The sequence below is a fragment of the Dyadobacter bucti genome, assembly GCF_005869225.1.
Lineage (GTDB): Bacteria > Bacteroidota > Bacteroidia > Cytophagales > Spirosomataceae > Dyadobacter > Dyadobacter bucti.
In genome coordinates, this window is the sequence record NZ_SWFP01000004.1 from 403701 (window position 1) to 519043 (window position 115343).

The 115343-nt window shown below is 49.4% G+C and carries 84 protein-coding genes (2 of these 84 cut by a window edge); 39 read left to right on the forward strand and 45 right to left on the reverse strand.

The window, feature by feature from the left end:
• Positions 1-743 carry the 5' portion of a lipase family protein gene (locus tag FBF61_RS15440; protein WP_138478735.1) on the reverse strand. It extends 388 nt beyond the left edge of the window, so the window shows 743 of its 1131 coding nt (coding positions 1-743); its start codon is at positions 741-743; its stop codon lies beyond the left edge, outside the window.
• A gap of 248 nt (positions 744-991) precedes the next feature.
• Between FBF61_RS15440 and FBF61_RS15445 the strand changes: the two genes are divergently transcribed.
• Positions 992-3406: an ABC transporter permease gene (locus FBF61_RS15445; RefSeq protein WP_138478738.1), complete on the forward strand. Its 2415-nt coding sequence runs from the start codon at positions 992-994 to the stop codon at positions 3404-3406.
• Positions 3407-3442: 36 nt separating this feature from the next.
• Here FBF61_RS15445 and FBF61_RS15450 read toward each other — a convergent pair whose 3' ends face one another.
• From FBF61_RS15450 to FBF61_RS15480, 7 genes are all read right to left on the reverse strand, one after another.
• On the reverse strand, positions 3443-5461 hold the full coding sequence (locus FBF61_RS15450; RefSeq protein WP_138478740.1) for an alpha-amylase family protein: 2019 nt from the start codon (positions 5459-5461) through the stop codon (positions 3443-3445).
• 222 nt (positions 5462-5683) lie between these two features.
• Positions 5684-6511 (reverse strand): amidohydrolase family protein, encoded by an 828-nt coding sequence (locus tag FBF61_RS15455; RefSeq protein ID WP_138478742.1) that lies wholly within the window; start codon positions 6509-6511, stop codon positions 5684-5686.
• Between the two features lie 78 nt (positions 6512-6589).
• Complete coding sequence (locus tag FBF61_RS15460) at positions 6590-7741, reverse strand: UxaA family hydrolase (protein WP_138478744.1); 1152 nt, start codon at positions 7739-7741, stop codon at positions 6590-6592.
• Positions 7722-8018 carry a UxaA family hydrolase gene (locus FBF61_RS15465; RefSeq protein ID WP_138478746.1) on the reverse strand — a complete coding sequence of 99 codons (297 nt, stop codon included), beginning with the start codon at positions 8016-8018 and terminating at the stop codon, positions 7722-7724. The genes FBF61_RS15460 and FBF61_RS15465 overlap by 20 nt, the downstream gene beginning before the upstream one ends.
• A gap of 3 nt (positions 8019-8021) precedes the next feature.
• On the reverse strand, positions 8022-9272 hold the full coding sequence (locus FBF61_RS15470; protein WP_138478748.1) for an MFS transporter: 1251 nt from the start codon (positions 9270-9272) through the stop codon (positions 8022-8024).
• A complete protein-coding gene (locus FBF61_RS15475; RefSeq protein ID WP_138478750.1) occupies positions 9265-10011 on the reverse strand; it encodes a creatininase family protein in 747 nt (248 codons plus the stop codon). The genes FBF61_RS15470 and FBF61_RS15475 overlap by 8 nt, the downstream gene beginning before the upstream one ends.
• Positions 10012-10016: 5 nt before the next feature.
• Entirely contained in the window at positions 10017-11408 is a 1392-nt protein-coding gene (locus FBF61_RS15480) for a cytosine permease (protein WP_138478753.1), read from the reverse strand.
• A 541-nt stretch (positions 11409-11949) separates the two neighbouring features.
• On the opposite strand from FBF61_RS15480, the gene FBF61_RS15485 reads away from it, so the two are divergent.
• A complete protein-coding gene (locus FBF61_RS15485; RefSeq protein ID WP_138478755.1) occupies positions 11950-12543 on the forward strand; it encodes an RNA polymerase sigma-70 factor in 594 nt (197 codons plus the stop codon).
• Here FBF61_RS15485 and FBF61_RS15490 read toward each other — a convergent pair.
• Entirely contained in the window at positions 12530-13276 is a 747-nt protein-coding gene (locus FBF61_RS15490) for a 3-keto-disaccharide hydrolase (protein WP_229215065.1), read from the reverse strand. The genes FBF61_RS15485 and FBF61_RS15490 overlap by 14 nt on opposite strands.
• A gap of 329 nt (positions 13277-13605) precedes the next feature.
• Here FBF61_RS15490 and FBF61_RS15495 point away from each other — a divergent pair, with 329 nt between their 5' ends.
• From FBF61_RS15495 to FBF61_RS15575, 17 genes are all read left to right on the forward strand, one after another.
• Positions 13606-14625 carry a FecR family protein gene (locus tag FBF61_RS15495; RefSeq protein ID WP_138478757.1) on the forward strand — a complete coding sequence of 340 codons (1020 nt, stop codon included), beginning with the start codon at positions 13606-13608 and terminating at the stop codon, positions 14623-14625.
• Between the two features lie 174 nt (positions 14626-14799).
• Positions 14800-18201 (forward strand): SusC/RagA family TonB-linked outer membrane protein, encoded by a 3402-nt coding sequence (locus FBF61_RS15500; protein ID WP_166444544.1) that lies wholly within the window; start codon positions 14800-14802, stop codon positions 18199-18201.
• Between the two features lie 11 nt (positions 18202-18212).
• Positions 18213-19781: a SusD/RagB family nutrient-binding outer membrane lipoprotein gene (locus FBF61_RS15505; RefSeq protein ID WP_138478761.1), complete on the forward strand. Its 1569-nt coding sequence runs from the start codon at positions 18213-18215 to the stop codon at positions 19779-19781.
• Positions 19782-19786: 5 nt separating this feature from the next.
• Complete coding sequence (locus tag FBF61_RS15510; RefSeq protein ID WP_138478763.1) at positions 19787-20827, forward strand: Gfo/Idh/MocA family oxidoreductase; 1041 nt, start codon at positions 19787-19789, stop codon at positions 20825-20827.
• A 21-nt stretch (positions 20828-20848) separates the two neighbouring features.
• Positions 20849-21871: a Gfo/Idh/MocA family protein gene (locus tag FBF61_RS15515; protein ID WP_138478765.1), complete on the forward strand. Its 1023-nt coding sequence runs from the start codon at positions 20849-20851 to the stop codon at positions 21869-21871.
• A 4-nt stretch (positions 21872-21875) separates the two neighbouring features.
• On the forward strand, positions 21876-22658 hold the full coding sequence (locus FBF61_RS15520; protein WP_138478767.1) for a PIG-L deacetylase family protein: 783 nt from the start codon (positions 21876-21878) through the stop codon (positions 22656-22658).
• 40 nt (positions 22659-22698) lie between these two features.
• A complete protein-coding gene (locus tag FBF61_RS15525; protein WP_138478769.1) occupies positions 22699-23631 on the forward strand; it encodes a sugar phosphate isomerase family in 933 nt (310 codons plus the stop codon).
• 52 nt (positions 23632-23683) lie between these two features.
• Positions 23684-26716 (forward strand): PVC-type heme-binding CxxCH protein, encoded by a 3033-nt coding sequence (locus tag FBF61_RS15530; RefSeq protein ID WP_138478771.1) that lies wholly within the window; start codon positions 23684-23686, stop codon positions 26714-26716.
• Positions 26717-26731: 15 nt separating this feature from the next.
• Positions 26732-27757, forward strand: a complete 1026-nt coding sequence (locus FBF61_RS15535; protein ID WP_138478773.1) for a Gfo/Idh/MocA family protein — start codon at positions 26732-26734, stop codon at positions 27755-27757.
• A 67-nt stretch (positions 27758-27824) separates the two neighbouring features.
• Positions 27825-28652, forward strand: a complete 828-nt coding sequence (locus FBF61_RS15540) for a class I fructose-bisphosphate aldolase (protein WP_138478776.1) — start codon at positions 27825-27827, stop codon at positions 28650-28652.
• A 5-nt stretch (positions 28653-28657) separates the two neighbouring features.
• Complete coding sequence (locus FBF61_RS15545) at positions 28658-29794, forward strand: Gfo/Idh/MocA family protein (protein ID WP_138478778.1); 1137 nt, start codon at positions 28658-28660, stop codon at positions 29792-29794.
• A 3-nt stretch (positions 29795-29797) separates the two neighbouring features.
• A complete protein-coding gene (locus tag FBF61_RS15550; protein ID WP_138478780.1) occupies positions 29798-30844 on the forward strand; it encodes a carbohydrate kinase family protein in 1047 nt (348 codons plus the stop codon).
• 109 nt (positions 30845-30953) lie between these two features.
• Positions 30954-33329 carry a hypothetical protein gene (locus FBF61_RS15555; RefSeq protein WP_138478782.1) on the forward strand — a complete coding sequence of 792 codons (2376 nt, stop codon included), beginning with the start codon at positions 30954-30956 and terminating at the stop codon, positions 33327-33329.
• A 53-nt stretch (positions 33330-33382) separates the two neighbouring features.
• Entirely contained in the window at positions 33383-34216 is an 834-nt protein-coding gene (locus tag FBF61_RS15560; RefSeq protein WP_138478785.1) for a 3-keto-disaccharide hydrolase, read from the forward strand.
• A gap of 8 nt (positions 34217-34224) precedes the next feature.
• The gene (locus tag FBF61_RS15565) at positions 34225-37197 is read left to right on the forward strand and encodes a PVC-type heme-binding CxxCH protein (RefSeq protein WP_138478788.1); all 2973 of its coding nucleotides are present in this window, start codon (positions 34225-34227) and stop codon (positions 37195-37197) included.
• A 33-nt stretch (positions 37198-37230) separates the two neighbouring features.
• Positions 37231-38667 carry a neutral/alkaline non-lysosomal ceramidase N-terminal domain-containing protein gene (locus tag FBF61_RS15570; protein ID WP_138478790.1) on the forward strand — a complete coding sequence of 479 codons (1437 nt, stop codon included), beginning with the start codon at positions 37231-37233 and terminating at the stop codon, positions 38665-38667.
• 8 nt (positions 38668-38675) lie between these two features.
• The gene (locus tag FBF61_RS15575; protein WP_229215066.1) at positions 38676-41000 is read left to right on the forward strand and encodes a hypothetical protein; all 2325 of its coding nucleotides are present in this window, start codon (positions 38676-38678) and stop codon (positions 40998-41000) included.
• Between the two features lies 1 nt (position 41001).
• On the opposite strand, the gene FBF61_RS15580 is transcribed toward FBF61_RS15575, so the two are convergent.
• Positions 41002-42885, reverse strand: coding sequence for a T9SS type A sorting domain-containing protein (locus FBF61_RS15580; protein WP_138478793.1), 1884 nt, complete (start codon positions 42883-42885; stop codon positions 41002-41004).
• A 168-nt stretch (positions 42886-43053) separates the two neighbouring features.
• Here FBF61_RS15580 and FBF61_RS15585 point away from each other — a divergent pair, with 168 nt between their 5' ends.
• From FBF61_RS15585 to FBF61_RS15595, 3 genes are all read left to right on the forward strand, one after another.
• Complete coding sequence (locus tag FBF61_RS15585) at positions 43054-44136, forward strand: DNA alkylation repair protein (RefSeq protein WP_138478795.1); 1083 nt, start codon at positions 43054-43056, stop codon at positions 44134-44136.
• 123 nt (positions 44137-44259) lie between these two features.
• Complete coding sequence (locus FBF61_RS15590; protein WP_138478797.1) at positions 44260-45573, forward strand: Gfo/Idh/MocA family protein; 1314 nt, start codon at positions 44260-44262, stop codon at positions 45571-45573.
• Positions 45574-45587: 14 nt separating this feature from the next.
• Positions 45588-47051, forward strand: coding sequence for a neutral/alkaline non-lysosomal ceramidase N-terminal domain-containing protein (locus FBF61_RS15595; RefSeq protein ID WP_138478799.1), 1464 nt, complete (start codon positions 45588-45590; stop codon positions 47049-47051).
• Positions 47052-47075: 24 nt separating this feature from the next.
• Here the strand turns inward: FBF61_RS15595 and FBF61_RS15600 are convergent, their stop codons facing one another.
• Entirely contained in the window at positions 47076-47261 is a 186-nt protein-coding gene (locus tag FBF61_RS15600) for a hypothetical protein (RefSeq protein WP_138478801.1), read from the reverse strand.
• A 405-nt stretch (positions 47262-47666) separates the two neighbouring features.
• Between FBF61_RS15600 and FBF61_RS15605 the strand changes: the two genes are divergently transcribed.
• The gene (locus FBF61_RS15605; RefSeq protein WP_166444545.1) at positions 47667-48389 is read left to right on the forward strand and encodes a siderophore-interacting protein; all 723 of its coding nucleotides are present in this window, start codon (positions 47667-47669) and stop codon (positions 48387-48389) included.
• A 56-nt stretch (positions 48390-48445) separates the two neighbouring features.
• Complete coding sequence (locus FBF61_RS15610) at positions 48446-49306, forward strand: helix-turn-helix domain-containing protein (RefSeq protein ID WP_138478805.1); 861 nt, start codon at positions 48446-48448, stop codon at positions 49304-49306.
• On the opposite strand, the gene FBF61_RS15615 is transcribed toward FBF61_RS15610, so the two are convergent.
• Together FBF61_RS15615 and FBF61_RS15620 are read right to left on the reverse strand one after the other, a co-directional pair.
• Entirely contained in the window at positions 49296-51143 is a 1848-nt protein-coding gene (locus FBF61_RS15615; protein WP_138478807.1) for a MutS-related protein, read from the reverse strand. The genes FBF61_RS15610 and FBF61_RS15615 overlap by 11 nt on opposite strands.
• A 340-nt stretch (positions 51144-51483) precedes the next feature.
• Positions 51484-54258: a vWA domain-containing protein gene (locus FBF61_RS15620; RefSeq protein WP_138478809.1), complete on the reverse strand. Its 2775-nt coding sequence runs from the start codon at positions 54256-54258 to the stop codon at positions 51484-51486.
• Positions 54259-54399: 141 nt separating this feature from the next.
• Here FBF61_RS15620 and FBF61_RS15625 point away from each other — a divergent pair, with 141 nt between their 5' ends.
• The 4 genes from FBF61_RS15625 (at position 54400) to FBF61_RS15640 (ending at position 58074) form a co-directional block, all read left to right on the forward strand.
• Entirely contained in the window at positions 54400-54810 is a 411-nt protein-coding gene (locus FBF61_RS15625; RefSeq protein ID WP_138478811.1) for a hypothetical protein, read from the forward strand.
• A gap of 272 nt (positions 54811-55082) precedes the next feature.
• Complete coding sequence (locus FBF61_RS15630; RefSeq protein WP_138478813.1) at positions 55083-55808, forward strand: 3-keto-disaccharide hydrolase; 726 nt, start codon at positions 55083-55085, stop codon at positions 55806-55808.
• Between the two features lie 249 nt (positions 55809-56057).
• Positions 56058-57176 carry a metallophosphoesterase family protein gene (locus FBF61_RS15635; RefSeq protein WP_138478815.1) on the forward strand — a complete coding sequence of 373 codons (1119 nt, stop codon included), beginning with the start codon at positions 56058-56060 and terminating at the stop codon, positions 57174-57176.
• A 115-nt stretch (positions 57177-57291) separates the two neighbouring features.
• A complete protein-coding gene (locus FBF61_RS15640; protein WP_138478817.1) occupies positions 57292-58074 on the forward strand; it encodes a sialate O-acetylesterase in 783 nt (260 codons plus the stop codon).
• 70 nt (positions 58075-58144) lie between these two features.
• Here the strand turns inward: FBF61_RS15640 and FBF61_RS15645 are convergent, their stop codons facing one another.
• The 3 genes from FBF61_RS15645 to FBF61_RS15655 form a co-directional block, all read right to left on the reverse strand.
• Positions 58145-59743 carry a DUF4394 domain-containing protein gene (locus FBF61_RS15645; RefSeq protein WP_138478819.1) on the reverse strand — a complete coding sequence of 533 codons (1599 nt, stop codon included), beginning with the start codon at positions 59741-59743 and terminating at the stop codon, positions 58145-58147.
• A 181-nt stretch (positions 59744-59924) separates the two neighbouring features.
• Positions 59925-61196: a ComEC/Rec2 family competence protein gene (locus FBF61_RS15650; RefSeq protein ID WP_138478821.1), complete on the reverse strand. Its 1272-nt coding sequence runs from the start codon at positions 61194-61196 to the stop codon at positions 59925-59927.
• Positions 61197-61334: 138 nt separating this feature from the next.
• Complete coding sequence (locus FBF61_RS15655; RefSeq protein ID WP_229215067.1) at positions 61335-62840, reverse strand: choice-of-anchor I family protein; 1506 nt, start codon at positions 62838-62840, stop codon at positions 61335-61337.
• Between the two features lie 193 nt (positions 62841-63033).
• Here FBF61_RS15655 and FBF61_RS15660 point away from each other — a divergent pair, with 193 nt between their 5' ends.
• The 5 genes from FBF61_RS15660 (at position 63034) to FBF61_RS15680 (ending at position 67360) form a co-directional block, all read left to right on the forward strand.
• Positions 63034-63537, forward strand: coding sequence for an RNA polymerase sigma factor (locus FBF61_RS15660; protein ID WP_138478823.1), 504 nt, complete (start codon positions 63034-63036; stop codon positions 63535-63537).
• Positions 63538-63548: 11 nt separating this feature from the next.
• Positions 63549-64124 (forward strand): hypothetical protein, encoded by a 576-nt coding sequence (locus FBF61_RS15665; RefSeq protein ID WP_138478825.1) that lies wholly within the window; start codon positions 63549-63551, stop codon positions 64122-64124.
• A gap of 52 nt (positions 64125-64176) precedes the next feature.
• Positions 64177-65040 (forward strand): hypothetical protein, encoded by an 864-nt coding sequence (locus FBF61_RS15670; protein ID WP_229215068.1) that lies wholly within the window; start codon positions 64177-64179, stop codon positions 65038-65040.
• 20 nt (positions 65041-65060) lie between these two features.
• Entirely contained in the window at positions 65061-66296 is a 1236-nt protein-coding gene (locus FBF61_RS15675; protein ID WP_138478827.1) for a hypothetical protein, read from the forward strand.
• Positions 66297-66451: 155 nt separating this feature from the next.
• The gene (locus FBF61_RS15680; RefSeq protein ID WP_138478829.1) at positions 66452-67360 is read left to right on the forward strand and encodes an NAD(P)/FAD-dependent oxidoreductase; all 909 of its coding nucleotides are present in this window, start codon (positions 66452-66454) and stop codon (positions 67358-67360) included.
• Positions 67361-67373: 13 nt separating this feature from the next.
• On the opposite strand, the gene FBF61_RS15685 is transcribed toward FBF61_RS15680, so the two are convergent.
• The 19 genes from FBF61_RS15685 to FBF61_RS15775 form a co-directional block, all read right to left on the reverse strand.
• On the reverse strand, positions 67374-67739 hold the full coding sequence (locus FBF61_RS15685; RefSeq protein WP_138478831.1) for a high-potential iron-sulfur protein: 366 nt from the start codon (positions 67737-67739) through the stop codon (positions 67374-67376).
• Positions 67740-67797: 58 nt separating this feature from the next.
• Entirely contained in the window at positions 67798-69909 is a 2112-nt protein-coding gene (locus tag FBF61_RS15690; protein ID WP_138478833.1) for a PVC-type heme-binding CxxCH protein, read from the reverse strand.
• The gene (locus FBF61_RS15695; protein WP_138478835.1) at positions 69906-71228 is read right to left on the reverse strand and encodes an NHL repeat-containing protein; all 1323 of its coding nucleotides are present in this window, start codon (positions 71226-71228) and stop codon (positions 69906-69908) included. Before FBF61_RS15695 ends, FBF61_RS15690 begins: the two co-directional genes overlap by 4 nt.
• 4 nt (positions 71229-71232) lie before the next feature.
• On the reverse strand, positions 71233-72210 hold the full coding sequence (locus FBF61_RS15700) for an amidohydrolase family protein (protein WP_138478837.1): 978 nt from the start codon (positions 72208-72210) through the stop codon (positions 71233-71235).
• 27 nt (positions 72211-72237) lie between these two features.
• The gene (locus FBF61_RS15705) at positions 72238-73635 is read right to left on the reverse strand and encodes a neutral/alkaline non-lysosomal ceramidase N-terminal domain-containing protein (protein ID WP_138478839.1); all 1398 of its coding nucleotides are present in this window, start codon (positions 73633-73635) and stop codon (positions 72238-72240) included.
• On the reverse strand, positions 73632-75017 hold the full coding sequence (locus FBF61_RS15710) for a DegT/DnrJ/EryC1/StrS family aminotransferase (protein ID WP_138478841.1): 1386 nt from the start codon (positions 75015-75017) through the stop codon (positions 73632-73634). The genes FBF61_RS15705 and FBF61_RS15710 overlap by 4 nt, the downstream gene beginning before the upstream one ends.
• 134 nt (positions 75018-75151) lie before the next feature.
• The gene (locus FBF61_RS15715; RefSeq protein WP_229215069.1) at positions 75152-76753 is read right to left on the reverse strand and encodes a Gfo/Idh/MocA family protein; all 1602 of its coding nucleotides are present in this window, start codon (positions 76751-76753) and stop codon (positions 75152-75154) included.
• 8 nt (positions 76754-76761) lie between these two features.
• Complete coding sequence (locus FBF61_RS34900) at positions 76762-78504, reverse strand: alpha/beta fold hydrolase (RefSeq protein ID WP_205748288.1); 1743 nt, start codon at positions 78502-78504, stop codon at positions 76762-76764.
• Between the two features lie 18 nt (positions 78505-78522).
• Positions 78523-79611 (reverse strand): hypothetical protein, encoded by a 1089-nt coding sequence (locus tag FBF61_RS15725; protein ID WP_138478843.1) that lies wholly within the window; start codon positions 79609-79611, stop codon positions 78523-78525.
• An 80-nt stretch (positions 79612-79691) separates the two neighbouring features.
• On the reverse strand, positions 79692-80648 hold the full coding sequence (locus FBF61_RS15730; RefSeq protein WP_229215070.1) for a dihydrodipicolinate synthase family protein: 957 nt from the start codon (positions 80646-80648) through the stop codon (positions 79692-79694).
• 11 nt (positions 80649-80659) lie between these two features.
• Positions 80660-81583 (reverse strand): DMT family transporter, encoded by a 924-nt coding sequence (locus FBF61_RS15735; RefSeq protein WP_138478847.1) that lies wholly within the window; start codon positions 81581-81583, stop codon positions 80660-80662.
• Positions 81580-82713 carry a mandelate racemase/muconate lactonizing enzyme family protein gene (locus FBF61_RS15740; RefSeq protein ID WP_138478849.1) on the reverse strand — a complete coding sequence of 378 codons (1134 nt, stop codon included), beginning with the start codon at positions 82711-82713 and terminating at the stop codon, positions 81580-81582. Before FBF61_RS15740 ends, FBF61_RS15735 begins: the two co-directional genes overlap by 4 nt.
• A 1-nt stretch (position 82714) precedes the next feature.
• Positions 82715-83668 (reverse strand): 3-hydroxyacyl-CoA dehydrogenase family protein, encoded by a 954-nt coding sequence (locus FBF61_RS15745; protein ID WP_138478851.1) that lies wholly within the window; start codon positions 83666-83668, stop codon positions 82715-82717.
• 18 nt (positions 83669-83686) lie between these two features.
• Positions 83687-84067, reverse strand: coding sequence for a RidA family protein (locus FBF61_RS15750; RefSeq protein WP_138478853.1), 381 nt, complete (start codon positions 84065-84067; stop codon positions 83687-83689).
• Positions 84060-84854: a creatininase family protein gene (locus FBF61_RS15755; RefSeq protein ID WP_138478855.1), complete on the reverse strand. Its 795-nt coding sequence runs from the start codon at positions 84852-84854 to the stop codon at positions 84060-84062. Before FBF61_RS15755 ends, FBF61_RS15750 begins: the two co-directional genes overlap by 8 nt.
• Before the next feature lie 104 nt (positions 84855-84958).
• Complete coding sequence (locus FBF61_RS15760) at positions 84959-87052, reverse strand: beta-N-acetylhexosaminidase (protein ID WP_138478857.1); 2094 nt, start codon at positions 87050-87052, stop codon at positions 84959-84961.
• Between the two features lie 594 nt (positions 87053-87646).
• Positions 87647-88285 (reverse strand): GntR family transcriptional regulator, encoded by a 639-nt coding sequence (locus tag FBF61_RS15765; protein WP_138478859.1) that lies wholly within the window; start codon positions 88283-88285, stop codon positions 87647-87649.
• Between the two features lie 539 nt (positions 88286-88824).
• Positions 88825-89313, reverse strand: a complete 489-nt coding sequence (locus tag FBF61_RS15770; RefSeq protein WP_166444546.1) for a Panacea domain-containing protein — start codon at positions 89311-89313, stop codon at positions 88825-88827.
• Positions 89314-89516: 203 nt separating this feature from the next.
• Entirely contained in the window at positions 89517-89903 is a 387-nt protein-coding gene (locus FBF61_RS15775; protein WP_138478864.1) for a LytR/AlgR family response regulator transcription factor, read from the reverse strand.
• Between the two features lie 314 nt (positions 89904-90217).
• Between FBF61_RS15775 and FBF61_RS15780 the strand changes: the two genes are divergently transcribed.
• The 3 genes from FBF61_RS15780 to FBF61_RS15790 are packed head-to-tail and all read left to right on the forward strand — an operon-like array spanning position 90218 to position 93176.
• Positions 90218-91306: a sensor histidine kinase gene (locus FBF61_RS15780; RefSeq protein ID WP_138478866.1), complete on the forward strand. Its 1089-nt coding sequence runs from the start codon at positions 90218-90220 to the stop codon at positions 91304-91306.
• A complete protein-coding gene (locus FBF61_RS15785) occupies positions 91303-92382 on the forward strand; it encodes a sensor histidine kinase (protein ID WP_138478868.1) in 1080 nt (359 codons plus the stop codon). The genes FBF61_RS15780 and FBF61_RS15785 overlap by 4 nt, the downstream gene beginning before the upstream one ends.
• On the forward strand, positions 92379-93176 hold the full coding sequence (locus tag FBF61_RS15790; protein ID WP_138478871.1) for a LytR/AlgR family response regulator transcription factor: 798 nt from the start codon (positions 92379-92381) through the stop codon (positions 93174-93176). The genes FBF61_RS15785 and FBF61_RS15790 overlap by 4 nt, the downstream gene beginning before the upstream one ends.
• Here the strand turns inward: FBF61_RS15790 and FBF61_RS15795 are convergent, their stop codons facing one another.
• Together FBF61_RS15795 and FBF61_RS15800 are read right to left on the reverse strand one after the other, a co-directional pair.
• Positions 93177-94721 carry an alkaline phosphatase family protein gene (locus FBF61_RS15795; RefSeq protein WP_138478874.1) on the reverse strand — a complete coding sequence of 515 codons (1545 nt, stop codon included), beginning with the start codon at positions 94719-94721 and terminating at the stop codon, positions 93177-93179.
• Between the two features lie 21 nt (positions 94722-94742).
• Positions 94743-95549, reverse strand: a complete 807-nt coding sequence (locus FBF61_RS15800) for a hypothetical protein (protein ID WP_138478876.1) — start codon at positions 95547-95549, stop codon at positions 94743-94745.
• Positions 95550-95770: 221 nt separating this feature from the next.
• Between FBF61_RS15800 and FBF61_RS15805 the strand changes: the two genes are divergently transcribed.
• The 3 genes from FBF61_RS15805 to FBF61_RS15815 all read left to right on the forward strand — a co-directional run bounded on the left by FBF61_RS15805 (position 95771) and on the right by FBF61_RS15815 (position 99319).
• Complete coding sequence (locus tag FBF61_RS15805) at positions 95771-98161, forward strand: ABC transporter permease (RefSeq protein WP_138478878.1); 2391 nt, start codon at positions 95771-95773, stop codon at positions 98159-98161.
• 56 nt (positions 98162-98217) lie between these two features.
• Positions 98218-98802 carry a Crp/Fnr family transcriptional regulator gene (locus tag FBF61_RS15810; RefSeq protein WP_138478880.1) on the forward strand — a complete coding sequence of 195 codons (585 nt, stop codon included), beginning with the start codon at positions 98218-98220 and terminating at the stop codon, positions 98800-98802.
• Between the two features lie 79 nt (positions 98803-98881).
• Positions 98882-99319, forward strand: a complete 438-nt coding sequence (locus tag FBF61_RS15815; RefSeq protein ID WP_138478884.1) for a carboxymuconolactone decarboxylase family protein — start codon at positions 98882-98884, stop codon at positions 99317-99319.
• Positions 99320-99342: 23 nt separating this feature from the next.
• Here FBF61_RS15815 and FBF61_RS15820 read toward each other — a convergent pair whose 3' ends face one another.
• From FBF61_RS15820 to FBF61_RS15855, 8 genes are all read right to left on the reverse strand, one after another.
• On the reverse strand, positions 99343-100719 hold the full coding sequence (locus tag FBF61_RS15820; protein ID WP_138478886.1) for an MATE family efflux transporter: 1377 nt from the start codon (positions 100717-100719) through the stop codon (positions 99343-99345).
• Between the two features lie 108 nt (positions 100720-100827).
• Positions 100828-102504: a PLP-dependent transferase gene (locus tag FBF61_RS15825; protein WP_138478888.1), complete on the reverse strand. Its 1677-nt coding sequence runs from the start codon at positions 102502-102504 to the stop codon at positions 100828-100830.
• Between the two features lie 55 nt (positions 102505-102559).
• Complete coding sequence (locus tag FBF61_RS15830) at positions 102560-103855, reverse strand: amidohydrolase/deacetylase family metallohydrolase (protein WP_138478890.1); 1296 nt, start codon at positions 103853-103855, stop codon at positions 102560-102562.
• A gap of 1011 nt (positions 103856-104866) precedes the next feature.
• Positions 104867-105766 carry an alpha/beta hydrolase gene (locus FBF61_RS15835; protein WP_138478892.1) on the reverse strand — a complete coding sequence of 300 codons (900 nt, stop codon included), beginning with the start codon at positions 105764-105766 and terminating at the stop codon, positions 104867-104869.
• A gap of 33 nt (positions 105767-105799) precedes the next feature.
• Positions 105800-109729, reverse strand: coding sequence for a PVC-type heme-binding CxxCH protein (locus FBF61_RS15840; RefSeq protein WP_138478894.1), 3930 nt, complete (start codon positions 109727-109729; stop codon positions 105800-105802).
• Between the two features lie 86 nt (positions 109730-109815).
• The gene (locus FBF61_RS15845; RefSeq protein WP_138478896.1) at positions 109816-111429 is read right to left on the reverse strand and encodes a RagB/SusD family nutrient uptake outer membrane protein; all 1614 of its coding nucleotides are present in this window, start codon (positions 111427-111429) and stop codon (positions 109816-109818) included.
• An 18-nt stretch (positions 111430-111447) separates the two neighbouring features.
• The gene (locus FBF61_RS15850; protein ID WP_138478898.1) at positions 111448-114834 is read right to left on the reverse strand and encodes a TonB-dependent receptor; all 3387 of its coding nucleotides are present in this window, start codon (positions 114832-114834) and stop codon (positions 111448-111450) included.
• A 228-nt stretch (positions 114835-115062) separates the two neighbouring features.
• Positions 115063-115343 carry the final stretch of a FecR family protein gene (locus tag FBF61_RS15855; protein WP_138478901.1) on the reverse strand. The gene runs 820 nt beyond the window's last position, so the window shows 281 of its 1101 coding nt (coding positions 821-1101); its start codon lies off the right edge, out of view; the stop codon is at positions 115063-115065.

Sequence of the window (115343 nt, forward strand, 5' to 3'; positions counted from 1 at the left end):
ACGGAAAACGGCACGTCGGGCACCCAGTCTGCCGTGTTGACAACATTGTATCCCCAGCCGCCCTTTGTCATGTTCTCATAGTCGTAGGCATAGTACAGATTACCCGGTTTAGGACCAGCACTGCAATAGGTTTTGAAACGGATATCTTCCGGTAATTTTTTGTCAGACTTAAGATTTTCCAGGTAAGAATTGAGCATGAATGTGATCCCGCCACCCTGGCTATGACCGGTCAGAATGAAGTCTTTAATTCCTGATTTATAGCAAGAGTCGATTTTATGTTCAATGGTTTTGGACAGATACGCCATAGCTACAAACCATCCGACATGCACAGCCGCATTAGGGTTATTCGACAAATTGTAGGTAAACTTAAAATCCTTGTCCAGCTGCAGCTCGCCTTTTGCCGGTATCATAGCCGCATATAAGTTTGCTAAAAAGCTCGCGCCGGTAGCAATGCTGCCTTGCACGGCGATCATGGCTACTCTTTGATCTTTGTGTACCCACAAATCCCAGATATTATCAAAGGCCACAACGGGCGAGCGGTAGACGAACCTGAAGTTTTCCGGTTCCGGAATGGTGGTGATTTCGGCCCATTTATTAAGTGCAATGTGCGCTTTCTGGTTGATTTTTAATGTCTCCAGATATTCTTGTTTATTGAAACCAGGTTTTAAGACCTGGGCGCTGATCGCCTGAGAGCGTAGGATCAGTATCACTAAAAATGGGAAGTAGAAAACCTTTGCTGACATATTTCCGGATTTGCTGGTGAACAATACCTTGGTTTGGCAGTCACTTAACGGGTAGTGACTTTTTCTGATTGCAATATCGCATAAAAAGCAATCTGGCAACCCCGGGAGCGGACAGTTTTGTACGATATCGGACAGTTCCATTTTCGTACTTCTTCATTTTTCCTTGTAAAAATGGATTTTCAGTTTTGGCATAGCGTTTGATGACGTATAGCGTGCTACTTCAGTTACATTTTCATATATATCCTTTTATGATAGAGAACTACCTTAAAGTTGCGTGGCGGAACATGCTCAAACATCCGCTCAACACCGGGCTGAATATCTTTGGGCTGACACTGGGTTTGGTTAGCTGCATATTGATGATGCTGTATGTGGTCGATGAGCTAAGTTACGACCGGTTCCACTCCAGAGCGGAACGGATATTTCGCATCAATACTTACGCCAAGTTCGGTGGCACAGAACAGGATCTGGCCGAAACCCCCGACCCGATCGGCCCGACCCTGAAAAATGACTTCCCGCAAGTAGAAGCGTACGTCCGGTTTTTTACCCAAAACGGCTCCCGGCTGGTCAGAAAAGGCAATGAGTACCTGGAAGAGCCACGTACGGTATTTGCTGATTCCACCCTGTTCAAGGTTTTTGACCTGCCTGTGCGCTCCGGAAATCCGGAAACCGCGCTTGTCAGGCCCAATTCAGTTGTGATTACTGAGTCAACAGCTAAAAAGTATTTCGGTAGTACTGATGCCGTCGGCAAAACGGTTGAAGTCGATAAGTCACCCTATTACGTAAGCGCCGTGATACAGGATATTCCCTCCAATTCGCATTTTCATTTCGATTTTATCTTTCCGATGAGCGGGCTGGATTACGGGTGGGGCAATTTTCTGACGACCAACTTCAATACATATATCCTTCTGAAGGACGGGGTCGATCACCGTATTTTTGATAAAAACCTGGCCACTGTTATTACAAAATATATTTACCCTCAGGCCAAAGAACTGCTGAAACTCAAAAGCCCGGAGGATTTCAACCGCGGGGATACCCGGTTTCAATTCAACCTCACTGCATTGACCGACATTCATCTCCGGTCGAACCGTCGCGGGGAGATCGAAGCCAACGGAAATATGCAGTTCGTATCCATTTTTACGGCTGTGGCTATTTTTGTACTATTGATCGCCTGCATCAATTTTATGAATTTGTCGACAGCCCGCTCCACAGCCCGTGCTAAGGAAGTGGGTGTGCGAAAAGTTTTGGGGACGTCCAGGTCGTCGTTAATTGGTCAGTTTATGACTGAATCCATTTTTACGGCGGCGCTGTCGCTTGTGCTCGCCGGAGGACTTACCTGGCTGGCTATTCCGTTTTTCAATCAGATAGCCGCCAAGGAATTATCGATCCGCTATTTGGTAAACCCTTATGTGGTGTCAGTTTTCGTCTGTCTGCCGGTGCTGGTCGGTCTGCTGGCAGGCAGCTATCCTGCCTTTTTCTTATCAGGCTTCAAGCCCATTGCCATGCTGAAAACAAATACCGGCAACCCCGCCGGGAAAAATTCATTCCGCGATATTCTGGTTGTTTTTCAGTTCATTACCTGCATTATGCTCATGATCGGCACGATCATTATCTATCGTCAATTATCCTATATTCAGACTAAAAACTTAGGCTTCAACAAAGAGCAGATACTGATTATCGACGGAGCCAGGGCGCTTGGAGAGCATACAGAATCATTTAAGAATGAGTTTATGGGGCTTCCCGGTGTCACTTCCGGCACGGTGAGCGGATTTCTGCCAATTTCTCCGTCACTGAGAAACGGGCAGACGCTAGCCAGGCAGGCAGACCGAAGCCCGGAAAACATGTTCGATACCCAGTCGTGGGTGGTCGATGTTGATTATATCAAAACAATGGGCATGAAAATCGTCAAAGGAAGAGGTTTCTCGCGGGGCTTCGGCTCTGACGAAAACGGGATCATCATCAACCAGTCGCTGGCAAAATTGCTGGGCTACCCCGATCCTGTGGGGCATCTTTTATATTCGGGAGACCCAGGTCAAAAACCGTTCACAGTGATCGGTGTCGTTGAAGACTTTCATTATGAATCGTTGCGCAGTAACATAGGGCCTCTGTTTTTTTCACTGGGTACCCACCCGGACCGCATGGCTTTCCGGGTGGATGCGGGTGCCAGCCCAGCGGTATTAAAACAAGCCGAAAAGCTCTGGAAAGCCGCAGCAACAGGCGCGCCATTCCAGTACCGGTTTATGGATGAAGCATTTGACGCGATGTACCGGACCGAGCAGCGGGTAGGGGAAGTGGCGGTCATATTTGCAGTAGTCGCCATCCTGATTGCCTGCATGGGCCTGTTTGGTCTGGCGACCTATATGGCCGACCAGCGCAGGCGCGAAATCGGGATCCGCAAAGTATTGGGGGCCAATCCCTCTGAGATCGTTTCATTGCTTTCCTCGGATTTCCTGAAACCTGTCCTCATAGCGATCCTGATTGCCTGCCCGCTGGGATATTATTGTATGGGGCAATGGCTGGGAAATTTTGCTTACAGGATCGATGTCGAGTGGTGGATACTGGTAACTGCCAGTTTGCTGGCCATTTTTATCGCTCTGCTGACGGTAAGTTTTCAAAGCCTGAAGGCAGCGTTGACAAACCCGGTCAAAAGTCTGCAGAACGAATGATCTGAAAAACAGTTGTTACCCCGGCGATTCACAGTGTTATGGCGTTATTTCCAGTATGCTGTGAATCGCTATCGGCGGAACCGAAACGGTAATGTTTCCATTGCTGTACCTGTATTGTAACGGCGTATTTTCCGGCTGTAATTTTACATTTTTGGGTGCTGCGGACGCCCGGAGGGTTACCGTGATGTTGCCCAGAGCAGGCACCTCGTTGTAAACCATCACATTGGGATTGTCATGCGGCCCCGAGGTGTTGATCAGATGTACGTAGGATTTGCCGTTTTTGCGGGTCACAACCTGATGGACGTTTGCTGAGCCGGTCACTGTAGACAAGAGTTTTACATCCATATCGGCCAGAATGCTCTTGATAAGGGAAGGCATCAGCAGGTTTTTGTTACGGGTATAAAAATCGCCCATATTCAGATAAACGCCCGCAATTTTACCCTTACCAAGCGAACTTACAGTAGCCAAAGGATTGTCTTCTCTGAACCGAAGGTCATCTTCCCGGTAGTAGTTGCCGACGGTACGCGTTCCCTGTAACGGACGCACTTGCCTGAAGTCTGTTTTCAGCCGGATGATCTCATGGCCAATTCCTGCATGTATCAGACTGTCTTTCAAAAATCCGGTTGTTTTTTCTATACCTAACTGTTCAGCAAAAGCGTCCGTGGCCTTCGCGCCGATAACGATCAGATTCCCGCCGTCCTTTACGTAGGTCAGCAGTTCTTCTTTTTGTAATGGATCTATACCTTCCCATTCCGGCAAAACCAGTACAGGATAATTTTTTATTCTGTCGGACAACTGGTGGTCCATCAGGATCTCGGCGGGCAATTGGCTGTCCAGCAGTACATTGAGCGATCCTTTGAGTGCCTGCTGCGAATGCGGCGTATACAGGCCCAAGGCGGGTTTGCGCCTCCACGAATAGGTGGAAAAAATCAGGCCGATCTGCGGCGTGACCGTTCCCTCGTAGCAGAATGCTTTGCGCTCGTTGCTGAACCGGATCAGTTCCCCCATCTTTTTAAACTGGTAAGGTTCCGGTGTCCCGTCCAGATTTTGCTGCCAGTAAGTCTGAAAACCGCCTCCCATAGCAAGCACTTCGGCCGCTTCCTGTTTGAGCTGCACTACGGATTTTGTTGATTTTTGGTCGTTTTTCCACGCAAATGACCATGACATCAGGTCCCACGGCTTGCCTTGCAGCGCCAGGCAACGACTTTCGAAAGCAGAGCTGTATACACTGTTCGAACCGGCTACATCCCCGGAAAGGAAATTGACCGGCAGGTCTGCTTTTTCAGGCATCATAGACGAAAATGCCCAGTTACTTGTGATTTTAAAGTCGGGATTGGCCTGATGTGCGACATTTACATAGTCATTGATATAATTCCTGAAGAGCTTTCTGTTGAATTCCATCCACTCAAAATAGTGGTTGTCCGTTCTTTTTCGGGGAGCGACGGCGACTCCGGTTTCCTTTGTAAAAGCGGCCGTAACAGCCGGAGAGTAATCCGGGCCGAGCGCCCAGCAATCGCCGTCGATCCAGGCGCCATCCAGTTTGTAATCTTTGATCAGTTCAAGAAGCTGCGGTTGCAGAAGCGCTGCCGGATAGCCGCCCAGCAATGAAATTGCACGTTTGTCTCTGGCGCTGTCCGCGTTGATCCGGGCCCATTCGGGATGGAGCTCCACAGCCCTGTCATCCAACACACCCGAATAGTGGACAAACAGCGGGATCTTATGCCTGGCGGTGACTTCCCGCCAGATTTTCATAATATCTTTCTCAAACCGGGGAGGTGCATAACCCACCTTGGTAGGGTAGCTCGACAGCCCGTAATGTCCTTTGCAGTCGACCTGGATAAAATCCGGCTTTGCTATGGACAGCAGCGAGTCAATCAGGCCGGCGGTAAAAGTTTTTCCGATTAAAGTATCCCACAGCATGGCATGGAAATCAAGATGCAGACCAGCAAAACGATCTTTCGCGGCGATTTTTTTGGGCGAAGAGTCGTTTTTTTGTGCAAATGAAAGGGTAGAGATCAGGCAGAAGAAGAGAATGGCGGCGGCTGCTTTTTTCATAGAAGGTGGTCCCGCACAGGATTTCGCGCGGTATTTTGAGGAGGTTTAGGGAATTGGGATTGGGTTTGCTAAAACACTTTCTATGAAAAGTGCTTATTCCGTTCAGTTACTTGTTTACCACCTAGAATTCGAACCAATAACCAAGAACCGCCGCCTCCGTCCGCGATGCGTGTAGTGCTGACCGTTAAGAGATGATATTCTTCATCGGAAACAAGCGCGGGTTCAGACATTGTATATCCTGGCGCAACTCCCGCCCCAGAGCTTATCCTTTTCAGTTTCGCTGAGCGAGGCAGTGTTTCTTATTACGATCTCGCAAACTTCTCCGTAAGAAGCTCCTACCAGGCATACCGGCCAGTCACTTCCGAACATCAGCCGGTCGGGGCCGAATATTTCCAGCATTTTATCGACGTATTTTTGAAAATCCCCGTACTTCCAGTTTTTCCAGTCGGCTTCGGTCACGAGTCCGGCGAGTTTGCAGCTTACATTTTCCATCGGGGCAAAGGCTTGCATTTGTTCAGCCCAGTCGTCGAACAGCTGGTCTTTGATAAAAGGCTTGGCAAGATGGTCAACTACAAACCGCTGATCCGGGAAAAGTTTTACGAAATCGACAGCGTAGGGGATATGTCTCGGGTGGATCAGGACATCGTAAGTGAAATCGTAGCTGGAAAGTGCTGCAATGCCTTTGCGAAAATCAGGACGCAGCAGAAAATCGTCTTCCGGCTCCGCCTGTACAATATGCCGGAAACCTTTGAGCATACTGAACTGTGAAAAATACTCCAGCCGTTCTTCGATGTTTTTTGCACGAAAATCGACCCAGCCGACAACGCCTTTTATAAAATCATATTCAGCAGCCAGGTCGAGCAGGAAATGCGTCTCCTGTTCACTCTGGTCAGCCTGTACCGCGATGCCCTCGGTGATACCCTCCGCCTCAAGTAACTTGAGCAGGTCGCCGGGCATAAAATCATTTTTAATCACCGCCATATCATCGGTGATCCAGGCGTCTTTTACAGGGTCATAATGCCAGAAATGCAGGTGGCTGTCTATTTTCATTACAAATGGTTTTGATCATTAATAAGCGAGGCACGATGGCCCTATCGGTTCGAAGGATTTGTAACCCAGCGAAAATTCCTAATGTCCGAGCTGCTCCGAACAGCTCTTTCCACCTTGTGCTACAAACATGACTTTGTCGAAAATCTCTTGTGCCACTTCTTCGGTCGACGCCTCATTGGTCAGTATTTTTCCGGCATTGATATCCATATCTCCTTCCATTCTCGCAAAGGTTTCCGGGTTTGCACAAATCTTGATGACCGGCGAAACTGCTGAGCCCGCCACCGATCCCCGGCCGGTAGTAAACAATACACAATGCGCGCCCGAGGCAATCAATTCGTTCATTTCGGAAATATCATTGGGGTTGGGAAACCCGAAACGCGGCTCCCCGTCCGGCACGATATCCATCAGGTACAAGCCCGGTACTGTTGTAGGATCGCCCGGTTTGATCAGCCCGGTAATCGGCGCGGTGCCGCTTTTGCAATATGCGCCCATCGATTTTTCCTCCAGAGTCGTAAGCCCGCCTTCCGCATTGCCCGGCGCAAAGCTGCCGTGACCCATGACCGCATGGTAACGTGCCGCCTTTGCTACCGCCTTTTGTAATTCTTCCGCCAGTGCCGGATGTCTTGCACGGTTGCCGAGGAGATTTTCGAGGCCGATCATTTCGCCGGTGTTTTCAAAAATCGTGGTACTGCCTGCTTCATTCAGCATATCGAAAGCCAGTCCGGCTGCGGGGTTGGCGGTAATGCCGCTTGTGGCATCGCTTCCGCCCGAAACGATTCCGACGATCAGCTCATCCACAGAAAACGGCACGCGGGGCACTTTTCTGATCGTTTCCAGCGCGGACGTAACGAAAGAAATTCCCTCCTGCACACTGTTTCCAGTCCCCCCGGCCGTTTGAATGCCTATCAGCCTGACTGGTCTGCCGCTGGCGGCGATCTGTTCATACAGCCGGTTGCGGTTAAAACTTTCGCAGCCCAGCGACACCAGCAGTACCGCGCCTACATTGGGATGTGTGCATAGTGCATTCATCATTTTGTCGGCGTAACCATTCGGATAGCAGCCGCTGAATCCGATCAGATGAACGGGTTCGTCTTCAAACCGTGAGGTTACCTTGCGCGCCACATGATGTGCGCATTCCACCAGATAAGCCACCAGCACAATGTTACGGATGCCTTTTCGTCCGTCCTTCCGCAGAAATCCGGTGCCCGTTTTAGGGTTTGATAAATTCATGGTCTAAAGTATAGGTGGGAATATAATCGCTCTTCAGATTGTGCAGGTGAACGTGGTCGCCGAAGCGGATGTCCTCAGTCGCCGAGCCGATCGGGATACCGAATTTGATTACCTGCTTTCCAAAGGGAATTGCACAGGCAGCCACTTTATGTCCCAGCCCCAATGTTTTTTTTGAAGTAAAAACACGACCGTCTATGACCATTGTTTCTCCTTCTTCCACAGTCTGCCGGACGACGTATACATTGTCCAGCGGATTGATTTTAAATAATTTATCCATAAATCAGACCCTTATGCCGGTTTCCGGAAAAATATTTTCAACAGGTGCCCCGGTCCTGATCCTGCTGCCTTTTACCGCAAAATAAAGGATATAAAAATAGGATGGCAGACACACCAGATAGGCCATCTGGTGTGAATAAAGATCAGCCGCGTAGCCAAACAGCAACGGCAATACCGCACCACCAATGATCCCCATCACCAGAATAGAAGAGCCGGTTTTGGTGAATTTACCGAGGTCGGCGAGCGCCAGCGGGAAAATGGCAGGCCAGAGCAATGAATTCGATAAACCCAGCGCAGCGACCAGATAAATGGAAATTGCCGGAGGAACCATCGTGATAGAAACAGTTATAAACATCCCGGAAACTGCACAAAGAACCAGTGCCATGCGCTGGCTTACCAGTTTTGGAATAAAAAACACGCCCAGCAGATAACCCGCTACCATGCCAAACGTGGTCAGCCAGACGTAGTTTTCCGGTGAAGGCAGGTTCAGCACTTTGGCATAGTCATTAATGGAACCCAAAGCGATGATCTCGACACCCACGTCAAAAAATATAGCCACGACGCCCAGCAGCACATGCGGGATCTGAAGAATGCTTGTCTTACTGTTGGCATAAACCGACACCTCATTGATCTCGTCTTCACTTTCGTCCTCACCCGGTGCTTTCAGTTCGGGCAGAGGTGAGTAGAGCGAGAGTATACCAATCGCCGTCAGCATTGCCCCGATGATGTAAAACGGCACAATGGCATCCCCAAGCTGCACATTGCCCAGGTCCAGAAATATACCCAGGATCAGCGATGCGCCTGCCAACGCCAGTTTATCGGCGATGCCCATGGTGCTGATCCGGCTGGCCGCACTTTCGGCCGGGCCCAGGATAGTGACGTAGGAATTGATCGCTCCGGTTAGCAAAGTCTGGCCGGTGCCGATGATAAAAAGTGCAAAAAGAAAAAGCGCAAAACTCACGATGCTGGCCGCATAGCCGATCAAGGCAAAACCAGCGGCAATTGTAATAAAAGCAATGCTGATCCCTTTTTTGTAACCGAGGGCTTTGAGGACGCTGCCCGAAGGCACACCAAAAAGTACGTAAGCCGAAAAAGTAGCAGTCATGATCAGGTAGGACGCAGCCGTGGAAACAGTGAATGCCTCCTGCACAAACGGTATAAAATAAGCATTGATGCCGACAGAAAATCCCAGGATCACATACATGCTGCCAATAATGAGCATGGGAAGAACAGGCGTTTTTTGGATATCATTCATGGCTTCCCAAAGTTTGTCTGAGGTGGTCGAGGATGAGTTCTTTTACCTTATCGCCATATTCCTTTGTGGCTTGCGGGGCACTTTCTGTATACCAAGTGCCGGTTTTGAAACGCTGCATATCAGCGCCTTCCGGGCATAGGGATTGCATGAGCGCGGTTTCCAGCTTGCCTGCATGGTCGATGGGATGTTCGGCCTGGATTTCCGGGCTGAGAAACGGGTGTATGCGTATCCAGTTGAAAGGATCGCTTCCCTGATTGTGCTGCTCATAATATTCGGATGACGCCGCATTGCCCCACCAGCCTTCGCCCCGCTCCTTTTCCAGAAAAGAAAAAGTAGCCTGACGGGCTGCCAGTTTGAAAGAAAGGTCAGTGGGCATACCGGCCGTGAAATTTTCGCTCTGGTGATGTACAAACACATGGATGTTCCTGAAACCGATGCGCAGCAGATTGTCAAACAGGTTCTGCGCAAAAGGATACAGGATCTGCGGGCCGGTGTGCACGCTGCCTTTTCGTTCGGGAGGCTCTACCGCAAAGCTGCTCGCTCCATAGTAAAAAGGTGGAAGGATCACCATAGGGACCTCCTTTTCAAGGATTTCAAGGGCGCGGACGATCACAAGCGTGTCTACGCCCGTCACCAGGTGTTCGCCATGGTATTCCAGCACTCCGAGTGCCAGTACCGTCGGCGTATGGGCATCGATCGCAGCACGGATGTCGGCCGGGTACATGAGTTCGTAACGCATGGGGTTTAATGCTGTGGGTTGAGAGGTTCTTCCAATGAAACAGGGTCAGGTATTTTTTTCGTGAAGAGGTTGCGAAGCTGACTTTCAGGGGTTGTTTTTCTGTTCAGTGCTATGCGCATCCATCCATAATAAATAAAGCCGGCTACGACCATGCCGTTGATCAGGGAAATGAAAAAGCGCTGGGAAAAATAGCCGATCAGGAATCCTGTGATCCAGGCCAGAAATGCCGCCGGATTGATTTTCATGTCGGGAGAGCCGTCTTTCCCTTCGTACAAAATTTTCCGCTCAGGGAACAGCCAGTAATCGATCATTACGGTGACAGCAATAGGGCCGATGAGCCATGATAAAAATTGCAGGAAGAAGTTAAATATCTGGTCGGGACCATACCAGGAAAAAAACAAGGCCAGCGCCCAGGATATCAGCAATACCAGTTTCCGGTTCGTCTCTTCATTTTTATACTCGGGTATCGGCGGAGCGGCCATCATATTCGCCCCGAAATAAATAGCCGCCATGGCGGTAGACCAGGAACCGAGAAAGATTGCGAAAAATGATACATGCAATAAACCGAACCGGTCCATGATCAGGAAAATATTCCATTCGCCGGTTGCCAGGGCACCCAGTGTAGCGCCGACATATTGAAGCACCATCAGGACACCGTAGGTCAGAAATAACCCGATAGCGGCTTGTTTCCCATTCTTATAAAACCTCGTAAAATCGGAGATAACTGTATTGGCATGAAGCCAGCCGCCCGCGGCAGAAGTAAAAACCACCAGTGCCGAGGCTGATTGTAGCGGAGCGCGTGCAATAATTGCTTTGAGCCCGCCCCCGATATCCAGCGCCCCCCATATCGTTATAATCAGAATTATCACAATAGCCGGGACTGCCAGGTAGTCCACGTAAGCGATCCATTTCATGGTTTTATACGCCGGGACCAGAAAAACCACTGCCATCAGGAATGTGATCCCCCAATACGCAAAAGCAGATTCCTGGGTAATTCCCATGATTCCTACGGTGGCGTCCCGCGTTAGATTCAGAATCACGGCAAACCATACCACCGTGGTTATCGATAGGATGAAATTGGGCAGTACTACCCCCCAGTTACCATAGGAATAGCGAAAAAGCATGGCGCTAGTGTAGCCTGTGCGGGCACCGATAATGCCAATCAATATGGCAATTACACTGTTAAACACGCCGGCCATAGCAATGACCAGCATCGCCTCTTTGAACGAAAGCTGGCTGCCGACCAGGCCCCCTACAAGCAAACTGGAAACCGTAAGCACCAGTCCCCATAAAATAAAAGTGTTGCTCCAGAAACCGAGTCTTTTGGATTCTGGCAACCGGGACCGCACTTCATCCCCTCGGTCGGCGGGGCCGGTTGAAATGTGTTCTTGGCTCATGTCAGGAAAATGGGTAGGTTGGTAGGTTAGGAATTCATGCTCATAACTCGCAGAGGGATCAAAACCCGTAATCAGGGAGAGAGAAAATAAATTGCCTGGCCGGTGCTTTATAAAGAGGAAGGAACAGCCGCTGCCTGTCGGGCTGGTACAGATCGGGACTGCTCATTACGGTCTAAAAACTAAACCACCTAATATATGGTATTTGGCAGCAAATACGATTAGATGAATTGTCAGAGTCACAATTCATGTTGTTTTATACCGGATTATATAAAAAGGAGAAAATATTTGAAATTATTTTTTATATCTCGCTTTAAACCTAACTTAGAGGTTTCTAAGAGGTTCAGACTTGGTCTGACACAGCATTTTTTCAGATAACAATAGATCGGACATTTACCTTGTAGCAAGCAGGTTTTCCTACCTGACGCGAAAATGAGGCTTTTTACAAATACTTACTTCCTGGCATTTTAAGCACATTATAAGTACCCGTACCGGCGTACACATTATTGGAACTGCATACCAGTACTATCAAATTAACAAGGGGATGACAGATTTAAATTCCAAAAAGCGGTGTTTTACCCAGATTGCTGAGGGTGATAAGCAGGCTTTTGATGTTTTTTTCAAATATTATTATCCCAAACTGATCCAGTTTGCCCGCATTTATGTGGACTCCGTCCCGCAGGCCGAAGACGTTGTCGCCGACGTACTGACCAATATCCTGATCAACCGCAAAAGAGTTTTTATTCTCGATCATTTTGAGTCTTACCTTTATTTCTCCGTTAAAAACAAAGCGATATCCTCCATCAAAAGGCAGCAAAGGGAAAATCCCTTTCTTTTTGATTCCAACGATATTATCCTGAACTCCATGGCGGTTACCGACCCGCACGAGCTGCTGGTAGGGCAGGAACTGCAGGATCAGATCGATGAGATCATCCGGCAGTTTCCCCCCAAAAGAAAAATGGTTTTTCAGCTGATCCGGGAAGAAGGTTTTACATACCGGCAGGTGGCGGAGCTGATGAATATTTCCGAACGCACAGTAGAAGTGCATTTAAAGCTTGCAGTGAAAGAACTCCGCGAAGGCGTCGAGAACTTCCTCAACGATAAGAAATCCCGGAATGACCGCCTTAAAGCCTTCTGATCCGGATGTTTCTGAAATAAACCTGGTCTCCGTGGTCTGTAAGCATGATATGCCCGGTGTCCGAGGCGCCGTAGCCCGGATAATCTTTGAATTTGCAGGCCGCCACCTTGGCTTTGAAATCTTCAGTACCTCGTTCATAGCTCGTCACTTTCACGCCGTTCAGCCAATGTTCCGCGTGTTTCCCTTTTGAAATCACCCGGGCCTTGTTCCATTGTCCGGGAGGCAGCAGTTTTTTCCCCTTGGGCGCATATAACAGATAGGCTGACGCGGTAGATGATGTACCGTTCGGATCTGTTTTTACTTCAGGATAATTGAGATCGTCAATGATCTGGTATTCAATGCCTATGGGTGAGGTTTTTCCGGTTTGGGAGTTCTTCATATTGTTGACCTGGTACTTGATGCCGCTATTGGCCGACTGTGTCAGGTTGAAATCCCATTCCAGTTCAAAGTCGCCATAGGTTTCCCGTGTAATAATATCTCCGCCTTTTCTCCCCGCCAGGACCGACAGCGCACCCTTTTCCACTACCCAGCCGCTGGAAGGCGCGCTGTCCGCGGAAGCTTTGCGCCATTTGTTCAGATGGCTGCCGTCAAAGAGGGCCTCCCATTTTCCAGGGGCAGTACTTACCGCAGTAGGGTATGTTCTCTTTTCAGTATTAACCAGACTTTCCGTCTGTTTGAACTCATACAAAGCGAGAGCCGCCATCGGGATTAAAATCAATGTAACCAGTTTCATCAGATTATGCTTTTTTGTTAATAAAAGATTCTACCGCACATAACTACTACCGTTTCCAAATCCCATAAGGAAGAAAGAGAAAAAGTGAAAAAAAGTATTAACGTATAAGTAAGATCGTTAGCAATATAGTATCATACCAAAAAAAGGTGCAACGCACCCTAATATCTCCAACCGGGTGCACCGCACCCGGCCACCAGCGATGAATATGATTATGGAATGATAACGCCAAGGTGCCGCACCCGGTCCTTCTCAAAAAAAAATCAAAAAAAACGTAAACCCATTACGGGTTTTCCCCGGAATGTGGGTTATGGGGGTATAAACCGGATTTCATGAGCTATAATCACTTACATATCGACCATTTAATAGCACAATTCCTGAGCGGAAATGCGACTGAGCAGGAACAGGCGGAATTGGAAGAATGGCTGTCGATGTCTCCTGATAACCGTGCTGTTTTTGAACAATTGAAAAAAGTGTGGCAGGCGCCTCCGGCTGACGGGTACGAAAAAAGAATGGACAGTATCAGGGACCGGATCTGGGAGGACGCCGTAGCTGAAGAGCAGGAAGGAGAAGAGGTTTCGGGTATCAGGAAGATATTTTTATTCCCCTGGCGGTCGGTAGCAGCGGTTTTTTTGCTGGTCGTGGCCGGTCTTTATTTTTATTCCAATACCCTTGAAGATAAGAAAAATATGGTTGCCGGGAAGCCCGATGTGTGGGTGGAAAAGGAAAATCCAACGGGAAAAAGATCGGTTTATTTCCTGCCCGACGGCACCAAAGTATGGCTGAATGGGGAGAGCACCATCGGGTTTTCAGAAAATTTTTCAGACACTTTGAGATATATCAGGCTGCAGGGAGAAGCGTTTTTTGAAGTGGTGAAAGACGCTTCCAGGCCGTTTATCGTGGAGGCGAACGGCATCACCGTACAGGCTTTGGGGACTGCCTTCAATGTATCGCAGAACCTCGGCGACCCCGATGTTGCGGTGGCCCTGCTGGAAGGAAAAGTAAAGATCGAAAACAAAGAAAAAACACACACGGTGATATTGAAGCCGGGGGAAGAGCTGATTGCCTCCAAAGGCAATACCGTCTTCGCTACCCAGCGTTTCAACTATGATGCTGCGATAGGCTGGAAGGATGGTATTCTCATTCTCCAGCAAGACAATTTTTCGTCCTTCTGCAGAAAGATCGAAAAATGGTATGATGTAAAAATTGAAGTGAAAGGCAAAGCACCCGACGACTGGCAGATCAGGGCCAGGTACCAGAATGAAAGCCTCAGGAATGTGCTGAAAGATTTAAGTTTCAATAAGGATTTTGCTTACAAAATCGAAGACAAAATGGTATACCTGACTTTCTGATCACCTCCGGAAAGTTCTGTGAAATACATCAGCAAGCGGCATTAAAAACCAACAATACGGAGAATTCGAATTCTTAATCTTTGTCAGATTAATGTGCCAGTCATTGGTAAAATGGCCCTCTACCAGTGTCGGGAAATGAAGCTAAACCGCGTCTTAACCTACAACAAAAGGAGTATGAAAAAATTACTTTACTCGCAACTTGCCAGGAGTGCAGGTTATGTATTTCTAGTTGTTATACCCCAGCTTCTCTTCGCGGGTATCAGCCAGGCAAAAGAAGCCAGGGAAATCAAGAGCATTCACGAGGTAACGATCAGGACTGTATATACGAATGCGTTGCTTGCCGATGTTTTCAAAGACATTGAATCGAGGACTGACTTTGTTTTTACGTTCGATGCGAAGGACTCGTTTTTAAAAGACCGTTACAGCAAGCCGATGGGCACGTCGTCGGTGGCCCATGTACTGGAAGGTATCGCCAACTCCTCCCGGCTGGCGTTTCAGCAGATCAACCAGAATATCAGCGTGAGAAGGCAAAGTGTAGGCATGTCCGTTGAAAATCCAACCGAGACCAGGATGGCGCTGATCAACGTGGCCGGAAAGGTCATATCTGCCGCCGACAAACAGGGACTGCCCGGTGTGAGCATTCTGGTAAAAGGCACTACCACCGGTACGGTGACGGACGGCGAGGGAAATTACAGCATTTCACTTCCCGGCGACGACGGTACCCTGGTGTTTTCCTCGATCGGGTTCATCACCCAGGAAGTACTGATCAAAGGGCGGTCAACCGTGGATGTATCGATGGAAGAAGACCTGAAAAAACTGGACGAAGTAGTAGTTACAGCCTTTGGCATAGAAAGGGATAAAAAGAGCCTCACCTATTCCACGCAGAATGTGGATGTGGAAGCGATCTCAAAATCAAGAGAATACAATGTGCTGAACTCACTCGCCGGGAAAGTGGCAGGTCTTAATTTCCAGACTTCCAGCACCGGGGTAGGCGGTACTTCACGGATCGTGTTGCGCGGTAACAGGTCGATCAGCGGCAACAGCCAGCCTTTGTACATCGTTGACGGTGTGCCGGGAAACCTTTCCGACCTCAACCCCGACGATATCGAATCCATGACCGTGCTGAAAGGCCCGAACGCAGCCGCGCTTTACGGAAGCCAGGCCAACAACGGGGCGATTGTGGTGACCACCAAGAGAGGCGGCAATACCGCCGGACGTTACGATGTATCTGTTAGCCAATCATATACTTTTGAAATACCCAACATCCTGGTCGATTACCAGGATTCCTACGGGCAGGGATTAAATGGCCAGTACATGGCAAACACATCCAGCAACTGGGGCCCGAAAATGGAAGGGCAGATGGTGGACCACTGGTCCAACGATCCCAACTGGGCAGGCCCGAAAACCTACGCGTATTCGCCTCAGCCCAATAATGTGCGGGATTTTTTCAAAGTCGGTCACAACTCTGCAACCAACCTGGCGATCAGTACCGGTAGCGAGAAAGCACAAACGTATTTTTCCTATACCTACACGGATGGTGCCGGGGTTGTACCTTTCAATGAGCTCTCCAGGCACAATGCCAACCTGCGGTTTTCCAATAATCTGGGCAAAAGACTGAGTATCGACGGAAAACTGACCTATATGCGGCAGGAGATCAAAAACGGTCTGGGTGTATCCATCGATTACAGTAATCCGTTACGCCACGCCTACCGGATTCCCAGGAACGTAAGAACGCAGGATGCAGAGATCTATGAGTTTTACAACGATAACGGAATACCCGTCACGCACACATGGAGCTCGTCCGAACTCGTGGAAACCAACCCCTACACGGCTGTAAACGGGATTTCTTCCAACAGTGTCAGGGACCGGGTCGCGGCCCTGGCGAGCATGAAGTATAATGTCACGGACAAGCTGAGTGTGCAAATCAGGTCGTCCCTGAACCGCGCTTTTGAAAATTATCAGAACGAGATCAAGGGCGGTATTTCCAAGGTTTCACCGGTCGACGGCTACTTCGGGGTTTCCTCGTCGGAGAGCATGAGCCTCAACAACGACTTTCTGGTTTCTTACAACGACAACATTTCCAGTACCCTGAAATACAATGTGAATGTCGGCGGCAACAGCCTGATCAACCGAAATACTTCCATCTCCGCCAATACGGGCACAACTTTGACTATTCCTAATTTCTTTACTCTTTCAAATACCCAGTATCTGCAGGCGTCTAACAGCGTCGGCGGACCGAGTAATATCAATTCCCTGTATGCGTTCGGGCAGATCAGCTACAAGGATGCGATATTCCTGGACCTGACCGGAAGGAATGACTGGAGTTCCACTTTGCCGAAAAGCAACTGGTCCTTCTTTTATCCTTCCGTCGGTCTGAACGGCGTGGTTTCGGAACTGGTGAAGCTGCCGATGGTGATATCATTTTTCAAAGTGAGGGGTTCTTACGCTATCGTGGGTAACGGAACCAGTCCTTTCTCCTTATCAAGGTATGCGACATTGAGCAGGGGAGGAAAGGCAGGGCTGATGTCGGTGAGCGGTACTTTGCCCAATGAAAACCTGAAACCGGAAAAAACCGCGAGTCTGGAACTGGGCGGAGACCTGCGTTTCTTCGAGGACAGGCTCGGTCTGGACTTTACCTACTATGTGACCAACACCACCAACCAGCTTTTTTCCATTTCGCTGCCGCCTGCGTCGGGTGCCTCGGGATTTTTTACAAACGGGGGTGATGTGGAGAACAAAGGCGTTGAAATGGTATTTACTGTCAAACCCATCGTAAAAGCGGATTTTGGCTGGGATATCGGTCTTAATTTTTCCAAAAACAAAAACATTGTCAAGAAGATCAATGACCAGCGACCTTCTATCGTGATGGGAAACAATGACTTACGCGAGATCAGACTGGAACAGGGCAAGCAATGGGGAGGGATCTATGTCAAAGGCTTCCAGCGCGATGACAACGGAAATGTGATTGTTGGTCCGAATGGGATTCCGCTATATACAACCGGTAAAACCGTGTTCGTAGGAAATTCAGAGCCCAAATGGCTGGGGGGCATCCGAAATACATTCCGGTACAAAAAGCTGAGCCTGAGCGTACTGATCGATGTCCGCCACGGAGGCGTGATCTCTTCATTCGCCAATTCGGTACTCGCTGCCGATGGCTCGACCAAGGAAACCGAAGCCGGCCGCGATGGAAAGCTGGTTTTCGGAAAGGATTTCTTCCCGGAAGAAAATGCAGTAAAACAGGACGGATCGGTTAACGACCTGCCTATCAATGTCCAGGATTTCTGGATCGGGAGCGGCGGGCGTACTGCGGGGCTGGTGGGCGAAATCCATACTTCGGATGCATCCAATGTCAGGTTACGGGAAGCGCAGCTGAGTTACAGCCTGCCCAAGGGAATATTTGGTTACCCGGTCAGTTTTTCGCTGGTAGGCCGGAACTTGTTTTTCCTGTCCAACAAAGCCAAGTACCTCGATCCGGAAATTTTCGTAGGTGCCGACAATGCGACCCAGAGCGACGCCAGCTTCACCCTGCCTACCACACGCTCGATCGGATTTAATGTACGTGTCAACTTTAAATAATCAGTAAAATCATGAAAAAGATAAAAATCATATTCGTTACATGTTTTTGCATGGTTTTCGGAAGCTGTACCGACGTTTTTGAGGAACTGAATACGCCTTCCAACCTGCTGGTGTCCGATAAACTGGACATCGGGAATGTGGGCCAGGTATTTGCCACAACTCAGTTCAATACCATGTTTATGTCTGGTTACGAAATCAGCCAGAACCTTTTTGCCGATCTTTTCAGCCAGTATTTTACATTGCTGCGGGTTAACTTTTACTCAGACCGTTACGTGGATGTTGCCAGCTGGTCCAATGCCAATTTTACCGGCTTTTACACTTCGGTTGCCAAGGACCTCAGCTTTGTGGAGAAATATACAGCTGAAAAGAATTTTCCTTTGCAGAATGCGGTGATCAAAGTATGGAAAGTACAGGCATTTCACAGACTGACAGACTATTACGGTCCGATTCCCTATCTGGAAGTGGGAAATGGCGCTACCAGTGTACCCTATGATCCGCAGGAAGTGATTTATAAGGATTTTTTCAAAACCCTCGACGAAGCGGTGGCAGTTTTGAAACAGAACAAAGGTGCGAGCGTGTTTTCAAGGGATGATCTTGTTTTTTCGGGTGATGTGAATAAATGGCTGACCTTCGCCAATTCCCTACGTCTTAGACTTGCGCTGAGAGTGAAATATGCCGCTCCTGCACTGGCCAAGGCCGAAGCCGAAAAAGCAGTGGCCGACGGGGTAATGCTTACTGCTGCGGAAAATGCGAATGTTTTTACCAATGATCTCAGTAAAAATAACCTGGGAACGATCGCCAACTACGACAACTGGCGGATGAGCGCGACCATGGAAAGTGTAATGGTGGGCTTCAATGATCCGCGGCTCGACGCATTCTGGAATCCCGTAGTGACCGACAACCGCAACGACGGCAGCAAATTCCACGGAATCCGCAACGGTCTGCCCATCGCATTGATCGATAACCCGGTGCAGGTCGCTACCAATTCCAAGATCGATACCAAATGGTGGCGACTGGAAGACGGCGGTACCAACCCGCCTTACCAGGTGATGCGGGCCGAAGAGGTTTATTTTTTACGGGCCGAAGGTGCGGTGGAAGGCTGGAATATGGGGGGTACTGCGAAAGAACTGTATGACAAAGGAATCGAAGTATCGATCTCGTCCCGCACTGCGGCGACTGCGGTGGATATTGCCAATTATCTTAAAAGCACCAGCACCCCGAAACCGCTTAAAGACCAGTGGAATACGCCTGCCGTTTCAGACATTCCTGTCGCTTTCCTGGCCACAGGGCCCAAAGAAAAACAACTGGAGCAGATCGGTACCCAGAAGTGGATCGGATTGTTTCCCGACGGCTGGGAAGCCTGGGCTGAAATGAGAAGGACCGGCTATCCCAAGCTCCTGCCAAGGATACAGTCTGAAAATCCGGATGTGCCTGCTAACCAGATGATCAGAAGGTTATTGTTTGTGGACGGGGAGTACGCCAACAACAACCAGGCCGTGACAGCCGCGCTTACCTTGCCCGAACTGGCCACCAAAGGAGGAAATAAGAACAGTACCAAATTATGGTGGGACGCTAAATAAATATCATGGCTGAAACATTCAATACATTGGGCCGCCGGAGTTTTGTAAAAAACCTGGCGGCTGGCGGGATCGGTATGGGCCTGGTGAGCACTTCTTTCACCTCATTCGGAGCGGCAGCGGCAAAAGATATCAAAATCGGAGTGGTGGGATTATCCGTCCACAGCGCAGCTTTTTCCCAGATTTTGAACGATAGCAATAAAAAGTCCGACCTGGCGGGATGTACGATCACGGCGCTGTACCACCCACCCGGGAATCCGGATGTGGATTTTACCAAGGAACAGCTTGCGAAATTTGAGTCGGATATCCGGGCCATGGGGGTGAAAATGGTAGGCTCGATGAGCGAAATGCTTGCGCTGGTGGATGTTGTGATGATCGAAACCAACGACGGCCGCCCGCACATGAAAGAGGTTTTACCCGCTTTTGAGGCCGGAAAGCCTGTTTTTCTCGACAAACCTGTGGCGGCTTCATTGAACGGAGTGATCGAAATTTATGAAAAAGCGAAGCAGTTCAATGTTCCTGTTTTTACATCCTCGGCACTCAGGTACATTCCGGGCGTGGCCAATATCAAAAGCAGCGAAGTGCTGAGTGCCAGCACGTTCAGTCCGGCGGCGTTTGAGAAAAGCCACACCGACCAGTTCTGGTACGGGATCCATGGGATCGAGCTGCTTTTCAGGGCGATGGGGCCGGGTTGCAGGGAAGTGGCGCACGTACATCACAGCAAGGCCGACGACCTGCTCGTCGGTTACTGGAACAACGACAGGGTCGGGACGTTCAGGGGGATCCGGGAGGGAAAAAGGGACTTCGGAGGTACCGCCTACATGCAGGACCAGATCGCCACACTGGGTACGTTTACCGGCTACCGTGATTTGGTTGTGAAGGTTGTTGAATTTTTCCTGACCAAAGTTCCGCCGGTACCCGTGAGCGAAACGCTTGAAATATATGCCTTCATGGAAGCCGCCATGGAAAGCCGGAAAAACGGCGGCATTAAAGTGAGCCTGGGAAAAACATTAAGCAAAGCGTACAAGGCAAATAAGGTTAAACAATAATTATCAGTAATCAGAAAAACTATGGGAAAGTTAAATGTAGGAATTATTGGATACGGCTGGGTTGCTACCGCACATATTACGGCAATACAGGCGGGCAATGGAGCACAGGTAACTGCTATTTATTCTTCAAGAAAACTCGATGATGCAGAATTAAGCACAAAATGGGGCGGGGATATTACTTCCTACACCGACCTGGATGCGCTGCTCGCCAACAAGGATATCGATGCTGTTTCGATATGCAGCTACACCTATCAGCACGTGGACCACGCCGTAAAAGCCGCCAAAGCCGGAAAACATATTATCCTGGAAAAACCGATGGCATTGTCCTGGGCCGACTGCCAGGCTATTGAAGCTGCTGTAAAAGAGGCCAATGTGAAGTTCTGTATCTGTTTTGAATGCCGGTATTCCAACCAGTTCATATCTACAAAAGCAATCCTGGATCAGGGCCTGATCGGTGACCTGCATTATGCGGAAGTGGATTACCTGCACGGGATCGGCCCCTGGTACGGTCAGTTTGAATGGAATGCAAAAAAAGGCGGCGGCGGAAGTTCTTTGCTCACAGCAGGTTGCCACGCACTGGATTCCCTGCTGATGTTTATGGGCACCGACGTGGAAGAAGTGACAAGCTACGATACCAAATCCAAAAGCCCGATTTTTACACCTTACGAATACACAACGACGAGCGTTACAATATTGAAATTCAAAAGCGGTAAAATCGCAAAATGTGCCGCCAGCGTGGACTGTCTTCAGCCTTATTATTTCCACACGCATCTGTTTGGCAGTGAGGGAAGTATCCTCGACAACAAGATCCATTCCGAAAAACTTAAGTCGGACAAGCACAAGTGGAGCGAAATGTCGATGTCGATGCTCGACTCCGGCGATGTGGCCGACCACCCTTACCAGTTACAGTTCGATACTTTCTTTGAATCGATCCAGAATAATACCGAAATGCCGCTCACAGGTCTGAAAGAGGCAATCAAAACGCACGAAATCATTTTCGCTGCCGACCAGTCTGCCGCTACCGGGAAGAGCGTAAAATTGTAATCCCATGAAAAAAGTCGCTATGGCAGTTGCGGCCCATCCGGATGATATCGAATTCCTGATGGCCGGGACGCTTGTTCTTCTGAAAAACGTGGGCTACAAGATCCACTACATGAACCTTTCGACCGGAAACTGCGGGAGTACCGTCCACGATTCGGAGCGTACGACCAGGATCCGGTTAAAGGAAGCTCAAAATGCATCGGAGGTACTGGGCGCAACTTTTCATCCGCCCATTACCAATGATTTCGAGATCATGTACGACGTGGAGCTGCTCCGGAAACTGGCCGCTGTGATCCGTAAGGTGAGGCCTTCGATCCTACTCACGCATTCTCCCTCCGACTATATGGAGGACCACATGAACACGAGCCGACTGGCTACCACAGCTGCATTTGTACGCGGAGTGCCCAATTTCGCGACCGGCGAACCAGCCACTTCGAACTACAACTGCGCTATTTACCACGCTGTCCCGCATGGTCTGATGGACCCGCTACGGCAGAAAGTATATCCGGAAATGTTTGTCGATACCGCATCGGTTCAACCAATAAAACGGAAAGCCCTGGAAGCCCATCAAAGCCAGCAGGAATGGTTGCAGGACAGCCAGAAAATGAATTCCTATATCCAGGCGATGGAAGATTTTTCGCTGGAAATCGGGAATATGTCGGATGCTTTCGAACATGCCGAGGGTTGGCGGCGACATACGCATTATGGTTTTTCGGAAGCCGGGTTCGACCCTTTGCAAACGCTGGGCCGGTTGGTCCTGCGCAACGAAGCCTATGCTAAAACAGCATAAGGTCAGGTCATTAAAATCAATTTTTAAAAAAAAATATTGTATGCGTAAAACGAGTTCAATAGCTCCGGGCTGGTGGGATTACACCACCCTGGAACTGGATCAGAAATTAACGGACAAAATTGCCGCTATGGGGCCAGAGGATATGATCAAATTGTCCCGGCCGGGTTTCAAAGTGGTTTTTTATGATACCATCGAAGAATTTTACCTCGCAGAAGCACTGGAATATGTGGACGTCTGGAAACAATCGACCGCCGCAAATCCGGTAGGTCTGTGCGGCCCGATCGGCCCGACGGAGCAGCTGCCACTGGTAGCGCGCATTATCAATGAACTGAAAATCTCTGTCAAAAACGCGCATTTCTGGAGTATGGACGAATGGGTTGTAGACGGTAAGGAAGTTTCCGGAGATCATCCTTTGTCGTTTCAGAGAACGTTTAAATCACTTTGTTACAACAGGATAGATAAAAGTCTGGCGATGCCGGAAGAAAACCTGCATTTTCCCAAAGCCGATACCAGCGCATTTATCGAAAGCTGGAAACAGGCGAAATGCCTGATCATGCAGGGCGGGCAGGGCGATGTAAAACACTGGGCTTTTAACGAGCCTCCCAAAAGAGAAGGAATTTACAAAGATACCCCGCAGACCGTTGAAGAATACAAACAGCTCGCGACCAGGGTGTTGGATCTACACCCGATCACCGTTCAGCAGAATTCACGCCTGCATTGCGGAGGTAACGTTCCGCTGATCCCCACACAAGCAGTAACAGTAGGGCCGAAAGAAACCTGGGAAACGGACAAGGTATCGATCTGGCATGCCGGCGCACACGACAACCCTTTCGGGCAGCGCCTTACTACCTACATGATTTCCAACAAAATCCCCGATACCTGCGTCCCGATGTCCGTGCTCGCAGACCACCCCAACGTGCAGTTCAATTTTTACCGTCCGGGCCTGGGTACCTGTTCGATAGAGATGCATTGACGCACATATAACCGGGAAACGGTTGTACTCAAATCAGTAAAATTTAAAGCAAATGATCGTATTTAAAAAAGCGAAATATCCGGCGCGATGTGCAGTGCATGTATGGCTGGTACTGGCCGGCCTGTATATGACCGGTTGCGGCGGCGCTCAAAAGATCGAGCTGAAAGAAGGGGACCGGATTGCCATTGTCGGCAATTCGCTCGCCGAACGTTTCCAGCAGGACGGGTGGTTTGAAACGTATCTGCAGGCCGCCAATCCGGAAGGCAAACTGGTGGTCAGAAACCTCGGTTATTCGGGCGACCAGGTACATTACCGGCCCCGCGCCCACAAAGGTTTCGGCGACAGCGACGCGCATCTGGCGGAAGTGAAGGCGAATGTGATATTCTCTTTCTTTGGCTACAACGAATCTTTTGAAGATAAACCCGAAGAGTTCAGGAAACAGCTCACGGCCTGGATAGACCATGTGCAGACGCAGAAATACGATTCCGTCCATACGCCCCGGATCGTGATGTTTTCGCCGATTGCGCATGAAAACCTCAAAACGCCCAATTTGCCGGACGGTACCGAAAACAACCGGCGGCTGGCTGCCTATACCAAGGTAATGGAAGAAGTGGCGGCGGAGAAGAAAACCGGGTTTGTGGACTTGTTCACTGCGACGCAAAAGCTGTATGAAACTTCTGAAAAACCACTCACCATCAACGGTATCCACTTGAATGAAGAAGGAAACCGCCAGTTGGCGCAATATTTCGCGGAGACTGTTTTGAAAGAAAAAGTAAGCCTCGACAAGGTGAAGCTGGATTCTCTGAGAAGCGCGGTCGTGGATAAAGATGATCACTGGTTCCGGAAATACCGGACGATCAGCGGAAACGATGTATGGGGGACGCGTTCCACCCAGGACGGAAATTATGCGACGCTGAACCAGGAACTCAAGGTACTGGATGTGATGACCGCCAACCGCGACAAAAGGATATGGACACGTGCGCAGGGAAAAGATGAAAAGCTGGATGACAGCAATGTACCAGAGCTGCTGGTGGTAGGGACCCACATTACCCGCGACGTCACTTATGTAGACCCGCAGGAAGCGATCAGCAAAATGACGTTCCCGAAAGAGCTGGAAGTCAATTTGTTTGCATCGGAAAAAACCTTCCCGGAAATAGCCAAACCTGTTGCCATGCAGGTGGATACCAAAGGCCGGATTTGGGTGGCATCCTGGGCGACCTACCCGAAATGGGAGCCGGGCAAACCCATGAACGACCGCCTGGTTATTTTATCGGATGAAAACGGCGACGGCGTGGCCGACAAGTCGAAAACCTTCGCCTACATTTCCCACCCGACCGGGTTTGAATTCTGGAACGACGGTGTGATCGTGGTTTCGGCACCTGACATTTTTTATCTCAAAGACACAGACGGGGATGATGTGGCCGATGTGAAGATCAAAATGTTCGGTGGTATTGGTTCCGATGATACGCACCATTCGGCCAATAACCTGATCTACGGGCCGGACGGGAATATCTATTACCAGCGTGGGATTTTTATTCTCGAAAACATTGAAACGCCCTGGCGCGTGAGCGAAGAATCGGGGACACCCGGACTTTACCGGTTCAATCCCCGGACGTTCGACTTCTCTTTTGTAGTGGAAAATACACCGAATGCACACGGTATCAGTTTTGACAAATGGGGCAACCCGCTCATCACCGACGGTACCAGCGGCAAGGCTTTCCAGGTGTATTACGACCGGAAAGTTACTTCTACCACGGATGTGAACCGGTATGAAAAAAGACCTTTGTTCACGCCGACGGTCCGGCCGATCACCGCCAATATGATTTTGTCGAGCAGCCATTTTCCGGATGCATATCAAAACAATTTCCTGCTTTTTAATGTCATCGGTTTTCAGGGAATCAAACGTTACCGCCTTGATTACAAAGAAGATGGAGTGGTGGAAGGTGTAGAAACCGGTGACTTGCTATACACCGGGAACCAGCCGACATTTGCGCCCAGTACCGAGGCCGCGCCGCGTATTGTCCCGAAAGATTACACGGGCGATCCCAATTTCAGACCCACCGACGGGGTGATCGGCGGTGACGGTGCATTGTATTTCAGCGACTGGCAAAACCCCGTGATCACCCACTCGCCCTATAACCTCCGCGACGCCAGCCGCGACCATACTCACGGCAGGATTTACAGGGTTACCGCCAAAAACCGGCCTCTGCAAAGCGCGGTTGCGATTCACGGAGCCAAGGTGGAAGACTTGCTGGAACTGTTCAAAAGTCCGGTCGATGGCATCCGCCACCGCGTACGGGTGGAACTCAGCGGCCGGAATACCGACGAAGTGATCAAAAAAGCGCAGGCGTGGGTAGCGAAACTGGATCTGGATAAAAAGGAAAATGCCCTGCCGCTGCTCGAAATACTCTGGCTGCACCAGCAGCACAATGTAGTCAACCGCGATTTGCTCGGCAAAGCACTGAAATTTCCCGAAGCGCAGGTAAGGATTGCTGCACAGAAAGTGGCCTGGGCGTGGAGTACCCGCGAATCGCACCTCAGAGGCGGCACGGGCAATGATATTTCAGGTATGCAGTACAGGACTTTTTACGAAAAATTCTGGAAAGATCCCGACAGCACTTCCCGCATGACCAGCCACGTGGAGCACAAGATTGTGCCTACTACCGATGCCAAAAAGTCGGATAATTTTGATCAAAAGCTGGATCTGCGAAAAAGTGAAGTCGCCAGTGTGACGCTGGAAGCGATACAATTGCGTTTCAATGTGGCCGAGTTCACCGTAAAATCCGGCCAGAAAGTAGAGATCACGCTCGATAACATCGATCTGATGCCGCATAACCTGGTGATCACCGAACCGGGAGCAGCCGATGAGGTTGCCCAGCAGGCGATTGCACTCGGAGACAACGGGCCTGCAAAGAACTATGTGCCGGACAACAAAAAGGTGCTGTTCTCATCCCGCCTCATTGAAGCCAAAAAGAAGGAAACACTGAAATTCAAGGCCCCGGCCATCCCGGGTGACTATCAGTTCGTTTGCACGTTTCCGGGCCACGCCCCGGTGATGCGCGGCATTATGAAAGTTGTTCAGTAGCGATACAATTTCTTCATGAATCAATCTGAAAAGAACCGCCGTGACTTTCTCGTGAAGACCGTCACGGCGGGACTGGCCTTCGGGCTGGGAAATGAGGCCAGGTCGATGTTTTTGTCTGAGCCCAAAACAATCCGGGTGGGTGTTATCGGCTTGTCCGTCCACAGCGCGGATTTTACCGAAATCATGAATGCAGGGCAGAATGATCCGCTGTTTGCCGGCTGTAAAGTGGTCGCGCTGCATCATCCCAAAGGCAATGAGGACGTGGAGTTTTTGCCGGAACAACTCAGTCAGTTTACCAACACTGTTCAGAAAAACGGGGTTGAACTGGTGTCTTCGACAGCGGAATTGCTCAAAAAGTCCGATGCGATTATGCTCCTCACAAACGACGGCAGGCCGCATCGGGAACAGATCCTGCCGGTTTTAAAGGCGGGTAAACCGGTATTTGTGGACAAGCCCATCGCAGAATCCCTTTCAAGTGTCATTGCACTTTTTGATTCGGCCAAAAAATATCAAACGCCCGTTTTTTCCAGTTCGCCATTGCGCTATGTCAGGGATATCCGGGATCTGGCACAGGGGAAAATGGCAGGGGAAATACTGGGCGCAGATACTTACGGGCCGGCTCCTTTACAAAAATCCCACGCCGACCTTTTCTGGGACGGCATACATGCCATCGAGTTACTGTATGCGGTAATGGGGCCAGGCTGCCAGTCGGTAAGGCGGGCTTATTCCGAGGGTACCGACGTGGTCACGGGCATTTGGGAAGGTGGAAAAATCGGCGTTTTCAGGGGGCTTCGCAAGGGTAAGATCGGGTTCGGGGGCACGGCTTATGGTTCGGAGAAAATCACGGAGATCGGCAAGTTTGAAGGATATAAAAATCTGGTGGCGGAGATCGTCAGATTTTTCCGGACCGGTCAGCCGCCGGTTACCGCAGCCGAAACCATTGAAATCTACACATTTATGGAAGCTGCCCATGAAAGCAAAAGGCGTGGCGGCATTCCGGTAGCATTGTCAGATATTCTTGCAAAAACAAAAAGAGGATAAAATGCGGCTTGCCGGAAGGTAAGGTTCGCGGAATCAAAAATTACAGTCAGTTTAAATTCAGTACAGTATGAAAGCGAGCAGAATCAACAGGTTGTTTAATGCAAAATCGGGTAAATGTTTTGATGTGGCCATCGACCACGGGTTCTTTTGTGAATCGTCATTTTTGCCCGGCATTGAAAATATAGAAAAATCGGTAAAAGTGCTGATCGATGCAGATCCTGACGCGATACAGCTCACGGTAGGACAGGCGCATCATTTGCAGTCGGTTCCGGGAAAAAGCAAGCCCGCGCTGGTGCTGCGTACCGACGTAGCCAATGTCTACGGGTCGGAACTTCCGGATGTATTGTACAGCAGGATCATAGAAGAGCCTGTTTTGCAGGCTGTAAGGCTGGATGCAGCCTGCGTCGTGGTCAATCTTTTCCGTATTCCGGGTGCACCGGAAGTCACAGACCATTGTATCCAGAACATCCTGAAACTGAAACCCCTCTGCGACTTTTATTCCATGCCATTGATGATCGAGCCGCTGGTTTTCAGACCGAATCAGGAAGCGGGAGGTTATATGGTCGATGGGAATATCAAACTCATCACGCCCATGGTGAGGCAGGCGGTGGAACTGGGGGCAGACCTGATCAAGGCGGACCCTACCGATGATGTGGAGGAATATCACAAAGTAGTGGAGATCGCCGGTTCGATCCCGATCCTGGTACGGGGCGGCGGCAGGGCCAGCGACGAAGAAATCCTCGACCGGACGTACAGGCTGATGAAACAAGGCGCAAAAGGCATTGTTTATGGCCGTAATGTGGTGCAGCACGCCAATCCGGGCGGTATGACGCGCGCATTGATGGCAATTGTCCACGACAATGCGGAGCCGAAAGATGTGATCAACCTGATTTAGAACCGATGAAACAAACAACTGTAAATGTCGGGATCATCGGTGGCGGGCTGATGGGGAAGGAAGTGGCCAGCGCGCTCGGAAGGTGGTTTGCATTGAACGATTATCCCGTCAAAGTAGCGTTAAAGGCAGTCTGCGATCTGGACAGCAAAGCACTGAATTGGTACGAAAATGTGCCTTCGGTGGATTTGCGTACAACGGACTATAAAGAGCTGCTGGCTTCGCCGGATTTATCGGTGATCTATGTCGCGCTGCCGCACAATTTGCATAAAAAATATTATACCGAAGTGCTGGAAGCGGGAAAAGACCTGCTCGCAGAAAAACCTTTTGGTATAGACCTCGACGCAGCAAAGGAAATCGGGGAAACCGCCGACAGGCTAGGCAGATTTGTAAGATGCAGCTCAGAAATGCCTTTTTTGCCCGGCGCGCAGCGGGTTATTGCAGAAGTGCAGTCGGGGAGGATTGGTAAAATCATTGATATCAAAGCCGGGTTCTGTCATTCCAGCGACATGGACCCGCTCAAACCGATCAACTGGAAACGCCAGTCGCAGTATTGCGGAAACATAGGCGTGATGGGCGACCTCGGGATGCATGTATTGCATATTCCGCTCAGAATGGGCTGGGTACCGAAAAGGGTATTTGCGCAATTACAGCAAATCATCACCACACGTCCCGACGGAAAAGGCGGCTGGGGCGAATGCGATACCTGGAACAATGCCACGCTGTCCACGACCGTCGACGTGGAAGGTGATGAAATTCCGATGATGCTGGAAATGAAACGGTTGGCTCCCGGCGAAACGAATTCCTGGTACATTGAAATATATGGTACCGAGGGAGGAGTGAAGTTCAATACCAAGGATACCAAAGCCTTATGGACGTTCAGCAGGGGCAAAGAGCAAACCTGGCAGCGGACAGATCTGGGTTTTCAGGTTGCATTTCCGACCATCACAGGCTCCATATTCGAGGCCGGTTTTTCAGACTGTTTCATGCAGATGCTGGCCGCCTATTTCGCGGAACGGGAAGGATTGCTGAACAACCGTTTCGGCTGCGTGACGCCCCGGGAAGCGATGATGAGCCACAAGCTTTTTGAAAGCGCCCTGCGATCGCACGAATCCAGATCGGCGGTGGAAATCGCATACGACTGATGTATGGAAAAGAACAAAAGAAAAGGCGTACTGGCAGGCGGGAACTGGATCATTGATTTTGTCAAAATAATCCACTGTTACCCCCGGGAAAATGCGCTGGCCAACATCCTGAACCAGGATTCGGGCAATGGCGGGGCGCCTTTTAATGTGTTGAAGGCGCTCCATCAAATGAAAGTTTCTTTTCCGCTGGAAGGCGTTGGGGCCATTGGAAATGACGAAAAAGGCGATGAGATCATACGTCAGTGCAGCAGCATGGGTATCGACTCCCGACAGATAAAAGTGCTGCCGGGCGTGGAAACGTCCTATACCGATGTGATGACCGTTTCCGAAACCGGCAGGCGCACTTTTTTTCACTACCGGGGCGCGAATGCTTTCCTGGATACGGCTGATTTTGACTTCTCTTTTTCGCAGGCCAAGATATTTCACCTGGGCTACCTCCTACTTTTGGACAAACTGGATGAACTGGGGCCGGACGGTATGTCGGGTGCGGCGAGGGTTTTGCAGGAGGCCAAAGCATCGGGCTTTATTACCTCGGCGGATATTGTGAGTGAGCAGTCCGACCGGTATACCACCATTATCCCGCCTTCTTTGCCATTTATCGATATTCTTTTTATCAATGAGCTGGAAGCCAAGATGTTAACCGGTATTGATCTTTTCGATACCGGCGGTATGGTTTCCGTTTCGGAAGGTTACCGCGCTGCGGAGGCGATCCTGGATATGGGGGTATTGCAGTGGGTGGTGCTGCATTTTCCGGAAGGCGCGATCGCTGTCAGTAAGGACAGGAAGAAAATTTTTCAGCCCGGTATCAATATGCCGCCGGAGCTGGTAAAAGGCACGGTGGGTGCGGGCGATGCTTTTGCAGCCGGAGTGCTGGCTGGTGTACATGAAGACTGGGAGATGGAAAAAAATCTTCTTTTAGGTGTTTCTGTGGCCGCCAGAAGTCTTATAGATTCCAATGCTTCAGGAAGTATCGTTGCCTGGGAGGAGTGCCTGGATTTTGGCAAAAGTCTGGGTTACCGGAAATGCGCGGAGAATGAAGATATTTCCTGAATGCGGGAGTGAGAAGGCGAAAAGATCCGATTGGAGCGGATAAGTTTTAGTTTCAATGGGTATTACAATGTTCGGAAAACCTTTTTAACATGGATGAGCTGACACAATTATGTATAAAAACCTTAGCCGCAGGAAGTTTCTCGGCGCTACTGGGATAGGTGTTGCGGGTTCTGCCGTGCTGGCAAAAGCATCGCAACAGATCGTTTTTCCCGTGGGCGAAAACCTGCGGGAAAACGCAGTTACTACCGAGTCGTTTGCGCGGGAAGTAGCGCGGGTACTGCCGCCGGACAAACCTTTCGGCTACCAGCAGCGGATCAGGGAGTCGGCTATGCATCAGCTTATGAAGGACCCCGCTGCAAAGCCGCTGGACACTGAATTTGCACTCAACCGGGATGTGAAGCTTTGTTATGTAGAGGATAATTCTGAGCTGATTAAAGATGCGGTGAAGGATTTTCAAGACTATCTGAAAACGGCCATGGAAGTCGGGAGCCGGATCGATTTGCGCAAATCCTGGAAAGGGATCAAAAGCGGCGACAATGTTGTACTGATCGGCACGCGGCACCAGCTGCCGGAATATGGAAAAGAGCTCAAAGGCACGAAAAGTTATGCTTTGGTAAAAACGCCCGGGGGACTCGTCGTTTGCGGTTACGATGATCAGGGTGTTTTGCACGGACTGTACAATCTTCAGGCCAAGATGAGCCTGCGGGAAGGTCCTTTTTTACCTAAAAACCTGAAAATAACCCGCCAGAGTCTCTACCAGAGAAGAATGGCGCTTTCGGGCATGGGGTGGATGGAGTGGCCGGACCAGATACTTTCGGCGATGGCGCACAATGGTTTCGACGGGATCTTTGCCTCGGTATATGCCAACCCGAACGGCGACCGGACTACCGCCGAAAATTCTACCGATTTTTACGCAAGATTGCTCCATAAAGTCCGTAAGCAGGATCCGGCGAAGATCCATGACCTGATCGGCCGCGCGGGGAAATTTGGGATACAAGTGTATGCACCCATTATTTATCAATACACCGGGACACCGGAAAGTGAAGCCGGGCTGCGCAAGCTGGTCCGGGATATCATCCAGGAATTCCCCCTGATCAAAGGCTATGTATTGCTGACCGAAGGTTTTTGGTATCAAAAGTGGGGCGGGCTGCACGGAGCCGACGAAGCGCATGTGCAGGACTGGGCCAGGAACTGGAGCAAGGCAATTGCGATGGTAACCGAAGAATGCCACCGGGTGAACCCCGAAACCGAAATACTGGCCTGGGAATACAACATCGATTTCCGCCCGCAGAACACCAAACTGAAAAAATATTTTATCCAGCAGCTGCCCGCAGACGCGATCCCGATGCTGACCTGGGAAAACGGCAAAGGCTTTGAACTGGATGGTATGCAGGGCTACCTGCGCGATTATTCGTTGTCGCAGGTCGGGCCGGCGGAGGTGACGCAGGCGCAGATCGGAGAGGCAAACGGGCGGTCCATGAAGGTATATTCCAAGGTGGATACTTTTGCCAGCTGGCAGTTTGGCACGATTCCCTACCTGCCTTTTCCCGGGCAGTGGCGCAAACGGTACGATGCATTGCAGGCTTACGGTGTGAGCGGTACGCTCGAAAGCTGGAGCAGCGGCTACACCCCGAATTTCATTGCGGAACTCCGCTACTGGACCTGCTGGGACAATTCCATGTCGTTTGAGGAACTCCTCGGGGCCATGGCTTCCCGTTTGTTCGGGGCGGCGCAGCAGGAAAAAGTACTGCAGGCGTGGCAGCATTTTGACAATGCGATCCGTCTTGTGCCGGATACCGGGCCTAATATGGGTACCAACAATGCGATCGGAAACCCATTGTTTTTTCAGGTACCGCCCGTGCGGACTGCCACTTTTCACAATTCCTGGACAGATCACGAAGGCTGGATGGGTTACCTGGGCGGGGAACTGAACCCATACTGGCCGTTTACAGTGTCAAGAATGGTTTTTTATCCCGATTTTACCAATAAAACAAACCGGGCCGAACAATATGCCCGGGGCGCGACCGGCATTGTGGCCGGCAAGGAAGTGGCACTGCTTCCCGTTTTTCTGAAACACCTGAAAATGGCTGCTGCCGAAATGGAGGAAGGGCTGAAACTGTACCGCGCCGCCGCCATGGAAAGCCCCGACTGGAAAAGGAAACGTGCAGTTTCGGAGGTGGTGGTGGCGGAGCATTTGCACCGGATGATGGAAAGCAATTGCGCCGTCCTGGAATTTGAGGAATTACGGTTTAACCGGGCACATGAAAAAGACAGTGCAAAAGCCGCTGAAATGTTGAAAAAGATGAAGGAGATTGTAATAGCTGAAATTGCCCGGACCAAACTTTCCCTGATCGCGGTCACCCACGATTCGCGGCTGGGGTTCCAGTTTGAGCAGGATTACGTGTACACACCCTATTCTTTAAAAGAAAAGCTTTTGCTTTTGGAAGATACTTTGAACAAACAATTGCCGCTCGCAGCCGGGTAGTTGTGATATAATAGCGATTTCCTAAACCATACATATCTAAACCCCTTGACTTCATGAAAAACAACCGCCTTGTTTTTTGCCTTTTGCTTTCGTTTTTTTTAATAACACCCAAAAAGAACTACGCCCAGACCGCCGCTGAAACCCTGAAAAACAATAATCTTGTCAGGCAGCAGACGGTTCCTTTATTCAATGGGAAGAATCTGGACGGCTGGTACACCTATCTGAATAAACAGGGCCGTGACAAAGACCCTGATCAGGTTTTTAAGGTTGAAAAAAAGCAAATCCACATTTCGGGCTATGAGTACGGCTGTATTACAACAAACAAGGAATATGAGGACTATGACCTGGAAGTGGAATTTAAATGGGGCGACAAAACCCATGCGCCCAGGGTTACAGCCGCCCGCGACAACGGGGTGCTGATCCATTCCCAGGGAAAGGACGGAGCGTTTTCGGGAAACTGGATGTACTCTATTGAATGTCAGATTATTGAAGGTGGAACAGGTGATTTTCTGGTGGTAGGCGACGGTAGCGACAAGTTTGCCATTACCTGCCCGGTAGCACCCGAAAAGCAGGGCGGAACCTATATCTATAAAGAGGGCGGAGAAAATGTGACGATCCATCAGGGAAGGATCAACTGGTTTGCGCGTGATCCTTCGTGGAAAGATGTGAAAGATTTCAGGGGCGCGAAAGATATCGAAAAGCCGGTAGGCAAGTGGAACAAAGTGCGGGTGATCGCGATGGACGATGACATTTATTTTTATCTCAATGGCGTGCTGGTGAACAGGGCTATGCGGGTAAAACCGTCGGTCGGCCGGATCCAGATCCAGTCTGAAGGTGCGGAAATGTTTGTGAGAAAGGTGGAACTCACGCCTTTGGTAAAGAAATAAGAAAACCGATGCACTACACTGCCAAACTATCTCTTATCCCGCTGATTTTCATGCTGATACTGGCGGGTACGGGCGAAAATAATTTTAGAAAAACTTCATCCTACGCCTTTGCGGATTCTGCCCGGCTGAAAAAAGCGATGGAAAGTTTCAGGCTGGAACCCGGCCTGCGCATTGAGCTGATCGCCGCAGAACCACTTGTGATGGATCCCGTCGCGCTGGCTTTTGATGAAAACCGGCGCATGTATGTCGTCGAGGACCGGGGTTACCCCGACCCGGCCGAAGGAGGTACGCCCACTACGCTGGGCAGGGTGGCCTTGCTGGAAGACCGGGACGGCGACGGAAAATACGATCACCGCTCCGAATTTGCGACAGGGCTTACGTATCCGAACGGTCTGATGGTCTGGAAAGGCGGGGTGTTTGTGACCTGCGCGCCGGACATTTATTATTTCAAAGATACCGACGGGGACGGTGTAGCTGACATCAAACAGGTGGTACTGACCGGTTTCAGCAACAAACAAACCGCCCAAATCCGTGTGAGCCACCCCACGCTTGGACTCGATGGTAAGGTATACGTTACCAGCGGACTGAACAGCGGGGAAGTAACATCGCCCCTGCATCCCGAGCGGCCTGCCGTTTCATTTTCCGCGTCCGACTCCCGTTTTAATCCCGAAACATTTGAATTCGAAACCACTGGCGGCAGAAGCCAGTTCGGGCTGACATTTGATGCTTACGGGCGGCGGTTTGGCTGTTCCAACCGGCATCCGGTGCGGCAGATCGTGATGGAGCCGTGGTATTTGCGCCGGAACCCGCATTTGCTTTTTACAGAAACCACCGAAAATGTTTCTAAAGTGGAAGCCGAAGCTACCGTTTTCCCGATCAGCGGGGCGGTAACTTCTGCTGAATTTATACCGAAACTAATTGGTTTGTCGCATACGGGCACGTTCACATCCGCCAGCGGCGTTACCGTTTTCAATGGTTCGGGGCTTACTCCGGCCCACCGCGGTAACATCTTTATTTGTGAGTCGGCCCAAAACCTGGTGCAGCGGCAGATTGTTTCTCCGAAAGGCGTCTCTTTTACTTCGGAGTTGCCTTATAAAGGCAAAGAATTTCTTGCTTCCACCGACGAATGGTTCAGGCCGGTGTTTTTGCAGCATGGTCCCGAGGGCGCTTTGTATGTGGCCGATATGCACAGGAAAGTGATCGATCATCCTTCCTATGTGCCCGAAGAAGCGCGGGGCGGACTGGATTTTGAAAGCGGAAAAACGGACGGAAGGATTTACAGGATCGTCAATAGTAATTTCAAAGACCAAAAGCAGGTTACCCGTTTTGGAACGATGCAAGAGCGGGTTGCAGCATTGCAGTCGCCCGAGGAGTGGGAGCGGCAGACAGCCCACCGGCTGCTGCTCGAAAGAAGGGAACCGGAAGCAGTACCGCTTTTGAAACAAATTGCAACCACTTCAAAAATCCCTGAAAGCCGCCTCAAAGCTTTGTGGCTGCTGGATTCTTATGCAGCACTCGACGTCCGGACTTTGAAAACCGCATGGGCCGACAAGGAGTCGGGCGTGCGTGAAAATGTGGTTTTGCTGGCAGGGCATTTATACCAAAAAAATCCCGGACTTCTGAACACCCTTACCTCGGCTGCCAGCGACCCCGCCGCACGGGTGCGTTTTACGGCGGCCCTGGTTCTGGGTTCGATCGAGGGAAAGGAGGCCATTGCTTCCTTGGCGCAAATTGCCGCAAAAGACGGAGCCGACCGCTGGGTAAGGGCGGCTGTGCTGAGTGGAATCGGTAACCGGCTGCCGGAATTCCTGGCTGCTTTTCGTTCCAAATCAAAAGTGAACCCCGGAGCTTTTACCGCCGTGATGCAGGATCTGGGGCAATTGTTTGGGAACGGGGCTGCGCTGGCCGACTGCCGCGTTTTGTTAAAAGATATGATCTCGGTTCCGGGCGATTACGGCTCCCGCATTTCAACTGCGCTTGGTCTGGCTGAGGGAATAAGCCGGCGGACAGAAATTGAAAAATCCCCGAAAGGTATTTTATATGCGCTGCTGGGCGACGATGCTTCTGCAACCGAAAAGCAGCTGCTCGACAAGTTCATCGGCCAGGCTTCGGTACGGGCGGGAAATGCTGCGCTGCCGCCCGGCTCACGGGTCACGGCCACCGCATTCCTGGGTTATACCGATTTTGATAAAAGCGGCAACATGCTCAGGAAACTGATGGATGCAAAAAATCCTCCCGAGTTACAGATGGAAACCGTGGCTGCGCTGGCACGTCTGGGCGATGCCCGCGGGGGCGCTTTTTTGACAGAAAAAAACATCTGGACGAATTATACGCCCCAGGTAAGATCGGCGGTGGTTTCGGCCCTTGTTTCCAAACCGGTGTTTATCGACGTGCTTTTCAATGCGATACAGCATGGGGTGGTAGCGCCTGCGGAGATTTCTTCCATGGACAGGCAGCGGCTGATGAAACACAAAGAAAAAACGGTAAGTGACAGGGCCAAGGATCTTTTCAGAGAACTGGAAGGGGGCGGCAGAATGAAAGTTTATCAGGATTACCGGGCCATACTCAATACCAATGCCGATGCAAAACCGGGAAAGGCAGTATTTGAAAAAGCCTGTTCCGCCTGCCACACCTACGCAGGCCAGGGCGGGAAAGTCGGGCCTGATTTGACCGGTGTGCGCAACCAGCCGGCAGATGCGTTGCTGCTGCATATCCTCGTGCCCAATTACGAGGTATATCCGGCTTATCAGGCGATTTCCGTTGAAACCAACGATGGCCGGTCGTTTTCGGGATGGCTTATGGCGGAAACCGACAACAGCCTTACTTTGAAAACGGCTTTTGGTACACAGGAATCGATCCTTCGCAAGAACATCAAATCGCTGGCTAACTCCGGACTTTCCCTGATGCCGGAAGGGCTGGAACAGACTATGACCAAAGATGAAATGGCGCAACTGATCGCGTTTTTAAAAGCCGGCAGCTAAGCTTTACTGATTGTTTCCTAAACCTTTTTATATATGAAAAATTTGATTTTTGCCGCTACGTTCCTGCTGTGGGCGCCGGTGGTTCAGGCTCAGCAGACCTCTACCGGAAAAGTTTTCCGGGCAGGAGCGGCCACAAGCAACATTACACCCAAGATCGGTACTTCCAACAATGGTGGCATGCAGGATATTACCATCAAAAGCGTACATGACGAAACGCATGCGCGCGGGCTGGTGCTGGACGACGGGCAGACCCGTCTCGCTATCGTGGTGTCGGATCTTTGTATGATCCCCAGAGAGGTGATCGACGAAGCGAAAAAGCGTGCGGGCGAGGTGACCAAAATTCCTGCTGCCAACATGATGATGTCTGCCACCCATACCCATTCCGGCGGTACAGCCTGTTCGGTTTTTCAAAGTGATCCCGATAAGGATTATGTTAAATTCCTGAGCGAACGTATTGCCGACGCGGTGATACGGGCTAACCACAACCTGGCCCCTGCCCGTATCGGCTGGGGTGTCGGGAGCGAGGCGACCCAGGTTTTTAACCGACGCTGGAAAATGAAGCCAGGCAAGCCGATCATGAATCCGTTTGGCAAAGAAGACCAGGTGAAAATGAACCCGGGCATTGAAAACCCTGATCTGCTGGAACCCTCCGGGCCGGTCGATCCTGAAATTCCGGTGATATCCGTCCAATCGGCTAGCGGTAACCCTATTGCATTGCTGGCCAATTATTCCCTGCATTATGTGGGTGGAGTGGGCCCGGGAGAAATCTCTGCCGACTACTACGGAATGTTTGCCAACCGCATGCAGCAAATGGTGGGTGTGGAAGGGCAGGACCCGCCATTTGTTCCGATCATGTCCAATGGTACCAGCGGCAACATTAATAACATCAATTGGGGAGGAAAAATACCCGACCCGGTGAAGCCTTATGAAAAAATGAGGTCGGTCGCCAATATCATCGGAGCAGAGGTTTTTAAGGTTTATCAAAATATAAAATACCAGGATTGGGTATCGCTGACCAGCGTGCAGAAAGAAATTTTTCTCGGGGTCAGGAAACCGGATGCGGGCGAGGTGACGAGGGCCAAGGATATTATTGCAAAGGCAAATAAGCCTGTTATGACTTCCATGGAAGAAATTTATGCACGGGAAACGATGGCGATCAAAGATTATCCCGATCAGGTACCGCTGGTTCTTCAGGCCTTTCGCATAGGCGACCTGGCGATTACGGCCATACCTTGCGAGGTTTTTGTTGAAATTGGCCTCGATATTAAAAAAAGAAGTCCTTTCAAACCCACATTCAGCATTTCGCTGGCGAACGGATACAATGGTTACCTGCCTACGCCGGAGCACCACAAACTGGGTGGCTATGAAACCTGGCGGGCGAAATCCAGTTACCTGGAAGTAGATGCTTCCACAAAAATCACAAAGTCTTTATTCGAGCTCCTCGATCAACTCAAAGGCGCCAACCCCTGAACAATACAATGACACTTACGCGGAAAGAATTTTTAAGATCTGCTACGCTGGCAACCGCCGGTCTGTTGGCAATAAATCCCTCGCTGACATTCGCCAACGGACGGAATATTGCAAATCCTGCGCTGCCTTTATCCCATTTTCCTGATAATCTGCATGCTTTTTTGTGGAGAAACTGGGGGCTGGTTTCCACCGAAAGGTTGTCCAAAGTGTTGAAAACGAGTCCGGAAGAAATATACAAACTTGCCTCGGTGATGGGCTTGCCCGCACCGAAACCGGTAACTTCCGACCAGGAGCAGCGGAGCTACCTTACCGTGATCCGCCGCAACTGGCACCTGCTTCCCAGGGAGCAGATGCTTGAACTCCTCGACTGGACTGACGAGAAACTGACCTTCACCTTGCAGGAGGATGATTTTTTCTACATCAAACTCGGAAGCATCAAGCCGGAATGCGAACCCGTACAATTCCGGGCTTCAACGGAAGCGGTGAGAGAGCGGGAAAAATGGCTGTCCAAAGTGGTCAGCGAAGAGTTCCGGGATGGTTTGCCGCAGCATAGTCAGCCTTTGTTCCAGTTTGTAACCGACCTTTCGAAAGCACCCGAAAATGCAGGGCAGCAATCGCCTTCGGGATTTGCTCCCAGGTTTGGATATGCCTATTTTGCCCTTTTCGGTGATCCGCTTTTGCAGCCGGATATTGATCCGTACCCTGACGGTTACCTGGCGCAAATGGCTGCATCGGGCATGGATGGAACCTGGATGCACATTGTATTGTCCAAGCTTACGCCTTTTCCCTGGGACCCGGCACTGAGCGAGCATTGGGAACAGCGACTGGAAAATCTGGGTAAACTCGTTGCAAAGGCTAAAAAACACGGCATCGGCATTTATCTGTATCTCAATGAACCGCGGTTTATGCCGCTTGCTTTTTTTGAAAAACACCCGGAACTGAAAGGCGTGAAGATCGGCGATCAGGCGTCACTATGTACCAGCCACCCGCAAGTGCAGAAGTACCTCGTGGATTCGATGGCGACGATCACCGCCCGTGTTCCCGATCTGGCAGGTTTTTTCTCTATCACCGCGTCCGAAAACCATACCAATTGCTGGTCGCACGGAAAAGGTGCGGAGTGCCCGCGTTGCGCAAAACGCGGCCCTTCGGAGGTGATTGCGGAACTGAACCAGCTTTATCTCAAAGGTATAAAACAAGGCCTGACCAAGCATAAACAGAAAAAAGGGCCGGGGCTGATCGTCTGGGACTGGGGGTGGCAAAATGGCTGGGCGGAAGATATTATTCCTGCATTGCCCAAAAGTGCTTCACTGATGAGCGTGAGCGAGTGGGACCTTGAAATTGATCGCGGGGGTGTTAAAAACAAAGTCGGGGAGTATTCTATCTCGTCCATAGGGCCAGGCCCGCGCGCTTTGCGGCACTGGGCGATCGCCCGGAAAAACGGGTTGAAAACGATAGCGAAAATCCAGGCGGGCTGTACCTGGGAAATTGCAGCCGTACCATATATCCCGGCTATGGAAAATGTGGCCACGCATGCCCGGAACCTTCGGAATACCCAGGTGGACGGGCTGATGCTCGGCTGGACATTGGGCGGCTATCCGTCGCCTAATCTGGAAATTGTAGCAGAAATGGGCAGCAGCAAAACCATCTCACCACTGGAAGCCATGCAGAAAGTGGCGCAGCGCAGGTTTGGGGCCGCAGGGGTAGCCGTTACGGATGCCTGGCGGCAGTATAGCAAAGCTTTCAGCGAGTTTCCTTACCACGTTGGCGTGGTGTATTCGGCGCCTTTGCAGGCAGGGCCTTCCAATTTGCTGTGGTCTAAACCTACTGGTTACAAGGCCAGTATGGTGGGACTGGCGTATGATGATGTAAAAAGCTGGCGGGCCAATTATCCGGTTGATATTTTTATTTCTCAATTGCAGAAAGTGGCTGGGGGTTTTAGTGAAGCGCTTGCCAGGCTGAGGCAGGAAACTGCCCGTATGCAGCTCACCCCGCAAATGCGCCAGGCACTGGCAGACGAATGCGGGGTGGCAGAAACGGTTTCCATACATTACAGTACGGTTGCTAACCAGGCTATGTTTGTGACTGTCAGGGATCAGCTGGCTTTGGAAAAAGATAAAAAGCTGAAAATGGAACTGGCCGGACAGCTTGAAAAAATACTTTTACAGGAAATTGAACTGGCCAAACGCATGGCGCTGCTACAAGGCGGCGACGCCCGGCTCGGGTTCGAAGCATCCAACCATTATTTTTATGTATGCAATGACCTGGCCGAAAAAGTCCTCAACTGCCGCGACCTGCTCGACAACTGGCTGCCGCAGGTCAGAAACGGAGCCTGACTCACCTTTTAAGCACTTTACCCACACTTATCACATCACCCCGCTGTAACTGGTAAAGGTATATACCACCCGGAAGACCGTTTGCCGTGAACTCTGTCTGATGGTTTCCGGCTTCCTGCATCTGATCCACCAATACGGCATGTTTCTTACCTTGAAGTGAATAAATGGTCAGGTTGACCCGGCCTTTTTCCGGCAGATGGTAGGAAATTTTGGTGCTGTGTTCAAAAGGATTGGGGTAGGCAACAGGTTGGGGATCAATTATGTCCCCGATCACGTCGAATTCCGGGCTGGCGGTTCTGGCGAGCATATCAAGGCTATTGCCCTGGGGCGAGGCATCGAAGTAGTCGACACTCAGATAGTCAATGTTGGGTCCGCTTTGTCCATTTGCCGTTAACCGGATCTTATGTGTTCCCGCCTTTAAAAACACCCTTGGCCCTGAATAGCTGGCCCAGTTTGCCCAGCTGGAAAGCGGCAAAAACGATGCCGTTCCCACGGCCACATTATTTGCAGAAAGTGCCAGAGAACGTGTATTTGCCGATCCGTTCGAAAATTTAAAGCTGAGCGTGTAGGTACCGGGAACTTTGATATCGGTGGTCCATTCGATGTAATCCTGCTTGTCATTTACGAAATCAACAAAACCGTTTCCATCATAACCTGCGTGGTCCGACGCGATTTTGGCACCTTTAACCACAGCATTTTCCGCTTCCAGGTTGCCCATTACCGGTCTCTCAACAGCTATAACAATGTAGTTCGCCTGCGCACCGGCGGCGGGGCTGGCCATGTTTCCTCCCATTATGAAAGGCCTGGGGTATACTTGCCAGTAATCTACCAGCTTACTATACACCTGCAGCGACTTCATTTTAGGGTCGGTAGTGCCGATCACATCCCCTGTCTTATGCCAGCCATTCAGCCATGCCGGCAGTACGGATCCCCGCGGGTCGTAGGCTACATACACCACAACCGCCTTTTTCATGAAGGTTACAAGTTCAAACTTGTCTGTCTCTTTTTTGTCGTCCATAGCCGTCTGAACAAACGAAGCGCCTTGTAAATAAGACGGTACGGACGTAATCTGGAACGAGCGGTCTACATAAATTTCGGAGCCTTTCGACAACTTCGAAACTTTGTAAGATTTGCCGGTGGATGCCGATACCTGTGTGATCAGGTCGTCTTCTTTCGGTTTTTCCCGGACTGCGGGTTTTTCAACCTCCGGCACCCGTGCTTCGATCCGGTCGATGTAAAAAATCTCACCTGCTGTCTGCGTCGAAACCTGCCAGCCAAAATGTCCCGAGTTCTGGTAATTTTTGTCTATCGTTTCAAGAACAGGTGTTTTTCCATATCCTGTGCCTTTATCAAGGTAAATCTGGATGAGGCCGCTTTTGTAGCGGGCGATTTTAAACCGGTGCGGCTGGTCTTTTTCGAGGCGGGGATAAATACTGACCTCATCCAGCATGGATGTTGGATGATAAATATTGTCTGTGGACCATCCCAGCGTTAGCGTGCCGCCTGTATCGGGACTGTAGGTAAGGACATAGGCCTTCGGGTCAGATGGATCTGCCTGGCCAAAAATGAACCGGAATTGACGCCAGTAACTTCCGGTAAAACCTTTTACTGTAGTTTCAATAATGTAGGAATCTGAATCATATTTTTTAGAAGTAATCAGTGCGCCCATATCCTGTACGTTGTACGCGAAGCCGCTCTGGGCAGACCAGTTTTCGTCCGGTAACCAGTTTGAGCTCAGGGAGTTGCCGTTGAATTCTTCCTGTAAAATCACTGAGCCAGGTTGTGCAGACGCCCCTGTGTGAGATAAAGTGAAAGTCAGAAGCAGGGCCAGGATAATCCAGCATTTTCCGGAGAATACCGCACTGGCATGTAGTGGTTTTTTCATAGTTGTATTGCAATCGTTGAGAATGAGGCATTAAGTTAAGTAAAACGAAATTAAAATTATTATATGTAACCTTGAAATTATTAATTTCTTGATTTCCGTGATTGAAGCGGAGTATATGTGTATACAAAGAGTCTGAAGTATTATGTCTACTTTGCTATTTTTGCTTTCATGGAGCCACTTAAGGAAATGTTCAATCATGAGTTTTACCGGCATTTTTCGTATGCATTCGGTGAAGCGGACGAAAATTTTAGTGCAGATGCGTTTTTCACGGATGTGACCCGCGGAATGGAGGGGCTTTCCCTCAACGGGAGGCTGCGCAATACTTCTTTGGTACTGAGGAAACATTTGCCGGGTGATTATAAAAAGGCCGTGGACATTCTGTACACTGCTGCACCTGCCCTGCGAAGCGGCTACACGGCGCTGGTCTTGCCGGACTTCGTGGCGCTGTATGGCAAAGGTCATTTCGATCTGTCCATGGAGGCGCTGCGGTATTTCACTACCCTTGGCTCCGCTGAGTTCGCCATACGCGAATTTCTTAAAACGGATCTTGCCAAAACCCTGGACGTCATGCACAAATGGGCTGATGACAAAAATCCGCATGTGCGCAGGCTTGCTTCGGAAGGCAGCCGGCCGCGGCTCCCCTGGTCATTCAAGCTGGAAGAAATCATCAAACAGCCGTCACTTACCCGAGGGATACTGGAAAAATTGAATGCGGATGAAGAGCTTTATGTACGAAAATCGGTCGCCAATCATCTGAACGATCATTCCAAAGACAATACCGCTTATATGCTGCAGCTGGTGAAAAGCTGGGACAAACAACATAAGCATACAGCCTGGATTATCAAACATGCGGTTCGTACACTTATTAAAAAAGGCAATGAAGAGGCGCTGATGATTTTTGGCTTCGGGAATGATGCCAGGGTACAGCTATCGGATCTGGCAATTGATAAAACGGATCTGCACCTGGGCGATTCACTGCAATTCAGCTTCGGGCTTGTCAGCGAAGGAGCAGATCCGCAGAAGCTGGTCATCGATTATGCCGTTCATTATGCAAAAGCCTCCGGCTCCAATTCCAGGAAGGTGTTCAAGCTTAAGGAGGTAACGCTTCTGCCCGGGGAGCAGATTGCCGTCAGTAAAAAGCAACTATTTCAGGATCTGACCACCCGGAAACACTATTCAGGAAAACATGTGCTGGAAATACTGGTTAACGGGAAGGTGCTGGGCAGTACCGGGTTTAACCTTTCTGTGTAGCACTTTTTCCAGCGGCTTTCAATGCGGAAAACGGAGAACAGCTGTGCAGGAAATCGGGAAAAGCAAAAGTATGATTCTCCGGTTATGAACTTTGGATACAATAGCTAATTCAGGTTTGTAATCATGATGAACTCACGGAGAAAATTCATCAGTTCTGCTTCGGCCATTGTAGCCGGGGCAGGTATTGCAACAGTGATCCCATCTTCTCTGTCTGCATTTCCCGCGTTGACGGATGCCGCTGATCCTGTCAGGGTAGGGGCGATTGGTGTGAACGGAATGGGTTGGTCGGATCTTACGGCTATTCTCAAAAACCCTGGGGTGGAATGCGTTGCCCTCTGTGATGTGGACCAGAATGTCCTCAGCAAGCGGGCCGCTGAACTCGCCGCCAAGGGGAGCAAAGTAAAGACATATACCGATTATCGTCAGTTACTGGCCGACAAAACCGTTGATGCTGTGATTATCGGCTCGCCGGACCACTGGCATTGCCTGATGATGGTGGAAGCCTGCCAGGCCGGAAAACATATATATGTGGAAAAGCCCATCGGAAACTCTATCGCAGAGTGCCGGAGTATGGTAGCTGCCCAGCAGCGTTACAACCGCGTCGTGCAGGTGGGGCAGTGGCAGCGGAGCCAGAAACATTTCCGGGATGCCATGGATTTTGTCCATTCAGGAAAGCTGGGTAAAATAAGGCTGGTGAAAGTATGGTCGTATTTCAGCTGGGTAACACCGATTGCAAAACAGCCGGATGGCAGCCCGCCAGCCGGTGTAGACTATGCGATGTGGCTCGGGCCGGCACCAAAAAGACCTTTTAATCCCAACCGGTTTCATTTTAATTTCCGCTGGTTCTGGGATTACGCGGGAGGGCTTATGACGGACTGGGGTGTACATTTGCTCGATTACGCGCTTTTAGGAATGAAAGCAGCCAATCCGAGGAGTGTCATGGCCGCCGGCGGCAAGTTTGCTTTTCCCGATTCCGGAGCGGAAACACCTGATACCCTCACTACGGTTTATGAATTTGATGACTTCAATATCCAGTGGGAACAAGCTATGGGGATCGATGGCGGCCCTTATAACCGTCAGCATGGTATCGCCTACATTGGGAACAACGGAACGCTGGTGCTTGACCGGGACGGCTGGGAGGTCATACCGGAAGGTAAAAAGATGGAGGCTGTTCCGCTCACGAAATCATCAGACAACGGACTGGACCTTCATGCCAAAAATTTCATTGAGGTGGTCAGGTCGGGAAAGCTGGAAAACCTCCATGCGCCCATTCAGGTAGGGGCAGATATTGCGATCTTTTCCCAAATGGGCAACATTGCCTACAGGACGGGTAAAAAGTTGTTTTGGGACAAAGAAAAAGGCAAGTTCGATGACGATGAGGCGAATAAGCTCATTGCCAAAGAGTACCATAACGGCTATAAACTTCCTTCTGTCTAGATCATTCAAAAAACATGAAAGGACAGAAAAACAGCTTTGATCCTGAGAAAAAACATGATGCAGCCCGCCGCAAATTTCTGGGGGCGCTTTCGCTTGGTTCTGTGCTGGCACTGCTCGGAAATGCCGGCCCGGAGATCGGAACCGCGGCGGGCAGACCAACGGAAAACGCTGCTGCGGACTGGAAAGGTGGGGTAGGCAGGCGGGTGATCACGCCACAAAATGGTGTCTGGCTCGCGGGTTTTGGCACAAAGCGTGTACCCGGGGGCAAGCTGCACGATATATGGGTGAAGGTTCTGGCGTTGCAGGATAAAAGCGGCAAAAAGGCCGTGCTGGTAACGTCCGATAACCAGGGCATGTCACGCACGATTTATGAAAGTCTTTATAAAAAAGTCAATGAAAACTTCGGGCTCGACCGTTCGGAATTTATGCTGACTTTTTCCCATAATCATTCGGGTCCCTGCCTTACGGACGACCTGGTGGATTATTACCCCAGCGACGACGACCAGCGGGAGCAGGTCCGCGCCTATACGGACTGGATGGAATCACAGGTTGTAGAGGCGGTAGGAGAGGCATTGAAAACGATGCAGTCTGCTGAAATCCATTTTAGCAAAGGGCAATGTACATTTGCCGTGAACCGGCGCGAAAACAAGGAAGCGGAGGTGCCTCAGCTCATCGCCGAAGGGAAACTTAAGGGTGTAGTAGACCACGATGTGCCAGTGTTATCGGTGAAGGGAAAAAAAGGTAAAAAACTGCTGGCTGTACTGTTCGGTTATGCATGCCACCCGACAACTTTGGCGGGTAATGAATGGTCGGGCGACTATCCGGGATTTGCCCAGGCGAACCTGGAAGCCACTTATCCGGGCACTTCTGCGATGTTCTTCAACACCTGCGGAGGCGACCAGAACCCGCTGCCGCGCAGAACACTGGAGCTGTGCAAAAAATATGGTGAGATGCTTTCGGCTGCTGTGAAAGATGTTTTGGGCAAGCCGATGAAACTCCTTTCGAAGGGTCTGAAAACGGATTTTAGCTTTGTCAATATCGACTACGAAGAGGTGGCGACAAGGGAAAAGCTTTTGCCAATCGCCAGCGGTACCAATCCGATACACGCACGGTGGGCCAAAAGAATGCTCGCGAAACTTGAAGACGGTGAGGTATTCCCGACGTTTTATCCGTATCCGGTTCAGGCCTGGCAGCTGGGCAAAGAGTTACTGCTGATCGGCATAGGTGGCGAAGCCGTGGTGGATTATTCCCTGCGGTTCAAAAAGGAGTTTGGAGAAGCTGCGACCTGGGTGAGCGGATATACCAATGATATGGTTGCCTATATCCCGTCTCGCCGGGTTTGGGAAGAAGGCGGCTATGAGGGAGGCTCTCACCTCGATGAATACGGACGGCCTGCATGGCGCTGGGCAGGGGATATCGAAGACCGTATCGCGGGAGAAGTGCAAAAGTTGGTCAGCAATGTCCGCAGCGGGAAGTAAAAAGGATAGCCAAAGTACAGATCCTCACAGCCCAAACTGGTCTACATCTACGTACGAATCATCGAAATTTTGCGGTAACCGCCCCTGGTATGCTGTAATGATACTGTTTACCAATATGTCAAGCTCCCTTTCCATGTCCTTCAGCCTTCCGAGAACGTTCAGGTCCCGGGTTCTGAAATACTCTTTTTGAAGGTCCCTTACTTCCTTCATCCGAAGTGCTAAACTTTGAAATGTCATGGCTATGAATGCATCTATTCTACATATTTCTGCTACAAAGAAAATGGGTTTGAAATGTATATTTTCGGCGGGCTGCGGATTATAATTAAAATCTAATCTTGCTGAAGGGAGGGGTATTTTTGGTTAACGGTGGTCAGGTTTGGTCATTTTTAGTCATTTGTCGTTTTATGCAGTCGAGTTGGGCGTAGCATTTTGCTACGTCCGGGTAATCGCTGGTTTCCGACCGGCACAAGCCTACGGTCCGCAAAACATCCGAGACCGATAGCAAGCTTGCCATCCCCTCGATTCGTCCAATCATTGCCAGCTTTCCTGCATTGCTGTTGCCCGTTTCCGGATCTTACTTTGCCGTATACCAATACAGCGAAAGAAATGCCAAAAATGTCAAAATGGATAGGGGATGCGATGGAAAGCCTGCTGGCTTCCCGGATGCCCGTCATGACCGTAACCGATACCCAATACATCAATCCGTCTCTCAAACAGATCCGTTTTTCCGGCGATTTGTCAAACATGCATTTTGAGCCGGGCTATGCGGTGGTGATCAGGGTGAGTGATATAGAGCACCGGAATTATACGCCCACTTTTTATGATACTGAAAGGGGCACGATGGAGATCATGTTTCATATTCACGGCGATGCGCCGGGCAGCAACTATATCGCTGCGCTGGATGTGAACGATACTCTGAAGATCAGTATGCCGAGAGGCAAGAAGGTATACCGGGAGCCTGAGAAACCACAATTGCTGTTCGGGGATGAAACCTGTCTGGGTGTGGCCTTTTCACTTTACCCGCTCTGGCTCGGAAGCGGGCGGGAATTCAGGTTTGTTTTCGAGCTCGATGACGCCAACAGGGATCTGCCGGACCGCCTCGGCCTGACAAATTATTCAGTAATCCCCAAAAAATTCGGAGCCGAAAATGAAACTTTACTCACGCGTTTACCCATTTTTGAAAACGATACCTGGAGAAACTGGCATAACGGAAACTTCATCCTCATCGGTAACGCGGCTTCTGTCCGGAATTTCAGAAATGTGCTGAAAAAAAGAGATGTGCCCGGCAAGAGTATCCTCATGCAGGCTTACTGGGCCGAGGGCAAAACAGGGTTGTAGAAACAACCTATCTTTGTACCCAATTGGGAGCATTCAAAAACCGGCGGAAAGTATCTATGGCAAAGAAATCGGTCATACCGGTCCATTCGATGGAAAACCTGAAAGAGCGCGGCATCATGGTAATGCCCTTTCAGATCGGGGACCTCGAAAACACGGTGTTGAACTCTGCGCACCGGGACGAGCATTTTATATTTGCTTTTCAGCAGGAAGGCGAAAGCGGTATAATGATCGATTTCAAGGAAGTATGGTTCGACGGGCGGGCCATTTCCTATATCATGCCTGGGCAGGTACACCACGGGATTTCCGTAAAAAATACAAAGGGCTGGTTTATTGCCCTGGATGCAGCGTTTATGGCCGAAAGCGATAAAGCCTTTTTTGAGCAGAGGATTTGTCAGCCTGCGCTGCTGCGGATTTCAGACGCAATGTCCACTGTACTGGAAAATACCATCAGTTTGCTTTACGAAGTACTCGGGCAGGGGGAAGAAAACCTGTTTCCTGAGAAAGTCATTCGTTCCCTCTCCGATACGCTCACCGGTATGTTTGCTACGCTTTATGCCCGTGAAACTACCCGTGCCGATTTGACGGAGAAACGTCCGGCTGTTATTACCAGGGAATTCAGGCGGTTGCTTTTCCTGAATTACAAAACCCTGAAAAGTCCTGCCGGTTACGCCGGAGCATTGAACATTTCAACGCCCTACCTGAATGAAGCTGTCAAACAAACCACGGGTTTTCCGGTGAGTTACTGGATTCATCAGGAAATTATGATGGAGGCCCGTCGTATGCTGTACTATACCGACCAAACCGTCAAGGAAATCGCCTTTGCTCTTGGCTATGAAGACCATGCCTATTTTTCCAGGCTTTTCAGCAAGACGGTACAGATGTCGCCGCTGGCGTTCCGTGCGGGGATCAAGGGGTGATATCGGAAAGGATACGTATGCCGCTTCTTTTCATGAGCTCGCTGGCGTTGAAATCCGTGCAGATGCCTTTGGTAAGCCGATAATTGAAAATGATCTCGCCCGAATTGATTTCACTGTTGAAGCTGAAATTGGCAACGATCATGTGCTTTGCCGCTAACCGGGCAAGTTCCAGGTCGTGGGTTGATATCATTCCAAAAGCATTAAGCTCACTCAGCTGCCTGATCAGGGACGCACCGCCTTTGTACCTGTCTTCCGAATTTGTGCCCTTGAACATTTCATCCAGGAGGAAAAATATGGGTTCCCCGCTTTCTATCAGTTTCAGTAGCTGCTCGATCCGTTTCAGCTCGGCGTAAAAGGAAGAAACTCCTTCTTCGAGGTTATCCTGTGTTCGCATGCTGGTGAAAATTTTCATGTGCGACACCCTTCCCGACTTTGCGCAGCAGGGAGCGCCTATCAATGCCAGCACCAGATTAATGCCGACGGTCCTGAGAAATGTACTTTTGCCTGCCATGTTTGAGCCGGTGATCATCGCAATTTCGCCCCGCCCTTCCAGGTCAAAATCATTGGATACCCTGCGTTCCGGATTGAGCAGCGGATGCCCGAGCGTTTCGAAATGTATGCTGTACGGCTCTTTTTGTATTTCCGGAAAAGTGAAAGAAGGATTGGAATAAGCGAAACCCGCCACACTGCTCAGTACCTCGAATTCACTCACTGAACCCGCCCAGGTCCTGAGCTGCGACCCGTTTTTCTGTTTCCATTTCTCGGTAAGGATAATGAGGTGGACATCAAAAAGCCATAAAATATTGAAAATGGCGTAAAAGTCATTTTTGCCGACAGACCGTTTGGAGCCTTTCATCTGAAACACGGAAAGAATGTTTTTCAAGCCGCTGATTTCGTGCGCCGCCGAATAAGTGCCCGCACTGAAAGCAGACTTCAGACGCTGGAGTATTTCTGACTGGAAATGTCCTGATTCTATCTTGGTAATAAGGGATTGATATCCCCCGAGAATGATCACGTTATGGTGCGTGTTGTCGATGATGTCCTCGGCAACCGGCCTCAATTTCTTTAAATACAGGGAATTAATGATCAGGGAAATGATTAACGGGAGTATGTACTGCAGTGAAAAATCCTGCATATAGTACATCATGCCAAAGACGAAATACACTGCTGCGGCAGTCGAGACCAATGCCAGAAATATGCTGACAGACATGTATTTCAGTTGATCCGGGAGCAATGTCGCCGGTTTTTCTATCCAGGTCAGCAGTTTCTGATAGCCGCTTTTTGAATTGGTAAAATGCATTCCGGCTGCCTGGAAATCCTGCCGCCAGTCCAGGTTGGGAGTGAGTTCTTTGATCGCATGCTGTCTCTGAATGATTATTTCTTCGGAAGCTGGTCTGGTGAGGAACTCTGCGAGGAGCACCTGCCCGGACTCAGTGGTGGCCCGGTTGATGAGCTGGTAAAGTGAATGCGGGCCAAACATATCCAGGTCGGCGGAATAGGGGTGGTCACGGTCAATAAAAGCCTGTCCCGACGGAAAACCGGAGAGTTTATTCTGTTGTCTTAGAACTTCCTGCTCATTGATTTCTTTCAGAAAAGTGATGTTCTTTTTTTGATAGGAGAGCTTGTTATAGTTCCTGATCAGTAAACCAAAACCCAGCATACACACGGGCACGAGTAGCCAGACTAAAGGCGCTAATCTTGCATTTGCCAGAAAGATGATTAGCGCAAACGATCCGACGAAAGCCAGTAGCCTGAGCGTCGAGATATTTTTTAATTCTTTTTCAGCTTCCGCAAGTGCCGTTTCATATTCCCGGACTTTGTTTTCGTAAATCGTCATAAGGTTGGTATGTAGGGAGACGAGGGTTTTCTGCCACGTTTGAAAAGCCCGAATATACGCTGATATGTGTTGCTGGATAACTCAGATCAATAAAAATAGTAATTGAGGCCGTTTACTGGTTATAACAAAACCTTGTATCGATGCCCGGCTCTTCCATGACACAAGTCGATTTAGCAAAACCTTTGACTCATTTCCGGCAAAGGAGGGGCTTGCCATTACAAAAAAGATCCAGGAACGTAGGATTGACCAACTCTTTAATGAACTCGACGTAGATATGCCCAATGTAAAAATGTCACCCGAGGAGATTCAGGAGGAAATCAATGCGTACCGGAAAGAAAAATCATTTCACCAACTGCTTCTTCGCCTGTGCTTCGAGGATCAGCTGTAAATCCGCGCTGGCTTCGGTGACGTGGGCGTAGGTTCCCTGGCCAAGTTGACTTAGTTTTTTGAGTTTCTGGCCGGTATGTTCATTTTTTCCGAAGGTAAATACAGTCAGATAAACGTCCTGGCTTGCGTTTGCCCCAATCATTTGCAAAACTTCATCGCTGACGGGAAATTCGCCGTCGGTTGCCAGCACGATCCGGTTGTTGCCACCGCGGATGTAGTTTTTATTAGCGGTTTTGTACGCCAGTTTGATACCTTCATTTCCGTCGGTATCCCCGTCCGACTGTAGCAAATCGATCATCCGGGCGATCTCGGCCGATTTGGAGCCTGATGTCGGTTTCAGTACTACCCGGGCTTTACCTGAATACAAAACAATGGAGATCTGGTCCTCTTTGCGGAGCAGGGTTAAAAGCGATTTGATCGAACGTTTCAGCAGCGGCATTTTCAGCGGAGAGTTCATTGAGGAAGAAACATCCAGCAGCAGTACCATATTATTCGTTGCAAAACCGTCCAGAGAACGGGTTACTTGCTGCAAACCTGCATTTCTGTCCACATATACCGTATCTACGCGGAGACGTTCCACATACACGGTATCATGCTGGGCCTGCGCCGCCTGTCCGGCGTTTGCTGATGCCGGTTTTTCGGTTTTTGTCAAAGGTATTTCTTCCGTCCTGACATTGCCCGCAGTGGGTTCCGGGCGCTGATCCTGTCTGGTGTTGTCCGGTTGTTTTTTTGACGGCGTTATTTCAGCTGGCTTTTGAGAAGAAACCCTGCGGAATGTAAAAAGATCGGGCTGGTTGATCGTTTTCAGTAAACCGGCCTTCGATAGTTCGATGAATTTGTTGTATTGATAAACCAGCTCGTTGTTGTAGAAATAATAAAACGATTCGTAAGGATGTGCTGAGGAGCCCGGGGAAACGGTTTTTATTTTTCCCGCTTTCTCTGCAAACCGTAACGAGTTCGCGGCAAGATCCTCGTAAGGCGAGTAGGGGCAAAGCCCGTTGCTTCGGCCATATCTCTGTAGTCCTTTCAGGTTTTTGTATTCGTCGGCTATGAGTTGCTGTGCGCCGGATGCAAGTCCCTGCGTATTGGGGATCTGGTCTTTTTTGCCTTGAAAATAGTCCTTGATGCCAAACAGGATTTCCCGGTCGTCATCCATTGTTTTCAGCAAGGCATTTCCGGCTATGTACCAGGAAGCCGTCGGGGTGGCATTGGGATAGCATTCATGAATACGTCGCAGATCATTGTAAAGCTGCTCTTTTTTGTGGTCAAGGATTGTGAACAGCTCCGCGTACCGGTCAAGGATTTCGTCCGAACGTTTCAGCTGGTCCTGTAGGTATTGTTTCTGCGTAGTGTAGGAAATCAATTCTATGCTCAGGCCGTCCATTTCCTTTAATATGTTCATCAAAACTTCCGCCTGCTGCGTGACAGCTTTGCGATAAGTTTCCGGGAGCGAGGTGCTGGCGCTCTTCAATAGTGCATATTCGGAAACGGGCATTTTGTAATCCTCATGCTTGTAGGAGAGGTTTGCCCGTTTTTTTGCGCTTTCGGGATCGCGGTAATATTCTGCTGAGCTCTGGTAATTCCGGAGCAATAGCTGCAGTAAATGCATCTGCCGCAGCGATTCATTGATAAATTCCACGTAACCGTTCAGTGCTTTTACGGTAGCAGGCTTAGCCGGAGCTGATGAACGTATGGTACTGAACGTTTGAACCGGATTGTCCTCGAAAGGCGCAGTCCGGGAGATGGCCCGGGAGGTTGCCGGAGACGGTTCAGTAGAAATTACGGGGCTATATGCAACGTAATAGAGCAGCTTTCTGGCAGACTGGCTGTAATTTACAAATGATTTTTGCGTTACCAGCAGATCCTGATTGTACTGTTTCAGCAATGCTAAATAGACCTCATTTCCGTGTCGGGCCGACTGACGGGCTGCGAAGGTATGGTCGTCCAAAGCCCGGCGTTTCAGGTTTTGCATAGCTGAAAGGGCTTCTTTGAAATCCGGAATTACTGCGGAAGCGGGATATGCGAGTTTAGACTGCATTTTTCCAAATGTCAAAAGCAGTTTTTCGTCAGCCAGCAAGCTCTTCTGCACCAGTGCCGCAGGCCATTCAAACTGGCCCTCTTCATGGAGATAATAAGGCAAAGAGTCGAGTAGTTGCTGTTGACTGGCCAGTACATGCTCCATTTCTTTTTCTGCCGCCAGATAAGGATCAGTGGCTATGTATGGCTGATATTTTCTGTAAATGTCCTGAATTTGTATGTAAAAGGCATTTTTCTCGCTGCTGAATTTGCTGAAAATCGCCTGCATTTCGGCTATATGCAGTTCCGACTGTTTCAGGTTATCGTTTTTGTAGGCATTCAACCGAACATGGGTTTCAAGCATTTTTCCTGTTTCGTCGAGCCTGGTAACCAGGTCCCATACTGCGTTGGTACTTGCGTTAAGGCCCTTTTTCTCAGCGGCAGTGATCCCGGTGGCAGTAAGCGATTTTTGATAATAGTATTCTTCGAGTGGCCCAGAGGACGGAAGTCTTAGATCGGAATTTGGGTTTTTACGGTATTGCGCCACGTCTTTCTGATATGCGCGGACCATCTCAAACCGGTTGGCAACCACCTGGGTGGAATTGCTCAGGAATTCAACATACTGGTTTAGCGATTTAACCGGTGCTTCCTGTGCCATGGCCACAGAGAGCGACGCCATCAAAATGGGAGGCAGGACTGATTTCTTTTTCATAGGTGTGATTACAAGTGTGTTAAGCGTATTCATTTTCGTTGAGACGAAGATCGTTATTTTAGAATAAATATGATAATGCAAAAGTTTTTCGTTCGCTGTTTCGTTAATTTGGTAACTCATTTTATACTAATTGCTATGAACATGAAAACGATTATCATATTGATTTTTAGTTTGGTAGCTATATTCAGTGCTTATGCGCAACAACCTGCACTGATCTATCATGGTGATTCGCCTACTGGTTCCGGCACCTCGGCGGGCATCAGGAAAATCCGGCCGCAGGGTGTAGGTAAATATGTTAAAGTAGTCTATGAGGACGGCCGTACAGAGAAAATTGCCAAAGGTTCGCTGTGGGGTTACAGGGATAAAAAGGGAAATACATTTCGGATGTACCGGCGTCAGCCGTATCTGATAGTTTCGGATGATGAAATCGTTACGTATGCACACCGCAAAATGGTAGGCAACGGGAACGGGGTTGTATGGCAGACATACCGACTTTACAGCCAGACACGCAATTCGCCGATAGTAAGCAGGAAGAAGAAATTGCAGATGTAGTAATTTTAATGTTTTTTCACCCAGATAGATCCTGTAATGATCAACGGTGAGTGAATGGAATTTATCTTTTGTAGATCAACTGCGGTTGCAAATAATATGTCTTAGGCTACACTGAACAGGAAAGCATTTCGATTCTATTGATATTTTGACGCTTGTCCGATAATTTATTGCAGTTCTATTCAGGTTAGTCCTGATTTTTCCCCGCAAACATATCAGTATTTTATTGCTCCATTTTACTTGTCGTATTTTGGAACCATAAACTTGCCAATCTAATGATCAGATTTTCTTCACTGGCTTTAATTTTTGTCCTGGCATTTTTGAATGCCCATTCTCAGAGTCTGAATGCGCTTTCCGCTACTGAGAAAAAAGAAGGCTGGAAGCTTTTGTTTGATGGAAAGGATCTGAAAGGATGGCATGCTTACGGGGGAAAAGGAGTAGGCGCTGCCTGGATCATAGAGCAGGGGGCGATCAAGTTAAATGTGCCGGAACGGGCGGGTAACAAGGCTAAAAATGGCGGAGATATCGTCACTGATGAAGTTATCAGCGGAGATTTTGAGTTCAAGGCAGAATGGAAAGTCAGCAAATATGCAAACAGCGGTATTTTCTTTTTTGTCAATGAATCATTGAATAACAAAAACATGCACGACACCGGTCTTGAATTACAGGTGATCGATGATAAAATCTACGAGGGGGCCAAGGAAAACACGCACAGGGCGAGCGACTTCTTTGGTGTGGCCAATGCACGTTTGCGGGAAGGTAATCCTCAGGGAGAATGGAACCAGATCCATTTTATTGTTAAAAAGAACAAGCTGACGGTTTATCAGAACGAATTCATGGTGCAGGAACACGATCTCGCCGGTACCGACTGGAAACAGAAAATCGCCGGTAGCGGGCTAAAAAATGCTCCGATCGGGAAGGGTTCCTACGTGGGCAGGATCGGGTTGCAGGACTGGGGGAGTACGGTTTGGTACAGGAATATCAAATTGCGGAAACTATAGGCTGCTGTGGTGCCTGGTGCCGGTCGGAGTCCGGCTTTCGCTCGGACGTAGTCTGAGGCTATGCCCAACTGTTTGCTACGCCAGCTGGGGCTCTGACTTTTGCCTGGCAATTACCCGAAATCAGAAAACATTGCCGCTTTTGGTGAACCGCTGCCGTTTTTCAACGGTTTAATGATAAGTAAAAGATCGGGTTGGTATTGAACCACCATGATAGTCCCGACAGAATTATTTATCAGAAAATAAGTTTGAATGAACCCTGCTCAAAAATATAGCACTCCTGTTTTAAAAAAAAATGTCCCCGATGATTCGGGAAAATTTCTCCCTCTTCCAAAAGCCACAGGTCTTTTTCCTTTTCATCTTGATGTACAGGATATCAGGAAGTTAGGCAGTCAAAATAAACTTGTTTTTCATATGCTGGGTGATACCGGCGGACTTCGCAGCGCTGATTTTCAGCGGGAAGTTGTCAGTGAAATGGTCAGGCAATATCAGCAGCCGGATGAGCATGGAAAACCGCAGTTTTTATACCATCTGGGCGATATTGTTTACAATCACGGAGAATGGGAAGAATACGAAAGGCAGTTTTTTAAACCTTTTCAACATTATCCCGCACCGATATTTGCAATTCCCGGCAACCATGATGCCGACGTCAACCCCGATAATCCTGCTGTTTACAGCAGTCTGGACGCTTTTCGGGCTGTTTTTTGCGACAGCAGCCCAAGAACCGTCACTTTCAGCGGGAATGCGGAGCGGAAAAGTATGGTTCAGCCTAACCTGTACTGGTCGCTGATAACCCCTGTCGCGCGGATCATCGGATTATACGGGAATGTCACGAAATTTGGCAAAATCGAGGCTGAACAACGACGCTGGCTGGTAGCGGAATTGCAGGCGGCAAATCTGGAACGAAAGGAAAAAGCCGTGGTACTTTGTGTGCACCATGCTCCCTATTCAGCCGATATCAACCATGGGTCAAGCCTTGAAATGATCCGTTTTCTGGAAGGTGTTTTTGCTGAAACCGGTATTGTGCCTGATGTGGTTTTTAGCGGACATGTACATAACTATCAACGGTTTGCAAAAGACTATCCCGGCGGTAAGACTGTACCCTATATCGTCGCGGGTGGTGGCGGTTATGACGAGCTGCACCCGGTCGCGTCTCTCACCGACAACCGTTTCAGCGCAGATAATCCTTTACTGGACGGAGTAAGGCTGGTCAATTATTGCGACCGGAGACACGGCTTTCTTAAGATATCGATTGAGAAAGAAGCAGGCGGCATAACGCTGAAAGGTGCGTTTTACACGATTCCGGAAGATGAAAATACAGGGCGTGGGGCCAGTGTGAAACTGGCTGACGAGTTTGTTATAAACCTCTGATTTTGAGTACTAAGGTTTATGAATGTGACATAGTTTTCAAGTTTTTAAGGGTTTTGTCTCAAAAGTAAAGTCTGACAGAATAGTTTGGTGAAATTTCACATAAATCCATCAGAGGATGAAGTTGGTATTAAGTTTACTGCTACTTGTTACACTGAATCAAGCTGCCACCGCGCAGCCAAATATTCCTAAAAAGAAGTTTCATTTATATGTTCTGGCCGGACAATCGAATATGGCGGGAAGGGGTGTGGTAGAGGAACAGGACAAAGTGAAAAATCCGAAGGTCTGGGTTTTGACCAAAAATAATACCTGGGAGCTGGCATCCGATCCGCTACATTTCGACAAGCCTGAGGTAATAGGCGTTGGGCCTGGTTTTTCTTTTGCAAAAGCCATGGCCGAAAAGGACACCAATATCGTGATAGGGTTGATTCCGTGTGCAGTGGGTGGTTCGCCTATCGATGTCTGGGAGCCGGGCAAATACTATGAACCAACGAAAAGCCATCCTTATGACGACGCGGTAGCGAGGGCGACAGCGGCTATGAAATCAGGGGAATTAAAAGGTATACTGTGGCACCAGGGTGAATCAGATAGTGATTCTTTAAAATCACAATCTTACGAAGCAAAGCTGGAAGCACTGGTCAAAAGATTCCGTAAACGGTTGAAAAAGAAGTCCCTTCCATTCGCCGCGGGAACGATGGCCGAATATTATCTGGATCGGCATCCTTACGCAAAAACCATCAATGCCGCGATCCTGAATTTACCCAAGCATTTAAAAAATACAATGTCAGTCAGTGCCAGCGGCCTTAAAGAAAAAGGGGATAAAACGCATTTCGACAGCCCTTCGGCACGCGAGCTTGGCAGGAGATATGCTGAGGCATTCCAGGAATTGAAACAAAAATAGGCACATAAAAAAGCATCCGGCAATAGAAGTTCCCTTTCTCGCCGGATGCTTTTTTTAATCGGATTCGGTATTATAAACCGAACCCTACCGCCAATCCTCTGATTGGGCCGCTGTAACTGTATTTGAGTTCGGCTGCGCCGGTAGCGAGGTTAACTGTATAAAAGCTGGTTGTTCCCCCCACTGTAAATATACCGTAACCCATGCCTGAAACATTGCCTATGTCGAAGCCGATATTGGGATCCACATCCACCCCGATACTCAGGGGCTCCACCAGCGTTCCGTCATTTGGCGGGCTTTGTTTGTAAAGGGTATTGGATTCACTGTCAATATCATATAAGGCAGTGTTTGCAGGAATTACGCCGGGGTAGCTGTTGGTATAGCCTGCTGCCGTTACAAAAGGAGTTGGCCCGGCGACACCGATTTTCAATGGTCCATCCAGGATAGTAACTCCGTTGTCCACGTTGATCCGCAGGTTTTGACCATTGTCGCTTACCACCCGGAGGCGATCAGCCGCAGGATTGAAATCCACCCCGAAGTAGGTTCCGCTCAACATGACCGGCTCGGTACTTTCAAGTCGCAGACTGGCCAATTCTGTGGCCGCGCCCGAACCAAGGTCTACACCATAAATTTTGCTGTTGCTGCCCAGTGCATAGAGCCTGCCGTTCATTGGCCTGATATCCATACCCATCAGCATCACATCCCCGGGCAAACCGGTTATTGCTTTGGTACCATACTCGTCTCCGGATGTGGGATTAAATATTTTCAGGTTGTTGGCAAGATCGAGCGCGTAAGCCGCCGGAAGGGAAGGAATAGCAATTCCGACAATGTTAACACCTGTTGGCAGATCACCCAGTTTTTGAAGTTTGCCCGAAGCCAGATCCACAAAATCAAGTTCCCATTTTCCACCGAACTTCACAGAAGCGATGGGGTAAACGTCGGCTGCGTTGATATCAGGAGAAATGTCAAATCCGCCTACATCCTCGATGTCCAGACCCAGGGAGCCCACTGGAACGAGGGCACCCGGGTTTGGTGGGTTCTGAATGTATAGCATGTTCGCTTGGGCATCAATATCATATAAAGTGGTACCTGCGCCAGCAGGTGCAGCGGTCACCCCTGCGCGACTGTTTGTATATGCCACTGCACCTACCATCGGGCTCGCAGGGCCGTTTAATGCAGCGTCACCGGGAACTACGGCTCCGGTTTCGGGATGAAGGCGTAAATTTTGTGCGGTGCTGGTTACGACACGGATTCTGTCGACGGTAGGGTTAAAATCAAATCCGATGCCGGGGCCTGTCAGTGTGGTAGCTATGGGGGCGGCGCCGATTCTCGTGGCTCTGCCCTGCTGGTCGCCCTCTTTCACATTGACCTGGTAAAGATTACTTTGTGTGCTGATCGCATAAAGCTGACCGGTTGCAGGACGGAAATCGATTCCTGCGAGCATATCACCATCTTGAAGGCCGGTAATGCTGAAAGATCTTGTTGGTGATGAAGTGTTTCTGATATTGATCTCATGCAATTGGTTATTGTCCGACAATGCGTAGAAAATCCTGTCAGGAAGTGCCTGCTCGGTCGGCGGCACACGATGATCTTCGCATGAAAAAAATATCAGGGAAGTGAGAAAAGCAAGTGTAAGCGAGCTGCTTTTGGTAAATACGTCGAAAAATTTCATAAACATCTGAGTTTAGTGAACTAAAAACATTCAGTCCACTTACGCTCAAACTGTCCCTTTGGATTAAAAAAGGCTATTTATTTTTAACATAATTTTAATTCAGTTTTAATGGAGGTTTTTTATGGGTAATATTTTACAAAGTTGAAATCCTGAAAAACGGAGTTGTCGGAGAGGCGTTTCACTATCTAGACTCGTAGGGGCCGTGTACGCTTTTAATGCGCTGAGATTCATTTTCGTCGTCGAGCACATAAACAAAATAACGGTCTCCGCCCGGCTCAACACTCACTACAATGTGGCCTTTATCGCTTTTCAATCTGTCGAGCATTTCACCGATTACCAGTTTGTTGGGTTGCAGCATATCGGTGGCGAACACATCCCTGTCGCCGGAATATATACGCTGCGAATAGATCCTGTCAAGAACATCGTGGCCGGGGTGGTCAGATGACCATACCGGAATAACAAGTACCCTGGGACGCAGGGCCTGAAGTAAAAAATCATTTTGTGAATCCCGGTTTCCGTGATGGTCCAAAATATGCACTTCCACAGGCCCTACTGCCTTAGCGACAGGCGTTTCCACGTCATGCCACGCGGGCACGCCAGGCTGTAAGACACCCGGTATGTCGCCTCCTGAAAAATAGTCGAATTTGCCGTAGCTGATTTTCATGGCCACGCTGCACATGTTTTCATGCGGATATAATTGCGGGCTGAGCGTTTTCAGCTCGGGGAAATGCTGGCGGGTGATGGTTCCCGTACCGGTCCATATTTCTCCGTTGGCAGCGACGTTACGTATTTCAAATAACCCCGCATACTTACCGGGATTGCGGGTCAGTTTGAGCTGATCATTGCTGCCCGGTTTACTCTTTTCAACTTTCATACCCTTGTTCTTGACCTGCCAGTCCAGAAATGCCCGGTAGTTTTGCATCAACTTATCGTTCATCGCCCTGGGGTAAGCATAGTCGGGCCACCCGCGGTCGATTATCGTCCGGATCGGCAGCCAGTCGCCTATTTCCGTAATGCCGGTCAGTACATACTTTCCATTCGCTGATTTTTTTGATACCGCCGAAGGCATACCCATGTGGTCGTCATGAAAATGCGTGATCACGGCATAATCGATCGCCTGATCGGCCGAACGGAATCGGGTGGCTTTTGTAATATACCTGGCGATCCATTCGCCGGCATGGCGCGTTGAGTCGGGCTTTGCGGTGGTGTTTCTGGGGCCCTGGGTCCGAGGATCTGTGAGGTCCAGTTCTCCGGCGTCAATGAGCAGGGTAGTGCCGTCGGGCAGGATAAAAAAGGTGGCATTGCCGCGGCCGGTATTAATGTGGTGGATGTCCAGCTGCCCTTCTTTCCAGCTTTCAAAAATCTGTCCTGCTTTTTGCTGCGCGCTGCTCCGGAATGTGTTCAGCAGGAAGAGGCACGCAACTAAAATGCCGGCTCGTAAAATTCTTTTCATAGGATGTTTTTTTAACCTTTAAAACAAAAATAAACCATTCCCCGGATGTTGCTGCGAAACCCGGCGGCTCAATGAGCGAAAGGGGCTGCCCATTATTCTGAGGCAGCCCCGGCGCGGGGTCAATCTGTTTATGCTGGGTCAGTTGGTCTGGTAAAATCTCACGGTACCGTCGCCTTCATTGCTGGTTACCAGCAGGCTTTTCCCGTTAGGGCTTTTATCCGACGGAACAAAAAGAACGCCTTCCGGTGCCTCTCCCGTTTCTATGATCTGAAGGAATTGTGGTGCCGCTGGATTGCTGATATCGTAAACACCAATCGCATTGACACGCTCCAAAGCGATAAAAGCTAAAGTTTTGCCATTCACAGTTCCTACGGTAACACCCTCCGGTTCAACTCCTTTGTCGTCCGAGCGGCCGTCTTCATAAATCCCCGCGTTGATCACATCTTGTTCCAGTTTGCTGCCCGAATCATGGACCAGCTGCATGTCGGTGGCATTGAAAATGCTGAAACCGCGGCCACCGAAACCGTACAGAACATCGTAATCGCCGTCACCACCAATATCTCCACGGGTATTTGTGATCCGCAGACGCCCAAGATTTTCCTCCTTCTGCAGATTTTCCGCATCCGTGAAAACCGTTGGATCGAGTGTAACGTCTTCCACTCTTTCCTGCTCGTCAAAGGTTGAATACTCCCTGGCATCGCCCTCATTGGCGGTAATGAGATAAGAAGAACCGTTCACTGAAAAGTAAGAAATGGCATCAGGAAGGAAAAATGATCTTACCGGCCAGGTTTTCAGCTCGACTGTGTTGTCTTCATCACTGGCATCCATGGCGTTCACCAGCTGGCTGATATCCTTGGTACCCAGGGGGTGCAGTTTCAGAATTGTTCCGCTTACCAGGTCAATTTCAGCAATCCCGTTGTTTTCCTGCAGCGTTACAAACGCTTTTTTTGAATCGCTGGAAATGGCCACATACTCGGGTTCGATATCCTGGGCGAAAGTAGCGCCCGGGCCGTAAGTCCTGAATCCTTCCAGCGCTAGCTGCGGATAAGAAGCCGCAAAACCATCGAACTTCAGTGTTTTGACACTGTAATTGTCCGTCACATCAATAATTGAAACAGAACCTTCCGGATCATTGGTGTAATCTGCATTCGGCTCACCTTCATTTGCCGTGACGATATATTTTCCGTCTGGGCTGAATGTCACCATGTCCGGCAATGCGCCCACTGTTACCTGTTTGATGAGCGCGAGCGTCGAAGTGTTCATCACGATCACGCTTCCGTTTGCCTGCTTGTCGGAGGCTTCCAGCGCGATAGCCAGTTTGCCATCGGAAACCGATACACTATTGGCAACGCCACCAAGAAGTGACACATCGATAGGCTGTAACTTGGTGATCGCAGGAAGGGATGAAAGGTCCATTACTGCCACCAGGGCAGCAGATTCATTGCTAACCGTGAAAAGGCGATGGGTTGCCGGGTCATAAGCTGAAATTTCCGAGGCAGCAGTGCCACCCAGATCAATAGCGGCAACTTCCCGGAACGACGCAGGATCTTCCGGCCCTGATGTTTCGGGAAAATGGTCTGTAATACAGCCGTTCATCAACACAGCCAGTAAGGTCAGTGCAAGTAAAGATTTGTTCTTGATCATAAGCAGTGAGTAGGTTGAAAAGTTAAAATTACGCACCGCCCAAAACTTGTTAACCGCCCGTTTTGCTTCTTAACAATAAGATAATCCGGGCTGTATCCGGAGTATCTTTGAGGGGTGGAAATATTTATTTTGATGCCATACAACCTTTTCGGCAACGCCCGGCCTCTTTAACCCGGAAATACTAAAAACATCTATGGCCCCAGAGGCGGAATTAATTACAGGTTGCCTTTTGCATGACCGGACTGCACAGCGGAATTTGTACGACCGTTACAAAAAGGCGATGTATACGCTGGCGTACCGGATTACCGGGGATTTTGACGACGCGAATGATGTTCTGCAGGATGCGTTCCTGGAAGTGTTCCGCCATCTCAGTCAGTTCAGGGGAGATTCGACGCTGGGTGCCTGGATCAAGCAGATCGTGATCCGTAAGTCGATGAAAAAAAGGCGGGTCATGCTTTGGCAGAACCTGGACGAAAATGTGGCCGAACCGATCAATTGGGGAGATGATGAGATCAATGCTGCTCACCTTGAAACTGCTATTCTCTCTCTCCCGGACGGCTTCAGAACGATTTTTGTGTTGGCCGAGATCGAGGGTTATACGCACCGCGAAATAGCGGTGATGCTTAATATTTCGGAAGGGACTTCGAAATCCCAGCTGTTTCATGCCAAGAGAAAATTGCGGAGCATACTTTCCTGACAACAAAAACAATGGAACAGAATCATAATAATTTAAAAAAAGCCCTGGCAGGAATGCGGCAATACGAGCCTGATGAGAATTTGTGGGCGTCGCTGATAGAGAAATTGAATGAACAACGGTTGCATCAGGCATTGAAGCTGCTGCCTGATCATGAGCCCGATGCGGCTTTGTGGGAACTGATCTCCAACAAATCGCCACGCCCGATGCAGTCGGCTTTTATGTGGTGGTGCGCCGCTTCAATACTTTTTATTGCGGGTATGTTGGGAATATGGACTTCAGTTGGGGAAAATAAACCGGCGGTTGCCTATTCGGAAGAAAAAGCGGATCCGCGCCTCCGGATCGGGGCAGAGCAGGTGACGGACGTTCAATACCGCAAACTGAAAGCCTATTGTGAAATGGAAACGATCGTATGCAACAGGTTAGATTACAAGAATTTACAGCAGGAATATGAAAGGCTCAGTTCGGCGGCAACCCAGCTCGAACAGGCGATAGGGGAATATAATACCGAACCGGAACTGATACGCCAGTATAATGATGTGGAGCAGAAAAAAGCCAGGGTTTTGAATGAAATGGCCAAAATGATCTAAAAATACGATGATGAAATTGTCACATACAGTTTTTTGCAAACTAACATTTCTGTTGCTTTTGGCACTTGGAACCGTGGCTTCCGGCGGCCGTATTGTGGCGCAGGGTACTTTGCAAGTGGCCACCAAAACGGTAGAAAAGAATATAGGACCGGGAGCTGTTCGAAAGCTTTATATTAATGCGGAGAAGGCTGATATTGAAATGGTTACCTGGGGTAAAGCTGAGATTTCGGTCGTCATGCAGTTGTCTGCCAGGCATACCGACAGGGCTACGGCTGCCAGTGACCTTTCCAAAGTACAATACATAGCTGAGCAAAATGGGAAAGACTATTTTCTGCGGAATTACATTGTCCTGAAAAACGGCGAAAGCAAGCCGGTTTCCAACATAAAAGCCCGCTACACCATTCACCTTCCACCTTCCTGCGCGGTGGATCTTAAAAATTCTTTTGGTACTATCACATTGAGAGGACTCACCAACGGGTTGCAGCTGAAAGCGGACTTCTGTACCACAACATTGACCGGAATTAACGGAAAAGTCGATATTCAAACCACATTCGGGGACCTGAAAGGACGGGAACTGTCAGGCTCGTTTGCTTTTTCCACCGACCATACCAATCTTCACCTGGAACAGGTCTCGGGCGCAATGAAGCTGAATGCGTTGTATGGAAATGTGGAAATATACCCTTCTGCCGGACTTACAAGCCTTGCCATACATTCCAAAAAGGCAGAGGTGACCGTTTTGTCAAAAAACTGGCAGCAGTTCGACTATACTGTCAACGGTGCCTATACCACCATGAAACTCCCCAATGGGTTTAAATGGAAACGCAATACAGCGGATTTCAAAGATGCATTCTTTTCCAGAAACCAGCTTGCCAGCGTCGAGATCAACACCGAGTTCGGAAACCTGACCATTAAATAGTCTGACCTTCTATATCAGCCATGAGAAAAAGCATTCTGATCCTTTTTGCTTTGAGCATCTTCCATGCGTCCTCCGCTCAGGACAGCACCAGCATTTCCTACTCGGAAGAAAGAGGCGACACCCTCGTCAAACAACGCTTCATCGACCGGTACGAGCATGTTTTTATGACGAAAGTGCCGACGAGGCAGATGTTTAAGATAGGGTATACCTCTTCAGATTATCGTGGAGCAGGGTTTCAGATGGGTTATGAGTATAAGTTCCTGCCTGCACTGTCTCTGGAAGCCATTGTATACTACCAAACCAATACCGCGCGGATAAACCTGGACCATGTCAGAACAAACATCAGCGTTCAAGCCCGAGCGCGATGGTATTACGACATGAATAAGAGAGGGAAAAGTGAATTGAACGCAAGTAATTTCAGCGGCAGGTATATTGGCGCATATTTTGATCAAACCATCGATTTGGCCGGTGATACTCAACACTACAAGAGAAGTGGTCGCTTTGGTTTTCTATATGGCTTTCAAAGCAGGTTTTTAAATCGAGGATATATCGATTTTGCCGCTGGCTTGTTCAATCGGGACACTTGGCCGGGTTACAATTATGCCGCAAGCAGCACATATCATTTTTTTAGAATGAAGGATTTCGTTCTGGCGACACAACCAACGATCGGCGTGGCCTTCGGAGACTGGAAAAAGACCACCAAGTCACCGGTCTGCGATGTCCTTTTATGTGACGAAAATATTTGGGATCAATGGAAATTGCAGCTTCCTGACGCATCGATTGGTCTGGTGAGCCAGAGACTGGAGTCGGCGCTGACTTATGAACGTAAATTAGGGCCTGGTGCATTCTCTGTCAATGTTGGTGTAAACAGCTGGGTGCGCAGATATAAGGATTCGCAGACGTATAAAAGCTTTAACTATTACGCAGCAGGAGAGTTACAAGTAAGATATTATTTTCTTCTGAAAAGACAGGTTCGCAGAGGTCTGGCAGGGAATAACTTTTCGGGGCCTTACACTGGTGTGGCAGTGAACTATTCTTTTTGGGGCTATGATTCCGAGCACCTGACCGGCTATTCCGACCATAGGGATACGCGGACAATGAGTGCTCCTTTATCGCTTGGTTATCAGCAACGTTTCTTTGGAAAATTGTACCTTGATGCCTCGATTTCATACGCAAGAAATTTGTACTCTTCTTCCCCGGTTATCGGCAGGTCCTTTAGTTTTTCACCAAACCTCAAAATAGGTTTTACTTTCTGAAATCATCATTCATCATTCATAATTCTCGCCAGCCGGTGTTTTGTTTTTATTAATGCAACATTGTTGCATTAATAAAAAGAACTTTTAATTTTGCCTGAAACCAATGGCTGGCAGAGGTATTTTTCTTTTGCCTGGCCTTCTAAAAATATCAGCAAATGAAAGAGAACAGTGATTTTGAAGTGATCATAATCGGAGGAAGCTATGCCGGACTTTCGGCGGCGATGAGCCTGGGGCGGTCTTTGAGACGGGTTTTGGTCCTAGATGGTGGCCAGCCATGCAACCGGCAAACCCCGCATTCCCATAATTTCCTTACACAAGACGGGCAGACACCCGCTGAAATTGCCCTGACAGGAAAAGAGCAGGTATTGAAATATAACACCGTTCATTTCCGGAATGGGTTTGCGGCCGGCGCGCAAACAACGGAAAACGGATTTGAATTGATCACCAGTGCCGGTGAACTTTTTACGGCCGGCAAACTGATTTTTGCTACCGGTTTGAAAGATATCATGCCGGATATCGATGGATTTGCCGAATGCTGGGGGATTTCGATTTTGCATTGTCCTTACTGCCACGGCTACGAGGTAAGGCATGAAAAAACAGGAATATTCGGGAATGGAGCCATGGGGTTTGAATTTGCCCGGATGATTTCAAACTGGACCAAAGACCTCACCATCTTTACGAACGGGGAGGCTACATTTTCGCCGGAAGAATCGGAAAAATTAAAGCAACATGACATCCGTGTCGTTGAAACAGCAATAGGTCTGATTCAACACGAGAGCGGTCGCATTCAAAATGTAGTGCTCAGAGACGGGACAAAAGTTGCACTTAAAGCAATATACGCCCGTCCGGCGTTTGTTCAGCACTCCGATATTCCGGCCGGGCTTGGCTGTGAGCTAACGGAGCATGGTTTACTGAAAGTAGACGTTTGTCAAAAAACAACGGTTCCCGGCATTTATGCAGCCGGGGACAATTCGAACTTGGCGCGCTCCGTAGCCATGTCCGTTTCGGCGGGATCGATGACGGGAGCAATGATCAACCGGAGCCTTATCGAAGAAGGATTTTAATTATCCGGTTGTTTTATCCCTGGATCTGCGGCGCCCAGTAGGTGCAGTACCCCCCCTCAACTACCGGGCCCTTAAAGAGCTGGCACTTGCCGCAGCTAGGGGATACTTTCTGCGGCAGGTACAGCTGGCAGTTTATACATTTCGAATCTGCGATAGGCGATTCTTTTACATATCCCAGCTTTTCCCGCGCTTTCAGGTCTGTTTCCGTTACCTGTGAAAAGTCGTTGCAGGGGTCGGCAGAAACGGCTGGTTTTTCTTCTTTTTGTTTGTTTTCGCTGGAATTGCAGGCATTCAGGCAAACCGCCAGACCCGGGAAGGTCAATGCGGTGTACATGGAGCTGCTGATAAAATTCCTTCTTGACAGCTTGGTATGGGTCATTCCTGGTTTTTTGTGCTTACTAATGATCGTTCTGGTGAAATGGTCGTGTCAGATCTGATTACAGATCAATAATCTGTTCAATTGCGTCGTGTACTTTCGTTCCCGACGATGGCAGCATGGCCAGCAGTAACCTTTTCTGGTTGTCATCGGGTTTGATGCCGTCTTTTGAAGTTTTCATTCCCTTCATCAGTCCGCGGAGCATGGCAAGTTTCCATTCTTCACCGGTATCATCCCCCGAAAAAAGCTGCAGTAGTTTTCGGGTCTCTTCTTTCCTGTTCCCGGATCCCGCCATGTAGGCGTAGTCTTCCAGGAACGAGATTTTGCCTGGCGCGACTTCCCTGAAAAATGATCCTCCCGCCGACAACGATTTGATGATTTCAGGTGACGAACCTGCTTTTGAGCTTAATACCGCCATTTTGAACCAGGGGTCATTGGGGTATTTTTCCAATACCCTGGCCATTGCCGGTGCTACTTCCTTGGTCGAAAACTGACCCAGACTCAGTGTTGCCTGGAAAGCGACGCGAACAGAAGAATCTGCGGTGGATTTGATCAGTTCTTCCAGCAGCTGCGGATATTGCTCGGATGACATAACACCATACTCGCGTACGCCCGCGGCAGGATCCTGCATAGCCTGTTTAACCAGATCCGCGTTCAAAGCCTTTAAACCATCCAAAACAAAAAATGCATGAAGCCTTGCCCTTGGGTCTTTGTCGTCGGTGAACAATGCTGTTACTGCCGGGATCACAGATTTATCCTGACGGTCCAGCAGCAATCTTTGCGCCTGCAAACGCCACCACTGGCCTCTGTGTGCAAGCAATGTTACCAACTCTGCCGAGCTCATTTTTGAAAGTTTGGGAGCCGTCTTGTCGGTTGAAACAGGATTTTTGGGTGTGATACGGTACACACGGCCCATATCCGACCCCTTGATGAAATCCATATCGGTTTTCAGGTCTTCCGGGATAGATACCGGTGTCTCGATATGCTGACGGTAAAAATCAACCACATAAAGTGCACCGTCGTGACCGACAGTAAAGTTATCCGGCCTGAACCATGGGTCGGTGGATGATAAAAACTCTTTGTTATTCTCCGAAATGCTGTCTTTTCCGGCAAAGTAAGTCGGACTGTCGGTACGCGGTGTGAGCAGGTCGCGGTGCACGAGGTTGCCGGCTACCTCGCCTATGAAGATATTCCCTACATATTTTTCGGGGAAAGTTTGTCCTGCATACACCGTTCCGCCTGAAGCGCCGGTGAAATGGTCTTCTGCATATTCTTTCCTGTCAAGCCCCTGCTCGGCATATTCTTTCACCCTTCTCGCCGTGCGTTCAGCCCGCCAGTAAGGTGGAGGCGTTTCCTGGAACATGGTCAGGTCGCCGTTGGAAATATCCTGCACGCCTTTTTTGGAAGGCAGGCTTTCGTTGCGGTGCGCATATCGCCATGGCATTACCATGTGCTGGATCCGTATCGTATTCTGGGTAACAAAACGGTGCCCCCATTCATTGAAAGATTGTCCGAACTGGCCCGGCCCGCTTTCCTGCTCAAATTCCCCGGTTTCCGGTTTGAAACGAAAATCGGCGCTCCGCATTTCCAGTGCCGGTTTGCCCGGGTGGGTTTCTGATGTTACGCTTCCGGCCTGACCGTTGTTACTAACGTAGATCCAGTTGTCGATTCCATAGCGCAGGCAGGTGATCTGGGCTTCGGAATTGGTTTCGAAAAAGCCCTTGAACAAAACCTTTTTGATATCGGCCTGAAAATCGCCAGTGGTATCTTTCATAAACCAGATATTGGGCGCCGCCGCAACCAGCAGCCCGCCCTTCCATGGCAATATGCTCGTGGCTTCCGATATGCTGTCAGCAAAAACCGTTGCCTTGTCCACCCGGCCGTCGCCGTTGGTATCGAGCAGCAATTTGATCCTGCCGCGGCCTTTTCCAGGCTCGGGCTTGTAAGGATAGTCCGGCATTTCCACCACAAAAGTGTTTCCATCCTCGTCGAAAGCCAGGTCCACCGGATCGGCGATAAAAGGTTCCGCTGCAAAAACTTCAATATTGAAATCCTCATTCAGCTGAAAGCTTTTCAATGCCTCTTCCGGCGTCAGGGCATCGGCATAGCGTTTTTTGGAACAGGAAAAACCGGTCAAAACTAAGGCCAGAAAAAGAATATGCGAGCGTTTCATTGATCCTGATGGTTTAAAAACGGGTTCGAGATTTTAATGAGATCCTGGATTACTTTCCCCTCGTGGTCGATGCGTGCGAGGGCATAAACATTGCCGTCTGCGCCCACGGCAATAGAGTTAACGTAAGTGGGGCGCTGGCCGTCGGGATAAAAGATAGGGCCGTGGTCGGAGTAATGTCTGAAAGGGATATGATAGGTAACCAGATGCAGGTTTTCCAGCCCTTTTGCCGCCCCTTTCGCAATTTGTTCTTCACCTTTCAGCCTTTTTCCGTCAATATAAATCGGCCCGCCGGTGAGGTAGTAAATGGTTTCCTGGTCGGGGCCGAGCTGAAATCCAAGGTAGCCGTAACTGAACTGGTCAAACATCCCGCTTTTCCGGGACGGGAGGGACGTGATCCGGTCGACGATTTCAATGGTTTCGGCTGCGGGATCAAAACGGAAAAGGTACCCTGAGTTTCCATGGACCCCATAGGCTACTTTTTCAGGGGCATACCAGAATATTTTCCGCCAGTTGTAGCACATGCTGCCGGGCCGTGTAGGGTCGTATTTACCGAAATAATCCAGCCGCAGGTCCACGTTTTCCAGCTTTCTGACTTCACCTTCCGAAGGATTATAGGTATAAATAGCTCCGACTGCCGTAGAAAAATAAACCGACCCGGTTTCAGGCACTACAAACAGCGACCTGCACAGCGATCTGAAATCATCTCCGGGCGTTCCGGCTTCACCTCTTGCAGCTACCGAATCAAAGGTTTTCAGTTGATTCTGATCCACATCATAATGCAGAAAACGGCCAGTGGGCCAGCTGATGCCGTACATGTGCCCGCGTTCCGTGTCTACTGTCATGCTTACGACGCCTTCACCGCCGGGTACCTTGGCGAGGTCTTCAAATTTTTCGGTAGCCAGGTCATATGAGAGAAAATGCCCGCCTGCATATAATCCGTAGCCTTCCGGCGGCGTGACAGGCAGCCTGTCCATGCCTTCTATCAGTTCATAAAAACCAACATGCGTTGAGAAATAGAGCTTTCCATTCCTTTCATAAAAACGGACGTGGCTTTTTCCCTGGGCGATGAGGTTCAGCCCTTTTTCGCCGCAAATTTCGGTAAGGTCACCGAGGAATTTAATCTGTTCGGTTTTTGGGTCGAAAACAAACATCTGCCCGCCCACATCATGCTGGTCGGACGAGAGGATATAATAAATTTTACCGTCGCTGGCCGCAGAAATACCATTGTACGTATCATGTGCGCGGTCAAAGCCGGAGGAATATGGGAATGCAGGAAGCGCCTGCGTTGCGGGTTCAGGGGTTAGTATTTCTTGGGTCATGCTGTTAGATCTTAAATAGCTTTTTTGCATTTTCAAACAATATCTTCCGCTCGATTTCTTTGCTGGGTGCCAGTTTCCGTATCATCGCAATCGTCTGCGCACCCTGGCATTTTTCCCCGTGGCCTTCGGCATCGTCGCAGTCACTTCCGTACAGTAATTTATCCTGATGCCGTGAAAGGAATTCCTTGTAATGGTCTTCGTCCCGGGTCATTGCCAAAAGCCCGGAGCCCGCGGACATATCGCCGTACATATTGGGATAATCGCGCAGGAGCCGGTCTGTAATGCCGCCCGGTGTCACTTTTGTTTTGGGATAAAGTACTTTCTGGTCGGTGTGGTTTTTATCAATATTGGCCCACCAAGTCTGCGCATGTCCGATAAAGTTGACTTTGGGATACTTTTCCAGCATTTTATGAAAGTTCTCGAAATTGTAGTTGAACATTTCAAACTGCCAGTGCATCAGTACAGGCACGTCGTAGGTCTGAGCGAGCTCGTATATTTTCTGCATTTCCGCCGAGTCGCAGGCCACCCCGAATTTCAGTTCCCCGATCACAGGCGCGCCCAGTTTCAGGTATTTTTCAATTTCCGTCACTGCATCCGGCAGGTCGGGCACTTCATTGGAACCGTACAGAAATTCCTTCGGATATTCTTTCGCAAAATCGTAGCAGACATCATTTCCACCACATTTTGCCTGTAATCCGTTCGTCTTACCGTTGTGCGTCGAAAGCCCGAACGAGGGTGTTCCGGCTGGCAGTAGGATCGTGGTGGTGATCCCCATTTTTCGCTGGTGAGCCAGCAGCAATTCCTGACTCCTGCCCGCATAGTTGGTATGCTGGTGGATGTCGATGATCGGTTCGGTATCCTGTTTTGTTGTGCCAAAAGCATTTGCTTTGCTGCCGGCAGCAAGAAGCAAAGCGCCGGAGCCTGCGAAAAAGTCGCGGCGCGAGAGAGGCAGTACTTTATTCTGACAAGAAAGAGATTTCATGTTTTTCCCCGTTTGTAAACACATCCGTTATTTCTTAAACAACCTCGATTCTGGTTTCGGGACACCGGCTTGTTCGGCCAGTTTTACCATTCCGTTCACGATTGAAGTTTCCACTTCGGAAGTCCAGGTACTTGGGAGCCCGTAAACGATCGCGGCAACTTCACCTTCATATCCGCCTTCCCGCAGGATCGTAGCGGAAGGAATATAGGTCATCACATCGTTGGAATAGCCCATCACAAAAATATCCTGGCCAAAAACCTTTTTGAGTTCAATGGAATACTGCACCACCAATTCGCCGCCCAGCGTCATGATCGGCTGGTCGCCCAGCTTCCACACCTGCAGTGGAAAAGGGTAGGATTTCGGGAATGCCTCGCCTTTGTTCACTTTTTCGATCATCCGCTCAGCCCAGCGTTTCTGAAAACCCGACGCAGTTGCCAGATATTTCGTAAGCTCCTCCTTCGTCGGCGCAGCCGTGAATGGCAGGTCGATCTCGTTGTATGCGCTGGAAATCTTTGGCGACAGTACTTTCATATCCTCGCTCAAAATGCGCTCCACGGCAGCAGCCAGCGTTTTTCCGTATTGTAATGCCAGCGGGACAGTATGCCGTGGCAAGGGATTCTGATCCGCGCCCGCGCCCTGAAAAAACAAGGCAGTCGCGCCCGGATACATTTTTTCGAGTTCGATCTGTGCAAAACCGGGGTAGTCGCCCGACCATTTGTAGCTGTCGAGTACGGTAGGGTGGCAGGCATAGCCGAATGCAATCGCCAGCAATTTTCCAGCCTGGTCATTGACCCGGATCACCGGTACTGCAAAATCATTTGGACCCTGTAATTCGGTGAGCCTTTCGAGAATGGCGGCATCGTTATTGCGCCTGTTTACCTGAAACCGCGTGACGCCGTTGCGGGCGGAAAGTTGTGCAGGCTGCAGTTTTTTAATGGCGTCGCCCACTACGGCGACGATATTCTGTACAAGCTTGTCCGAATACCCGCTGATGCGTTTTCTTTCGGCATCATCCAATGGATAAATATCCGAAAGCGATTCCGCGAGCACAGGACCGGAATGCGTATGCGAGCTGTTCAGGATGATGTCCTCTCTGGCAACTCCATATTTATTTTTGACCCCCGCCCGGATATCATCGGAAAGTTTTTTTGGAAGGCCCAGTAAGTCCAGCGTAACGAGCACGGATTTTTTTCCATCGGCATCTTCCAGTGCCAGCGCTTTGGCCCAAAGGTCGTGGAGCTTGCCGTCCGAAGGACGAGTGCGGCTCGCGAACCCTGCCATCCACATATTCTGCTCAGGCGTTATCGCCACTTTTGCCACACCCGCCTTCCAGCCTGCTGATTTAGGTTGACCGTGAACAGGGCAGAGCAATACGGAGCAAATGATCAAAAATGAGGCGGATACTGTTTTGATAGTGCTGCTCATTTTTTGCTGAGGGTTTTGATTTGCTCCGCGTTTTTATGAATTTTCTGAATGGCCGATGCGATATCGTCCATGTCTGACTTTGTGCCCAGCAGCATGTTTTGGGTAAACCACACCGCCTCGCTGCAAAGCAGGTCGTTTTCAGGGCATTTGTTCAGTTCATTGTATTTTTTGATATCCAGCATTTCTTTAGGATACGCACTCTTGTAGCCTTTGGACGAGAATGTTTCGGCAATAAACGGCTGGGTGTTCAGGGTGGTGTAGCCGCTTGAACAGGGAACTCCTTCGGCGGACAATGCTTTGAGGAATGCAGCACGCGACAAGCCTTTGAATGCTTCCTGTTTGTACCGGAAAGGAAAAAGGTGAAAAGCTGCCCTCGTAACGCTGTCGTACAATTGGTACGGAACAATGCCGGGAATATCTTTGATCTGAGATTTCAGGTAAGTCGCATTTTCGGTGCGGGTAGTGGTTTCGGCATCGAGCCTTTTGAGCTGCGCCAGTCCGATAGCCGCCTGGTATTCGCTGAACCGCAGCTTGGTACCCTGCATGTTGGCCCCTGCGCCCACGGCGCCCACCGCGCTGCCGTAAGGGTTTCCGAAATTGGTATAGGAAAAGCAAAGGTCCATAAACGCGTCATCGTTGCTCACTACCGCTCCGCCTTCGCCTATCGGCAGGTTTTTAGAATTCTGGAAACTGAAGCAGCCTGCATGTCCGATCGTTCCCACTTTTTGTTTGTTAACTTCCGCAAGGTGTGCCTGGCATGCATCTTCGATCACGACCAGGTTGTGTTTTTTGGCGATGGCCATGATCTTGTCCATATCTGCAGGTAATCCCAGGATATGGACGGGCATGATAGCCTTGGTGCGCGGTGTGATTTTTGCCTCAATTTTTGCTGGATCCATCTGGTACGTGACGGGGTCGATATCCACAAAAACCGGCATGGCACCATTGGAAAGTACGGCACTTACAGTAGCAATAAAAGTATATGGAGGGACCAGTACTTCGTCCCCGGCCTGGATCTTGAACTGGGAAATTGCGGTTACGAGTGCATTCGTCCCGTTCACAACGGCCAGGCTGCGTTTGACACCCAGGGCCGAAGCCCAGGCTTTTTCGAACTCGGTAACAACTCCCGCCCGTGACCATACGCCGCTGCGCATGACTTCCAGCAGTTGTTTTTCATCTGTTTCGGGGTTCCATCTCGGCCAGGCAGGCCACTTCTCTTTTGTCCAGGCAGGAGTGCCGCCCAAAATGGCAGGCGCGGCCGTTTTTCCGATCCGGGCACCGGCTAATAAGGTGGAAGGTGCGCCAACGGCGATCATGGCGCCCGCAGCAGCCAGGGAATTGGTTTTGATGAATTCCCGTCTGGTTTGACTGGCTTTTGACATGGGTTCAGGATTTGGAGTTTTGGATTAACGGGCAACGTTAATTTCTTATGGGTACGTACCCGGCATTCGCAAATATAGATTTTTTTATCAATCAAAGTAGAAAATTTTAAATGATAATTAGTCTGCCTGTGGGATTAAAGCTTCACTTGGGTATTCCCGCCCTTTTCCATTGAAATATCTACCGGCTTGTTGGTTTTCCAGGAACCGTTTGTAAAATCCGGGACAACTATGGAATTCGACCTGTGGGCAACAGACCATTCGCTCAGAGGGCCTATCGCGCTCCATAACGCCGCATCGTAAACATCCTGGTCGAGCGGCAGGCCGTTGCGCAGGCAGTCGACCGTGCGCCAGTCCATCAGAAAATCCATACCGCCGTGACCGCCGACCTTTTTGGCCATTTCACCGATCTTTTTAACAATGGGCGGGGTGTATTTTTCTTCAAGATCCTTGTATTCCGCATCGGTGAGCCATTCATGTCCCTGCGAGTACCTTGCCGGGAGCGGATACTTCAGCGCGCTTCCTTTGGTGCCGACGATGGTCTGGATGCGGGAGTAGGGGCGGGGAGAGCTTACATCAAACTGCACCATGATGGTGCGGCCCCGGCTGGTACGGATGGTGGATGTATTCATATTACCGTTAAAAGGCTTGCCCACATAAGGTTTGAAAAACGGATCTTCAGAAGCCAGTTTTTTGGCAGTATCACCCATAACAAAATCTCCGGAAGCCATGGAAACGAGGTAATCCATTTTATCGCCCCGGTTGATATTCATAACCTGACAAATTGGTCCGAGACCATGCGTAGGATACAAATTGCCGTTTCTAACCGACAACTCATTAAGCTCCCACATCTGGTAAAACCGGTCTTTTGAAAATACATATTCCTGCAAATCATGTATATAGGCACCTTCACCGTGGACGATTTCGCCAAAAAAGCCGTGGCGAGCGAGGTTAAGGGTAAGCAGTTCAGAAAAGTCATAGCAGCAGTTTTCAGTCATCATACAATGCTTTTTGGTCCGCTCCGAGGTCTCCACAAGCTGCCAGCATTCTTCGATGGTCTTGGCGGCAGGCACTTCTACGCAGACATGCTTTCCGTGGTTCATCGAAAATACGGCCATCGGCGTATGCAGCGCCCAGGGCGTTACAATATAGATGAGATCAATATCCGTACGTTCGCAGAGCTTTTTCCACGCGTCGGAACTGGTATCATACGCGCCAGGCTTGTGGCCTGACTTTTCGACCATTTTCTTTGCTTCCTGCACTTTTTCAGGGCGGAGGTCGCATAGCCCCATGATTTCAACGCCTTCAATTTTGTTCATACGTTCAACGGCAGCCATTCCCCGGTTGCCCAGACCGATGAACCCCACCCGGACTGTTTCCAGTTTCGGAGCCGCGTAGCCGCACATGTTGAATTGCTGGGCGCCGTACCCGGCGGATATGTCAGGCGGCATCGTCCCGGCTCCAGGCGTGCCGTCGGCAGCGGGCGTGATGCCCGCCCCGGACGTGCCGTCAGGCCCGGACGCAGTGCCCGCCCCGGACGTCGTGCCCGCCCAGGACGTCGTGCCCGCCCCGGACGTCGTGCCCGCCCCGGACATCGTGCCGGCCCCGGACGTCGTGCCAGCCCCGGACGTCGTGCCAGCCCAGGACTTAAGTCCTGGGTTATGTGGATCGTTGGCTGCGGTCAGGCCGAGGCCGGATAGGGCAGCGAGTTTCATGAAGTTTCTGCGGGTATTTTTCATATGGCAGGTTATTTTTTCAGGATGGTATCGATGAATTGGTACGCCTCAAAACGTACCTGGTCGGGGAAGTCGTGGCCGGAATCCGGATACCGGGCCTGTAAATGATCAGTTGCTCCGAGCAGGCGGTATACCGGCGAGACATTTTCAATTCCTTTCTTAACGCCCTTTACATCAAAGTTGCTGTCCTTTAAGGGAGAGTTCGAGAAAAACGCCCGAGGCGCAATCGCTGCAATCACCTCATCAAAATCGAAGGGCGTTTTTTCAGGGTCAAGGTTGTATTTTGTTCTTAACAAAGGCATGTACCGGTCCTGCGCCCACGGGCCAAGGCGGCCTCCGTATTTTTGTGATGCCGGGCCGATGTTATAAAAGTCGAACAATGTCCAGCCGGAACTGGTGACCACCACTTTTAAGCGGCTGTCGAAAGCACTGACGAAAATTGCGTTATGACCGCCGAGCGAGTGCCCGATCACGCCGATTTGGTGTGCATTCACATCTTTTCTTGAAACGAGGAAATCCACGCAGCGGATATGGTTGAAAATCCCCTTCATCGTAGCCGATTCATACCGGTCAGCCGCAAAATCATAGTCTTTTGAATCCCCGAAACTCGGGTAGTCCGGTGCGATCACTACATATCCTCTTTCGGCAAGTTCCCGGGCATAAGCCAGGTTTTTATTTTTGTCTTGCCCATCCACACTCTGCTTCCCGATCGGACTGGTTTCATGCAGGGCCAGCATAGCAGGGTATTTTTTTGATTTTCCCGAAGGTATGTAAAGGTAGGCGGTGATATGCTCTGACTCCGCGACCAGCATTTTGATCGTGAAACGTTTGTAGTTTTTTCCCGAAACACTATCCAGAAATTGCACTTGCGGAACTTGCCGGGCATCGCGGGCCGGTAGTTTTCCCATCGCAGCCTGCATGCTGTCGAGGATCTGCATACGTTTCAGGTTCCAGTCTTTTTTCGTTTTAACCGGCCGGTTATGGTACGTGAGCAGATCCTGGGCGGACGCAGCATACACGCTCAGGAGAAGAGATATCACGAAAATCAGGATCCGGCGAGGACGGCGATCGGGTTGGGAGATGACCCCGGGCCCGGATGGTATGGTGCCTTCGACGGACATGTCCCCCCGCCCGGACGGCATCCCAGCCCCGGACGGCATCCCAAACCCGGACGGCCTCCCAGCCCCGGACAGCCTCCCAAACCTGGACGGCATCATCCCGGCCCCGGACGGCATCCCAGCCCCGGACGGCCTCCCAGCCCCGGACGGCCTCCCAACCCCGGACGGCATCCCAGCCCCGGACGGTATCATCCCAGCCCCGGACGGCCTCATCCCAACCCCGGACGGCCTCCCAACCCCGGACGGCCTCCCAGCCCCGGACGGCCTCCCAACCCCGGACGGCCTCATCCCAACCCTGGACGGCCTCCCAACCCCGGACGGCCTCCCAGCCCCGGACGGCCTCCCAGCCCCGGACGGCCTCCCAACCCCGGACGGCCTCATCCCAACCCTGGACGGCCTCCCAACCCCGGACGGCCTCCCAGCCCCGGACGGCCTCCCAGCCCCGGACGGCCTTCCAACCCCGGACGGTATCATCCCAGCCCCGGACGGCCTCCCAACCCCGGACGGCCTCCCAACCCCGGACGGTATCATCCCAGCCCCGGACGGCCTCCCAGCCCCGGACGGCATCATCCCAGCCCCGGACTTAAGTCCGGGGTTAATGATGGGCAGGGCGGCGGGTTTCGTGAAATATGTCATATATCGGAGATTTATGGTTTAAATCACGTCTCCCAGCAAAGCAGGTTCGTATCCATTTTCATGTGCCCAGTTCACGGCAGAGAGGATTTTCTCACGGTAATCGGGCTGGTAGTTGAAGTAAAACGGATAGAAATACTGCTCATGCACCAGCAGGTCCAAATAAGGTGGCCGGTTGGCGTTTTCCAGATAACTGTTCAGGTGGGGTACAATTTCTTCGAGCGTTTTGGTATCGATCACAATGCTCGTTTTAATGAACACGATGTCTTCGGAATGGTCTTTCCAGACAAACCGTTTCTTGATATGCCGTCTTTGCTCCTCGCTCAGGTAATAGGAGGCAGAATACTGGTCGTCATCAATGTTGAAATAGCCGAGCTGGCCTTTGTAACCGGCATTACGGAACACCCGTGACGCATCACGGGTTGCTTCCCCCCAATGGATCGTGGTGACGCTGGTCATCACTTCTTCTCCCGCGAAGCGTTTGATTTCGCCAATGACCAGATCGCAGTCTTTTTTCACCTCATCATAACCGGCATTGATATAAGGCTGGTCGGGAAATTCACCTAATGCGTGAAAGCTCAGCGTGAGCCAGCCAGCATTTTCCCTCCATTCATTTTTGAACTTGGCGGTGAATTTGGAAAGATTGAAATCGTCTTTCTGAAAAATTCCGTCGGTCTGATAAAAGAGGTTCAGATGGATTTTGGTGCCGTACTGGTCATTTACTTCCTTTAAAAAAGCCAGGTACGGGTTGTCGAACAACGAATAGTAAGAATCTGCATGTTCCTGTATGTCCCTCAAAAACCAGATGTTGTCGTCGATGGACAGCCGGTATTTGTTTGCAAAATTTTTGAGGCGATATACAGTAATGTACTTTTCTTCACCGGTCGTTTCATCCCGTAAGTGAATCGTATTCTCATAATCGTGCAGCCTGATCTCCGCCGTAAAAATCCCGTTCTGATACTCCGTTTCTGCGTCGTTGAGGGTCAGCCGGCTTTCTTCAGGTGCAGCGATTTTAAATAGCACCTGCAGATATTCCTCCGTCATGATGCCGTCGTTGGCATGCAACATATCGCCGTCTACCGGACTTATAAATTCAATGTTTGATTCCATTGCGGATTTGTCATTTCATGGTTTTACAAAAAACATGGCTAACAGCCTTGCCGCTGATAACTCTAACCTGTCTGTAAAAATTATGCATGGGTATCCTGATTGGTTAAAGACTTGATTACCCAGCTCTCATCTTCAAGCAGTTCAATGATCCGCTGATTGAGTTCTTTGATATAGGACACCGATGAAGCGTCGGGAATATAGGCTGCTTTGCGCGCGATGCTGTTGGATAAAATACCTCTTGCGATCAGCAGCTCCTTTTCCGCGTAATGAAAAAGCTCCATGTTCTGCAGCGAAAAAAAGATCTGCGGCATTACTTTTTCGAACAGATCGAATGCTTTTCCATGCTCGCCGCTGCTGCGGAGATTGAACACTTTCTGAAGAATGTCCGCTACTGCCAGACCCGGCATGACGCCGCGGATGCCGATGGGGATCAGTTCCAGCATGTACAGACCGCCCCAGCCCTCGAAAAGCCCGATTTTGTCTTTTGTGGTTTTGATAATGTCTTCAAATTTTGGTGCGCATAGTGGTTCTTCCAGTTTCAGGTATTTGAAATTCGGATTTTCGTCCATCAGGTTTTTGATAAAATCAACACTGATAGAGGAGCCGCCTGGGTTGAAGTCCTGGATCAGTACCGGCGTCCGGGGTATGGCCTGAAGGAATTCGGCGAGGTATACTTTGAGGGCATTTTCGGGTAGTGAAAAAATACGCGGAACTGCGAGGGAAATTACATCCGCACCAGCTTCTACATTGGCCTTTGCCAGTTTGATAGCCACTTTGAGCGACGGATGATTGGACTGCGCCACGATTTTGATCCTGCCTGCTGCGTGTTTGACGGCTACCCGCACCACGAGCAGTTTTTCATCATCGGTGAGTTTGTAAAATTCACTGGCATATGCCGGCAGGCACACTGCTTGGATACCGCCCGCGATCGCGAAATCGATTAACCTGCACAATGCATCCTGGTCAATTTCTTCATCTTCGGTAAAGGGCGTCGGGATGATCGGAACAACTCCCAGCAGTTCGTTTTCAGTATTCATAATGTTGTTGTTTACGGATTAATATTAACCAGCTTTTTTTGAGCCTTGTTGTCAACGATGGTCAGGATCAGGGTGGATGCCAGCACCAGCACGCCACCGATGATCGCCTGCGTTTTCAATGTTTCGCCCAGCCATATCGCCGCTATGGGCAGGCCAATGAACGTGATCATGTAGTTGGAAAGCGCCACCTGGGTTGCGTCCAGATTTTTTAATGCTTTGAAAAACAACAACATCGAAAGAAAGTTATGGAAAAGTGTCAGTGATATCATGCCGATCCACGTATTTGTGGTGTAGTCAGGTATTTTCAGATACATTTCGGGTTCGTAATACCATACCAGGGGCGCCAGCAGGATCACCATTACGAGGTAGGTGTAAAAAACCATTTCCATTTCTGTGTATTGCTCGGCTATTTTTTTGCAGCCGACATTGTAATACGCGTTGCCGATAATCGCGATGAAAATGAGCAAATTTCCCAGTGCGTAACGCGAGCTCATGTCCATCTGCTTGATATCGTCGGTGGAGCAAAGTGCCACGCCAATGATCGCGATCGCAAAGCTGATCCAGCGGATGCGGTTCATTTTTTCTTTCAGTATCAAAAACGCAAATACTGCTGTGATGATCGGCAGGGTAAGTACCAGTATGGCCGAGTTGCTCGCCAGCGAATATTGGGTACCGTATGTCATGAGTACCTGCGACGGGAATGCGCCCAAAGCTGCGAGCTGCACGAAAATCAGGATATCCTTGGGCTTTTTGCCGCCTTTTTTAAAATCCTTGACCACAAAAGGTGCCAGGAAAATGGTCGCCAGCAGCATAGGTGCCCATACTGTAAAATAAGGCCCTACCTGGTCCTGTACCAGTTTGATGCTCGTAAAGTGGAAGGCCCACATGAGGTTACAGGCAAACAATATTAACCAGGAAATTACCGATTTACTCATAACTGCGTTTCCAGAATTTGGTTTGTTTTATATATTTCAATGGCTGCTTCGTCCAGTGTAATGCCCAGGCCGTGGCCCTGCGGTACGAGTGCTGCACCGTGCTCGAATTTTATACCCTCCACAATCAGGTCGTCGGTCCTCACCAGCTCGCCGAAAATATCGGACGGAATGGTGCAATTAATGCTGGCAGCAGCAATATGAAGGCCCATTGTTTCGGAAATGCCGAGGTCCACTTCGGAGCCTCTCCAGCAGGATTTTCCCTCCAGGTGCGCGATTTCAGCGAGTAGCAAGCAATTGTAGGCTGAGCCGTTGAAATTGTATCCGTTCGCCGCGTCGGCTCTTACAAATGCGATCATATCCCGGATATCCTGGGTATAAGGCAGTGAAATATGCCGGTACAATGGCATTCCCAGTTCTTTTTTCAAATACCTAAATCCCTCGATATCTGCGTGCAGAATGGGATCTTCCAGGCCGAGCATAATACCCTTATCCACGCCTTCCATCAAATGCATGGTGGTTTTTACGTCGTTCCAGCGCTGGTTGGGGTCCAGGAGGATTTTGATTCCCTCCCCGCATTTTTTCCGGATCTCATCTGTCCATAACCTTACCGGGTCTTCGTCCGAGCATTTGAATTTAAATACCTTATGGCCTTTTTGCATTGCTTCAAACGCTTTCTGAGCAGCATCTTCCGGTGTGCGCCTGCCGGTCCAGCCCATGCAATCGATGCGGTCGCGGTAGCCGCCGCCGAGCAGCTGGTACACGGGCACATTTAGGATCTTGCCGACCAAATCCAGTATAGCCGATTCAAACGCTTCATAGATCCGCTGGTCGGAAATGGGCAGCCTGCGCCAGTTGAGTTTCAGGATATCCCGGCCTGTAAATGTTTTGATAGCATCATAAAGCAGGTCGGCGGAAGCGCTGCGGTAGGTTTCGCCTATGCCGGTGAGGCCGTTTTTAAGCTTTATTTCAATGATCCATTTGGGCTGGTCTGCAAAGGAAGTCCAGCTTTCGCCCGTCATGAATTTTTTGGCGAATTCGGTGTCTTTGTCCAGTACCTGCTCGGAATTGAGGCTGCCTGGCCTGGACGGCACTATTACTTCGGTTGCGCGGATGGATTGTATGGTGGTCATTTTATTTCTTCTGGATCTCTTCGTATTTCTCAGCCAGTTTTCGGATATCGAAGCTGAACTCAATGAATTTTTCTTCCCATTCGGCCGCTGTCTCCGTCGTATATTGGTAAAATCCGTGCGCGTTACTAACCCCCTTTGCCCCGGCGGCGACCAGCTTTTCCATGGACTCAGGCGTTTTGATGGTGTTGTCAAGATCCGGGAAAAGATCTTTCATGACGGTCAGGTAAGCGGGTATGCCGGTAAGGTCCATGAACCGGAAAGGCCCGGCAAACGTGATCCAGTAACCCAGGTCATTCCGGAGCGAACGGTCCACATCCTCTGGGGTAGCATAGCCGTTTTCGACCAGATTAAATGCTTCCCGCAGCATGGCGTACATGATCCTGTTGGTAATAAAGCCGCGGATATCTTTTTTCAGAACGGACGGTTCCTTACCCCAGCTTTCCGCCAGTGCCACGATCTTTTGCGCATAAATTATATCCGAATCCCTGCCGCAGATCACTTCCATAAAACGGGTAATGTGCGCAGGCTCAGCCCAGTGTATCCCGAGCAGCCTTTCCGGGTATTGCAATCCTTCCTGCAAAATCGTGACCGGGATTGCCGAGGTATTGCTGCCGATGACTGCTTCCGGTGCAAGTACTTTTTCGAGTTGCCGGTAAAGGTCTTTTTTGGCTTCTAGGCTTTCGGTAATCGTCTCAATCACCACCTCGTGATCTGCAAGAAGCGTTAGGTCGTCCGTGATTGTCAGATTATCGATAATTGTTTCCGGTACGTCTGCCACCAAGCCTTCGTCTTTTAATTCATTCAAAAAATGAAGAATACGTTTCCGGGCGGTTTTGGCCTCGTCCATATCCAGCACCAGCGAGGTAACTTTGTGACCGGCCGCCAGGATGCAGGTGGCGATGCTGCTGCCCATCAGACCCAGGCCCACTGTGCCGATATTTATTTTTGTATCCATAATCCTGGCTTTCCGATCCTATTTGATTTTCGCGATCGCATCGATCTCGACTTTGATACCGTCTCCCAAAACCGACTGCACGGTTGTCCGCGCTGGCTTGATGCCAGGAAAAAACGAGGCGTATACCGCATTGTACCGGTCAAATTCATGGATGTCGCTGAGGTGTGAAGTGCATTTCACAATGTTATCCATTGTGCCGCCGGCAGCCTCAATGATCTTTTTGATGTGCATCAGTGTGTTGGTGGTTTCTTCCTCGATCGTGCCCCGGATTACTTCTCCGGTCGCCAGATCCACAGAGCCCTGGCCGCTGATGAACAGCCAGCCGTCTACCAGCACACCGGCCGAGTATGCGCCGGTGTCTACCTGTTTTTCGGGGTGTTTTATTTCAATTTTATTCATGGGATAAATCGGGTAGCAATGGCCAGTTTTTAAATGATGTTATAAAATCTGATACGGACCTGACCGCGTTTTCAATGAGGTGCTGACCTTTTTCGGCGGTAGCGAGCTGCGGGTGGCCGCTGCTTCCGTTGGACGAAATGTAGGCGGTTTGTTTGAAGAGCGTCACGCCTTTGTAGGGCTCGTCGTCTTCAAACGGGATAAATCCGTTGGTTTCCGGACGGACAGATCTTTCAGCCATGTTCATCCATACTTTTTCGGGAAAGAGATGCAGCATCATGCTCGTCTCATATTCGCAGGCGTGACTGAGCGCAGGGCTTTCCATGGGAGCGGCCCCGGCGAAAATACTCCCGGCAGTTTCCCAATAGGTTACCAGCGCAATGTTAGGCGACATGGTACTGTCATATCGGTTGCCGAGCAGCGCCAGGGCCTGCTTCACGGGCGTGATATTGCCCCCATGTCCGTTGAGTAATATAATTTTCCGGAATCCATTGTTCAGCAGTGATTCTACGAGCTCGACAATCGCCTGGGTATAAGTTGTAATGGAAAGGCTCAGCGTGCCCCCAAACGACAAATGATGGTGGCTGGAACCAAACGGCAGGGTCGGACAAAGTAAAATATCGTCCTGCAGAAGCGCCTCGCAACCAGCCGCTACGTGCGAAACGATGTCGGTATCCGTCGACACTGCCATGTGTGGCCCGTGCTGTTCGGTAGCCCCCAGGGGCAATATTACGACTTTGCCGCGTGTCTGCTGGTTGATCGTTTTATATGTCAGGTTGGCAAAAAGCATGGGCTTAGGTTTGAATAACTATCGTTCAAATGTAAATATTAAATTTTTTGTATACAAAATTTATATAATTTAGTTTACAAAAAATTTCCGTGTGATTTCTCGACTCAAAAATCGGGTTTAAAGAGTTCTTCAAACCGTTCTTTGGAAACATTTCCGGGGTCGTTCTGTATACGGTAATCCAGAACTTTCAAAGACAGTTTTTGCCAGAGACCATACTCTACATCAAACCTGCCCAGCATGGTATTGAGCCGGTAGGGCATGTATTCGTTGAGCCAGGATTGTCGGTAGGCTTCTTTTAATTCGCCGGCTTCGTCCATCAGGTCCACCAGCAGCCCGTGGCATGGGTAGGTAAGGTCATAGACCACGAAGTCATTTTTCTTTTTGGCGAGCATGGATTCGTTCCAGCGGTCGCAGATCGTTTTTGCCCAGATAAACCTGGTGGCCGAATACTTCACCAGCCGGGCAGATACCAGCAATGAATGGATCCAGCCGGTGTCCTTTTCTGCACATTTTTTCAACGCCAGTATACAGGCATCTTCCGCTTCCTGGCTGGCCTTTCTGGCGTTTTTGAAATCTTCGAAATGTGCCTGTGTGTTTTTCAGGTAATAAGGCTGAAACGGGTTCGACCAGCTTTCGACAATGGTGCCGCGCGGGACGCCGTTTGTGTTTTTGCCGAGACATTTGTTGAGGTAACTTCCTGCGAGCGCCATTTTTGAAAATGCTTCTTTCATTTCTTCCCCTGCTGCCGGAAATACGATAGCCGCATAATGGTCGCTGAAAGTATTTTTATCCGGTACTTTTCCCTGCCAGGCCCCGATGCTTCCGTAAGCCATGAACAGCCAGGATGACCGCACGAACGGCTCTACCGGATCAGTCCAGACGGAATTGATAAAACCGAGGGTCTGGTTTTTCATTCCGGCCTGCAAACACAGGTCAATATTGTCGTAGGTGTAGGCTGCATCAGGGTATACGTGGCCCCAGCCGGAGACGGCGGGCTGAATGAAAAAGTCCTTTTTTTCTTTCAAAACAGGATTCAGATACCGGTTGATCTCCGCGGTGTCGGGCTTGTATTCCCATATCACCGGGATCACCTCCTGCGGCAGCTTTTTCATGATATCGGGATAATAATTGTTCATATCCGTCCATGCGAGCACGGTTTTGCCGTATTTTCTCAGTTCCTCCTGCACAAAAGTGAGTTGTTTAAGCCAGAGCTCCTCTGAGTTGATTTTGATATCACCGTCGTCGGCGATGCGTTTGGTTTCCCAGGTTTCGTCAAACCCTACGTGGATAAAAGGGCTGGGGAAAAGGTCAGTGTATTGCTTGATCCAGTTTTTCAGCAATGCGTTGGTGCCAGGATTGCGCGGGTCCAGCTCGTGTCCGTACTTACCGATGGCGAGGTCCGCATATTTTTCATTTCTGACCAGTTCATGCAGGTGGCCGTAGAGGTTCAGGAAAGGGATCACATCTATGTGCCTCTCTTTTCCGTAAGCAATGACCGTCCTGATCTGTTCTTTGGCATAACCCGCTTTGAATCCTACGGACGGGAAGCCGTCCAGTTCTATACTTACTTCATTGTAAAAATAGTACTGATTGGTTTTCCACTCTGCCAGAAAATCGATCTGTTTTTTGATCTCGTCCATTGTCAGTAACCCTCCGTGGGCAAAATCCATCATCATGCCGCGGTAGGGAAGTTTCGGACTGTCGCTTATTTCGACATGCGGGATAACTGTCTCTGTGCCGGTCCCGGTGATCAGCTGTCGGATGGTCTGTACGGCGTAAAAGAGGCCGGCGGAGGTTTGGGCGCTGATGCTGATCCGTTTTGAATTGATACTGATACTGTATTTTTCCCGGTCGCGACTTCCGTCGATCTCGCTGACAGACGGCAGTTCACCGCCATTTTCTTTTACGGTATAAATGACGGAAGCCGATTGGGCAGACGCTGCTTTTCTCAGGGTTTTTCCTGTCTTCAAGCTGATAGTCTTTGTGAGCTCGTTCAGGGCAAAACGGATATCCGGACTTGCGGAGGCCGGGATATGAACGGAAAGATTTTGAAGTGGCAAATTGCCCTGGCCATACTGAACGCTTTCGGGTTCCGGAAGTAACACCGGTTTCTGAGCTGGAACGGTCGTTCCAAAAGCGAACAGGATCGTGAATACCAGTAAAAATTTGATTGTTTTGGCGGATTGGATCGGGTGCATTCGTTTTTGTAATAAATAAGAATTATTTGGTTTTCCACCGGAGGAGGTCGTCAACCGATTTTGTGACGTCAACGTTTTCATTTGCAGGGATCAGGAAAACATTGCTTTGAAAATGTAGCTCCTGGGTAATGGCATTTCAAATCCGATACGTACCGTTGCAGGACTTGTTTCATCGCATTCGTGCGGTGGATCGGTCGCCCAGATTTGTAGCTTTTTTCACCGGAGCTTGTATCCGCAGGCACTCGTTCTTAAAGGTTGATCCACTGGCGACTGGATTGGTAAAAAATTTGCCCAGTGAACTCTTCATGAACAATGTTAGTCTGAAATTCAGAGAATGGTTTTTGTTATCATATTTTCTAATTTTTTGATTACAAATATATTTTTATTTTGTTTACATAAAAATGCAGAGCGTGATATTTTTTAAATTCATAACCCGATGAATCGGTTGCTGTTATTGCCGGCTGATTCAGGATTTGTTTTGGCAGGTATGGAAGTACATGAGGTGTGGAAGTAAAAAAGAAAACCTCTGCGGATTTCTTTCGCAGAGGTTTTCTGATGGTGCTACGCAGGTTCGGTAACTGTCACAAAAAGTGTTTAGGTCAGATCCAGGGATGCTACCTCGCCTCGCTCCAGATGTTTTGTCAGGGCTTCTTCGGCTCGTTTCAGGTCTCGGGCTTTGATACCTGCAACAATTTCCCTGTGCTCCTGGTCGGTCAGTTCATAATCATCCATATGGATCTGCGTTTTGCCCAGTTTTTGGTGGAAAAGTGGAATGTTGCTGGCTATGTAAAGGTCTACAAGTTTCACGTTGCCGGCACACTCTATCAGCGTTTCATGAAATTTTACGTCTGCTTCGCACGCTCCGCCAAGATAGCCTCGCTCCACCATGGATGTAAAATCGTCGCAGATTCTTTCCAGCTCGGCAACTCCGTCGGCATCTATTTTCTGGATCACAAGCCGAAGCGCGCCGATCTCCAGTATCTCCCTGAGTTCACGGATTTTATGGCTGTCTTCTATCGTAAGTGTTTTTACAAAAAAACCGCCTTTTTCACCCTGTACGATCAGTTGCTCTCCAAGCAGGCGGGTCAGGGCCTCGCGGATTGCCATACGGTTCGCTTCCAGCTTCTGCGCCCATTCGTCTTCTTTCAAGCGCGTTCCGGATGTAAGCTGGTTGGAGAGTATTTTCTTCCGAAGCTCAGTGTACGCCTTGTTGGAAATTGAATCTTCCTTCATAATATGTAAACAAAATTATAACTTTCCTGTAAACTTGTTTGCTGAATGCAAATGTAGAGAATTATGCTTCCAGATACACACTATCTTTTTTTCATGCCTAGCTGTTGCCTGCGGATTGCCGTCAGATAAAATGCATGGAACTTGTCGAGGAAAACGACGTAGAAAGTGTTGTTCACAACATGACCGACGAGTATCGAGCGACCATTGACATGAATTCTCGCCCATTTTGCATCCTCCGGAACATTTTTTGGAAAGGTAAATAACGTTCGGTCACTGGCAGGAAAGTCTCCGTAAATTGTAAACTCTCTCCATCTACCTGTGCAATTAGTGGTCGGCAACAGTATCCCTGAAGAAGATCCAGAGCTCTCGAAAGCAAACCATCTTTTTGCCAGTCACAGAAAGTCGACCCGCATCTTTGACTGGAATCCAGATACTGAAATGAAACCTTGAAATTATCTGTGAGATCCGAGACAGAAGCTTTTTTGCGGGCCAAAGATGTTTCCAGTTTGCTCTTTGGTTTTTTCTTACTGAAATCCATTTTACAATCCGAGCTCCGTCTTATAATAGGTTTTCATCGTATCTTTTTTGATCAGAACGTCACATCTGTCGCCTGATGCGTAACCAGTTCGAGCTTTTTTCCAAGGTTCTTCCTGGTGAGTGGCATCTTCCAGCTCCATATCTGTCCAGGAGGTCAGATTCTTTAGAACATTCTGAACTAGGGTCAGCTGACTTGATATCAGTCGAGATTCAACCTGGATATCGGGATTTTCTCCGCCGCCCCATTCCATGTCCCGGTAGAGCAGGGATTTGCCTTTCATTGCATTAAAGACCGATCTGTTTACCGGCCCGTGGACCCAGGCTTCGTAATCACTGTTCGTCAAAGGCAAGTCGAAATACGCAAGATGGTATGCTTCACAATAGTAAAGCAGCTTCTGCAATTTCAGATGTGACATGGGGCCGAAGTTTTTGAGAATGTAGTTGGCGAGGGTCCCCTCATCGATTACCCCAATTTCCTGAGCTGTTTCCATTGTATTGATAGTGTATGAGTTATGTTTGTGATTTAACATATTAATAACAAAGATAAAAATTTCCCCAGGAAAGAAAGCCTATCCTGTCGCTTATTCCAAATGCGAATAGAGAGCATATGTTCGATTGAGCACAATGCCAACAACCAGACAAGATTGACTTGTCTGGCCCTCAACTTTGTTAGATATACGTTGATAAGAAGACGTTACCCCACAGCCAAATACTCTACTGCAAGCAGTTCCCCGATCTCCCGGATCCTGCGTCGGGCGATGGGGACTTTGTGGCCGCAGCTCAGAAGCAGAAGGTCAGCGTCCAGACGGGCCGTGACAAATTCCGGATTTACGATGTAAGATTTGTGTACCCGCATAAAATCCGCCCGCAATGCTTCCTGTACATTTTTCATGGTTTTCGAAACAAGATACTTTTTACCCTGACGTGTATATACGTAGGTGTAATTTCCTTCTCCCCGCAAGTGCGTGATCTCGCAGGCAGCAAGCCAAAGTACCTGGCCGGAAATATGGACTGCAATGTGACGGGCGCTTTCCCCGCTGGCGAGGGTAATGATCTTGGAATTCAATAATGATGCTTTCATGGCTAATAGATGAACAAGCTGGTTACAAGTTGTTATCCCGCCCGGTACTTCCCGGTTGGGTGCTACAAAAGTGATATCGGGATGGCCACAAGCAAAACAGAAATTCGCCGGATTGTGTGTTTTGATATCTGAAACCCACTTTTTGGCTTCTGATCGGTTTACGAGGTAAAAATCGGAGAGAAAAGTCTTACAATCAGCCGGCAGGCAGTTGAAAGGAAGGTTCCGCCAGTTGACCGGCTGTTTCCGACAATTGACAGAAGATACTTTTCTGTTTCAGGAAACGGCTTTTTACTTTTATCGTCTCAATCAATTATATGAAAAGCTTCAGGTTTCGGTCTTTTGAGAGATACTTCAATTCGATGCGGGATAACCGCCTCAATTTTTTTATCATCGTGCTGGTGCTGCCGTGGCTTGTCCCGCTGATCTGCTATCTGATGTGGGGCAGGGAATATTTTGTGAATATCGGGGTGTTCCTGGGCGGGACGGCTATCAATTTTTCGCTTTGCCTGCTGGCACATTATATCAATCAGACTGTGGCGGTTTATGTTGCAAAACTGTACCCCGATACCCACCAGTCGGTTTACCGGGTTGCTTTTTGGTTTATCCTGTATTCGGTCATTAATGTTTCGATATTGTTTTTGGTACTCTACGCTTATGACCGAATACATCTGTTCGGTTTTGTGTTGCGGACAGAGCGGGTGGTTTGGTCGGTGTTCACGCTGCTGGGAGCATCCCTGATCGCGTCGGGGCTGACAGAACTGGCCTATACTTTCATGCAGTGGAAAACCAACCAGCATGAGTTGCAGCAAATGGAACAGAAACAACTGCAGACTGAGCTGGACCTTGTAAAGCAGCAGGTCAATCCGCATTTTTTGTTCAATTGCCTTAATTCCCTGTCGGTGCTCATCACGGAAGCGCCGCTGGTAGCTGAAAAGTTTGTCGACGAAATGTCTAAAGTGTACCGCTATATGCTCAGTGTCCATGGTACTAACCGGGAGGCCAGCATGGTGGCACTGGATTCCGAGCTGCGTTTTATCCGTTCGTATATTTATTTGCTGGAAATACGGTTTGAAAAAGGGATTTCGATCGTACTTCAGGTGGACGACATCTATCTCGAAGGACAGATCGTACCGCTTACCTTGCAGACACTGATCGATAATGCCATACGTCACAACGTGGTGTCAGCTGCAAGCCCCCTGCACATCCTGATCCGGACAACGGCAACGGGGCAGCTTGAAGTCAGGAACAATCTTCAGAAAAGGAAGGTCAGGATGCCATTCAGCAATGCCGGACTGTCTTCCATTATTTCGCGTTATAAAATATTATTTAACCAGGCAGGAACGATCCATATCAGGGAAGACGATTCGGATTTTACTGTTCTGTTGCCTCTGATCCACACATGATACCTGATCTGAGAATCAATTACATCGGGCGTCTGATCTGGCTTAGCCTGTTTGGCAGATGGATTTTTGTGTTGCTGGTCCCCTGGTTTGTACCCACGATCAGCTACCTCCTGATCGGCGATCCGTACTTTTCGAGTGTTTCCAATTTTTTACTGGGCACGCTCATGGTGCTTTTCATGACGATACTGGCTTTTGTGCCGCACGACTGGGCTGCCCAGTACATTGCCCATAAATACCCTGCTGTTCAGTCTTCGGGCAAACGGGCTTTTTACACGGCGCTGGCATTTTGTGTGTTAACGGGTATTTATATTTCGGTTTATGGCCTGCTGATCATTCATCTCCGCCCGTTCAATGCCCAGCTGGATTTTGGGAAAATGGTCAATGTATATCTTTTTGAGTTTGTGGCGGTACTCATGCTGACCTGCTTGTACGAGGTCAATTATTCACTGGGCAAATGGAAGGAAAGCAAGATAAACAAAGAGGCTATGAAAAAAGCAGGTCTGCAGGGCCAGTTACAAAGCCTGAAAAGTCAGGTTAACCCGCATTTTCTGTTCAACAGCCTCAATACGCTTTCCGCGCTGATCACCGAGGAGCCGAAAAGAGCAGAACAGTTTGTGGACGAAATGGCGAAAGTATACCGGTATCTGCTGCAAACCAACCAGCATGAACTGACCACGCTGGCGACCGAGATCAGGTTTATTAAATCTTACTATCACTTGTTGAGAACCAGGTACGATACGGGCCTCGAACTGAAAATCCGGGTGGAAGAGGAGGCGCTGGGCAAATTCATTCCGCCGCTGACATTACAGCTGCTAGTAGAAAATGCGGTCAAGCATAACACGATTCTGGAAAAGAATCCGCTTTTTATAGAAATCACTGCTCTGGGCGGAGAGTACCTGGAAGTCAGGAATAACCTGCTGGAAAAATCGACCCCGGTAAAATCGACCCGGCTTGGTCTGGCAAATATCGAAGCCAAGTATCAGTTGCTATCTGACCGGCAGCCGGTGATTGAGGCAGGGGCCGGCTACTTTAAAGTTTTGTTACCGCTGCTTGCAGAAAAAACTGAAAACCAATGAATATACTAATCGTAGAAGACGAAAAGCTTGCTGTGAGAAAACTCACGAAGCTCCTGGAAGAAACCGCCCCGGAATTTTTAATCAAAGGTGTGACGCCCAGCATTGAAGCCACTGTGGAATGGATTTCGGAAAACCGTGAGGCGGGAGAGCCGGAGCCGGACCTCATTTTTCTGGATATCGAGCTGGCCGACGGACAGAGCTTTGAAATCTTCAACAGGGTCGACATCAAAAGCACCGTTATTTTTACAACTTCTTATGATGAATATGCTTTGCAGGCTTTCAAGGTCAACAGCATAGATTATTTGCTCAAACCCGTCCAGCAGGAAGATCTGCTGCGGAGCATCAGGAAGTTTTACGACCTTACCCGCAGTCAGCGCGGTGCTGCCCCGGTTGCGCTTCCGTCCAATCTGGAAAACATTCTGAAAAGCCTCCAACTGCAGCAGTCGCCAATCGATTACCGCAAGCGTTTCCTTGTAAAACAGGGGACCCGGCTGATGTCCGTAGAAACCCGGGATATCGCCTATTTTTATATTGACGAAGGTGTCAGCTTTTTCAAGAACCATCAGGGGCAGAAATTCGTGGTGGATTACCGCATGGATGAAATGGAGCTGTTTCTCGACCCTGAATGGTTTTTCAGGATCAACCGGGCGATTATCGTGACTCCCCAGTCTATTGTCAATATCCAGCCTTATTACAACAACCGCCTTGCGCTCACCATGAACCCGCCTTTTGACAAGGAGGCCATCGTCAGCCGGGAAAAAACAAACGATTTTAAAAAATGGATGGGGAAGTAGTTACGGGCCGGGTTTCCTCCTGGTATTTGTAAAATTTACATATTTGTATTTACCCAAAACAGACATTTCAAGGGAAAGGCTGTATGTTCCCCAGGGATATCTGGCCTCCGTTGACACTGTTTCTTTTTTAAAGTTTGGGCTGGCTTTTGTTGTCTTTTTCAGAAATTCGGAAAGTATGCGGCCGTCCATTTTAGGAGGTACCGGAAGGTTATAGAGAGACAGGACGGTAGGTGTGATATCGACATTGGAAGTCGGCAATGTTCCGGTGAACCCCTCTTTGAAGTCCGGGCCTTTGGCAAACAGCGCAATGTTGATCTCATACGGACTTGAACCGCCGTGCCCCGCCACGCCTCCCGAAAAATCGGTGCCGGCATAACCCTTGTCATTTTTGTAATCGTTCCAATTCATAGCCACCAGGATATCGCCAGAACGCTCAGGGTGGCCGTAGTGGACGGCATCAAAAGACAATGTCCCCTCTACCCAGCCCTTCATATCGCCTGTTTTTTTTGCTTTGGTAAACACAGCCCCGATCCATTCCTGTTTGTGCAGGGCAGCAACTATCTTTTTGATCGCTTCCAGATCGCGGTCCTTCACATATATTGCACCCTCCGCGATCACTACGTCGCCCGATCCCTTGTCTTTCTTCAAACCTTCCCGGATCAGGAAATCCGTCAGGCTTTGTTTGCCGATATGGGTTACAAATCCGTGATCCGTTGAAATAATGATATTGTATTGCCCTAAAAGGCCTTTTTCTTTCATAGCTTCCAGGATCCTTCCAAACTGTGAATCCACGTACCGGATGGCAGACACCGCTTCTTCCGAACCGATGCCGTGTTCATGTGCGGCGCCGTCGGGATCCGAAAACCAGATCGCACTTACAAGCGGTCCTTCTGGATCAAGCCCATATTTGAGCAAAGCATCTGTGATCCATTGGTGCTTCTTGTTTTTGTCGGACTCATCTTCCGGCATTTCCCCGATGTCGGCTGTTACCTGTGTTCTGAACGATTCCGGCAGGATCAGGCCTGGATTGATAATCGCCCCGCTGCCCACAGTATGGTTTTGTAAAAATGCCTGGCCGGTCGTCCCGGAGCTGAAAACCATCATTTTTTCACCGGCCGACTGCAAAATTTCGCCCAGTGAAACAGCGGTCAGAAGCGGGCCGGAAATCGCGCCGGAGATCTTCGCCAGATCGTCGTAAGTAGTACCCGTACTTTTCGTCGGATTTACCTCCGGGAAAAATACGCTGTTGCCCAGCAGTCCGTGGGTGCCGGGGTAAGAGCCTGTGGCATAAGATGCGGAGTTCACGCGCGTAACGGTCGGGAAAACGCTGTGATGATGCTTTCCGAACGACGCTTTTTCCTTGAATGCATACAAATTCGGCATCCCTTCTTTTGTAATGTAATCAGGCCGCAGGCCGTCAAAGAATACGATCAGGGTTTTGTTTCGGGCAGTATGCGCAGCAGGTTTTCCATTGTTTTGTGCCAAAGAAAACAGGGAATGCAGGTTGACAGCAAATACAAATAAGCTCGTAAAAATGGTTTTCATAAGCTGTTTTTTGGTTCCAGATCAGTTGATTTCGGAAAGCGTAATGGTATTTTCAGAACGGTTAAGACCATATAACAGTAACTTATCCTTCACAGAATGGTCTATGGCAATGCCCTGCCCCTGTATAGGTGCCGGAAGTGTGTTGACATGTTCGAGGGTATAGCCTGATTTTGGCAGTCTGAGCACATAGAGCTCAGCTGCATCGTGGCCGGTACAATACAGCAGGCCGTCTTTTCCCCAGGCCCCGCCGGAATTGCTTTTAGGTGTAAAAAGTGCCACGATGTTTTTCGGGAAAATCCAGGATTCTGTGGCCCGCCAGTCCATATCATATTTTACAAGAGAAGTCCATCTGACATCCCTTCCCTCGCTCGCTTCCTTACCGGCATAATGTGCAAAGCCTATCCACCAGTATCCGTCTTTCTGATCGATCCAGGTGAGAGAGCCGTGCTCGGCAATGCCGAAACTATGGTTCCCGATATGCTGCATTGTATTTACATCAAAAATCTCCACCGAACTAGCCATGGGAATTTCGGGGTAGTTGGAATTGGCACAGTACAATTTGCCTTTGATAACCACGCCGCTGTTCAGATGTTTGATACCCGCTTTCGAAACGTCCCAGGCCGCAACCTGTTTCCCATCATTTTTACCGAATTTGGTGATCGTGCTGTTATTGATCACATAAAAGAAACGTTCATCTACCGCAACTGCCTGCTTCGCTTCTGTGACCCTGAATTTCTTTATTTCTTTGATAGTCTGGGCGACGGATTGTACTGATAAAAAGCAGGAGACCAAACAAACAGATGTAAAAATTGTCTTGCGGAAGTTCATGTTTCGGTGCAGAAATTAGATAGCTAAATTTAGATAAATATTTTTGCCGGTTCTTTACCAAATCTTTATAAAAAGAAAAGACAGTCATAAAACCGGACAAAACCTGTTCGGAATCGTACAGATTTTTACAATAAAATAGCCGGAAACTAGCTATTTACAAGGTTTCGGCTTATGGTATGATAGTTTGACGGGAGCTGAGGACATGCCCTGACTTCCATTTTATGATGTTAAAAAACTACTTCAAGATCGCGTGGCGAAATCTGCTGCGCAGCAAAACATACAGCAGTCTGGTGGTTTTCGGGCTGGCCAGCGGCATGACTTGTGCCGTTATTCTTGCTTTATACGTGCGGGACGAGCTGAGCTTTGACAGGTATCATCAAAACACCGGTGATATCTACAGGATCAACCTGAACATTCAATGGGAGGAAAATGAATTTAATATGGGCCTCGCTTCGCCTCCGTTCGGCCCGGCCCTGAAACAGGAGTATCCCGAGGTAAAGAATACCCTGCGCGTCAAAAAAGACAATTCCGTGTTCCGGGCGGGTGAAAAATCCTTGCGGGTGAAGGAAGTGGTGTTCGCAGATTCTTCCTTGTTTTCATTTTTCGACTACGCATTTACAGAAGGCAATCCGCAGACGGCTCTTTCCGGACTGAATAATGTGGTTTTGACCGAAAAGCTGGCGTTGGTATTGTTTGGTAGAACAACGGGCGTCATCGGAAAAGTGGTCACTGTTAAAAACAATATACCTTTTAAAGTTTCGGCGGTGATCAAAAGGGTGCCGTCCAATCATCATCTGGCTTTCGATGCGATTTTGCCTTATGCCAACAAAGCCGTCAGTGCGATTAATGAAGAAAGTTGGGTGAATTTTAGTTCGTCGGTTTACGTATTGCTTGACAAAAATGCAGACGCGGCGAAACTGGCAGCAAAAATGCCGGCTTTTTATAAAAAATACATTGCCCGGGAAATCGGGGACGAAGGCGGCGGGAAGGTCAGATTCAAAATTGCATACCAGCCACTGGCAGACATTCACCTGCATTCCACGGAACTGATGGGAGAAGAAAACGGCAGCAAAATGTCGTATATCTACACTTTTTCGGTCATCGGTCTGTTTATTCTGCTGATAGCGGTCGTAAACTATATCAATCTCGCTACGGCCCGGTCCATGGGCAGGGCCAAAGAAATTGGTGTCCGGAAGGCGGTAGGCTCACAAAAAATTCAGCTTGTATCTCAGTTTTTGGCAGAATCCATGCTGGCGTCATTTCTAGCCTTGTTTATTACAATAGGATTGGTGTACCTTTTGCTCCCTTTCTTTAACCTCATTTCCGAAAAAACTTTAACGTTTGATCCCACAAATCCGCTAATGCTCGGTTTTCTGACAGGGTTCGCGGTTTTAACGGGACTGGCCAGCGGCCTTTATCCTGCCTTTATCTTATCCCGTTTCAAGCCCGCAATGGTGTTGAAAGGCTCCATGTCGGCCAACGGGCAAGGGGCTCTGCTGCGGAAATCACTGGTGGTGGTGCAGTTCTCTATTTCCATGATTATGATCGTCGGGACGATTGTCGTGTACAGGCAATTACAGTTTATGCGGCATTCACAGCTGGGTTTTAATCAGCAGCAAGTGATCATGGTTTCACTGAAAGGCTCTTCCGCCGAACAATCCGGCGCAGTTTTGAAAAGCAGTTTGTTGCAAAATCCTATTATCAGCAGCGTGAGCCTCACCAACGGTTCAATAGGAGGGGGGCTGAACAATAAATCGACTTTTTCGTTTTATGCAAAAGGTAAGGAGCAGTCGATCAGTACCGAACATTTTCGCGTGGATGCCGATTTCCTGAATGTGCTGCAGATCCGGGTGAGCGAGGGAAGGAATTTTCAGCCGGGCACAGACCATGATTCTTCCCACGCGGTACTGGTAAACCGGGCGATGATCCGGCGGCTGGGCTGGAAAAACCGTACCTCCGGCCTGATCGAAATCGACACCCGAAAAGTGCCGATAACCGGCATAGTAGAGGATTTTCATATCCGCTCCCTGCATCAGCAGATCGAGCCGCTGGTATTGGTTTATAAAAAAGAAAAGGTCGACCAGATACTGATTCGCGTGGCCGGTCAGAACATAGCAGCTGCCCTGGATTATATTGAAAATATATTCAAAAAGACAAACCCGGGCCTACCTTTTGAATACGCTTTTCTGGATCAGACATTTGCCCGTCAGTACAAATCGGACGAAAGGAAAGGCAGCTTGTTTCTGGCATTTTCAGGAGTAGCGATCATCATTGCCTGCATGGGATTGTTCGGTCTGGCGACATTTACTGCCGAGCAGCGCACCAAAGAAATCGGAGTGCGGAAAGTGCTGGGCGCTTCGGTGGCGAGTGTTGTAGCGTTGCTTTCAAGGGATTTTCTGAAATTGGTAATGATCGCGATTATCATTGCAACGCCCGTCGCCTGGTACCTGATGCACGGCTGGCTTCAGAATTTTGCCTATAAAATTGATATTGAATGGTGGGTTTTTGTACTGGCCGGGTCGATATCTGTGCTGATAGCGGTGTTCACCGTGAGTTTCCAGAGTATCAAAGCGGCTTTGATAAACCCTGTGCGAAGCCTGCGCGCTGACTGAAAGTTTTTTTCTTTCTTTACGGTCCGAATTGAAATGTAAAGACTCCGAAGAAACAAATGAGCGCATCCGCCGCGGCTGCCCTGGCTACACATATCAGAAAATTCGTAAGTCTGACAGAGGAAGAAGCCCGGTTGCTGGCCGATTCCCTGAAATACCAGACACTTGAAAAAAAGCGGTTTCTGCTCGAACCCGGGAAGATCTGCCGCGCCAATTATTTCGTGGTAAAAGGCTGTATGCGCTTGTTTTTTGTAAATAACAAAGGAAAGGAGCAGATTACGCAGTTTGCGATCGAGAACTGGTGGATCACCGACTACGACAGCCTTGAATCAGGGGAGGGGTCGGGCTACTACATTCAGGCGCTGGAAAACACGGAGGTAATCGTTCTTGAAAAGAGACAGATCGAGCCGCTTTTTGCCCGGATACCGGTTTTGGAGAGATATTTCCGTATTGTTTTACAACGGGCACATGCTGCCTCCCTGCGCAGGATCGAGTACATTTACAGGCTTACCGACGAGGAACGTTACAATCATTTTCATAATCTTTTTCCCGAATTTGTGCAGCGGGTGCCCCAATACATGCTCGCTTCTTACCTCGGCTTTACGCCGGAGTTTTTAAGTAAGATCAGAGCGAAAAAGGCATGATCCTATTTCTTAATTGTGATTAAGTTTTTTCAGGCGGCGGGTGACGAATTTTGTTTCATCAATTTTAAACAAAAAAATCATGAGCACCAGAATCAACATTGCCAAAGTGGAACCCGCAGCTTACGCCGCAATCAGCGGCCTGGATAACTATGTGAAGCATTCGGGATTGAACGTCATTCACGGGGAACTGATCAAAATCCGCGCTTCGCAGATCAACGGCTGCTCCTATTGTATCGATAAGCATACCAAAGATGCGCGGAAAGCAGGTGAAACCGAGCAGCGGATCTACGCACTGAGCGTGTGGCGCGACACACCGTTTTTTACACCGGAAGAACGGGCTATTCTTGCCCTCACGGAAGAAATGACTTTGATACAGCACCACGTTTCGGACGCAACTTACCAGGCCGCGGCCGGGTTGCTGGAACCCGCTTACCTCGCCAAAGTAATGGTCGCCATTATGATGATCAATTTATGGAACCGCTATGGTATCGGTACAGATATGCAGCCTTCGCTATGACCACTGACGGGGTTCTTGGCTTGCTATTCTTGGCGGCTTAGGATGGCGTTTTTGCTGAAATATTTTTCTTTGTGAAAGAGGGTATAGCAGCCTATGAGCAATAAGGTGAGTATTTCGGCCAGGGATCTTGACAGCCAGATCCCGTTCAGGCCCATGTTGAAATAGCCGGGCAGGATCATCAGGAAAAATGCGATCAGGACAATCCCTTTCAATACATTGATGAGGACGGATATTGCCGCTTTTCCGATGCTTTGGAAATACGCACCAAGGATGTAATTGCCGCCTGCGGCAAGAAAAAGAAGGAAATATAAGGAGGTAGCGCCGCCAGCGACCTTTTTGAATTCTGCTGTTTCTTCCCCTGAAAACAAAACCACGAGGAGGTCGGGAAATGCAAATCCCGCCGCCGTGATCAGCAGGCCGACCACGAAAGTAAATGTCAGTGCAAATTTCAATACCTCCTGGACCCTGCCCGGCAGTTTGGCACCGATGTTGAATGAAATGATAGGAAGAGAGGCGATCATGGCGGAGGTGAGGAGCCGGATGAAAATAAAGCTGATGTAATTGACCAGCCCAAACGCAGAAACGGCCAATGCTCCGTAGGAAACAATGCTGTGATTGATGATCAGAAGTCCCGATGAAAAAGAAATTTCTGACGCAAAAGATGGTAGGCCGAAGTTCGCGAGCTCCTTCCAGGTTTTTAGTTGAAGGGTAAATTTAAAGTTACCGAAGCTCAGATGCCCTTTTTGTTTTTTGATATATAAAAATATAAATGCTGTACTGATCAAAATTGAAAGGGCCGTAGCGACGGAGGCGCCGGCAACGCCAAAAGGGAAAACGATGATCAGCAGCACGTCCAGAACGATATTACAAGCTACCGCAAGCACCGATGCATTCCGGGATACTTTAGGCGCGCCGTCGTTACTCACGAAATTTCCCCAGAACATTCTCAAAAAGAAAAAAGGCAGCCCGACGAATTGCCAGAACATGTAGTCGGAGGTGTTTCTGACAAGTACCTCGTGGTTTGCACCAGCCAGGAATCCTGCCAATGGTTTTACGATAAAAGGTGTGCTGAGTGCAACCATGCAGCCAAATAGTATCGCAAGTGTGGTTGCAAAATTGAAGATTTTCTGTGCTTCGGAATAGTCTCCGGCGCCAATGTTCCTGCCGATGAGAATACCGCCGCCGATCATGACGGGCAGCGTAAGGGCGATAAACACAATGATGACCGAGCCGTACAACCCTACCGCCGCCAGTCCTTCTTTACCCACCTGCTGACCGAGGATAATCCCGTTGATGACCTGGTGAAGGGTTACGGATAAAATGCTGGTCAGGGCCGGAATGTAGTATTGAAAAAACAGCGAACTGATCGGTGCTTCGCCGAGCTTGTTGGGAGGTTGCATGGAAAGGCGGGATTTTTTGGGGTCGCGAAGGTAGCATATATTTTGCGTTGAACAAAAAAAGCTGCCGGTGATGCCACCAGCAGCTTTTTTATGTCAATACCGCAATTTCTAGGTCGATAACGGACGACCCGCCGGGATATTGATCCGCTGGCGGTTGGCCGGGAATGCGGAACGTTTGGCAGTGAATTTCGCAGTCACATATTCAACCATGTCAATTTCACCGGTGATGGTATCGCCGTTGAGCTTGCCGTAGAACGTCATCACAACATTGTCGCCCGGGATGCTGTACCGGCTCTGGAACCTGACCTCATCGCCGTCGATGTTGCCCAGCAATTCGCGGGTGGCGAATTCACCTTTATGCGTTCCCAGAAGCCAGTTTCCTTCCTGTCTTTCGATAAAGAAAGTATGCTTGCTCTGGCTGGTATAAAAATCAATGCTTACTTCCCACCGTCCGCTGATGTCAGCCGCTGCTGCTTTCATCTGAGCGGCCTCTTTTGGTGCACTTCTTTTGCGGGTAAGTATTTCATGCACACGGTCTGCAACGATCTTGTTATTGCCGGGGCCCATCATGTACGCCGCTATGGTGATAGACGTAGTGGGTGTTGGGGAAGCAGAAGGCGCCCCTCTGCGGAAGCCCGTTCCGACTGCTACCCTTGGTTTGGTGGTCTGAAGCTCGTCGGCTACTTCCTGACCTGTGATGTTAAGTTTGGTGGGGTCCCAGGTAATTGTAAGGGTTGGTGTGGCGTTATCAAGCGCTCCTTCTGCCGGTTCTTTTACCACTGCCTCAACGCTTGGAATACCTGCCATTTTTTTCACAATGACGTCCAGGGAAGAAACCCATGATTTCATTTCAGCTTTATGGTCACGTACTGCCCAGGCTTCCACAGCCGCCAGCATACCTACCATCTCTTCGCGGCCAAGCTTATTGTTCCGGCAAGGTCCGTGGTGCGGCGCACTGGCCTGCCAGGCCGACATCAGTACATCTTTGTCACCAAGCAGCAGACCTGCGCACTGAGGCCCGCGAAGCACTTTTCCTCCGCTGTATGCTACTACCGACGCACCTGCTTTAAGGTGTATGTTAGGAATAGTCAGTCTTTCCGCCGCCGCGTCCACCAGAATAGGGACGTTTTTCGGTTTTGCTATTTTGGCTACATTCTCAACCGTCCAGGGGTCTCCACCGGGCATCATGTAGATCATCGCCGTGCGTGGATTGATAGCACCGGCCAGTTCTTCCAGTGTTTCAACCGTAATGATTTTTACGCCTATATTTCTGATCGCGTGGTCATACACGTTTCTGGACGTCCTTGGGATAATCACCTCTGTTTTTTCAAAACCTTCCAGATTCGGGATGCGGATCAGTTTTTCAGGGTTTCCGCCTGCGATGATACCTGCTGTTACCTCGTTCATCCCAGCCGCGCAGCCCGACGACACCATTCCCCATTCGGCACCGGTAATGTCCGCCAGGCGCTGGCCTACGCCAAATGCCAGTTCGTCGATCTGGACATTGAACTGACATGCATATTCCATGGCTTCGCGAACTTCCGGAAGCTCAATGGATGCACCGATGATCGTGAAAGTACCGCGGCAATTGATGATCGGTTCCACACCGATTGACTGGTAAATCTGGGGGCCCGGTTTCAGCGGACCGCCAACCGTAACAGCCGCAGCCGCCTTTTTAAGGCTGCCTATTTTTTCCGTGCCTTCGCCAAAAGCATCCATGCTGGCTATCACTCCGCCGGCAAGCGGGAGAAGGGTTAGTTCTTTGAGAATATCTCTGCGTTTCATTATCCTTTTGGATTTTTTTAGATAAGATGTAATTCTGATGTTTTGATACTCTTTTTTATTTGCGTTCCGGTGTTGGCAGATTCAGCGGCTCAACCAGGGCGTTGAGGTTATACACTATTTTCCCGCCCTTTATCGTCATCTCTGTTTCGATTCTCTTGTTTCCCTGGATCTTTCCGTCCCTTGCAAAATACCCGAATTTTCCGCTGCGCAGATTGAGCACCGCAATATCAGCCACGGAGCCCACGGAAAGATTACCCAGTTCTTCATGCTTGATTTCCTTCGCGGGATTCCATGTACTGGCGGTGATCACGCTTTTGAAGTCCATGCCCATGGCGATGAAAAGGGACATAATGTTGTTCATGTCTTTCATCGCGTTGTTCATGCTGCCGGTATGCTGGTCGGTGCTGATCGAGTTGGGATAAAAACCTTGTTTGATGGCTGGCTGCCCCTGCGCCAGCAAAAAGCTTGAACCGCCGAAACCTACATCAAAAATCACCCCTTTTTTCTGTGCCTCAATGACATAGGGTTTCACTTTGTTCACAGATACATCCACAATGGACTCTCTTCCTTTGCCACTATTGTTGCTGTTACCGCCAAAACAGTGCGTATAGATATCGCCTTTGCGGAATTTTTTAAGATACAGTTCTTCCAGGGACAACACGGGGTTGGCGCCTCCAAAATCCACCATTATCGGAATGTCCGCCAGCTTGCCTGCTTCCAAAGCGCGGTCGGTTGGCGTCCAGTCGTGGCCGTTGAAATGCGCAAGTTTTACGCCGACAATGTCATTTGGGTATTTTTTTGCCATTTCCGCTGTTTTCGCAGCATCCATTTCTTCGAGGCTGTTTTCAAATTTACCACCCGCCATACCTTCGCCTACGATGTTCAGCATCGCCAATACCCTTGTTTGTGACAGGTCGATGGTTTGTTTTTTAAATGTTTCAAAAGTTTTCCAGCCCGAACTTCCTGCATCAACAACCGTGGTGACCCCTGAGCGAAATGTAAATCCGTCGGCCTGCAATCCGTTCGGTCCGTTGCGGTAGGTACCTTTGAGGTCGGTTCCCCAGAAATAATGAACGTGGATGTCGATCAGCCCGGGCGTTACATAAAGCCCTTTTGCGTCCACCACCTGGGCGGCCAGTTTGCTGTCTATGTTTTTGGCTACCAGCGCTATTTTTCCATCGGTTCCTCCCGGCGTTCCTTCTACCGCCACATCCATGATGCCGTCAATATTGTTTTTAGGATCAATCACATGGCCGCCTTTGATGATAATACTGTATTTTTTTTCCTGCGACCAGGCCGGGTTACAAAAAATACAAAGCGCTAAAAAAAGAGTCAAGATACCTGATCTCATACGGTTTAAAGGGGTTTAGGTATAGAATAAATGTTTAAAAAAATAAGCGGGTTGAAGGTGTGTTGTGAATTATTCTGATGGAGGCCTGCCATTTGTAACGTGCGTTTTCATGATCGGCGGGTTCATAATATCAGGACACATAATTGACCCAAAACCCCTCATCTGATCAGACATTTATTTTTACCCTGCCAAACGCTGCATGAAATTGTCCGCCAAAACATCCGTAAAAATATAGGTTCTTACGGAACTGTGCATTGATTATATTTTATATTTTTCGATTCAATATGCATGATGTTGGGTATAGTGGCAATACCAAGAAATAAATTTTTGTGATTTGCTGAAAAACAAAAACAAAGTTCCTGTTTTACTTCTGATTTAGCTCGACGAGGCATTTTAGTTCTGTATGGGCAAAGTCTGCTTAGGAAATGGGTAGCCCCGACGGGGCATTTTGGTTCTGTGGGGGCAACATTTGTTTAGGAAATGGGTAGCCCCGACGGGGCATTTTGGTTCTGTGAGGGCAACATTTGTTTAGGAAATGGGTAGCCCCGACGGGGCATTTTGGTTCTGTGGGGGCAACATTTGTTTAGGAAAAGGGTAGCCCCGACGGGGCATTTGTGTCGGTGTTGGTAACATTTGTCTAGGGAATGGGTAGCCCCGACGGGGCATTTTGTGTCTATGTTGGTAACATTTGTCTAGGAAAAGGTAGCCCCGATGGGGCAGGAGCAAAGGCCCGGATAAAATGGTCGACAATCACAAAAAAGCTCCAACGAGCTTATTGCCCCGGATTGATTCCCCCCGACCCCATCGGGGTCACATATCGGTGGCAAAATGTTTCATAAACGGCTTTTCCGACCCCGTCGGGGTCAGATATCGTTAGCAAAATGTTTCATAAACGATTTTTCCGACCCCGTCGGGGTCAAATATTACTAGCAAAAAAATGTTTGGCAACGGTTTCCCCCGACCCCATCGGGGTCACATATCGGTGGGGAAACGTTCGGTAATGGTTTTGCGTTACAACAGCTTCACGGCCTTCATCCATTCGGTGCAGCGGCCAAACCATTCTTCGAAAGAAGGATAGGTTAAAAAACCGTGTTCACCTTTGGCATAGATGTGCAGCGCGCCGGTGACGCCACTTTTGTTCAGGGCTTCATAGAACCGGATACTGTTTGAAACCGGCACTACGACGTCGGCGCCGGAATGTACCAAAAATGCCGGAGGGGTGGAGGAATCGATCTGAAGTTGGTTGGAAAACAGCCTGATTTGTTCGGCGGTGGCATTTTTTCCTAATAAATTATCCCGGGAACCGAGATGACCCGAGTCGCCGAAGCTGATTACTGGGTTGATCAGCAACATAAAATCCGGCCGGAGACTGGTTGTTCCGCCCGGATCCACAAAACGCGTTTTGAAATGCGTGCCTGCCGACGAGGCGAGGTGCCCACCGGCTGAGTAGCCCATAATACCTATTTTATCCGGGTTGATCCCAAATTCCGTGGCTTTTTCCCTCACCATTTTGATCGCCTGCTGCGCGTCCTGGATAGGGCCTATCGAGCGGTCCTTCATCGTCTTGTCGCTGGGGAGCCGGTATTTGAGTACGAACGCCGCCACACCCAATTTGTTGAAAGCCCTGGCCACATCACTTCCTTCGCGTTTGGTAAGTAATGTTCCATAACCACCTCCCGGACAAATGATTACAGCAGTTCCTGTAGGGTTTTGTTCTGGTAAAAAAATAGTCAGGTCGGGGATGGAAACTTTGCTTGTCAGTGAATCTACTTGTGCATTTGCTCTTAATTCCTCCTCATCAGGGCCTGGTATTGAGTTAGGGATCGCATCGGAATAGAGCCGGAGATGAGCTTGCGCACGGACTGAAAAGCCTGCAAGAAGTAATACTGACAAAATAAATGCTGATCTCATCCCCTGTGTTTTTTATTGAAATTAGAGTTTTAATTATGGTGTTTTTGTATCCCGAACTGTCATTATACCCTGCATTACGCGCCAGTGACCGGGGAAAGAACAAATAAACGGATATTCCCCTGGTTCAGCTGGTGCTTTGAAGTTAAGCCGGAAACTCTTTCCGGAATTTACCAATGGCGTAGCAAACAGTACGTCTTTGGATTGCGGGATAAAGTTTTTTTCAAAACCATCCTTCAAGGCTGCCATCGCGTCGGCTGCTTCGCCTACAGCCTGGGAGGTTCCGGGTTTTACGATCACTACATTATGCGGCATAAGGTCCGGGTTTTCGAAGATCAAAGAAATCGATTTGCCGGCGGGTACTGTTATGTTTTTTTTGTCAAAGGCCATTTTTGCTTCTATCGCTACCAGTTTAATTTCCATCGTGCCAAGACTTTCCAGGATTGAGCTTATCGCGGGACGGTCTTTTTCGGCGATCTCTGAATTCAGGCTTTTTGCTTTGGCGACGGATTTGGCAAAATCTTCAGATGTCTGCTGATTTTCCGGTGTGCTTCCAAGATATCCGGCGTAATCCTTCATTACCTGAGTTTTGGCGGCATCATTTCCAGTCATTTTCAGCAACACAGGATAGGCCAGATCGGGAACTCTGGTAGCCAGGCCCTTTACTTTTTCATAAAATGTCGTTTTCAGTTTTGCGTCAGAGAGCAGCGAAATCCCGTTCAGGTAGTCTGCGATGGCTGAGTTATCCTCCTGGGCAGCAGCCCATACCGACTGATCCGACTGGTCGGCGGTAATGGCCGCGGCGTAGCCCGTGGCATGCAATAGTGCGCTGCTGTCCTCCCTGATCATTGTCAAGAACTCCGGTAAGTTCTTTTTCAGTTCCGGTTGGGAAGACGTCAGTAGCATACGTACCAGCTCCTTTTGTTCCGGATTTCGCCGGATCGCGTTCACCAGTACTTTAACGTTACTTATCTTTTGTGCCGCAGCGATTTTGGTCACAGCATCCTGTTTTTGGTTGGGATCAATGTCATTTCTGGAAAGCAAAGCTTCGAGTACTTCCGTAATTTGCGGCAGCGCCATCAATTCATTTTTGCTAGTAAGGCTCAGTAAAAATGGCACGGCTTTGGGTTGGGCGGCGTATTTATTTTGTTTCAAACCAGCCAGCCAGACAGGTTTCAGCTGGATGAAAGTTTCACGCACCGCATAATCCGTGTAATAATCGGTGGGGTATTTAAATATATCCATAGCTGCTGCAACCGCTTTCTCAGAGTTGAAAAAACTCAAAGCTACCACCGCTTCCAGCCTTACCCGTGCCGATTCGTCATTGATTCTCGCATGCATCAATTCCAGCGAATTGCCCAGGCGGTCACGCCAGAAACGCAATACTTTGGTAGCAGCGGTGCGCGCCTCATACTGCTTTGCGTTCAGCAGGGTTTTCAATATATCTTCTTCAACGACATCAAAATCCTGGTAAAGCCACAATGCTTCCAGCAAATGATGTTCATATTCCGCTTCGTTTTTGTCCAGGGCGGAAACCCATTTTTTTAGTTCCGGTAAAACTTCGGTGGGTTTTTGCTGGCGGATCTGTGCCCGCGACCGGTAACGCATGCGATCTTCATAAACTTTGAGATTTTCCAGCAGTTGCGGAATGCTCTGCTTCGAAACGTCGACGTTTTGCAACAAAGGCTTGCCTTTATATGTGATCCGCCACACACGTCCGTGGGACTTGTCGCGTGCAGGGTCGCGGGGTGGGTTTTCACCGTGGGAGATCAGCGGGTTATACCAGTCAACGATATACAAGCCTCCGTCCGGGCCGAATTCCAGGTCGATAGGCCGGTAGTTTGGGTCGGCGGACTGTAAAAGAGGTTCCACTTCCTTGCTGCCGATGCCCGATCCCCGGGGAATGATCCGGTGTTGTTTGGTACCCTGGAAACCGATGTTGTTATTGACCAGAAAATCACCCTGTACTTCATCCGGAAACTGCCTGCTCGACACAATTTCGATCCCGGCAGTAGGTCTTACGCGGGTTTCGGTGAACATATTGATACGCGGGTGCTTGTTCGGATAATCCACTTTTCCTGTCATTGGAGGCGCAAAATAATTGGAACCATCCGAAGCATCACCGATCAGGTGCATGCCCCATTTGTCAAAAACACTGCCCCAGGGATTGTAGTAGGGATATGAAATGTAATGAAACAATTTATGAGTCCGTGGTTCAAAACGGTAGGTAGCACCGGCGTAGGAACGGATCGGCCCGTAAGGTGTCTCCACCTGCGAATTCAGAAAAGTGCCTTCGTTGAAATACATGGCACCATCCTGCCCGACTGTAAATGCATGCGTAGCGTGGTGGCTGTCTTCTGAGCCGAAGCCGGTCAGGATCACTTCCCGTACATCCGCCTTGTCGTCGCCGTCGGTATCTTTCAGGAACACAATGTCCGGTTCCTGGGAAACATACACACCGCCGTCGCCAAACTCGAATCCAAGCGGCAGGTACAGGTCGTCGGCAAAAACGGTATGCTTGTCCGCTTTTCCGTCCGCGTCGGTATCTTCCAGGATCACAATCCTGTCGTGCACCGGGATGCCGGGGTAATATTGCGGATAAGTAGGCATGGTAGCAACCCAGAGACGGCCGCGCGCATCAAAGTTCATCGCTACCGGTTTTTCAATCGGGAAGTCTTTTTCTGATGCGAAAAGATTGATCTCATAACCTGCCGGGAGCTTGAATTTCTCGGTGGTGGCAGGCCATACTTTTTCTTGTTGTTGATGATGTGCATGGTTGTTAGCCGCTGTTGCGGCCGCTGCGGCAGCAGCTTTGGCTGCTTCCCCCTGGCGGCCTGTCATCGGTACATCGAGCAGCAGCATAGGGTCCACCGGTTTGCCGCGGCGGTCAACGATTTCCTGTGCTTTTTTAAAGCTTTCAATACCCTTTCCTGCGCCCAGTTCCCAGATCACGGAGTCCAGCGAAACTGTCATCTGGTTCAGTTTGCGAAGTTCCGGCGGGAATGCGATCACCCCGAAAGGCTCTCTTCTTCTTCCGTAAATATATTCCCCGTTCACGGCACGCCAACGGTAGAAAAAATGGTCGTCTTTCATTTTGACAACCTGCAGAAGTTTTTTGCTGTTTTCAGAATTAAAGTCGGAAACATTGCGGAAGCCCAGGGATTTTCCCATCCATTCGGCGGCCAGACGGTAACCGGCATCGTTCAGGTGAATTCCGTTGATGGTAACCGCTTTTTCTTTGGCTTTCACCCGGGCAAACGACGGTGCAAACAGGTCTATGAAATGGATGCCTTTTTCGCGGGCCGTTTTCTGCATGGCTTTGGTATACAATTCCAGATTGTTGTTGTGCTCTGCGGGATCCGGGAAATATATGCCCAGGTTTTCTTGGGCGATCGGAGAAACCAGAACCAGCTTCGGTGCGGTGCGTCCGTTGAATTTATGCTGTTCTAAATTTTTGATAAATATATTTAAATCTTTTTCAAATTGAGATAAACCGGCCGGTCCTTTGAAGGCTTCATTCATACCAAAACAAAGGAAAATGATGTCGGCTTTCTGCTCTTTCAGATCCTGGTTTAGGCCGTCGAAATTGAGTGCGACGGGCATTACGATCTTTTCACCTTCATGGGTAAATCCCTGAAAAGTGACCTCTTTCGCTACCAGGGGACGTGCAAATGCTTTTTCACCGAAACCAGGAAAATTAAGCGGACGCGGCTGTAAGCCGACTTCATCGGCGCTCCATCCCATATTCCGGAGTGTCAGTTGCAGGCCTGGATGGTTTTTCTGTAGCAATGTTTCAAAATACCCGTAGTGCCGCATCCGGTCGGCAAATGTATTTCCAAGCAGGATGATATGGTCGCCTTTTTGGGGGGTAAACCGGGGATTGAGCGCCTGACCGGCCACCGGCGCGGCAAATGATCCTGACAAAATCAGCAGGGCCAAAAGGATATTCTGAAAAAATGGCTTCATAAGGGAATAGGTGGTCGGGAATAAAAAGCGACCGTTCGTCTTCTTATTCCCGGGTGTTAGGATAGAAAGTTAAAAATCAGGAAGTACTACCAGCCGTTGTTCTGTTTCAGGTTAGGATTTTTTTCAATTTCCCTTTGCGGGATAGGCATGAAGTACATTTTGTCCTGAAAAACATAGGGAATACCGTCCACAGGCTTAGGATTGTAGCTATAGGTCCCGTTCGCATTTTTGGTGATGTACATGGCATTGAACTGCCTGCCGTTGAGAATTTCAGCCGCTTTCTTCCAGCGTCTCAGGTCCCAGTATCTTTTGTTTTCAAAACTGAGCTCAATGTACCGTTCCTGGTAAATACGGTCCCGCATTTGCGCTTTGGTAAGTCCGGCCGGCAACGTGAAAGGATTCAATCCAGCACGCTGGCGGACTGCTTCAACCGCCCCGTAAACGGATGCATCCGGGGTCCCAAGCGATTCGTTCCTGGCTTCCGCGTAGTTGAGCAGGACTTCTGCGTAACGCAGCTCTATCCAGTTCTGATCACTGCCTGAGCCTCCGTAATAATCCTTGTTGCTCTCGTTCATCCCCTTCCTGATCAGGTAGCCCGTGATGGTGGCGTAGGGGAGGTTGATCCCGTCGATGGGTGCGCCTTCGTACATGTAGATCGTCGCCCCGAAAAACGTTGCGCCATTGTAAAGTACCGTTGCATCAAATCTTGGATCGCGGTTCAAGTATGGATTTTTTGGGTCATAACCCGATCCCGCCTCATTGATCGCCTTGCCGTTCTTCATTTCAAATGCATCCACAAATTCCTGCACCGGGCTGCGTCTTACAGCATCCTGCTTCGACTGAGAATCCGGCTGGCCCCAGGAGTCCCATCCATGCTCACGGAAAGGTTTCTGGTACTGCACACTAAACACTTCTTCTTCATTATTCTTGTCGAGCATGATATTGCGGAAATTGGGGTGAAGGCTGTAATTGCCGCCATCCATCACTTCCTTGTTGATCTGCGCTGCCTTTTGCCAGCGGGAAGCATCCGCGCCGGGGTTGTAAAGTGGGCTTGCCCAGAAAACCAATACTCTTCCCAGCAATGCCTTTGCAGAATGTTTATTGGCTTTCCCGACGTCCACTGCGCGGCTTCCATGTGATTCGGGCAGCAGTTCAATGGCTTCTTCCAGTTCTTTGACTACAAAAGCAAAACTTTCATCACTCGTCTGACGGGGCACGAAAAGATCGTCTTCCAGGTCCTGCGGCTCGGTGATCACCGGAACCCCGCCATAGCGTTTGATCATATTGAAATAAAGCATCGCCCGCAGAAATTTGACCTGACCTTTAAAATTGGTTTTCAGATCTTCATCCAAGTCCGACTCATCAATTCTGGCTAGGAACATATTGGTTTTTCTGACCGGCCCGTATGCCCAGTACTCCATAGGGTTATTGTCGGGAAACCACTGTCCCTGAACCACATTTCTGGGCGCAGCGCCCCAGTAGCAGCGCGATTCATCGGTAATGTTATCGTAGAGATCGTGGTCAAATCCCGGCACGTCCAGATACATATTGTTTACAAAAAGCTGTGTCAGCGCCGGATCCTTGAATATATTTTCTTCCGGTATGGAGTTCGTCGCTTCCCGTTCCAGGAATTCTTCATTACAGGATGCGGTCATCAGCAACATTACGACCAGCATTGTTTTGGCAATTATTTTTGTCATGACTGTAAAAGTTACAGATTAGAAAGTAAGGTTTAGCCCAAGGTTCAGCGTGCGCTGCTGCGGATAGTAGGTTCCGGTGGTATTTTCTATTTCGGGATCAAACATTTTCATTTTTGACCAAACAAACAGATTAGCACCGGCGAAATAGACCCGAAGGTTTCTTACCCCCATTTTTTTGGCAACATTCGATGGCAAAGAATAGCCAAAATCAATGGATCTCAGCCTGATGTAACCGCCGTCTCTCAGATAAAGACTGGAGATAAGTGAGTTGTTCGGATTCGATCCTTCCCATGGCCTTGGGTATAATGCGTTCGGATTCTCGGGCGTCCAGTAGTCGAGCAGGTCCACATAGGTATTTCTGGAACCATTCTGGAAGAAATCCCTTGCTGCTCCGTACAGCATTTGTTGGATCCTCCCGGCCGCCTGGAACAATACGTTCAGGTCAAACCCTTTGAGAGAACCGCCAAAAGAAAGTCCGCCGATGACCTTCGGGACATTGTTGTCCATAGAGATAATGGTAAGATCGCTGGCGTCCACTTTTTTGTCGCCGTTGATATCCGCATACTTTACGTCTCCGGCTTTCTGCCCACCGTTAAACTGGGGGAAATAGGTTGCTACTTCCTCGTCTGTCTGGAAAAAACCCAGAGCCTTGTAACCTGTTATAAAGCCGAGCGGCCTGCCGGTCTGCAACAGATAATCAGGCGTGTTGGCAGGTTCGTCCAGGACTATGACCTTGCTTTGGGAAAAGCTTCCGTTGAGCTTCACAAAATATTTCAGGGCGCGGATATTGTTCTGATGGATGAATGAAAACTCGATCCCTTTGTTGTCTACTTTGGCGTAGTTCTCTGCAGGAAGCTGAGCGCCCAGCGTTCCGGGAATGGACCGGATCCGTGTACGGAGGATGTTTGACGTTCTTTTGTAAAAAAGATCCACTTCAAACTGGAATTTTCCTTTCCAGAGCGAACCTTCCAGGCCCACGTCCGATATAGCGGCAGTTTCCCAGGTCACATTGGGGTTCGGCAAAATCCCGGGCGTCACACTTGTGAGCCCTTCGATGCCCGACACAATGGTGCCCGACGGGTTATAAACCTGCAGATACTGGAAAGTGGGGTTTCTGAGCAGATAGCCGGTATACACATTACGGTCATTACCTACCACACCGTAAGATGCCCGGAGTTTCAGGTTATCGAGAAATGAAAGAGCCGAACTGTTTTTGAGGAAATCTTCCTCCGTCAGTCTCCACCCTGCTGAAACGGCCGGGAAAAAACCATATTTTTTGGTGGTCGGGAAAGCTACCGAGCCATCCCTTCTGAACGATGCTTCAAAGAGATAGCGTTGCTGGTAGCTGTAATTGACACGGGCAATAGCTCCCCGGCGTCCGTCGGTGAACGAGCCTCCGTTTGCATCTTTCTGGCTCTCGCCTCCATAAAAGAACTCATCCAGCCCCTGAGCTGGGAAGTTGGTACGGAAACCGAAGAAGTTGTTGCCTTTTGCATCCAGTTGCTCGAACAACAACAGCCCGCCGAACTCGTGCGCCCCGAAAGTACGCAGGTAATTCAGGGAAGCATTCAGGGTGGTGGTGTTATATTCGCTGAATGACTGGTTTAATGCTGTTTTGCCATTCCAGCCACCATAGGGGTATATCTCAAGGGTATTTCCGTCCGCATCCTGGCGGTTCATGAAAATCGGCACATTGTAATGTTTGTTATTGGAATACTCCCGTCCGAAAGATGCACGGCCCGTAAACGACAATCCTTTTACAAAAGGAAGGTCATGCCTGGCGGTCAGGGTAGCTTGCAGGAGGTTGTTTTTCATGCGGTTATAGCCTGTTTTGATCTCCTCCACCGGATGTTGTTCCCGGGTGTAAAAGATCGTCCCGTCGGGGTTATAGGCTTTGTCGAGCGGGTAGGCGGCTACGATATCGTCAAATATGGATTCAGGGGAATAGGCGCTCTGATTGGTATTCCGGGTGCTGGCGTCAATGTCAGCGGAGATCGTAAAATGTTTGTTGATGCGGGCATCCACATTGGTACGGATGGAATACCGCTGAAAATTGATCTGGTCATACATTCCGTCCTGATCCAGATAACCCAGTGAAAGGAAATACCGGATCGCGTCGGACCCTCCGTTCACGCTCAGGTTCTGCTGGGTCTGAAAAGACTGCTTCTTCAATGTATTGCCATACCAGTCGTACTCGGGTATGACACCGGTGCGGATATCTTCCAGTTGCTGGTCGGTATATTGCAGCGGTTTGCCCAGGTTTTTGAGCGCTTCGTTTTTCGTTGTCGCGTATTGGTAGCCGTTCAGTACTTTGGGATACCTGGTAGGTTGCTGAATGCCTACAAAACCATTGTAATTGAAAGTGGGCTTTCCAGTGGCACCGCGTTTGGTTGTGACGAGTATAACGCCGTTCGCAGCCCGTGATCCGTATACCGCCGTGGCCGACGCATCTTTCAGGATGGATATGCTTTCCACTTCATTCGGGTCGATCTGGTCGAATGTCCGGATGATACCATCCACGACGATCAATGCACTGTTGTCGCCGAAAGTACTGGCGCCCCGGATCGAAATGGACGATCCCGCACCGGGTTTACCGTTTCCGTTCACCGCAATCAGGCCGGGGAGCCTTCCTACCAGGGAATTCGTAATATTGGTCGCGGGCGCTTTCAGCAGTTCTTCTCCATCCACGGAAGCCACGGAACCCGTCAGGTTTACTTTCTTTTGTGTACCATAACCTACTACCACGACTTCTTCAAGTGATTTCAGGTCGTCTTTCAGTACCACATCCACACTCGACTGGCTGCCTGCCGGAACTTCCTGTGAAAGGTACCCGACAAAGGAAAAGATCAATGTATGGTCGCCGTCGGGGATGCTGATTTCGTACAATCCTTCCGCGTCAGTCAGACCGCCCCGTTGAGTACCTTTTACGACGATACTTACACCGGGAAGCGGCTCGCCCTTTTCGTCTTTCACAGACCCTTTGATCGTCCGGTCCACCGGTTTCTGTTCCACCGGTTCAGAGGGCGCAATGGTTTTTAAATTTGACAGGGTGCTTAACACGAGCTGGTTTCCTGATACCTCGTAACCGATGTTCAATGGTTTGAAAATGGTTTCAAGCACAACCTGGAGCGGCTCATTGTGGACATGCAGGGTAATTTTCCGCTCGGCGGGGATCACTTGCGGGCTATACATAAACCTGACCGAAGCCTGCCGGCCGATCTGCCGGAGCGCAACGCTGATTTCCCGGTCGTCAAGGTCCAGGGTAATACGCCGGTTCAGTAACTCCTGAGCTCTTCCGTCATTGGCCGCCACGAGCGACGTACAGAGGATAGAGAGGATCAGCTGATAAATTGACATACGCATGATTTTGGATAAAATCCTGATCGGTTTTGTACTAATTTTCATAGATTTGCATATATACTTTTTGGAAAAAATAGGTATAGAAAGTCCCCGTTCCTGTTTTTGGCGAAACAGGATAAGTAATGGGAATTATGGAAAAGGGGAAACACAGGCCGGAGGTGTATCAGCATCTTCGGCTTGCGTGTTTATCGCTCAGGGAGGATGATGGTATGGAGGCATAAAAGAGATGTTAAGGGTTAGGAATTAAATTAAAAGAAGTTGTCGTGAAGTGCTTTATTTACAGGATGTTCCGTATATAATGATTTGTCCGTCAATGAGTTCGTATCTTGCCTGGATCGCTTTGCAGATCATTCCCAGTTTTTCAAAAAGCGGCTCCTGACCCAGCTCGGCAGTAAGCTGGCAACCGGCCAGCAGGTCGGCGTCGTACACGATCTGTACTTCATATCTTTTCTGAAGTGCATCGAAAACGCTTGCAACGGGTGCGCTGTCGAAGATCAGGTTCTGGCTGACTATTTCAACCGGGCCGACAGGAGCGGGATTTTCAACCAGGGATC

What these genes read in the sequence shown, in the direction of transcription:
- FBF61_RS15700 (WP_138478837.1), bottom strand. Translation starts at nt 72,210, where the DNA reads ATGAAATCTCTTTCTTGTCAGAATAAAGTACTGCCTCTCTCGCGCCGC.
- FBF61_RS15575 (WP_229215066.1), top strand. Translation starts at nt 38,676, where the DNA reads ATGACACTTACGCGGAAAGAATTTTTAAGATCTGCTACGCTGGCAACC.
- FBF61_RS15470 (WP_138478748.1), bottom strand. Translation starts at nt 9,272, where the DNA reads ATGAATGATATCCAAAAAACGCCTGTTCTTCCCATGCTCATTATTGGC.
- FBF61_RS15445 (WP_138478738.1), top strand. Translation starts at nt 992, where the DNA reads ATGATAGAGAACTACCTTAAAGTTGCGTGGCGGAACATGCTCAAACAT.
- FBF61_RS15530 (WP_138478771.1), top strand. Translation starts at nt 23,684, where the DNA reads ATGATCGTATTTAAAAAAGCGAAATATCCGGCGCGATGTGCAGTGCAT.
- FBF61_RS15595 (WP_138478799.1), top strand. Translation starts at nt 45,588, where the DNA reads ATGAAAGGACAGAAAAACAGCTTTGATCCTGAGAAAAAACATGATGCA.
- FBF61_RS15465 (WP_138478746.1), bottom strand. Translation starts at nt 8,018, where the DNA reads ATGGATAAATTATTTAAAATCAATCCGCTGGACAATGTATACGTCGTC.
- FBF61_RS15710 (WP_138478841.1), bottom strand. Translation starts at nt 75,017, where the DNA reads ATGTCAAAAGCCAGTCAAACCAGACGGGAATTCATCAAAACCAATTCC.
- FBF61_RS15820 (WP_138478886.1), bottom strand. Translation starts at nt 100,719, where the DNA reads ATGCAACCTCCCAACAAGCTCGGCGAAGCACCGATCAGTTCGCTGTTT.
- FBF61_RS15790 (WP_138478871.1), top strand. Translation starts at nt 92,379, where the DNA reads ATGAATATACTAATCGTAGAAGACGAAAAGCTTGCTGTGAGAAAACTC.
- FBF61_RS15800 (WP_138478876.1), bottom strand. Translation starts at nt 95,549, where the DNA reads ATGAACTTCCGCAAGACAATTTTTACATCTGTTTGTTTGGTCTCCTGC.
- FBF61_RS15630 (WP_138478813.1), top strand. Translation starts at nt 55,083, where the DNA reads ATGATCAGATTTTCTTCACTGGCTTTAATTTTTGTCCTGGCATTTTTG.
- FBF61_RS15715 (WP_229215069.1), bottom strand. Translation starts at nt 76,753, where the DNA reads ATGAAAAATACCCGCAGAAACTTCATGAAACTCGCTGCCCTATCCGGC.
- FBF61_RS15600 (WP_138478801.1), bottom strand. Translation starts at nt 47,261, where the DNA reads ATGAAGGAAGTAAGGGACCTTCAAAAAGAGTATTTCAGAACCCGGGAC.
- FBF61_RS15760 (WP_138478857.1), bottom strand. Translation starts at nt 87,052, where the DNA reads ATGCACCCGATCCAATCCGCCAAAACAATCAAATTTTTACTGGTATTC.
- FBF61_RS15585 (WP_138478795.1), top strand. Translation starts at nt 43,054, where the DNA reads ATGGAGCCACTTAAGGAAATGTTCAATCATGAGTTTTACCGGCATTTT.
- FBF61_RS15845 (WP_138478896.1), bottom strand. Translation starts at nt 111,429, where the DNA reads ATGACAAAAATAATTGCCAAAACAATGCTGGTCGTAATGTTGCTGATG.
- FBF61_RS15535 (WP_138478773.1), top strand. Translation starts at nt 26,732, where the DNA reads ATGAATCAATCTGAAAAGAACCGCCGTGACTTTCTCGTGAAGACCGTC.
- FBF61_RS15795 (WP_138478874.1), bottom strand. Translation starts at nt 94,721, where the DNA reads ATGAAAACCATTTTTACGAGCTTATTTGTATTTGCTGTCAACCTGCAT.
- FBF61_RS15485 (WP_138478755.1), top strand. Translation starts at nt 11,950, where the DNA reads ATGACAGATTTAAATTCCAAAAAGCGGTGTTTTACCCAGATTGCTGAG.
- FBF61_RS15635 (WP_138478815.1), top strand. Translation starts at nt 56,058, where the DNA reads ATGAACCCTGCTCAAAAATATAGCACTCCTGTTTTAAAAAAAAATGTC.
- FBF61_RS15730 (WP_229215070.1), bottom strand. Translation starts at nt 80,648, where the DNA reads ATGAATACTGAAAACGAACTGCTGGGAGTTGTTCCGATCATCCCGACG.
- FBF61_RS15500 (WP_166444544.1), top strand. Translation starts at nt 14,800, where the DNA reads ATGAAAAAATTACTTTACTCGCAACTTGCCAGGAGTGCAGGTTATGTA.
- FBF61_RS15765 (WP_138478859.1), bottom strand. Translation starts at nt 88,285, where the DNA reads ATGAAGGAAGATTCAATTTCCAACAAGGCGTACACTGAGCTTCGGAAG.
- FBF61_RS15455 (WP_138478742.1), bottom strand. Translation starts at nt 6,511, where the DNA reads ATGAAAATAGACAGCCACCTGCATTTCTGGCATTATGACCCTGTAAAA.
- FBF61_RS15605 (WP_166444545.1), top strand. Translation starts at nt 47,667, where the DNA reads ATGTCAAAATGGATAGGGGATGCGATGGAAAGCCTGCTGGCTTCCCGG.
- FBF61_RS15775 (WP_138478864.1), bottom strand. Translation starts at nt 89,903, where the DNA reads ATGAAAGCATCATTATTGAATTCCAAGATCATTACCCTCGCCAGCGGG.
- FBF61_RS15625 (WP_138478811.1), top strand. Translation starts at nt 54,400, where the DNA reads ATGAAAACGATTATCATATTGATTTTTAGTTTGGTAGCTATATTCAGT.
- FBF61_RS15580 (WP_138478793.1), bottom strand. Translation starts at nt 42,885, where the DNA reads ATGAAAAAACCACTACATGCCAGTGCGGTATTCTCCGGAAAATGCTGG.
- FBF61_RS15525 (WP_138478769.1), top strand. Translation starts at nt 22,699, where the DNA reads ATGCGTAAAACGAGTTCAATAGCTCCGGGCTGGTGGGATTACACCACC.
- FBF61_RS15685 (WP_138478831.1), bottom strand. Translation starts at nt 67,739, where the DNA reads ATGACCCATACCAAGCTGTCAAGAAGGAATTTTATCAGCAGCTCCATG.
- FBF61_RS15560 (WP_138478785.1), top strand. Translation starts at nt 33,383, where the DNA reads ATGAAAAACAACCGCCTTGTTTTTTGCCTTTTGCTTTCGTTTTTTTTA.
- FBF61_RS15615 (WP_138478807.1), bottom strand. Translation starts at nt 51,143, where the DNA reads ATGACGATTTACGAAAACAAAGTCCGGGAATATGAAACGGCACTTGCG.
- FBF61_RS15780 (WP_138478866.1), top strand. Translation starts at nt 90,218, where the DNA reads ATGAAAAGCTTCAGGTTTCGGTCTTTTGAGAGATACTTCAATTCGATG.
- FBF61_RS15645 (WP_138478819.1), bottom strand. Translation starts at nt 59,743, where the DNA reads ATGAAATTTTTCGACGTATTTACCAAAAGCAGCTCGCTTACACTTGCT.
- FBF61_RS15665 (WP_138478825.1), top strand. Translation starts at nt 63,549, where the DNA reads ATGGAACAGAATCATAATAATTTAAAAAAAGCCCTGGCAGGAATGCGG.
- FBF61_RS15640 (WP_138478817.1), top strand. Translation starts at nt 57,292, where the DNA reads ATGAAGTTGGTATTAAGTTTACTGCTACTTGTTACACTGAATCAAGCT.
- FBF61_RS15590 (WP_138478797.1), top strand. Translation starts at nt 44,260, where the DNA reads ATGATGAACTCACGGAGAAAATTCATCAGTTCTGCTTCGGCCATTGTA.
- FBF61_RS15680 (WP_138478829.1), top strand. Translation starts at nt 66,452, where the DNA reads ATGAAAGAGAACAGTGATTTTGAAGTGATCATAATCGGAGGAAGCTAT.
- FBF61_RS15610 (WP_138478805.1), top strand. Translation starts at nt 48,446, where the DNA reads ATGGCAAAGAAATCGGTCATACCGGTCCATTCGATGGAAAACCTGAAA.
- FBF61_RS15705 (WP_138478839.1), bottom strand. Translation starts at nt 73,635, where the DNA reads ATGAGCAGCACTATCAAAACAGTATCCGCCTCATTTTTGATCATTTGC.
- FBF61_RS15815 (WP_138478884.1), top strand. Translation starts at nt 98,882, where the DNA reads ATGAGCACCAGAATCAACATTGCCAAAGTGGAACCCGCAGCTTACGCC.
- FBF61_RS15655 (WP_229215067.1), bottom strand. Translation starts at nt 62,840, where the DNA reads ATGATCAAGAACAAATCTTTACTTGCACTGACCTTACTGGCTGTGTTG.
- FBF61_RS15785 (WP_138478868.1), top strand. Translation starts at nt 91,303, where the DNA reads ATGATACCTGATCTGAGAATCAATTACATCGGGCGTCTGATCTGGCTT.
- FBF61_RS15565 (WP_138478788.1), top strand. Translation starts at nt 34,225, where the DNA reads ATGCACTACACTGCCAAACTATCTCTTATCCCGCTGATTTTCATGCTG.
- FBF61_RS15490 (WP_229215065.1), bottom strand. Translation starts at nt 13,276, where the DNA reads ATGAAACTGGTTACATTGATTTTAATCCCGATGGCGGCTCTCGCTTTG.
- FBF61_RS15725 (WP_138478843.1), bottom strand. Translation starts at nt 79,611, where the DNA reads ATGGAATCAAACATTGAATTTATAAGTCCGGTAGACGGCGATATGTTG.
- FBF61_RS15495 (WP_138478757.1), top strand. Translation starts at nt 13,606, where the DNA reads ATGAGCTATAATCACTTACATATCGACCATTTAATAGCACAATTCCTG.
- FBF61_RS15735 (WP_138478847.1), bottom strand. Translation starts at nt 81,583, where the DNA reads ATGAGTAAATCGGTAATTTCCTGGTTAATATTGTTTGCCTGTAACCTC.
- FBF61_RS15805 (WP_138478878.1), top strand. Translation starts at nt 95,771, where the DNA reads ATGATGTTAAAAAACTACTTCAAGATCGCGTGGCGAAATCTGCTGCGC.
- FBF61_RS15740 (WP_138478849.1), bottom strand. Translation starts at nt 82,713, where the DNA reads ATGACCACCATACAATCCATCCGCGCAACCGAAGTAATAGTGCCGTCC.
- FBF61_RS15745 (WP_138478851.1), bottom strand. Translation starts at nt 83,668, where the DNA reads ATGGATACAAAAATAAATATCGGCACAGTGGGCCTGGGTCTGATGGGC.
- FBF61_RS15620 (WP_138478809.1), bottom strand. Translation starts at nt 54,258, where the DNA reads ATGAAAAAGAAATCAGTCCTGCCTCCCATTTTGATGGCGTCGCTCTCT.
- FBF61_RS15650 (WP_138478821.1), bottom strand. Translation starts at nt 61,196, where the DNA reads ATGAAAAGAATTTTACGAGCCGGCATTTTAGTTGCGTGCCTCTTCCTG.
- FBF61_RS15690 (WP_138478833.1), bottom strand. Translation starts at nt 69,909, where the DNA reads ATGAAACGCTCGCATATTCTTTTTCTGGCCTTAGTTTTGACCGGTTTT.
- FBF61_RS15450 (WP_138478740.1), bottom strand. Translation starts at nt 5,461, where the DNA reads ATGAAAAAAGCAGCCGCCGCCATTCTCTTCTTCTGCCTGATCTCTACC.
- FBF61_RS15675 (WP_138478827.1), top strand. Translation starts at nt 65,061, where the DNA reads ATGAGAAAAAGCATTCTGATCCTTTTTGCTTTGAGCATCTTCCATGCG.
- FBF61_RS15770 (WP_166444546.1), bottom strand. Translation starts at nt 89,313, where the DNA reads ATGGAAACAGCTCAGGAAATTGGGGTAATCGATGAGGGGACCCTCGCC.
- FBF61_RS15835 (WP_138478892.1), bottom strand. Translation starts at nt 105,766, where the DNA reads ATGAGATCAGCATTTATTTTGTCAGTATTACTTCTTGCAGGCTTTTCA.
- FBF61_RS15460 (WP_138478744.1), bottom strand. Translation starts at nt 7,741, where the DNA reads ATGAATTTATCAAACCCTAAAACGGGCACCGGATTTCTGCGGAAGGAC.
- FBF61_RS15570 (WP_138478790.1), top strand. Translation starts at nt 37,231, where the DNA reads ATGAAAAATTTGATTTTTGCCGCTACGTTCCTGCTGTGGGCGCCGGTG.
- FBF61_RS15545 (WP_138478778.1), top strand. Translation starts at nt 28,658, where the DNA reads ATGAAACAAACAACTGTAAATGTCGGGATCATCGGTGGCGGGCTGATG.
- FBF61_RS15695 (WP_138478835.1), bottom strand. Translation starts at nt 71,228, where the DNA reads ATGACCCAAGAAATACTAACCCCTGAACCCGCAACGCAGGCGCTTCCT.
- FBF61_RS15755 (WP_138478855.1), bottom strand. Translation starts at nt 84,854, where the DNA reads ATGCTTTTTGCCAACCTGACATATAAAACGATCAACCAGCAGACACGC.
- FBF61_RS15840 (WP_138478894.1), bottom strand. Translation starts at nt 109,729, where the DNA reads ATGAAGCCATTTTTTCAGAATATCCTTTTGGCCCTGCTGATTTTGTCA.
- FBF61_RS15540 (WP_138478776.1), top strand. Translation starts at nt 27,825, where the DNA reads ATGAAAGCGAGCAGAATCAACAGGTTGTTTAATGCAAAATCGGGTAAA.
- FBF61_RS15810 (WP_138478880.1), top strand. Translation starts at nt 98,218, where the DNA reads ATGAGCGCATCCGCCGCGGCTGCCCTGGCTACACATATCAGAAAATTC.
- FBF61_RS15550 (WP_138478780.1), top strand. Translation starts at nt 29,798, where the DNA reads ATGGAAAAGAACAAAAGAAAAGGCGTACTGGCAGGCGGGAACTGGATC.
- FBF61_RS15660 (WP_138478823.1), top strand. Translation starts at nt 63,034, where the DNA reads ATGGCCCCAGAGGCGGAATTAATTACAGGTTGCCTTTTGCATGACCGG.
- FBF61_RS15520 (WP_138478767.1), top strand. Translation starts at nt 21,876, where the DNA reads ATGAAAAAAGTCGCTATGGCAGTTGCGGCCCATCCGGATGATATCGAA.
- FBF61_RS15750 (WP_138478853.1), bottom strand. Translation starts at nt 84,067, where the DNA reads ATGAATAAAATTGAAATAAAACACCCCGAAAAACAGGTAGACACCGGC.
- FBF61_RS15510 (WP_138478763.1), top strand. Translation starts at nt 19,787, where the DNA reads ATGGCTGAAACATTCAATACATTGGGCCGCCGGAGTTTTGTAAAAAAC.
- FBF61_RS15830 (WP_138478890.1), bottom strand. Translation starts at nt 103,855, where the DNA reads ATGAGATCAGGTATCTTGACTCTTTTTTTAGCGCTTTGTATTTTTTGT.
- FBF61_RS34900 (WP_205748288.1), bottom strand. Translation starts at nt 78,504, where the DNA reads ATGACATATTTCACGAAACCCGCCGCCCTGCCCATCATTAACCCCGGA.
- FBF61_RS15475 (WP_138478750.1), bottom strand. Translation starts at nt 10,011, where the DNA reads ATGCGTTACGAACTCATGTACCCGGCCGACATCCGTGCTGCGATCGAT.
- FBF61_RS15850 (WP_138478898.1), bottom strand. Translation starts at nt 114,834, where the DNA reads ATGAAAATTAGTACAAAACCGATCAGGATTTTATCCAAAATCATGCGT.
- FBF61_RS15555 (WP_138478782.1), top strand. Translation starts at nt 30,954, where the DNA reads ATGTATAAAAACCTTAGCCGCAGGAAGTTTCTCGGCGCTACTGGGATA.
- FBF61_RS15515 (WP_138478765.1), top strand. Translation starts at nt 20,849, where the DNA reads ATGGGAAAGTTAAATGTAGGAATTATTGGATACGGCTGGGTTGCTACC.
- FBF61_RS15505 (WP_138478761.1), top strand. Translation starts at nt 18,213, where the DNA reads ATGAAAAAGATAAAAATCATATTCGTTACATGTTTTTGCATGGTTTTC.
- FBF61_RS15480 (WP_138478753.1), bottom strand. Translation starts at nt 11,408, where the DNA reads ATGAGCCAAGAACACATTTCAACCGGCCCCGCCGACCGAGGGGATGAA.
- FBF61_RS15825 (WP_138478888.1), bottom strand. Translation starts at nt 102,504, where the DNA reads ATGAAACGCAGAGATATTCTCAAAGAACTAACCCTTCTCCCGCTTGCC.